Origin of the sequence: Pseudoalteromonas tunicata (assembly GCF_002310815.1) — a bacterium.
Classification (GTDB): domain Bacteria; phylum Pseudomonadota; class Gammaproteobacteria; order Enterobacterales; family Alteromonadaceae; genus Pseudoalteromonas; species Pseudoalteromonas tunicata.
This window is the reverse complement of the sequence record NZ_CP011032.1, coordinates 3,807,672-3,923,014: the sequence shown is the minus strand read 5'-3', so window position 1 is coordinate 3,923,014 and position 115,343 is coordinate 3,807,672. Positions and strand designations below refer to the sequence as shown.

The following is a 115,343-nucleotide window of genomic DNA, read 5'->3' as shown; positions in this document are numbered from 1 at the left end:
TTTCGATACTTACCTAAAAATAACCCAAATCTCAAGCTAGTTGATGAGACAAACCGCTTTATTCGCACTCAACTTTCCCGCCAAGGGCAGGCACTGATCGCAGCGACAAAAATTGAAGGGCATCAATACCTAAAATTCACTTTTTTAAATTGCACGACACAGATTAAGGATGTGCAGCAGGTCTTGATGCTTATTAAACAATATGGCGAACAATTTTTGAACCAAGCGTTGAGTTCTCAGTTGCAAGGAAGTGCCATTGCTGCACTGGAGATAGAGCATGCGTGATTGTATTTATGACTTTATTGGCATTGGCATTGGGCCATTTAACTTAAGTTTGGCGTGTATGTCTGCGCCTTTGAAAGATGTAACTAGTTTGTTTTTAGATAAGCAAACTGGTTTTGATTGGCACCCTGGCATGATGCTTCCTGATGCTACTTTACAGACACCTTTTATGTCTGATTTAGTAACGATGGCCGACCCAACGAGTCCTTATAGTTTTTTGAATTATATAAAGCAACAGGGTCGGCTGTATTCATTTTATATTCGCGAAAGTTTCTTTTTATTACGACAAGAATATAACCAGTATTGCCAATGGGCAACGGAGCAATTAGCCAATGTAAGATTTAATTGTAATGTTCAACATGTTGAGTTTGATGTTGCAGCCGATCACTTTATTGTACAAACATCGCAAGGAAATTATTTTGCTAAACATTTGGTGATTGGTACAGGGCCTACTCCCCAAGTCCCTAAATGTGCAGAGGGTTTAACTGGCAGTGTGATTCATTCAAGTCAGTACCTTGAACATAAAGTTGCGTTACAAAAAAACAACTCCATCAGTATTATTGGTAGCGGTCAAAGTGCCGCAGAAATTTTTTATGATTTGCTTCAGGATATCGATTTGCATCGTTATCAACTCAATTGGGTAACCCGATCACCCAGATTCTACCCGCTTGAATATTCCAAATTAACCTTAGAAATGACTTCGCCAGAATATGTTGATTATTTCTATCAATTACCAAGTGACAAGCGCCAAAAGCTTAATCGCCGCCAACATAATTTGTATAAAGGAATTAATAGTGAATTGATTAACAATATTTTTGATTGCCTTTATCGTAAAAAATTAAGTTACGAGCTTGATGTTAATTTACATACAAATAGCAGATTAAACGCAATTAAATATCATCATGTTGGTCAGCAGTTTGAGATGGAATTTCAACACACTGAGCAAAACCATGACTTTTTAATGCGCAGTGAAGGGATCGTCTTTGCAACAGGGTATAAGTCAGTGCAACCGGGCTTTCTCAGTGGCATTGAAAGTCTTATCGATCGTGATGAGCAAGGGCAATTCCAAGTGGCACGCAATTACAGTATAGATAAAGCGCATAAGCGGATTTTTATTCAAAATGCTGAGCACCATACTCACGGTTTTGCGACCCCAGATTTAGGTATGGCTTGTTATCGTAATGCATGTTTATTACGAGCAATAACAGGCCATGAACATTATTTGGTTGAGCGTCAAATAGCTTTTCAGCAATTTGCTGCGCCGGGCTGTGAACTGGCCACAGAAATAGAGTTGTTCCGCGCATGAGTCATTCATTTAAATATTCGTTAGTGGTGCTTACTTTGTTTGCAGTGATTTGCGATTCAATGTTAATGCCCTTTTATCCTCAATTTTTTTCATCTGAGTTTGCTGTTTCAGATCCTAAATACGTTGGTTTATATGTTGCCTCAATTGGCATAGTTGTGATGTTTTTCTTTCCATTTTGGGCGCAAGTAGCAAAAAAAATAGCTGTTTTACCCTTATTGGTTGGGACGCAATTTGCAGCAGCAAGCTTGAGTATTGCCTGTTATTGGAATGAGGAATTGCTTAGCTTCTGGGTTTTTTCATTAACTATGATCGCTTTTAAAGCCAGTTATTTGCTGGTTTATCCTTACTTAATGAGCTTCGAAGATAAAAGCAAATACACCCATACCATTGGGTTATTAACAGTAGTTGCGCATTTTGGTGTGATTATAGGGGCAGTTGTTGGTGGTAGCATTTTAGAGTTTACAGAGGCTAAAAATGTATTTTTGCTAATGGCGCTCGGTGATTTTATACAGATGCTAGTGTGTTTATGTTTAATTAATATCGCCCCTAAAACTGCTGTGGATAAAAAAGAGTCTGAAAGCTCTAAAGCCAAACGTAATAAGAGTAAGGTGATATTTTTAGCACTATTGATGATGAGCTTTTATTTTAGTGTCTATTTGATTAGGCCTTTTTTTGCTGCCTATTGGCATACGCTGGTGGACTTTGGTGGTGATGTAATCGCTGGCGTTATTTACGCGTTACCAGCCTTAATGGCACTGATTATGTTATGGAAAAACTATCGCACAACACAGCAAGATTATCGGCTGTTTGCGGCGTTGTTGTTAGCGCTGAGCGGTATGTTATTGCAGGCATCATCAATTGCTTTGCTTTTTATTACTGGTCGCTGCTTATTTGGTTTAGCCATATTTATCATCATGGTACGGTTAGATTTAATCCTTTATCAAATTAGTAGTCCAGATTCTTATGCCAGTGATTACAGCAAGGTACATTTTTTTCAAAACTTAGGAGTGCTTATTTCTTCTTTTACGGCTGGTTTGTTAGTGAGTTGGCACGGGTTGGTGATGCCATTTTGGATGGCGAGCTTAGGTTTAGGGATTACCCTTTTTTTAGTTTTTTGGTTCGAAAAAAAGCCCAATTTGCAGAGCACAATTGAGCAGCCAATTAATGAACTTTAAGTAACAGCTACGTAATTACTGACAATAAAAGGATCTCTAATGATCAATCAATCAACACAATTTACGCTGTTTCAGCATGATACACATTTGGGTGCTTTTAGTATCCGAGCTATTGAATTAGAAAAAGATTTAGAGTTGTTACATCAATGGGTCACTCAGTCGCATACTCAATACTGGGCAATGCAAGGGCTTAGCCAAACCCAAGTTTATGAAGAATATCTAAAAACTTGTCAGAAAACAGCAGTATTCGTCGGCACATTTGCTGAACATCCCTGTTTTCTGATAGAGGTTTACGACCCTAAAAATGATGCAATTGCTGAGCATTATGAGGTGCAAGCTGGGGATGTTGGCATGCACCTCTTAATCGCGCAACCAATGCATAAAATTGCGGGTTTTACATGGGAAGTATTTAAAACGGTGATGCACTTCTTGTTTGAAAATCCATGCAATAAAAGAGTGGTGGTTGAGCCTGATGTGCGCAACAAAAAAATCCATGTATTAAATAAGAAAGCTGGTTTTTGTTACCAGAAAGTCATCAATTTAGGTCATAAATTTGCGGATTTGGCATGGTGCGATCGTGCTCAGTTTATGCGAGCGGTTCAACAGGGAAATCACATTATGCTATCTCAAGACTTAAGCCCAGAAAAGGCCGTAGAGCATTTACAATTAGAGACTTGGCAGCGGGTGAATCGAGCCCTGATCTGTAAAGCATTAAGTGAGTTTGCTCATGAGCGGTTAATTAAACCAACATTAACCAATGAAGAACATGAATGGCTTTTTTTTGAACTAAAAACTGATTATGTTGATGTGCTTTATCGCTTTAAAGCCAAATTACTTGAGCTTAATCATTGGCAAATTGATGAGGCATCAATAGTTAAGCAACGCAATGATTTACCAGCAGAATTAGATGCAATGCATTTTATTAGCGAGTTGCGGGAGAGTCTTGGCATCAGCCCTGCAATGTTACCCACCTACCTTGAAGAAGTTGCCAGCACATTGTCGAGTAGCGCTTATAAGTTAAGCCAACCTTCATTAACTTCTGCGCAGCTGACCCAGGCTAATTTTCAACAGGTTGAGCGGGCAATGACCGAAGGGCATCCATGTTTTATCGCTAACAATGGCCGTATCGGTTTTAGTGCTCTTGACTATCACAATTTCGCCCCCGAAGTGGGTGCGCCAATTCGTTTAGTTTGGTTGGCTGCACATGAAGATAAAATCGTTTTTTCGACCACGTCTGATTTAGATTATGCAACGTTGATGGAGCAAGAGCTTGGGCATGATCTAATACAACTATTTGAAAATAAGCTTAAAGATAGAGGACTTAATCCGGCTCAATATCGTTTTTTTCCAGTTCATCCTTGGCAATGGTTTAATAAATTAGCCGCATTGTTTGCACCTGATATGGCCCTGCATGATTTGGTGTGCTTAGGGTATGGAGCAGATCAATACCAAGCACAACAATCGATTAGGACGTTGTTTAATAAAAGCGAGCCAAATAAGCATTATGTCAAACTGGCTTTATCGATTTTAAATATGGGATTTATGCGAGGTTTGTCTCCTTATTATATGAAGGCAACACCCGCTATCAATGACTGGATTGCTCGATTAGTGAAACAAGACCTTTATTTTGCTGAGTCTGGTTTTAGTATCCTGCGTGAGGTTGCTGCGATTGGCTATCATAATGATCGCCTAGAAGCTGCTACTGAGTTGCAAAGCCCTTATCGCAAAATGTTATCTGCATTGTGGCGAGATAATCCGTTAATTGAGTTAAAAGCAAACCAACGACTAATGACAATGGCATCCTTTCTTCATGTTGATAAACAAGGAAATGCACTTTTACCAGAGCTTATTAAGGCGGCAGATATTAGTATTGAACAGTGGATGGCTTGTTATTTAAAATGTTATCTAGACCCATTGTTGCACTGTTTCTATGCACATAATGTGGTGTTTATGCCACATGGTGAAAATGTCATTATGGTGCTTGAAAACAATGTTCCAGTGCGTGCGATCATGAAAGATATTGCCGAAGAAGTCGCATTACTTGATAAAGATGCGGTATTAGCTCAATCAATAGATCGCATCAGAGTTGATATGAAAGATGATTTGAAAATATTGTATATCTTAACCGATGTCTTTGATTGTTTTTTTCGTTTTATGGCTAATATCCTTGATCAGCAAGCGGGTTATTCGCAGCAACAGTTTTGGCGACAAGTCGCACAATCAATTTTGCTTTATCAGCATACTCACCCTGAATTACAAGCAAAGTTTGAGCAGTATAATTTATTTGCTGATGAGTTTGCCTTATCTTGCTTAAATCGATTGCAGCTCAGTAATAATAAGCAAATGATTGATTTGGCTGATCCTGCCAAAAACTTAAAGCTTGAAGGGATGCTGAAAAATCCGATAGCGAGTTTTAAAACGATGGAAATACATCCGTTAGTTTATCCATCAGCGTGATGCTAACAGAACTAATCAGCACGCCAAATTAGGGCGTGCTGATTTTAGGATTGGCTTTTGCCATATTACCTTGCTCAAGCAAAGAGTCGTAAGTTGCTCTGTAATGGTTTCAAAATGGGGGATCTTTAATCTGGCTTGGTAAAGTATATTTAAGCAAACTGTAATTTAAATTGCTCTTTATAGCGCCTTGAGAGGTTGAGTTTTTTACCGCTATGCAATGTGATTTCACTGTCGCCGCTCGGCAGTGGGGTTATGGATTCTATGGCATCGAGTTTGACTGCATGGCTGCGATGAATGCGACAAAACCCTTGTGCTTCAAGTTGCTTACTCAGTTGGGTGAGGGTCGCGCGCAGTGGGTAAATGCGCTCACCACTGTGCAAATTAACATAGTTGCCTGATGATTCAAGCCAATCAATGTCGCTTACTTTAACAATAAATTCTTTGCCGAGTTTTTTAACTAAAAAGCGGTCGAATTGGGTTGGAATAGGGTCGTCTTCATTGTTGGCTAAGGTGGAGGCTTCGCCAATAATTTGGGCAAATAGGTAGCTGAAAGCCTTGATCATCACGATAAAAAACAAAAATGCCCAAAGATCTTTTCGGTATTCATACACCAGTTCAAACCAACTTAAGCCAAAGTCATAACCGCGCCCTTGTAGCCCATAAATTAGCTTACGCAGCCCGACCATAATGGCAACGTGCAACAAGCAGTAAAGTACTGAGGCGGCAAAATAGGTCGCCAAGGAGCGCCCAACAGCTTGCCAGTTAAAAGGCTGGTGTTTTAATAAATACAGTAAGGCAGGAAAGAGCAGCAAGGTGCCCATAGCGCTCGAATATTCCCACACAAAGGGCTCCCACAACATAAAGGGCAAGGCGCCATCACGCTGCGCTTCCATAACCAGTGATGTCGCGTTAATGCTATTGTTGATCAAAATATAAAAAGCTAATAAAGCCGTGACATACCAAGCTTGATAGTGCTGAAAATGGTGTAACTGATTGCTGTTTAATGTGCGCATAACTTACAACGTCGTCACTCAAAGAGAGGCAATAAATAGCAGCATAACAACCTCAGCCATTTTGGCCAAGTTATCTGTCCCTGCTAGCCACCGTTTATCCCTACTGATTGTTTTATCGGCCTTTTATGCTAGGTATTAAAATTGTTTACGCCAGTATCAAGCGTCTAATTTTTACAGAGAACGGATGTTGGTCATGTTCAAAAATTTGAAAAGTGGGTTTCAATTTCTATTATCGACTTGGCAGCAGGTGTTTAGTCAAACAGCCACACCCCCAACAAGACGCTATGATCTTGATTGGTTACGAGTGCTCGCTTTTGGTTTGTTGATTTTTTATCACAGCGGCATGTTGTATAGCCAAAATTGGGGTTTTCATTTTAAAAGCCAATACTTAAGCCAATGTGTTGAAAATGCTATGTTATTGCTATCGCCGTGGCGAATGGCGCTGATTTGGTTTATCTCGGGTGCGGCGCTGCGTTTTATTGTGGCGCGTTTGAGTTTTAGCCACTTTATAATCAGTCGTAGCATACAGATATTATTACCGTTGTTGGTAGGAGTTTGGTTGGTCGTGCCGGTGCAGCTGTATGCCGAAATGTCGCAAAAAAGTGGCTTAAACCTCGGTTTTTGGCGGTTTTATCAGGCTTTTTTTGATTTATCGCATCCTATTTTTGCAAACAACCAAGCCGGTATTTGGCCGCATGTTGATGTGAATCATCTTTGGTATTTGCGCTCACTGTGGCAATTTACCTTATTGTTGGTGTTGATTTTACCATTACTACATTTTTCTAAAGTACAGGCTTTAATAGCTCGCTTGTGTGAGCTGTCGCCACTTATTATTTTCATAGTATTACTGTTGCCGCTGTGTGTGCTGAAACTGAACTGGCCAAGCGAGACCTTTCGCTATCCAATGGGCGCCTTGTTTTTACTTTATGGCTACTTATTGGCTTGGCAGTCTGGGTTTTATAGCCAATTACAGCGCCATTGGCGTGCGTTACTGGTGATGTTTGTTTTGGGTTACGTGTTGGTCGTATTGGGATATCATTTTATTTGGCAAGATCCCAAAGCGAGTCAATGGCAAACTACCAGCATGGATATGCTCTACACCGTACAGCGTTTACTTGGTGTCATGTTGATGTTGGCTTTGGCACAACGTTTTTTGAATCGCGATCACCCAATGTTGAGTAAACTCAATGGCGCGGTTTTTCCATTTTATATCTTACACCAAAGCATGATTATCGGCTTGGCATTTTGGCTCACGCCTTTACAACTCGGCCCACTATGGGAGCCTGTCGTTATTATCAGCGTGACCTTCATGAGTTGTTGGCTGTTTTACGAAATAATGCGCCGCCGCGACATTCTTTGCCCATTGTTTGGCATCAAACCACGCCAAGAATACAGCGCAAAGCAACGGCGAGTAGTAAGTTGGATAGGATTGCTACTAATTAGCCCGCTGGTAGTGGAGTTGCTGACTTAGTTTTTTACTTGTTAGTTGAGATTACAGGTTTTTAGCCTAAGCCTTGGCAGCTTTATATCGCGAAGGCTTAGTAGGCCAGCAAGTGTTAAATTTTGATTCTTTTAGCTGCTGTTGAGAGGCCTTCTTGAAATAAGTATTGTTTGATTTCTTTTAAGGATGCTTGCCCTTCAGGGTAATGTTGCAATAGTAATGGGATGATTTTTTCTATCTCTGTTTGATTATTTTCAATTGCAAAGTGAGCAATCTTTTAATGAAGGGCTCAATACAAATTTATTTTGTACCTATAATTGATTTTTTTTTGTAAGGTAGTATCAATTTGATTTTCTTTAAAGGATTAAATATGAAAAGTTTTATTTTAACCGTTTTATCACTTTATATTTTTTTTGGATTCAACGCTGAGTCAAGTGAAAATATTAAGGTGTACTCATGTGATGAATGTTCATTACAAAGTATGGATGTATTGGCTCGTTCAAAAGCAAAACCGTTGCAGTGTTATTTTAATAATGATCCAGGAAGTATTCCTGGGGTTGATGAACAGGAGTGCTTTACTACATCGGTGACTCTTATTGTTGCTAATCCTATTTCTAAGAATGCAAAAAAGTACCAAGTAAAAAGCATTCCAAATGGCCATCTTGAAAAGATCATAAGAGTAGAGATAATCGCTTTAAGTTCAGCTGAGCATACTTTGTTATCTCGCTTTTATGACGTTGATCAAGAATTCCGCGAAAATATATCAAATACAACACTTAGTGGTAGCTATTCATTAAATCAGAGCCCGAAAGAAAGTTATGATTTTGAAAGGTTTATGAGTAATCTGGGATTACAAAGTCAAGTCGATAGTAATTGCCAAAATCACCCTGCAGCGTCACTAAAATCAGCTAGGGCTCAAGATGTACTATATAAAAAGATGTCTAGAGAGCTTTTAAGTAATATGAATGGTCAATCTTGGAAGGAATATACAACGTCTACTAATTTAACTGGTGGCGGGATCCAGTTTGGTGCAGGTGCTTTAGGGTTGAGTATCTCAATGGAGCACAATACACAGAAGATATATATAAGAAATAAGTGGGATGACTATAATAAATTTATTTTTGAAGTGAGCTACCGCGGTATTCATAACGAAAATGGAGAGAAAGAGCTGGAGCTTGTATTTTTTATTGATAAAGATGCTAGTTTGATTGATGGGCGCTCACTTACATCTTGGTTTTTACCGCGCAATGACTTTCGAAATGAGCCAATTAGTGAATGCATGGTGCAGTACATTGAGAGTATCACAGAATCTTCAACTCCTTTAGGGGCTATAGGTGGTAGTAATCCTGGCTCTGGTTCAGGGAATACTGGAGGATGTATTGAGGCTGCACTTGTCACTACGCATGGCTGTACCCCATGGTCATGTAATAAACAAACATTTTATGTTGTTAGAGCATGCTGATCTCGTTTCAATGAATAAAGCGGCCTAGGTTGGTCGCTTTATTCAATTTTTTAGTCTCATGATATAAGAAATATAATATTATCCCTATCACCCAAATACACACCGGAAGCAGGCGCCTTGGGCTTTGGCTAAATACACTAAGTCACCGCCGTGGTTGAGCATTATTTGTCTACTTAGGCTTAGGCCAATGCCGGAGCCTTGTTGTTTGGTAGTAAAAAACGGCACAAAAATCATGTCGACCACATGCTCGGCAATGCCGGGGCCTGTGTCGGCGACGTCGATATACACTTGCTGCGCGCTGTTTTGGCCGAGAGTGAGGGTGATGCTGGCGGGTTTTGCTGGCTCGGCTGCACAGTGGGTGTTGTGGTTTTTGTATTGTTGTGCCAGTACTTCTAGGGCGTTTTTCACTAAATTAATTAAGACTTGCTCAATTTGGCTGCTGTCGAGTAACACCAGCTGTGGGCTTTGGATTTCTAGGGCTAAGGTGGTGTGTTGTGCCTGAGCTTGCTGTTGAAAAAGGGTAATAATGCGTTCAAGCAAATCGCCTAGTTGTACCGGGGTTAAATTAGCTTTTGGTAGGCTGCTAATTTGGCGAAAGCGGGTGATAAATTCGCCTAAATGCTGAGTACGTGAAGCTAACGTGTTGAGTGCCAGTTGCAGGTCTTGTTTGTCTTCGACGTCGCTAAAGCACAGCTCGTTTGGTAATAGCGCGGTGCAGGTATTGGCCAGTGACGACAGCGGGGTAATGGAGTTGGCAATTTCGTGGGTCAGTACTTTGGTAAGTCGTTTATAGGCTTGTTGTTCTTTGTGTTGCAGTTGGTCGTGAATCGACTGCAAGCTGACCACGCGGCGGGTTTTACCTTGAATGGTTGCAATGCTCAGTTGCACCGAAAGGGTGTCTTGTTGTTCACCATGTTGCCATGAGCAAGTGGTGCGCAGGTTACGCTCTGTCGTTAAAATCAGCTCGCCAATGGCCCCTAAATCGGTTAGCTGCTTCACAGATTTGCCGAGTAATTTACTCACCGCAGGGTTGGATTCAATCACCGCACCTTCGTTATCACATACTAACACCGCTAAATCGACATGAATGAGCAAGGCTTGTAAAAATTGCGCTTGTTGCTCGGCATTAAAGCGTGCACTTTGCATGTGGCTTTTAACTTCATCAAATTGTTGGCGCATCGGGTGATGTTGGCCAAGGCCTAGGGTGCTGTCGCCATTGGCGAGGGCTCTTATCACCATTTCGGCTTGTTTTTGTTGGCGTTTAAACAAGCTAAACAAGTGAGCGACCAACAGCAAGATAATGAGAATTAGCAGCAGTAAAGTGGCCGAAAATCCTTGTTGCAAGGCAAGGGTGGTGCTTGCGCCTGATAAAATAAGCAGGGCTGCAATCACGCCGCCAAGGGGTAGGTAAGCGCGCATATTAAAGCCCATACTTTTCAAGGCGGCGATACAGTGCACCACGGGTTAGGCCAAGCGCTTTGGCGGCATGGCTGACATTTCCTTGGTAGTGTTTGAGTGCAGCGCGCACGGCGCGTTGTTCGAGCACTTCTAAATCAAACGTATCGTAACTTAATGGCTCAAGGGTTGAAGGTGTTTCGGCTGCTGCCAAAGGAATTTGGCTGCCCACCACAGTGCGAATATCGAGCAGCTCACCTTCGGTTAAAATCACTGCGCGCTCAATAGCATGGGCGAGTTCGCGCACATTACCCGGCCAAGAATAAGCGCATAACGCGTGCATATCATTTGGGTTAATACTGAGGCTGCGTTTGTACTTTTGCGCAAAATGGGTGAGATAGTATTCGGCCAGGAGCGGAATATCTTCGCTGCGCTCTCGCAGTGGTGGCAGGCGAATTTCAACGGTATTAATGCGATACAGTAAATCTTGCCGAAAGCGCCCTTCGCTAACGGCTTGTTGTAAATTGTCGTTGGTGGCGCAAATTAAACGAATATCGACGTTAATGGCTTTACTGCCGCCAACGGGAGTCACTTGGCGATTTTGCAATGCTGCCAATAGTTTAGCTTGTTGCTCTAGGGGTAAATTACCCAGCTCATCTAAAAATAAACTGCCATTTTGCGCCAATTCAAATTTACCCATGCGGTCGGTTTTGGCGTCGGTAAAGGCGCCTTTTTTATGGCCGAATAGCTCGCTTTCAAACAAGCTGTGCGCTACTGCGCCCATGTCGAGACTAATAAAGGTTTTATCGCGGCGCTGGCTGGCTTGGTGAATGGCGTGAGCAGTCAGTTCTTTACCGGTGCCACTTTCGCCCGTAATTAAAATGTTAGCGTCTGTTTGTGCTGCTTTTTCAATAGTTTGAAAAACCTCTTTCATCGCGGCGCTTTGCCCTAAAAATGAAAATTGCTGACTACCCACTGATTGATTTAGTGCTTGGCTGAGTCCTTGGGTTTGCCTAGTCAGTTGGCCGACTTGTTGTTTATCTTTTGCGTGTGAAAAAGCGGCGGCCACTGCGGCTAATAATTGGTCGTTTTGCCACGGTTTGGCAATAAAATCCGACGCGCCCGCTTTGATGGCATCAACGGCGAGCTGAATATCGCTGTAGGCGGTCATCAGCAGTACCACAATGCTTGGATCTTGGGCGATGATTTTTTTCAGCCAATAAAAGCCTTCTTGGCCACTAATGGCATCTTGGCTGAAATTCATGTCGAGTAAAATCACATCGATAGGCTGATCACTGGTTTTATGTTCGTTGATCAATCCTTCAATATCAAAGGGGTTATCGGTGGTTTTAACGCTTTGATAGTGTTGCTTAAGCAGTAAACGCGCCGCGATCAGAATATCGGGATTGTCATCAACAATTAAAATGGAACCAGCCTGTTTCATGAATGTGTATGTACCTTTGTTATGGTGTTTTTAGCCTACCTCAAAATCATATCAAGTGTCCATAAATGGACGATTAGAAAATTTAAAGTGTTCATTAATGGACATTTTAATAAATTGGTAAATTCAAAATAAAGCTTAACCTATTGTTATTTATTAAAAATAAAAACTGGCACGGCAATTGTACTATCTATGGGTAATTGTATGAGTAATTAGCAACACACAGTATCAAGCAGGTGGCATCATGGATAAGAAAATTGAACGTAGCACAACACAAAAATACGTTAAAAAATTTGCAGTGGCAGCATTGGCACTCACCGTTGCCGCCGCCGCGTATGGCTTTGTGAATAACGATAATTCAGGCCGTAGTCAAAATATTGCCTTAACCAGTTTAACCATTAGCACCGTTAAACAAGGGGCGTTTAAAGACGCACTGAGTTTGCGCGGCCAAGTGGTTCCAAAAACCAGTATTTACCTCGACAGCATTGCGGGTGGCCAAGTTGAAGAGCGCTTGGTTGAGCAAGGCGAATACGTTGAACAAGGTCAACCGTTAGTACGATTAAGTAATACTTCATTACAGTTAGATGTGATGAGCCGCGAAGCGCAAGTTACTGAGCAACTTAACTTTTTACGCAATACGCAAATGAATATGGAAACTAACCGTTTAAACTTGCGCCGTGACTTGTTGGAAATTGACTTACAAATTAGCCATTTATCGCGCAAGTTAAAACAAACTGAGCCTTTGGTCAGCAAAGGGGTAGTGGCGCAAGATACGCTTGATGCGCTCAAGCAAGATTTAAGTTATTACCAAGCCCGTAAAGAGCTGACGCTTGAGCGGCAAAAACAAGAAAATTCGATTCGAGAAGTTCAAGTGGCGCAGCTTGCCGACAGCGCCAAAATGCTAGAAAAAAACCTGCAATTTGCTCGTGATAACCTCGACAACTTATTGGTTAAAGCGCCCGTGGCGGGCTATTTAAGTGAGCTGGATGTTGAAATTGGCGAATCAAAAAACCGTGGTGCGCGCCTTGGCCAAATTGATATTCCGAATGAATACAAACTTGTGGTGCGTTTAGATGAGTTTTACCTCAACCAAGTGCAACGAGATATGGCCGTAATGGTGGAACTTGAAGGCAGCATTGTTGAGGCTAAAGTGAGCAAAATTGATAGCCGGGTGCAGCAGTCACAATTTCAAATAGAGGTTGATTTACCGACCAATACAAAAGGCGTAAAACGCGGGCAAAGCATTGATGTTGAATTGATGCTAGGTGATAACAAAAACAACGCCTTACTGCTTAGCCGTGGTGCATTTTTTACCAATTCTGGCGGTAACTGGGCGTATGTGCTGGAGCAAGGCAGCGATAAAGCGGTGCGCCGTGATATTCGCTTGGGCAAAAAGAATCAAGATTATTTTGAAGTATTAGCAGGATTACAAGTGGGCGATAAAGTGGTCACCTCCAGCTACAGCAACTTTGATAAAGCTGACCAACTCAAGATTAATTAATTGAATATGCAGTACTAAATAAAAGTTAAATCAAGAATAAAATCAAGAATTAAGCCAAGCATTAAAGAGAATTTAAAACAGAATTAAGGAAGACTAACCATGATAAAGCTCACTAACCTAAGTCGTGTATTTCGTACTCAAGACATTGAAACAACCGCGCTGAATAATATTAATTTAACCGTTAACCAAGGTGAGTTTCTCGCCATTATGGGCCCCTCAGGCTGTGGTAAATCTACGCTATTATCTATTTTAGGCATGCTCGATTCACCTTCAGCGGGTAGCTTTGAGTTTGCGGGCACCGACATTGCCGGTTATAACGAAAAACAACTGGCTGAACTACGTAAAGCCTCCATTGGTTTTGTTTTTCAAAGCTTTAACTTAATTGATGAACTGACTGTTTATCAAAACGTTGAGCTGCCACTGCAATATCAAAAAATTTCAAAAAGTGAGCGTAAACAACGTGTGGAAGCGATTTTAAAGCGTGTGGGCATCGACCACCGTGCCGAGCATTTACCCCAGCAGCTTTCAGGCGGTCAACAACAGCGTGTTGCGGTGGCTCGTGCCTTGGTGATCAACCCGAAATTAATTTTAGCCGATGAGCCAACCGGTAATTTAGATTCAAAAAATGGTGATGAAGTGATGGCGATGCTGCGCGAGCTCAATCGAGAAGGCACTACGGTCATTATGGTCACGCACTCGGAAAAAGAAGGTGCCTATGCCGACCGTTTAGTGCGCTTATTAGATGGCCAAGTGATGGTGGATAAAGCCAATACGCAACAAGACCAACAGTTAAACACTCAGGCTGAGGTGGCTTAACATGATAGCTAATTATTTAATTACCGCACTGCGGGCATTTAAGCAGCAAAAACAACACTTTTTACTCAATGTAATGAGTTTAAGCGTAGGGTTGGCGGCGGCCATTTTAGTGGCGATGTTTGCTTTTAACGAAGCATCGTATGATGAGCAGCAACCTAATGCAGATCGGGTTTATCGGGTTTATCAAAACTTTCCATCTTTAGGTATGGGCGCCCCTGTAGTCAATAAAGATGTGATGTACTCTTTTAAAGACATGGCCGCTATTGAGGATGTTTTGTCGTTAGACCTCGTTCCGCCTGGTTCTGAGTTTGTGCGTGATGGCGTGGGTTATAAGCTCGAAAATGTGCTTGCAGCACGTAGTAATGTCACTGAATTTATGAATATTGAAATTGTTGCAGGAGATTTAGCTAAGGTGCTTGCAACACCTAACATGATTGCGCTGAGTGAGCAGTATGCAATTCGTATTTTTGGTCGTACTGATATTGTTGGTGAAACCTTAGTACAAGGAAAAAAACGCTGGCAAGTGGGGGCTGTATTTGCTGATTTGCCTGAAAATACCCATTTTTTCTTTCAAGCTTTAATTCAAGAGCCTAAAGCGAACAAGAATTATCAAAATAATAATGGTTATACCTATATTCGCGTAGTGCCCAGTACAGACGTTGCGGCACTTGCAACAACAATTGAACAACGTTACATCGAAATGGTGTATGCGGGGTCAGGTTTTGACTCGATCCAATTGTCACTGCATCCATTAACTGCACTGCATTTAACCGCCAGCTCTAACTTTGAAATGAAAATGAATGGTTCATTGTCAACACTGCGTATTTGTATTGGTTTAAGTATTTTATTAGTGGTGTTAGCTGCTTTTAACTTCATCAATATGAGTATTGCCCAGTCAGCAAAACGGGCAAAAGAAGTGGGGGTGCGCAAAGCACTAGGCGCAAGTAAAGCACAAATTATCGGTCAGTTTTTAGTGGAGTCATTACTGATAACGGTGATAGCCGCACTGATCGCATGTATGTTGGTTGAGTTATTAACCCCTGCGTTTAATCAGTTGGTTGATCGCCAATTAAGCTTAAATTATAGCTCTGCTTTGGGTGGTGCTATTGCGATGGTTACTTTGTTAGTAGGCTTACTGGCAGGAATTTACCCCGCCATGTTTATGTCTTCGTTTAGTGCCAAACGAGTACTAAGTGGTGATTTGCAGCGAGGCCGCACAGCAATTGTAGTACGCAAAAGTTTATTGGTATTGCAGTCTGCGTTATCTGTGGCGTTGATCATTGCTGCCCTATTGCTACAACAGCAGCTAGCCTATTTACAGTCACTTCCTGTAGGTTATGCCAAAGAGGGTAAACTTATGGTGAGTGATATTGATGCAAGCGATATTTTTTACAATCAAAACAATGCTCTATTAGATCGCATTAATGCTATTGACGGTGTTAAACAAGCGAGTGTTATCGATATTTCATTAACTGGCGCTTATAACTCATCACGTACATTCACTGCCAATAACGGCAAGTTTACCAAGCAAACTCTGCCATTTATTGGTGTAGGTAATGATGCAGTCAGCACATTAGATTTATCACTGATAGCCGGGCGTGATTTTAGTGCAAAAATGGGCTCAGATTGGTTTACTAAAGTGAGTGATACCCAAGCAACGGCTGCTGCAATTTTAACTGAATCTTTAGCTAAACAAGCGGGTTATGCAACAGCGGACGATGCAATTGGCAGCGTATGGCGCACAGATACAGGTTATGGCCAAGAGTTAACAATCACTATTGTGGGTGTGGTCAAAGATGTCAAAGTGGGCAGTGTCAGAGAGTCGCAACCTTCTACTATCTTCATTTGTGGTTACACCAGCAGTTGGACTGGCAGAATCATCGTAAATATGGATTTAGCAAAAATGCTGAATGTGAAGTCGCAGCTTACCACTATTTTGGCCGAAGCCCTTGATATCTATGATCCAAAAATTGAAATGATGGCTGATAACTACCGTGCGCTTTATCGTAATGACGAACGTGCAACTCAATTTGTGACGTTATTTTCAGGTTTAGCTGTGTTTTTAGCCTGCGTAGGTACTTTTGGTTTAGCGTCTTTCTCTACGCTTCGTCGCCAAAAAGAAGTGGGTATTCGCAAAGTGTTGGGCGCATCACGTTTTAGCATAGTTAACCTGCTCGCCAAAGAGTTCTTGTTGTTGGTTGCGGTGAGTATCGCGATTGCTTACCCGTTAACGTATTGGCTGGTGGGCGATTGGCTGGCGAATTTTAATGAGCGTGTTGAGCAAGCTTTTTGGGTGTATGCCTTAGCTGCCGTTGCCGTTGCCGTCATCACATGGCTGACAGTCGCAAGCCTTGCTTTTAAAGCCGCCAGTACTCGCCCGTCTTTAATTTTGCGATATGAGTAATAACATTGTGATACTCAAAGTCACCTTATAAAGCGACTCAATATCGCTTGTAAGGTGGTTACTCACTTAATATTAGGGTTATGTGATGTTTAGTCTTAGTTTTATTACAACTATTCGCTCATTTGCTCAGCACAAATTGCATTTTTCTTTAAGCGTTATGGGTTTGAGCTTAGGAATGGCGATTGTCATTCTGATGGGGTTGTTTATTCGCAATGAGCTTTCGTTTGAGCGCAATCAGCCCAATGTAAATAACCATTATCGGTTAGTGATGCATGCTCAAGAAAATAACAATGAATACATTTTAACAACGCCGAGAGCGTATCAACAGCTAGCTAATATTGCAGGTGTTGACGATGTGTTTTATGTGTTTAAAACGCAGATGGCTAGCGACGATAAAGTATTAGTTGGGCAAAATGCGTTTCAGCTGCTCGCAAATGTCGCGGTCACCCCTAATATTACGCAGTTGGTCAATATCAATGTTCTGGCGGGTAACTTACAGGATGCGTTAAACGCTCCTGAAAAAATTGCGCTATCTCGCAGCGAGGTGTTGCGCTTATTTGGTTCAGATATTGATACTGAAAAGAGAGTTTATACTACTGATTTTAAAAATATTATAGGTAAAACCATTCGATTACAGCATAACAATCGATTGATTACCGTGGCGGCCGTATTTGAAGATTTACCCATCAATAGTCATTTTTATTTTGAATCTTTAATGAGTTTTGCGCCCTATCAACATATTGGTGGCAATGTTGCACACACCTATGTTGCTTTGTCTGCAGGGGCTGACAAGGGCAAAATCGCGGCCCAGGTTACTGAAGTATTTAACCAAATTTGGCAATGGAAAAACATTTACTACCGTTTGCAAGCTATTGAGGATATTCATTTAGGGCCAAATTTTGCGCAAGACATGAAAGTAGGTGGCGCAATGAGTTCGGTGATGATTTGTGCGCTGATGAGTGGGTTACTGCTGCTTATTTCATGTGTGAACTATGTGAATTTTACCGTTGCGCAAGCCGCTAATAGAGCCAAAGAAGTCGGGGTGAAAAAAGCGTTAGGTGCAAGTAAAAGGCAGCTAATCACTCAATTTATGGGTGAGTCGGTTTTGTTAGCTTGGCTTGCACTTGTTGTTGCTTGTGTTTTTGTTGAGCTGGCGTTTCCTTTTTTTAATCAATTAATAGGCCGGCCCATTGCCTTTAACGGTTGGCATGATGTGATTTGGCCTGTCATGGGGTTGGCCACTGTGGTTGGCGTAGTGTCGGGTATTTATCCGAGTTTTTACATGGCAAATTTTAATGCCAAAGCCATTTTAAGTGGTGCATTTAAACAAGGTCGGCAAGGTGTATGGATTAGAAAAGCATTGTTGTTGGTACAAATTACCTTATCAATCAGCCTGTTGATTGGCGCGATAACCTTGGCGAAGCAGTTAGCATTTTTGCAGTCGTTGCCGGTTAATTATGGCAAATCGCAGCAACTAGTGATTGATGATATGCCCGCAAGTACCTTATACGGTGAGCAGCAATTTGCCTTTTTTGACGCATTGCAACAGATACCAGAGGTGATAGCCAGTACCGCAATAGACTTTGATATTACTCAATCAACCAATGCCGGCATTTTTATTGAAGACAAACTAGACCCGAGTAATCCGTTATCTATGTCTTTGGCGGGTGTGAGCGGTAATGTGGTTGCGGCACTGGATTTACAACTTGTTGCAGGTCGAGATTTTTCGATTGAGCATGCATCAGATTGGTACAGTAAAGAAACCAATCAGGTCAGTATTATTTTGCCTGAATCTGCATTGTCTGTGCTTGGTTTTAAGGATGCACAAAGCGCTGTTTCACAACAGGTTACGTTTGCAGCAGGCCCCGTTTCTCGTGCTACAGGCGTTATTGTTGGTGTGGTTAAAGACATAAAAGTTGGCCCAGTTAATTATCAAGGCGCACCTGTGGTATTTGTTTGTGGTTTAGGTATTGGCGGCAGGTATTCACTGGTTGTGAAAGTTGCAGAACCAAGTGCGCACTCAACCCAAAAAGCGTTGGCCGAATTTATTCGTGCGCGTTTAAATATAGCGCCGGTGGCGATTTCCTCTTTAGAAGATAACTATCAAGCGCTATATCAAGAGCAGCAGCGTTTGGCAGAAGTAGTGCAGATTGGTAGCCTGATATCGATGACTCTAATTTTAATAGGTGTGTTTGGTTTAACGGGTTTTATTGTAAAACAAAGGCAAAAAGAAGTAGCTGTTCGAAAAGTGCTCGGTGCAAGCCGCATCAGTATTGTTAATGCTTTAGCAAAAGAATTTTTAGTGCTGACGTTTTTTGGCTGTTTGATTGCGTGGCCTGTGTCTTATTTCACTCTGGCAGATTGGTTATCAGGTTTTCATGAACACATAATACAAAGTATTTGGGTGTATGGCATGGCTGCCTTGGTTGTTGCCGCCATCACATGGCTGACCGTCGCAAGCCTTGCTTTCAAAGTCGCCAGTACACGACCATCACTTACTTTACGTTATGAATAATAAAAAGTGATGCTTTAGATGAAAATGTTAACGCTGCCAAAGTACCTAGTTAAATTTTAGCAGCAATTAGCAAACTGAAAAGGATGATCATTTTGGAACAATTAATTATCTCAATAACAACAAAAGCGACTCGATTATTTTGGCTCCACTTTGTTAGTTATAGTGCTGGGTTAGCAGCAGTAATATTGCTGGCTTTATTTGTGCAGTATGAACTTTCTTATGATAGTAAGCAGCCGGATAAACAGCAGGTTTATAGGGCACACGTAGACTTTACAAGTTTTGGTTTCGATACATTAATGCCGATGCGGGATTTAGCGGTGGCGCAAGCACTGCTAAACGATACTGATGTTGAAGATGTGTTTGGTTTAATACCTGCTGAATTTATGGGGTATGTAGGTCACCACTTTAATACAGAAGTAAGCCATGTAGGCACAAGCAATGGCGACACTAAAGTGAAGCTAAAAAACGTATATTTTGCATCAAATAACTTATCTCACTTTATTAGCTTAGATGTTCTGCGTGGTGATATAGATGTGGTGTTGAATACGCCTAATCAACTCGCGATCAGTGAATCTGAAGCTATCAGGCTGTTTGCTGGTACTAATGTGATAGGTAAGCGGCTAAGTGCAAATGAACAAAACTACACAATAGGCGCTGTATTTAAAGACTTACCTGCGCAAACTCACTTTGCGTTTGACGTATTGACCGCTTTTCCAACCATACTTGAGAAACAACCCCATGGTTACGTTTATATAAAAACAGCAGTCGACACAGATATTGCTGCGCTTGAAAACAAGTTGTTTGAGCAATATTTAACAACAAAGTCAGCAGAGCATAAAACAGTGCAATATAAATTAATAAATATCACTGATATTTATTTAAAAGGTCGCTCCACTTATGAAATGAAAGCGCCTGGATCAATCACTGCGGTTGCCATTGCTTGCGGACTTATTTTTATTATCTTTTTGCAAATAACCTGTAATTTTATCAACTTTAATTTAGTCAGTGTTGGCAAGGCTGCCAAGCAAATAGCGATTAAGAAGGCGATAGGTGCCAGTCGAGGTCAATTGTTTCTCCTATTTATAGTTGAGTCAATTGTGCTTACTGGCTTTGCTGTAGTGTTATCTTTGGCATTTGTGGAGTTGAGTCATGATTATTTTAATCAGCTCGTTGAGTCGCATATCTCGTTTGTGCTTAACAAATCAATGGTGTTGATGGCCATTTTGATAACCCTTGTGATAGGTTTATTTAATGGCGTATATGCAGGCTTAGTGGTTGCAAATGTTGATGTAAAACTATTGGTAAGAACACATTATCAGTATCATTTGGGGTTACTGGTCAAAGGCATACTGAGCTTTCAAGCAGGTTTAGCCACTTTCATATTTATTGTATTTGTTATTGCTCAGTTGCAGCTTGAGTTTGTTGCTAACATGGATGTGGGCTATCAAACCAAAAATAGACTCATAGTTAAAAACATTCCAACTACACAACTTTTTGATAAAGATAATACACGCATAATATCAGCAATTGCCGATTTACCTGGCGTTGCTTCGCTCAGTGCAACTGACATAAACCTTACTGAGCAAGTGCGAGGCGGTGTGCAATTAACTTGGCCAAATGGTCAAGTAGTTGATGGAGTTGCCCCCTCAGTGGTAACAAGCTTTGATGTGGTTGAAACATTGGGGCTTAAGTTGTTAGCGGGTAGAGACTTTAATCGTGATTTTCAAAGTGATTGGTTTGAAAAGCAGGCGGATGGCTCTGAACACGCTGCGTTAATTGTCACTGAGTCTATGGTGCATTTAGCGGGGTATGAGTCAATGCAACAAGTGATAGGTATGACGCTTAGTAGTGCAGAAGCTAACTTAAGCGCCACGGTTGTTGGTGTTGTTGCTGACGTAAAAGTTGGCTCGGCTAAACATAAAATGACACCGCTTTCTTTCAACCTAGGCCGAAATTATTTGCCTAATAGTAATGGCAATATTGTTATAAAGCTAAGTGATAACGCTTCATTTACGGATTTAAAAACACAGATCCCCAGTTTATTAAAGTCGCGCTTTGCAATTCTTGATGTCGAAGTAAATAGGCTTAGCGATGATTATGCAAAAAATTATAAAAATGAGCACAGGATAAGAACGTTATCACAATGGTTATTAATTTTGAGCGCATCGCTAACCGTTATTAGCCTTGCCGTATTGGTATCTCAAACCGTGCTTTCACAGCAAAAAGAGTTGGCGATTAAAAAAGTTTTGGGGGCAACAGTCGCTCAGTTAGTAACAGCCGTGAGCGTGTCTTATTTAAAACTCGTGTCATTGAGTTTGCTCGTAAGTATACCGCTAGCTTATTGGTTAACAGATAACTGGTTAAGCAGTTTTAACGACCGTATAGGACAGCCTATCTGGGTTTATGTTTTGGCTGCATTGGTTGTTGCTGTAATAACTTGGCTTACGGCAGCAACTATTGCTTTTAAAGCCGCGAGCACAAGGCCGTCGCTAATCTTACGTGATGAGTAGATAAGTCGTTTTGTAAAGTTAGTTACAATCTTTTAACAAAGGCCTTTCGTTTACCTAGAGGCCTTTTGTATTCTTGTCACCATAAATGACGACCTACAATATAGCTGTTTAAATATCTCTAATTTTTACCGCTGGATTACCGGCAACTAAGGTATTTGCCGTGACATTTTTTGTGACGACAGACCCTGCGCCAATCACACTATTATCACCAATGGTCACGCCAGCTAACACAATCACACCAGCGCCAATCCACACGTTATTGCCAATAACTATCGGTGCGGCAAAGTTTTCTTTTTTGAGTCGTTCTGCAGGATTCACAGCATGAGAAACCGCTAAAAGCTGAACATTTGGGCCAATTAAACAATCTGCGCCTATAGTGACAGCTCCTTGTGCGATGGGAGCATCTAGTACGGTGCAGTTGATATTAATGAAGGTACGATCACCAATGCTTATGTGGCTGCCGTAGTCGCAATGAAACTGCGGCTCGATCATCACATGTTCGCCGCATTGGGCAAAAAGCGATTTAATACGTTTTAAATTACCTTTACTCGGGCTTTTAGCAAAAGTTCGGCACACTTCGTGGCTGCTTTTTCTCGCTGAAATGAGTTCAGGGCTGAGACTGTTAAACGCAATCAGGGTTGGCATGGTTTTAATTAAAAAGCGAATGGTTGACCGATGATAATGCAAAACAACGTAGCAACCAATAATAAGCCTTTAATGGCATCACTCGATAGTTAAAATCTAGCGAGTTGGTTAATTAGTAAGTTGTTCTTCTACTAGTTCAAGGGACATCTTTGCATCTGGTGAAAGAAGCGATAAATACTGCTCGTTATTAAACTTGATAAATATTTTTTGCCATTCTTGTTTTGAAAATGAGCCTATAACCATAGAAACTTTACCAAAAATAGTTTTATCATCGACGGTGATTTTTACTTGGTCGCCAATTGAACCCATGTTAGCGGGTTTATTTTTTATTAAAAAAGAGAATTCGTTAGCATCTGAGTTTTTTAATAAATAGCCAATAGGCTGGTATGCTTTTACTACATTATTGTTAGTTTTAGCATGAAAAAAATAACCCGCCTCAGGTGAATTAAAGTTAATAACAGCGCTTTTAGTTTGTTCATAAAGCACTTCTAACGAGAGTAAAGGCTGATTTTTTACAACTTTTCCACCAGGTGGTAAAAGTTGTTTTGTGACTCTGGCGGGCTGTGAAATAACCAATGGTTGATAATTGTCTGCCGACATCTTGATTTGATTATTTTGTTCAGTGATGTAAGTTTTTATAGTCAAAAATACTAAAGCAAACAGTAATATCATAGGTACCGCAAATAAAACTCTTCTTACTTTCATCATTTGGTCCATGTTTTGGTCCATCTGTTCAGACGAATATTGCGAACTATGTGCAGATCTTTGCGGCATATTGGTGACAGACATAATATTAACCTTCCTATTTATTGATACTTAACTCGTCCGTTTAAGGGCTCAATAAGTTGTTATCGAATGCTCAAGTAAAATAAAAAAGGCGTAATCTAAAAAAGATAAATGTACGCCAAACTTAGGGAAATCTATGAAATTAAGGAGTTGTCATGCCTCAATAGCCTTATATCGTACTTTTAATGCCGCTTAACCTAATATGATTGTTTTTGTTGTCTTTTAAACTCAAAACTTTCACTTTACGTTTGTCAGCCATAAAAGTTATCTTAAGGTAACTCAGTATTGAATTTGAACAATAATGACTGTGTAATTTGTCTGTAATTAAAGTGTAACTTCTATATTTTTCATTGATTTAGATGTTGTTTGGCCATGTAGGATGTTGTTAGTAAATGAAAGGCGGTTGAGTTACTATATAAAGCTGTTCTTAATTGCTCGACAAAATAATAAAAAGGGTAGTCAGTGATTCAAATTGGTCGCTATCAATTAGATGAAGAAGAGATGGTGCTCAGCTGTGACGACCAGCGTGTTCTACTTGAACCTAAAGTATTTGATGTGCTTACATACTTTTGCCAGCATCATAACCGTTATATCTCAATGACTGAGTTACACGAAAATATTTGGCAAGGTCGGTGTGTCTCTGATGCAGCGGTCCGTCGTATCATTAGTAAAATTCGCATCTTAATGAACGACGATCATAAAAACCCAACGTATATTCAATCTTTACCTAAGCGAGGCTATAAGCTGATCTGCCCGGTTGAATATGATATTGAAGATGCTGCTGAATCATCCTCTGTAGAGAGTACAGCAGTAGCTATAACGGATTTGTCTGATCATAATGAAGCCAATAATTATAATGAACCTACAGAGCCTGAAGAACATCAAGATTTAGCTGAAGAGTTGGCTGGTAATTTTGTTCACGTTGTTAAAAAGCCAAAAAAATTCAAGTATACCTTTTTGTCCCTTTTAATGTTATGTATATGTGTATTTGGTTACCTAGCTAAATCGTGGTTTTTCCCTGCTATAGTTCAAACTCAAGTGGTCAATACTTTACCCGGCGATAAAATAGCTGTAACTCAATCAGCGGACGGTAGTTACCTCGCGTTTTCAGGTCAAGTGCATGATGAGTCGGGCTTTCAAATTTATGTGAAACACCAATCTGATTTTGATTTTAGGCCGATAACGCACCATGCACATCTACCAAGCTCAATAGCTTTTTCATTCGATAATAAGAGTTTATATTTTTCTGATACTTCAAAAATTAATTCATCATTAAATCAAATTAAGTTAGACGGAGAGAATCGGGAGATTGAAATATTAGTCGATAACTATTTTTTGATATCCGATGTATTTACTGCCAGAACATCGAACAATGTCTTTTTTGCTGCGAAAAAGTCCACCGAGGGACCTTTTTTGATTTATGAGTATGATGTTGTTAATAAAGCTGTAACTGCAATTACTGCATCCTCTCAAGCTGAAAGTTTAGACATTAAAGGTGATGTATCGTTTGATGGCTCAAAATTAGCGGTATTAAGGACGAATCGCTTAAGTCATAGTGATGAGATTCGCGTTATTGATTTAAAAACTAAAGAGGTAGTGATACGCAGGCAACATCCGGCTAGAGTTTATGATGTTGCCTGGGGTGATAATAATAATTTGCTGATCTTGAGTCGAGGCCAGCTACTGAAAATAAATATTGCAACAAGTGAAGAAACTCTCCAATTCGCCAATGGGGTTAAACTTGCCAGCCTTGATTCAATTAAAAACAGAATAGTTTCTATTAATTTAGGATTGAAAGAAAAGCTATTTATAGAAAAAAAACTGCCTTTCGGTGAGTTAGAAACGAAGCGAGTCCTCAAAAAAGATATTTATCAAATGAACTATTTTGGAGATAAAATTTTAGCTTTGTTAAAAAATCATGACGTAACACAATTAGGTTTCTTGGATTTGGAAGCTGATCGTTTTGATTCTGTGATTGCAACTGAGTACAATTTGGCTGTCTTAGATGTTGCTCCATTGCAAGGAAAAATTTTAGTTAGAATAAACAGAAGAATTGCATTATTAGATCCCAGTAACATAGATCTTCAATATATCTCCTCCGGTGATGATTTAATTGGTGACGCAACTTTTTCAGCTGATAATCTAAGTATTTTATTTTCTACTCAGAATTATGAGCAATGGGATGTAAATATTTTTAATATTGCTAAGAAAACTACTGAGCCGTTCTTGAGGGATATACGTTATATTCGACCGTACGGTGAGAGCTTTATAATTGGAGATTCTAAAGGTGAGTTATCTTTTTTTAGTCCATCAATAAATAAGAAGATAGCGTTGAATCACGCATTATCAAAAGAGCCAAATACACAATGGTTAGTTCGAGGGGATTATATTTATTGGAGCTCACATGATTTAGTAAATACAACTTTTCATCAATTAAATATAAGTAATCTAAATCAGCCTGAGTTGGAAGTGCAGCAATTTATTTACAATGAGGTTAAGCCAGAATTTGCAATTGATCTTAATAATTTAAATTTTCTTATGTCGAAATCTGAGAGTGTAACTTCAGAAATAGTAGAAATTCCATTCAGGTGAATCAGTGTTTTTGCCTTCAAATTGATAAAATAATCGATAAGTTTGATGTTAGTTACGCGTTAGTTATTGTTAAAAGCTTTGTTTGCCAATAAATTGTTCATAGGAATTAATTTTTACATTACTTTTTACATTACTTTTTACAACACTTTAAAAGAAGGCAAATCAATATGCTACATCAACTTGTTTTTACATTACTTCTTCCTATTTTATCAACTTTATCAACAGTAACTGGTGACCCTGTAGTTGTGACAGATCCTCAGCCGCAAGAATTATGTTACTTACTACCAGCTCGTTGTGATAAAGATCTTGAAGCTAACTCAGCAAATAGTAACTAATTATTCAGTATCGGCTGCATAGCAATATGTTGCCTTGTCAAAGCTGGGGTCATTTAATTAGTCGCACGCATTACATGTTTTGCTAATTAAGTTACAACGGCTTTGGCTAAAACGACTAACGTGATTTTTTAACTTATTGGTTATAACAATGTCAGCTAGCTTTTTGTCAATGCCCATAGCAAAAAGCACTATTAGTTTGAATGCTTGTAATCGATATGTCGTACTTAAATTTCAGTATTAGTCATTATATACATCCATCCTACAATGATGTTTCAAACATAAAGCGCATTTATTGCGCTTTTTTTTGTAAGCTTGCTTGCCATTTCATTAGTTTCATTTAAACTGTCACATCTTTCGAATCGAAACTTAATCTTTCACTGTCAGTCACTAATCCTGTTTGCAGCTGATGGATGTTATTATTGTTTTATTTCTCTTACTTTTATCGCTCTAATTATGATGATTTTTATATTTTTATGACAAAACGAAATACCCAACAGCGTCGCCATACTATTTTAAGTCGTGTAAATGAACACGGTGAGGTGAGTGTTGACGATTTGGCTCTAGAGTTCGAAACATCTGAAGTTACGATCCGAAAGGATTTAACTGCGCTTGAAAAAAGTGGGCTGTTATTGCGTCGTTACGGTGGTGCAATGGCATTACCGCAAGAAATTGTGGCAAAAAGCAACGACAAACGCGACTCTCTTCGCAAAATGGCAATTGCCAAAGCGGCAGCAGCACTGATTAAAGACCATAACCGCATTATTATTGATAGCGGCCGTACAACGGCTGCACTTATTCCTGAGCTGGCAAACAAGCGTGGTTTAGTGGTAATGACCAATGCAATTAACGTTGCTAACCGTTTGTTATCACTCGAAAACGAACCAACATTATTGATGACCGGTGGTACATGGGATCCCCATTCAGAATCTTTCCAAGGGCAAGTGGCCGAAAACGTATTACGTTCTTATGATTTCGATCAGCTCTTTATTGGTGCCGATGGCATTGATGTTGAAAGAGGCACTACAACCTTTAATGAATTAATTGGTCTAAGCCAGGTGATGGCGCAAGCGGCGCGTGAAGTGATTGTATTGGTCGAGTCAGACAAAATAGGCCGTAAAATTCCAAATTTAGAATTACCGTGGGACAAAGTCACCACTCTTATCACCGATAGCCATTTAGCGCCCGAAATGCGCGAAGTGATTAGTGATTGTGGGGTGCAATTAATTTGTGCTGAAGTAAGCGAATAACTATTAACTGATGAAATACAGTTGAATTGATTTTTAACTTAATTGTTTTTTAGCCAGACGCAGCCGACAACACTGCGGCTAAAAACAAAACACATACCGTGCAGGAGAACAAACTATGTGTGGAATCGTTGGTGCCGTTGCAGAACGTCCAGTAAACAAAATTTTAGTTGAAGGCTTAAAACGCCTTGAATACCGTGGATACGACTCAGCCGGTGTTGCGTTATGCAATGCAGGCGAACTCACTAGCGTAAAAGCCGTGGGTAAAGTAGTGAATCTTGAGCACGCTTTAGCAGCCTCTGGTGTTAAAGGGACAACTGGCATTGCACATACACGTTGGGCAACTCATGGCGGTGTAACCGAAGCAAACGCTCACCCTCATTTATCTAACAACCAATTAGCTTTAGTGCATAATGGTATTATTGAAAACCACGAAAAATTACGCACCCAATTAAAAGCGGCAGGGTATGAGTTTTTATCTGATACCGATACTGAAGTGATGGTGCACACCATTCATCAATTGCGCCAAAGCACAGATTCGCTGTTAGCTGCGGTGCAACAAGCGGTTAAATTATTCGAAGGTGCGTACGGCACGGTTATTTTTGATAAAGCAAATCAAGACGAAATCATTGTCGCGCGTTCAGGCAGCCCTCTTGTTATAGGTTTAGGCTTGGGCGAAAACTTTATTGCGTCTGATCAACTGGCATTATTAGCGGTAACACGTTCGTTTATTTTCTTAGAAGAAGGTGACGTTGCCCGCATTACCCGTGAAACAGTCGAAATTTTTGATGCAAGCGGCAATGCTGTTGAGCGCGCCGTACATGAATCAAGCATCACTCAAGATAACTCAGGCAAAGGCGACTACCGCCATTACATGCTCAAAGAAATTTACGAGCAGCCTGTTGCAGTGCGCAATACTCTTGAAGGCCGTTTAACTGATACCGGCGTTGCACTTGATGCTTTTGGTTCGTTTGCTGATGGCTCAAATAATCAAAAAAATGCCAACGATATTTTTAAAGATGTAAAACACGTGCAAATTATTGCCTGTGGTACGTCATACCATTCAGGTATGGTGGCGCGCTACTGGTTAGAACAGTATGCCGGTGTGAGCTGTAATGTTGAGATTGCCTCTGAGTTTCGTTATCGCTCATCGTACGTACATCCAAACAGCCTATTAGTAACGATTTCACAGTCGGGCGAAACGGCCGATACCTTAGCGGCTTTGCGTTTAGCTAAAGAGCAAGGTTACATGGCGTCAATGACCATTTGTAACGTAGCTGGTTCGTCATTAGTACGTGAATCTGACTTGGCATTTATGACCAAAGCCGGTACCGAAATTGGCGTTGCTTCAACCAAAGCCTTTACCACGCAACTTGTTGGCTTATTGATGCTAACAGCAGCGATTGCACAAGAAAAAGGGTTAGAACAAGCGCATATTGTGCAAGCAATCAAAACATTACCAAACAAATTAGAAGAGGCGCTTGGTCTTGCGCAATCTATCGAAGTATTAGCCGAAGAATTTGCCGACAAACACCATGCCTTATTTTTAGGCCGTGGTTCGCAATACCCAATTGCGATGGAAGGGGCGTTAAAGCTTAAAGAAATTTCGTACATTCACGCCGAAGCCTACGCGGCAGGTGAGCTTAAACACGGCCCACTTGCACTTATCGATGCTGACATGCCAATCATCGTGGTTGCGCCAAATAACGAATTACTCGAAAAGCTTAAATCAAACGTTGAAGAGGTGCGAGCACGTGGCGGCATCATTTATGTATTTGCTGACAGCGACTCAGAGTTTAAATCAGATGCAACTTTGCGTGCCGTTAATGTAAACCATGTTGAAGACATCATAGCCCCAGTTGTCTATACAATCCCATTACAGCTACTTTCATACTACGTAGCGGTCATTAAAGGCACTGATGTAGACCAGCCACGTAACTTAGCGAAATCTGTAACAGTTGAGTAAAATCAATGTTTTGTAATGTTTATATTAAAGTAAAAAAGCGCTAAATGCGCTTTTTTTGTGCCTAAAACTCTGTTAGTTTGAATGGCGTCTTATTATCTAAAGGATTAGTCATGCGCTTGCTTACCTCTTTTTGCCTTGTTAGCTTTTTTATTGTTTGTTCCCACAATACCTTTGCACAATCTGATGTTAAACAGCAAAGTACCGATTCTTTACAGCACACACATACTTTCAAGTCGGTCGTTTTAAATGAAGAACGTACGGTCGTAGTGCGGTTGCCTAAAAGCTACCAAGCTGAGCCGAAGAAAGTTTACCCTGTAATATATCGCTTAGATGGAGCGGGCAATATACCGCTAGCCAGCGCAGTCATTGAGCGCTTACAAAATGATAATCGTGCACCAGAGGTTATTATTGTTGCTATTGAAAACACCAATCGCTTAAGGGATTTTTATCCTACGGTGAATAAGGAGCCGCAAGGTCCGGTGGGTGAAGGCGGTGGTGGTGCGCAATTTTTAGCGTTTTTTGAGCAAGAATTAATACCACTGATTGATAAAAACTATCGTACTCATGATTTTAAAGTGATTGCGGGTGCGTCGGCAGGAGGTGTGTTTGCGCTTTATGCTATGCAGGCAAAACCTGACCTATTCCAAGCGCACATTGCCTATAGCCCTGCCGTTTGGTGGAACTATGGTGCATCAGTAAAGAGCAGCAAAGAATTTATTGAAAAAACGAAAAACCTAAATGCTTATGTTTATATGAATATCGGCGAAGAAGCCGGCATCATGCGCGAAAGGTACGATGAATTGCAACAATCAATGCAACAAGCTAACAAGCGCGCAAACATACGCTTTTTCAGTGATGCATTTGCAGGTGTGTCGCATAACTTGACCTCTGCTGCAGGGGTATTTAATGCCTATTACAACCTATTTTTACCTAAACAAATGCCAACAACTGCCTTAGGTGACGATGTCGCATCAATTGATGCTTATTATGAATCATTATCTAAGCAGTGGGGAGAGCAAATAACCCCACCTGATCGTGCAGTCAGGTTACTTGGTTATCACTTAACCGACAGCAAGCAATTTATGCGCGCAATTGAGGTGTTTAAATATAATATAAAAAACTACCCAAAATCAGTCGATGCGCTTTCAGCTTTATCGTATGGTTTTGAAATGCAAGGCGATACTCACCAAGCACTCATTCAGATAGAAGCCGCCTTAGACATCGCCGATGATTCATACCCTTATGTTGATTATTTAAATGAGACAAAAACTCGACTGCAAACAATACTAAAAGAGCAGGTATGATAGGGAACTCTATTGAAATGGAGTAAAAATCCGAAACTATAAAAGCGGTGTATGATCTTTTAACCCGATGGGTTATTAAAGGCGGCGCATGAAAAAATGTCTTTTGGCCTTATGCTTGATAGCGATATCAATACAAGCTAAGCCTTTAAGTGTGGTGTTTGAACATAATCCACCTTTTCAGATGATCAACGACAGTGGCTTTGGCTATGGCCCGGTATATGACTTTGCTCTTGTCTTGGTTGAAAAAGCTGGGTTAAGGGCAAGCTTTAAGGCTACACCATGGGCGCGAATTATCGAAAAAGACGCGCAGCAGCCTAATACCTTAATTTTATCTATTTCAAAAACACCGCAGCGTAGCGCACAATTTATTTGGTTAACTTCTGTTTATACGGGGCAGCAATATATTTGGAAGTTGCGTGATGAAGTTGATCCTGAGGGTAAGCCGGTACAGGTCGCCATTGAGCGTGATTCCCATAAAATGAAGAGCATTTATGCTTATTTTCAAGCAGAAAATGTATTGGAAGTGCTCAATTCAACTCAAGCTTTAAATGCATTGATTAAAGGGCGTGTACAACGATTTGTCGGTACGACCTTTGCGGTATCTGGCAAGCTTGCTTCACTCGGTTACAGTCTCGATACTTTAGAGCAGCTTGAAGCCTTTGAGGAAGGGGGTTTTGCCAGTCAGGGTCTATACTTGGCGCTCACTCTGGGTACAAATACCGACTCTGTGTATGCATTAAAACAAGCGTTAACCCACCCAGATATTATTAAAGCTCGAATGGCGTTAGTTGACAGTTTTAGGCAGGCCGAGCAGACTTTGTTGCATGATAAAAGCAACTAACACTTGGCATAAAGTAACTCAATTTTATTTAACTCAGTTCTCAATAATATGTTTTCCAACGTATTTAGTTAAAGGTATATTTTTTATCTCTAGCTAGGGATTTCAAAGCTAATAAGGTGGATTGGCGCGTCAATAGCTGGTCTATTGCAAGTAAATTCAACGCAGTTAGCGTTGAAAGTTTCTGGCTGCAGACTTGAAAAAACATTTACCAATTCAATATCAATACGTTAGTCAATCTCTTAACCAAAGCTCAGGTTAGTTAATCCAAGCCGTTGGCGTTGAAAATGGCTTGCTGAGATAGATTTATTACCCAGTATTGGGATTATTTAGAAACTAAGTTATTACAATTAGCAACCATGTTGGCTGCCTATCAAAGCGGTGTTTTATTTAATAGTACTAACCAAACTGGTGTGAAATACGCTAAAATTAGCGGCTATTTTTCAGCATCGAGCACTTTTGATCCATGACCTCAGCCACACAGCCTAGCAACTTTACCGAACTTGGTCTTATACCTCCTTTATTAGCGCGACTTACTGAGCTGGAATACCAACAGCCAACACCTATTCAAGCGCAGGCTATTCCAAGTGTATTGGCGGGGCGTGATTTAATCGCAGGGGCAAATACTGGCTCGGGTAAAACGGCAACTTTTGCACTGCCAATGTTGCAGCAGCTTTATTTACAACAGCAGGGCAAAACATCGGTTGCGACTAATAAAGGTAATTATGTGGCGGGGCTGGTGTTAGTGCCAACACGCGAACTGGCGACCCAAGTAGCTAACAGTATTAAATCCTATGCGGCGCATTTTAATGGTGCCATTAAAACGGTGGCGGTGTTTGGTGGTGTATCGGTTAATGCACAAATGCAGGCGTTACGTGGCGGTAGCGATATTGTGGTGGCGACACCTGGCCGATTACTCGACCTTATTTCAAGCAATGCCATTAAGCTCGATAAGGTGAGCACTTTGGTGCTTGATGAAGCCGACCGTATGTTAGGCCTTGGTTTTACGGAAGAGCTCAGCCAATTATTGGCGTTAATGCCAGCAAAAAAACAAACTTTGTTGTTTTCGGCGACTTTTCCTCTGCAAGTGCAAAGTTTAACGCAAAGCTTGCTAACCAATCCGGTTGAAATTCAAGTGCAAAGCAGCGATGCCAGCACTGTTGTGCAACGTGTATTTACCGTTAACAAGGGCGCAAAAACCGAATTATTAGCGCATTTAATTACCGAGCACAAATGGCGACAAGCCCTAATTTTTGTAAATGCTAAAAACCATTGTGAGCACTTAGCTCAAAAACTCGAAAAACGCGGCATTAGCGCCAAGGTATTTCATGGTGATAAAGGCCAATCGGCTCGTACACGAGTGCTTGAAGAGTTCAAAGCCGGCGAAATTGATATTTTAATTGCCACCGATATTGCTGCCCGTGGCTTAGATATCGAAAAGCTACCTGTGGTAATTAATTATAATTTACCGCGCAGTCCAGCTGATTATATGCACCGCATTGGCCGAAGCGGCCGTGCGGGTGAAGTTGGTTTGGCGTTATCACTGATCGATCAAGATGATTATCATCATTTCAGCATCATCGAAAAGAAAAACAAAATTCGCCTTGAACGTGAGTTAGTACCTGGCTTTTTAGTAGTTGAACCAAGCGCAGAAAACATGGTTGAAAAACCAATGGCCAAACCTGAAGGTACGGGAAAAAAGAAAAACAAAAATAAAATAAACCCTGAAGATGATATTTGGGCGGGCTGGCGAAATAACTAATTTGCCTGAGTAAAACATTAATAAAGGAGCGAAAGCTCCTTTTTTGTCACTTTTAACGTATTTCTCGCGGTAAAGTAACTTGGTCGCAAAAGTGAGAGTTTGGGTCGAAAAGTTTGTACATTGTGGCAATTGTTCGTAATCAGCACCACAGTAACGGAAATAAAAACCATGCAAAATATTAAGGCTAAATGCGTTAACGCATTATTTGCCGCTTTGGCACTCACCCAATTAACCGCGTGTTTTGGGCCAAATGAAGCTACCAGCAGTGCCACATCAGAAAGTATTGCACCATCAATTAACGCGTTAAGTTTTGCCACATGGAATATGGAGCATTTAGCTTATCCTGCTGATACGGGTTGTAAACCACGCAGCAAATCAGAAATAGCGGCAATGCAAGCCTATGCCGCAAGCCTTGATGCCGATATTATTGCATTGCAAGAAGTGGCATCAGTTAAGGCGATTGCGCAAGTTTTTCCTGAAGATCAATGGCAAATTATTATTTCTAAGCGCGCCGACAGTGAAGTGTATAGCTGCCGTGAAAGCGGCAATACCTCAACGCAGCAAAAAGTAGCGTTTGCAGTTCGTAAATCAATTCCAGTCCTTAATACCCATCATTACGATGAATTGGCGCTTGGCTTAAATGGTTTACGTTATGGTTTGTCGGTGACGGTTGATACCGCTGATGGCGCAACCGAGGTGCTAAATGTGCACCTTAAAAGTGGCTGTTTTGTTGATGACTACGAAAAAAGTGACCGTAAAGCATGCCCAACGTTTGCCAAGCAAGCTGTTTGGCTCGATAAGTGGTTTGAACGCAAAGAAGCCAGCAAACAACCGTATATCGTAATGGGTGATTTTAATCATCGTTTAGCGACCGACAACAACCGTTTGATGCAAGAGTTAGCCAATAATAGCAATGGTGCAGCATCAACGCTTAAGCACATCACGCAAAATGTGGTGAGCTGCCACCCGCGTTATCCAGCACCGATCGATCACCAGTTTGCTGGTGGTTTTAGCCAAGCAATACCGACCAATGTGCAAATGCGTTATTTTGCCGATAAAAGTGAAACTGCCATGCTGAGCGATCATTGTGCGGTTACGTTTACTCTTAAGGCCGAATAAGCGTTTTTTGTCGCCGTAAACGACGACCTCCAATGGGTTCTCATAAGCAAAAACGCTTGATGGAATTTGTGCTGTAGGTCGTGATTTATCGCGACAATTTGCTTTTAACGCCGTTCGTTTGAGTATTTAATCTGCTAGCCTTTTGTAGCATGCTGTTGTACAAAGGTTTCAATTTGCTGATTTAGCCATGTTGGTGCATCGGCCATAATAAAGTGCTTGGACTCATGAGCAAAAGCAAAGCTGTGATATTGCGCAGGAGCGTTGGCTAATTGGCTTTTATAGCTCGCTTCTACTTGTTCAGGTGTTGAATAAGGTGCGCCATTTTGCAGTGCGCCCAAGGTTAAAACTGGCACACGCATTGTTGCAAGTGCGGGTCGCAAATCAGCTTGCATTAGCTCACCCATCACACGACCACTAGTCATGCCATCGGCGCGGCGCATGTCATTGGCAATACGTTGTTGCCATTGTGGCTCACTGGCCATGCCTTTTGCCATTTCCATTGGGTCAAAGTTGCGTGGTGATGCTGCTTTTTGTCCGTCTGCATTGGCAGGTACGTGTTCTGCAAACAAGGCTCCTAACGCCGGTAGGCCATCGACATTAATTGCTCCACCGATTAAATCGGGCGCAAAAACAGCTAAATTAAGTGCTAGATACCCTCCTAACGAATGGCCAATAATAATTGGTTTATCTAACTTTTGCACATCAATATAGTTGATGATGGCTTGCTGTTGTTTAGCTAAGTAGCCCTCGCCCCAACTGTGGGCTGGCAGCGCTTTTACCCCGCCAAAACCAGCCAACGTTAATACGTGCAGTTGATAATCGCCCTTGAGTGCGTCAACAGTGTGTTGCCATACCTCACCGGTTGACGTGAGTCCGGGTATCAAAATAAGTGCTGGACCTTGGCCAAATACTTCAACGTTAAAACAAGCACATTGTGTTGTTGCTTGAGCTGATAATTCTAGTGGTAAATGGGTGTTTGCCCATGCTGGCAGTGCAAAAGCGGCGCTTGTGATACTGATGGCAAAAAGTGCGGTTTTAATTGAAGATGTTAAATGATTCATAATAAGTGCTCCGAAATAATTAAAGGTGTTTTGAAACGGTATGCAGCCATATTAGTTACAAACAAGCGCGGGCACAGGTCACAGATGTCAGCATTGCGCGGTGACATAAGTCAGGTCTCGATATGACGTTTGTCACTGTGCTTTTTTTGTAAAGCGCAGTAGACTGCGGGTATGTTGGTTAATTAGAAACACCATGAAAAATAACGATAAACTACAACAAAAAATGAGCTGGATTTACTTAGGTAACCTGATCTTTTTCTTTGCGCCTTTGTTTTTTGTCACCTTCACGCCGTGGCAATGGTTGGTAATGGGGGGCGGTTTAAGTGCTTTTTTATATTGTTATTTTTGGGCATATCGCTGCACGCGAGAGCAAATGGCGCTGCCTATTATTGGTATTGTAGTGGTAGCAAGTGCACTTACTCCGATTAATCCGGGCACTATTTCAATGTTTGCCTATGCCGGATTTTTTATCGGTTTTGCTTATTCGCTAAGGCGTTACTTAACCTTAATGGTTGCTTTAGTTGCATTAATTTTTGCGCTCAATCATTTGTTTACTGTTGCGTGGACTGAGTTTTTAACCTTTGGTATTCCGATTATCTTGGGAGTCAGTGCGCTTGGTTGGGTTGAGCAAGCAAGGCTAAAACAACGCTTAGCGCAGCAGCAAAGTGAAGACGAAATTAAACAGCTTGCCGCCATGGTCGAGCGCGAGCGCATTGCTCGTGACTTGCACGACATTTTAGGTCATACCTTGTCGAGCATTGTATTAAAGGCGGATTTAGCAAATAAATTGCTTGGGCATAATCAGGTAGAAGGTGCGCAGCAGCAACTGCAGGAATTAAGTGATATTGCCCGTGCTGCGCTTAGCCAAGTGCGGCACAGTGTGTCTGGCTATAAGCATTTAGGTTTAACCGCTGAGGTCGCAAAACTATTTAACTTATTGCGTGATGCGGGTTTTTCGAGTGAATTAGTTGGTGAAGTTCCAAGTCTGCAACCGCGCCAAGAAACCACCCTAATTTTGGTACTAACGGAGTTAGTCACCAATGTGATTCGCCACAGTAAAGGTGATGTGTGTCAGCTGCACTTTAGCTGCAGCAATAAAGAGTTTCAAATACGTTTTAATGATAATGGCCAGATTAGCAGCATCAACGAAGGAAATGGTGTGACCGGTATGCGCGAGCGATTAGCCGCAATTGGCGGCCAACTGGTGCTCACCCAACAAAACGGCTTTTGCGCCACAATAACTCTCACATTACAGGAATAACCCATGAATATTTTACTGGCTGAAGATCAAGCTATGGTGCGCACCGCACTGGCGTGTTTATTGCGGTTAGAAGGAGACTTTACTGTAACAGAAGCGGCAGATGGACAAGCCGCGCTTAAATTATTAAAACAAACACCTTTTGACTTATTGCTGAGCGACATTGAAATGCCAGGGCAAACAGGTATTGAGCTCGCGCAGTATATTCAACAACAAAAATTAGCCACCAAGGTGGTGATGATCACCACGTTTGGCCGTGCTGGTTACGTAAAGCGTGCAATAGATGCCGGTGTTGGCGGATTTTTACTAAAAGATGCGCCAGTTGAAGAGCTCATTCATGCTATTAACCAAGTGATGGCTGGCAAGCGGGTGATTGACAGCGAATTATTGCTCAATTCATTGGGCGACCAAGATCCGCTCAGCGATAAAGAGCGCCAAGCATTACGGCTAGCCGCAGAGGGTAAAAGTACTCATGATATTGCAGCTGCACTTTATATTGCCGAAGGCACCGCGCGAAATTACCTATCCGAAGCCATTAGTAAACTCAATGCCATGAACCGAATTGATGCTGCCCGTATAGCAAGGCAAAAGGGCTGGTTGTAATCGCTTTTTGGGGATTTATTGTGAGTAACAAATAGCGACAAAGTGAAGCGTTATTTGCGACAAACGCGGTGGTTTGTCGCAAATGGTGATATCACACAGGCTGTGAAATCGTTTAATGAGTGCAAAAAGCGCTCAGTATTAACGATAAAACGCTTCAACTGTGCCTTTTGCCGTCATTAGAAGTGGCTGGCCACGGCGATCTAACGCTTTTGGCGCTGCAACTTTAACCCAACCTTCGCTGATACAATATTCTTCAACATCGTTACGCTCTTTGCCATTTAGGCGAATGCCGATGTCGTGTTCGATCACTTCTGCCACATAATATGGGCTGCGTGGGTTGATTGAAAGGCGATCTGGTAATGCTGGTTTTGCTGTTGTGTCGGTCATTGTCTTGGTCTTTAGTGAATAAAACGTGCGCTATTGTAGGCAATACAAGCTTTTTGCTCAAGAGTACCCGAGATAAATGTAACTGTATTCCTGCCAACATAGAGATTTAAACATCAAGGATCATTTACCTAAAAGCCACATTTAGCATGCCTTGTAGAGTTTGTTGGCATTTATTGTGATTAACCCCCGGTGTTGAAATAAATAGTTATGACTTATCTATAACATTGCGTTGTCAGGTGCGAGTTAAGCAAATTTTTTACTCTTTTCCAGCACTAAAACACGCCTCGGCTGCCTTACTCACGGAGTCAATTTTATAAGTGCGTTAACGCACGGTGAAAGAGCTTGTGCAGTCGTATTCTTGAGATGGACATTTTTCAGACAGATCGGTTGGTACCTTAGCCTGTTATTTTTAAGCAGTCGGGTGAGGATGTTGCTGTGGGCGAATGAATTAAAAGTATGAGGTGAGGGTTATGCTGCGAAGTTTAAATGAAATTGCTAGTTTTCAATTACTAGGGATTGATGAGGAGATTGGGCGTTGTAAGGATTTTTTGTTTGATGACCAAAGTTGGGTCATCAGATATATGTTGGTTGATACTAATAAATGGTTGCCTGGTGGGAAAAAAGTATTAATTAGCCCGATATCATTAGGTGAGCCTGATTGGGAACAGCATGAGTTTCCTATTAATCTAACCCTTGAGCGAGTCAAAAATAGCCCATCACTTGAGGAGCATCAGCCGATATCTCACCAATATGAAGTGCAGTTATTTAAATATTATGGCTATGGCAATTATTGGATGGGCAATGATTTATGGGGGACTTATCCGTTTCCATCGCCTTTAGTTGATGCACAAGTGCTCGAAAATGCCGCTCAGGTTAATACGGACGACCGGCATTTACGCTCGACTGAAGAGTTAACAGGTTATGGTATTCAGGCCCAAGATAAAAAAATTGGTCACATTGACGACTTTATTTTGAATGATGAAAGCTGGAGCATCCCTTATATCGTGGTTGATACTAATAATTGGCTACCGGGTGGACGAAAAGTTTTGATCAGTAATGTGTGTATCGAGTCAATCAATTGGGATAAGCATTCAATCACTGTCAAACTCAGCGCTGAGTAAATCTGCAATAGCCCATCATTCGAACCAGCCATGTTTAACAATCCAGAATATGAAAGCACAGTCGCTAAATATTATCGGGTGTTACTCGATTGATCTGTGATGAGAGTTTTATTATGTGCTCGGTAGTGATAGAGGGTGGAGTATGCCAGAAACAAATCAAACGGTGTTTACCCGATTAAATGTGAGAAGAAAAGTGATAAGGGATTATGATGCAAATAGAAACTTTAAGAGATGTACTTCATAGAACAAAGGCGTTTCATCAGCAACTTGGAATGTGTTTATCTCAGTGCGCTGAAGAAAACACAGATGATCGGGCTCAAATGTTATTAAATTATTTAGCTAATCACGAAGGAAATCTAGCGGATGTAATTAATGGTTTTGCTGTTTCAAGTGATGAGAATGCTTTAAATACTTGGTGCTATGAGTGGGTTAACAAGTTGGCTATTGTTCATGATGAATACAATGATGTGCCTTTTGCCAAACTTAATGCTGCACAAATTATGTCGGTGATTGTTGCTCAGCATCAGCAGGTCCTTTCGCTTTATCGCTATTTGGTATCGCAGGTATCGCAAGCGGTTATTCCCTCGGCCGAGGAAATGCTAGCATCTGTGTACTCTTTAGAGCAACGCGAAATAATGAGCATGGTGCAATCGGTAAATCGGTTTAGGGATATGTAGCTAGATATCACATTAGGGTCGGTTAGTTTAATTGAATCAAACGCTTAACACTTAATTGGGTACGTAAACATTATTTTCATTGTTGCAGCTCAATAGGTGCAACATTCATCGTTTATTGGAGGTATTATGTGAGTTTATTGGCATAATACCGACCTTAAATAGCAAGCTTGCTTGCACTTACCAATTTAAAACAGATTTAAACCGCATTTTTAACGCTTTTAGCGTTTTTTGTATATTTAGTGAGTCGATACATGGTTTGTTTATCTGCCTGTTTACGACTAAGTTTATAGCGTAACTGTTTTACACAGGAGTGACTCGATGGAAGATACTTTAACAATACTCAATAACTTAGGTTGTAGCCAATGTATTGAGGCAGATAAGCTTGATTTTGACTTTACCATGGCGTTTCAGCCAATTGTAAATTGCCAAACACACACTGTTTATGGCTACGAAGCTTTGGTGCGCGGCTTAAATAACGAGTCCGCTTTTTCAGTGATCTCACAAGTTAACGATGAAAACCGCTATAGTTTTGATCAGCAATGTCGCATTAAAGCGATTGCTCTGGCTGCACAACTAAAGCTTGATTCGATGCTCAGTATTAATTTTTTACCCAATGCGATTTATCAACCCGAGCGCTGCATTAAAACCACATTGATGGCCGCAAAAAAATATAATTTTCCAACCGATAAAATTATGTTTGAATTCACCGAAGTTGAAAAAATAGTCGATAGTAAGCATGTTAAGCGTATTGTTGAATATTACCGTGCACTTGGTTTTATCACCGCAATTGATGATTTTGGTTCTGGATATTCGGGGCTGGATTTACTTGCTAATTTTCAAACCAATATCGTTAAACTAGATATGGAGCTGATCCGAAATATAGATAGTGACTTTATTCGTCAATCGATAGTACGTAACTGCTTAAATATTTTCCGCGATTTAAACATTACCCCTTTGGCCGAAGGCATTGAAACCCAAGCCGAAATGTTATGGCTTAAAGAGGCTGGCATTGAATTAATGCAAGGCTATTATTTTGCGAAACCGGGTTTTGAATTTTTACCCAGCGTAGCCTGGTCCTAATCGTTTCAAATCAATTGTATTTTATTGTTTTTACACTTATTTTATTGAACTAATCTATTGTTAAATAAAATTAAAAACGAAGGCAGTAAGATGAAAAACATGGCTGGTTATCTTTTTATATCAAGTGGTGCGGCTTTTTTTGTCGCGGCCTATGTTGGTCAGCAACTCGCTTTGTTAGGCGTTGGTGTAATGATGGTCGTGCTGGGGTTGGTTAATTTACGAAAACAGCCTTAAGTTAATTCTTCTGATAACAATGAACGGGTGTCAGCTCGCTTAACCTTTCTTTTTAGATATTTCTATTGGCTAAATACTATGAAATTTTTAATATCAACCTGCCTATTACTTGTGGCCGTTTGCGCACACAGTACACCCAATAAATACATTGCATTGACCTTAGACGACTCCCCTCGTGCAGCATCGGGTTACTTCGATGGCCCAACACGGGCAAATAAGTTGATTGCAGCACTTAAAGCCCATGATGTTGCGCAAGTGGCTTTTTTTAGTGTCAGTGCGCATTTAAACCAAGAAGGGATTACGCGTTTAAACGCTTATAGCGATGCGGGTCATTTAATTGCTAATCATACCCATGATCACCCCGATTTTAATACTTTAACCCTTGCGCAATATATTGCTAATTTTGAGCAAGCCGACCGCGAACTTTCGCAATTTAAAACCATGACTAAGCTATTTCGTTTTCCTTATTTACGCGAAGGCGATACCGTAGAAAAACGCGATGGTATGCGCGCGGCTCTTGCTGCCAAAGGTTATCGAAATGGTTATGTCACGGTCAATACTTACGATTGGTTTATCGAAAATCAGTTTCAAAAAGCGATAAAAGATGGCGTTAAAGTCGATTTGACCCGTATGAGTCACTATTACGTCGACATGATGGTGCAAAGTATTGAAGCGTATGATGAGCTGGCGATTAAAGAGTTGGGTCGATCACCAAAACATGTTTTATTGCTGCATGAAATGGATATCACAGCATTGTTTCTCGGTGATTTAATCGCTGAACTTAAGCGTAAAGGCTGGATAATTATCTCACCACTTACAGCTTATGAAGATGAAATAGCCACTTTTCAAACAACCGAAGTCTTGCCGTATAACCCTGGGCGAATTGGCGAAATTGCGCGCACCAATGGCCAAACTAAGGGTCTGTGGCCACGGGCATTACAAGAGAGTTATTTAGATCAGCAATTTGAACAACAAGTTATGCAAGTCGTTGCTCCAAAGTAGTGCGTGTATTAAGTCTTTTATAGATTATTGGTTGTTAAGGGTAATCTCATCCTTTGTGTTTATCTAAAAAGAGATCAATGCAGTTGATTGCCAATAATGCATGATTGAACGCTGACAAAATAAAGCGCTATTTTGTCTTTATAGGCACAAATTTTTCGTTACTATTTTTATAACTCGCGCTATAACAAGACAAAACAATTAAGAAAATCAAATATGTTTAGTAATTGCCCCATTTCTATTGCTCAATTACCCGATATTGAGCAGGTTGAGTTCGCGCCATTAGATCATCATGCTACAACTGAAGCAAGGCTCAGTACTTTTCTGTTTTTGTTGCCTTTTTCATTGCTGGTTGGCATTGGCTTGTTCTTTTTACAAAAAGTCAGTGTTGAGGTTGCCATCGGGCTTAGTAGTTTACTGATAATGATTAATTTATATGTTTTCTGGTTTGTTGGGCTTGCTGTAAAGCGCACCGGCATTGCCTTGCGAGAGCATGATTTTTTATTAAAAAAGGGGGTGTTTTGGCAAAAGGTTATTATAGTCCCCTTTAACCGAGTGCAACATATCGAAACCCACCGTAACCCTATTGAGCGCAAACTGGCGCTATCGAGCTTAAAATTGTTTACCGCAGGTGGCATGGGGGCAGATCTTGAAATTAATGGGCTCAATATTGAGCGCGCCAGTCAAATTCGCCAATTTATTTTAAAACAAGAGCATGCCGATGAATAACAGCGTGTCTTCGCATGCATGGCAAAAATTATCGCCGGTAGCCATGGTGTATTTTGTGCTGCATTTTATAGTGCGATTTGTTAAAGATGGCATCATGAACATCGCTCCTGTGTTTGTCGTATTTATTACTCAAGTAGAACGTAAACTCTTTTGGGGAACGATAGGGATTACTGTTTTAGGTGCTTTGTTGGTGATTTATTCGGTGCTTTATTATTTAAACTTTCGTTTTAAAGTGAGTGATCATGAAGTCATTTTAAAAAAAGGTGTGTTTAAAAAAGAACGTATTACGCTTAATTTTGCCAAAATCCAGAATATTAATATTGCAGTGCCTTTTTATTTTCAGCCTTTTAAATTGGTTAATTGTACCTTTGATGCCGCAGGGTCGGCAAAACAAGAGGTTGGCTTACCGGGTATTGCCGAAACCGCTGCGATATTAATGCGCGAAACCGTATTTAATTATAAACAGCAGCAAGCCCCTTTGGTTTCGGCTGCTGAGACTGTGACGCTCGAAGTGGATGAGCTGCCCATCTTTAGTCTAAAAAATAAAGAGGTGGCAAAGTTTGGCTTAATGTCATCGATGATGGCTGTGGTATTAGTGGTTGCAGCGCCATTCAGTGAGCATATTGTGCGCTTTACTAAGCAAGAATTTGTTAAACCCTTAGTGGTAATTTATCAACAATTTGTGCCCAATGCTGCTGCGGGCGCGCTTGCAATTGCAACGGTAGTATTTGCGCTGGTGGCATTCTTTTTAAGTGTATCTATTTTAGGCTCTCTACTGCGTTTTTATAATTACCAATTGTATTTTAGTGACGGCAAACTTAAACGTGTTGCAGGGCTACTTGAGCGTCATCAAATGTCGCTAAATACCAATAAAATTCAAGCCATTGAAGTAAAACAGAATTGGGTGGGATTGTTTTTAAAGCGTTTTACGCTTAGTTGTAAACAAGTCGAAAATAGCCAATACGGTCAGGCTAAAAAAGGCCAATCCTTTATTATGCCGGTGCTTAATAGTCAGCAGCTGCAGCAAGCGTTTGATTTATGTTGGCAGCCATGTGATTTAAAAGCGATCCCTTTTGTGCCGATCCACAGCCAATATTTACGTAAAAACTTTACACTTTTTTGGCTACTGCCAGGTGTATTGGTCACTGCGTTGCTCTATTTTTTCGGGGCTGGATTGCATTGGATCTTGCTGCTCGAATTTTTAGCTGTTGGTTTGCTTTTATGTTGGCTGCGTTATAAGCGCTATGGCATTTATAGTGATGGTGAGCACGCGTTTGTTCGTACCGGATTAATTGGTTCGCAAATAACGGCATTTTCGTTATATAAAATTCAACAGGTGCAAAGAACACAAACCCCAATGATGAAGCGGTTAGGCCTTGCGAGTTTGCAGATACAATTGGCCTGCGGTAAGTTAAAGGTGCCTTATTTACCTGCCTGTTTAGTAAATCAGTTTATTAATATTGCCTTGTATCAAGCCGAATCTAGCGATAAAAACTGGTTATAAAGCCTGCGATGAATCTTTTTGCTTCATCTTTGCGTATCCTTATAGATTAAATAAAAGGAGCGCAACATGCTTGATTGTCGCTGGTGGTTAGTTGTTGGTATGGTTTTATTAATGGGGTGCGGTGGTTCAGGCTCTAGCGACCCTACGTCTGCACCCAATGCGACAGATAATAACGAACAAATACTACTTAAGTATCAGCAAAGTGAGCTGACCTCTCATTTAGCTTTAATCTATAGCCAACAAGAAAACTACCAAGGTGGGCAATATAGTTCGGCGCTAAATATTGAGGCTGAACGTGGTCGTGATACGCTAAATTTAACCTTAGATTTGTATTTGCCTCCTAACTCAGAGCCTCGGCCGTTAATTATCTTTATTCATGGTGGTAATTTTTATTCAGGTAGTAAAGAAACACTGCAAGCAACCGCACAGCAATACGCCCAACTAGGTTTTGCTACTGCGACGATTAATTACCGCTTAACCAGCCAAGCATTACAAGACCTCGCTTTTGAGTACCAAAGGCTAGCTATCGATCACGCGACTGAAGATTTAATCAATGCGATACGGTTTTTAAAATACCACAGTGGAAAATATGCCATCGATACTAATCGAGTGATGTTGATGGGCAAATCGGCGGGTGGGGTAATGGCGCTAATTGCAGCGCTTGAAGCCGATACGTGGCCTGAAAATCCAGAGTTTTTTGGTGTATCAGCAAGTGTTGCTGCGGTTATTTCGACAGGAGCTGCGTTAGAAGAGTGGCAAAGACAAAATTTAACCTCAGATAGCGCCGACGCTCCGGTATTAATGTTTTTTAATAAATTACAAGATCCGCTCACAGGATTAAGTTGGCAGCAGCATGCACTGCCAACACAGCGCTTTATTTTATCATCGGGCAATATCTGTGAGCTCATTGGCAACGATGAAACTGTGCATACGATAGATTTTACTTATGGAAGTAATTATTTTATTGATATTTATCAGTTTTTACTGCGTGATTAGGGCATGCTCAGAGCTTTTGATTTTAAATCAAAATCACACATTAAAGGTCACTAGTAAGTCGTTTGAGGGCTTAAAAGCCCTCTTGATTAAGGTTACTTATGATTGCGGGGATTTTTTAAGTAATTCTCGATTTCGCTCCTGAGTGAGCTCAGATTCTGTCAGGCAGCTCGTGGTGAAGGTATCGCTTTTAAAGTGATAATTCATTTGGCATTGGTAGCGTTTTTTTGCCAGTGCATTTGGAGGCGATATTTCTTCTTGTGATAAATCACATTGATCATCAATTTTTTCAATCAAAATGATGTTATTTTCAATGTTTTTGCTAGCTACTCTGCTGCTTACATTTTTTGCTATCATGGAATTTTTAACATAAGCAATGTGATAGGTTGTATTAGGTTCAATGGTTATTTTGGCTGTTTGAGCTCTAAACTCAGCCGCTTTGCCTGTCCCTTTGATCGTGAGCGCGACATCACCCAGCGGCAATCGATAAATACCATATTCGTTATTAGCAATGGCGGCTTGATTGTTAATTGCCATAAGTTCAGAGGTTTCTTGGTTTATCATAATGCGGCCACAATTATTATTGTTTACTTGTGGTGAGTTGATTTCAGCCATTGAGAGTAATGTGAGTGGTGATGTATTGATAGAAAGTTGCCAGCCAGGGGTATAACGAGGTTGCAGCTGACCTTGTAAAGTAATTGGTTTATTTTGGCGAATTACTTCAAGGCTCACGTCAGTGCTTTTGTCTTGTGATTGCAATGCTGTGATCCAAGCGTTATCACTAGATTGAACGTTATTACCATTGACTTTGGTAATCCTATCTCCAGCTTTTATACCAAGCTTTTCAGCGCTACTTTGCGGCGTGACAGATAAGACTAAACCTGTTTTTTGCGTATCTAACAATGCGCCAAAGCGGCCAGTATTAAATTGCGGTTCTTGGTTTATTGTCAGCGCTAGCTGATCAATCGTTACCCCAGCTTTAAGTTCATATTGCGCTATTTTGTTCATGTATGGGGCAACATGCTGCTTGAGTTGTTCTGCCAGTAATTTAGCTTCAGCAGAGACTAACTCATTTGCACTTAGGGTTGGGCTGCACAGTAGTGCTAATAAAAGTAGTCTGTTCATGTCTTAATCCTTTAAACGCTAAGGGTCGTGGTTGGTTGTTGGTACAGAGTAATCATTTGCTCTAAGAGCTGCGAGCGAGTTTTCCAGCGCTCTACCGCGGCAAAACTATCTGGCTTTAGGGTTGCTAATTCACTATCAATTAATGCTAAATGTATTTGCCAGCTGACAATAATTTGTTGCTCATTCATCTGTAGCACAGTGGGCGTTAACTGGGCTAAATCTCGCTCTAACTGTTGTGACTTGGCTATCCAAGGTGCCACGGTGTTTGCTTGAGGTGTAAAGTTAGCTACATGGAATAGTGTTAGACCAAAAATCAAAGCGCTTGCCGCGATGCTTATAAAGCGCAACCGTTTGTTTTTTTTATGCTTTGACCATATTTTATTGATGTTATCAGGTGCTTGGTAAATAGGTATTTCATGCTCATGCGCTGCAATATGGTTAATAATTTGCTGTTCTATGGTGTTCATTTTAACCCCTTAGCGAGTAGCCATTGACGAATTTGTTTCACCGCACGGTGGTAAATTTGGCGACTATGGTCGGCTTCAATCCCCATTTTTAATGCAATTTCTGAATGTTTTTCTCCTAGCACGACGTGTTGATAAATCACATTTTTTGCATGTATGGGCAGCTGATTTAAACACCCAGTCGCTAGTGTTGTGGTGATTGGTAATTCTGAGGTGTTGCTTAGTTCTTCACTTAATTCACTTATCGTATAAAGCTGCGGATGTTTTCTAAACCAAGAGGCTGTTTCGTTAATCACACATTGTTTTAGCCAGCCGCCAAGGGTTTCTCTTTGCTTGATTGTGCTGCTATTTTGTAACAGTTTCTCGAAGGTTTTTTGCATGATATCTTCAGCTAAGCCATGATCTTTGGTTAAATACCAAGCAAGAGAAAATACGCAGTGGCCATACATTTTATACGCTGCAGTAAAACCCAAATGCTTACCTTTTATTAATGCATTAAATTCACATTCACTTAAGTGTTTCGCAAATCCTTTGAGTGTGTTTTGTTGTTTTGTCATACACCACTTATTTTAATTTTTGCATTGTGATTGGCTGGATATAGTTAAAGACGTGATAGGAACAAAAAATGTGACAGTTATTTTTAATAAAATAACGTATTTATGTGGTGCTATCACTAAAATTGACCCTCAATCACCGAAATTCACCGCTGCTCACTTAAGTTAAAAACGATTTCAAAAGCTGCACTATTCTTACCTCAACCACGAAGCACAACGCTTCAACAGATTGAAATATTGATGTTTTTTGAATGAGGGAATGAAAATGAAAAAATTAACCGTAGCAGTATTAACTATCGCAGCACTAGGTGCTTTTAATGTAAACGCAGCGCAATTTTCTGGTTCGGACAATAGTGTTGAAACTCAAATTTGCCTTGCAGTGGCATCCGATAGTAAAGGTAAGCTTCATCGTGCAGTACGCCAAAGCCAGCAAAGCATGAGTTATATTGCGCAAAGTGTTAAATGTAATGGCATGAGTTTGTCGCAGTTTGCCGCTGAGCACGGAGCAAGTGATATTGGCAAGCAACTTGTTAGAGTCAATCGCCCAATAAATGTAAAAACAGTGACTGCCAAGTTATAAGCTAATGAAGTAAAGAAATTTCTGAAGTATCAAACCCGCCTCCCAGCGGGTTTTTTATTTAACCCCCGTTCTAGATAAGAGATTTACTATTCAGACTTGAGGTTATTTATTATGTACAGTATTGAGACAAACTGCTCATATTAGCTTGAGATTAATCATGTTATCGTTTTGAAAATAAAATTAAAAAGGCATGGAAAATGACAATTAAACAGATTATTTGGGCGGGATTACTGCTTAGCAGTGCAGCAACTGAGGCACATTCAGTATTAGATATAAATGATTGGAGTTATGCAACAGATCCGCACGGCAGTGTGGCGCATTTCCACGGTTTAAAAAATGATGCAATTGCCATTGAGTTTGAGCGAGTGCCACGGGTTGATAAACAAAATAACTCTTGGGTTGAGCTGATTTATACCTTACCTAATGGCAGTTTAGGCGTAACTGAAACCATTGAAATTCATTATCAAAGTGATCAACCGCTTATTGTGAAGCTCTCGCAATCTGATTATGGTAAAGAAGGTGATAAGAGTTATGCCCATTACCAAGCCGTATTACCTAAAGCTGAACAATGGCAAAAGCAAACACTTACATTAAATCAGTTTAAGCGCCCTTTATGGACACCAGCAAGTTCAGTAGATAAAGGTATTAAGCTTGCCAATATATCAGCCATTTATTTAGTCCCCGACTTAACTGATGAGCAAGGTGGTAAAGCGAAACTTGCGGTTAAAAGTATCATGTTATAATTTTTTCTGCTTAACGAGGATCTGATTTTAAGTATCAACAATGTGCATTTTCTGTGGAGTTTTCCTTAAATTACAGCATCCTATTTGTGTTGTTTAAGGCGATTGTTATACTCGATTAATGCAAATATCGAAAAAACTCACCATTGCCTTTGTTGGCCTAACCTCCTTGGTTCTGATTGCTACATTAAGTTTGGCAAGGTGGAGTTTTGAGCAGGGCTTTTTGGATTACATCAATGCGTTAGAGCAAGAACGCTTACAGCGTGTTGGCCATGATTTAGTTGAGCATTATCAAGCCAATGGAGAAAGTTGGCGTAGCCTGAGACCGCCACAATTTCGTAATATGTTGCAGCAACATAGTGCCAATGCGGGCATGTTACCGGAAGACATATTAAACAAAGCTCCTCACAATCAACCTCAGCAATCACAGAGAAAGCGTCCTCTGCCTGCGCGTAATCCTTTTGGACCACCCACAGCCTTATTTGATATTAATGGACAATGGTTGGTGGGGGCAGATTTAGATCGCCATCAGGGTGAATTAATAGTCGCGCCGCTTTATTTTAATAATCAGCAGATTGCGGAACTTAGAAGTTTACCGAAACGTAAATTTGATACTCCACAAGCAAGCGAATTTGCGCAGCAGCAATTGTTGACCAGTATAGTGATTGGTTTTGTTTGCCTCATTTTAGCGGCTTCCTTGGCGATTTGGTTAACTCGATTATTGCTTAATCCAATAAATCAAGTAGTTGCGGCTATTGCTGCTTTGCGCAAAGGCGATTTTAACCCACGGTTGCAATACCAAGAGCCACAAACAGATGATGAACTTAATCGTCTAATGCGTGATGTCGATCAGCTTGCGATGACGTTAGAGCAAAATCGTAGTGCTAAAAATCGTTGGCAGGCAGATATTTCTCATGAATTACGTACTCCGCTAACCATTTTAAGTGGTGAAATTGAAGCACTTAAAGCGGGGATTAGGCCTTTTGATCTTGAGCAGTTACTGTCATTAGAGCAAGAAACATTACGTTTAAATCGACTGGTGGAAGATTTATATCAACTTTCACTGTCGGATATCGGAGGCTTAAAATATCAATTTTCCAGCGTAGATATATCGAGTCGGTTAGCACAAATACTAATTAGTTTGAGTGCTCAATTTGAAGCAAAGCAACTTAATTTACAGCTCGATAGCCAAACTGATTTAATCCTGCAAGGAGATACCCTTCGTCTTGATCAATTGCTGATGAATTTACTCTCTAATTCAATTGCTTACACAGATAATGGTGGGGTTATTTTAGTTAGTTTGAGTCAAATCAAAGATACAATTTATTTGCAGATTGAAGACAGCAATCCGGGCGTATCCGCAGCAGAGTGTGAATTACTTTTTGAGCCTTTGTATCGACAAGATGTATCACGTACCCGCCGTGCCAGCGGTGCAGGGCTTGGTTTGACCATCGCGCGGAATATTGTTCAGGCACATAGCGGTAGAATTTATGCTTCGCCCTCAAAATTAGGCGGGCTGCATATCACGGTAGAGTTGATGTCGAGGGTTAAGTAATGGCAACCAAGGTGCTAGTTGTAGAAGATGAAGTTAAGATTGCGCAAATATTGGTCGACTTTTTAACACTAGATGGGTTTGAAGTAACCACAATACATGATGGTGCCGACGCTGTTTTACAGATAAAAAATCAACAGCCTGATTTTGTAATTTTAGATTTAATGCTGCCTAATAAAGACGGCCTCACAATTTGTAAAGAAGTCAGACAGTTTTCGAATGTGCCTATTTTAATGCTCACTGCTCGGGTCGATGAAATTGACCGCTTAATGGGCTTAGAGTTTGGTGCAGATGATTATGTCTGCAAGCCTTTTTTACCACGTGAGGTGGTAGCGCGAGTAAAAACAATTTTACGCAGAACCGCTGTCATACCCGCCACAGCAAATGATGAAGAAGTGACTAAATACAAAGTTATATTACTCAATTTATCGCGATTTCAGTGTCAGATAGCAGGAGTTGAAGTGGAATTGACTCCGGTTGAATTTCGTTTACTTAATACCTTAATCACTCGCCCTGGAATAGTTCACTCTCGCGATAGCTTAATGCAGGTATGTTATTTAGATGATCGGATTGTCAGCGCTCGTACGATTGATAGTCACATTAAAAACCTACGCAACAAATTATCTCAGCAGGGGCAAGAGGCTTTATTGCATTCAATTTATGGTATTGGCTATAAAATAGAATAAGGCGAGAGCGCATTTATCCGCTGCTTTGACCTGATGTCACCGCGATTGACCTTTTATCACTTTGCTAAATTATCTTCCTCAAGACCTAGTTAATCTTTATTCCAACGAAATGAAAAGCACGACTTAAAATTAAAAACCGCTTAGCAACAAGAGGGAATGAAAATGAAAAAATTAACTATCGCAGTAATCACCTCAATCGCAACCATGGCTACACTAAGTGTAAATGCGGCTAGCTTTGAAGCAACGAATAACAGTCTAGAAACAAACCTTTGCATGGTTGCAGCTACGGGCGATACGAGTCAGTTTTATCGTACTTTACGCCAGCAGCAACGTGAAATTCGAGATGTAGCAAAAAGCGTGCATTGCAATGGCGTTAGTATTGCTAAATTTGCTAAAGAACATGGTGCAACTCAAATAGCCAAAAAGTTAGCGCGTTTCCAATAAAACCGCAACGCCCAACCAAATCCTACGAAGTATCCAACCAAAAAACCTGCCATTGGCAGGTTTTTTTTGTTTTGGAAAATTGAGCCTAAACGGCTAAGCCGTACTGACCTATTACTAAAAGCGCCAATTCTTTAGCTTCTTTCGCAGCCTGTTTATTATCATTGACATGCGCTTCAACAATCGCGCCCTCAATAATCAGCATAAGTTGTTTGGCTAAGCGCTCTGCATACTGAAATTTGGCTGCTTGTGCCAGCGAGAGTATATAGTTTGCGATGGCTTTTTTATGTAGGGAACACACTTGATGACAGGGATCGTTAAACAAGGGGTATTCGGCAGACGCATTAATAAACATGCAACCAGAAAACGATGCCTGATTAAACCACAAATCTAATACATCAAATACTGCTGTTAATTTTTCAATTGGCACTGTGGCGCGTTGCTCAATTTCAGTGATTAAAAACGCTTGAAAATCACGGTCGCGCTTTTCTAAGGTCGCAATTATGAGCTCTTCCTTAGACTTGAAGTGATTATAGAGCGTTTTTTTCGAGACTTGTGCGGTGGCGATAATAAGATCAATACCAGTGGCGTGAAATCCATGTTGATAAAATAAATTAAGGGCATGCTCAACGAGTTGATCGCGTTTTGATAAGGCCGGCATTTTATTATCCTACAACTTTAAACTATACCGATATGTTTACCATCAAAAGCGGGTTTTAGCCAGCTCAAATAAAGATTTGAATTTAAAATTTTTTAATTCTTATTTTTCATATTGCTATCTGAAGATTAATTTTTTTTCAAAAATAGGCTTTGACAATTAATACAGATCTGTCTACCTTGAATGTAGACAGATTGGTTGACCTTTGAGGCGTGATAGATGAAACAAGCATTAATACCACCATTTGATTTGACCAGTGCGGCAGCCAAAGTGCAGCGTGCTGAGGATTTATGGAATGAACAAAATCCGAGCAAAGTCGCTTTGGCCTACAGCGAAGATTCGCAGTGGCGCAATCGTGATCATTTTGTAACGGGTCGTCTCGAAATTGAGTTGTTCTTAACGAAAAAATGGCAAAAAGAACGCCACTATCGATTGCAGAAAAAGCTTTTTTGTTTTGCAGACAATCGTATTGCGGTTGATTTTCAATATGAGTATCAAGCTGAAGATGGGCAGTGGCATCGTGCTTATGGGTTGGAGCATTGGCAGTTTGATAGCGCCGGTTTGATGACGCATCGGGAGGCGAGCATCAACGAAATTCAGATCGCGGTAACAGATCGCACCCTTTTTTAATTTAAAATTTTATACAGGAATAAAATTATGCAACATAACTCATTTTCTTTATCGTTATCACCAAGTGTAAAACGTTTATTTAAGGCGTCAGGGGCTACAACATTAGCGCTGACTTTAAGCCAAGCGGCTTCGGCACAAACAGTGACTGAATTTAAAACGATTGAAGTCGCCAAGCAGACTATTTTTTATCGTGAAGCGGGTGATGTAAAAGCACCAACTATTGTGCTGCTACATGGTTTTCCAACGTCATCACACATGTATCGTAATCTAATTCCTAAACTTGCTGAGCAATATCATGTCATAGCGCCAGATTATCCAGGATTTGGTAATAGTTCTATGCCTGCTATTAACGAGTTTGAATACAGCTTTGATAATTTGGCAAAAATTACTAATGAGTTTTTGACTAAAGTAGGTGCGGATAAATACACCTTATATGTTATGGATTATGGCGCTCCAATTGGATTTCGAATTGCTGCTGCACATCCTGAACGCATTGAAGGGTTAATTATTCAAAATGGTAATGCTTACGATGAAGGGTTAGGTGATTTTTGGCAGCCGATAAAAGCCTATTGGCAAGATAAATCAGCAGGGAATAAAAAGGTGTTGAACGATGCACTTCTTACTATTGATGCAACAAAATGGCAATACACGCATGGCACGCGTAATGAGGCTGCGATTAGCCCTGATACGTGGCAAATTGATCAGCTTAAGCTTGACCGCCCGGGCAATAAAGAAATTCAATTAGAGCTTTTTTACTCCTATGGCAGTAACCCTGCTTTATATTCGGCATGGCAGGCATATTTTAGAAAATACCAACCTAAAACATTATTAGTGTGGGGGAAAAACGATTATATTTTCCCAGAAAGTGGTGCTCACCCTTATAAGCGTGATTTGAAAAATCTAGAGTTTCATTTACTCAATACAGGTCATTTTGCACTTGAAGAAGAGGGTGATGTGATTGCTGATCTGATTTTAAATTTTATGGAGTAAATAACCGGAACACCAGATGATAAAACTTTTATCTGCTATTGAGATTGAATATTAAGCCATAGGCTTGGGCTAGATTTTTCGATTTTAATAAAGTAGAAAAACTGATTTTTACTTTTTCCAATCAATTTAGGGCCATGTGTAAGGTAATCTTATGCATTGCCTTACTCGTTTTTTACCTTGAATCACTGATTATAACCTTTGAACACTAAGCATGGGATTTAATGCAGATAGATGTTAGTTTCTATCTATCTGCATTATTAGGTTGTCTTTTTTATTCTTGATTTTAAATGAGATTGTGGGATTGGTTATGTCAAAAGAACTCAATATTGATAGTTTATGTGCTATGTTATTTTTGGTCATTGCAATGAATTTTTTATTTCATGGTTTAGTATTAGTCGCTGTCAGTTTATTATTTTTAGCTGTTTTTTTCATTCTGCTGGGCTATTTTGAACACAGCCGGCTCAGCCGCTTTTGCCACCAAAAAATTATTAATTTAGCAAATAGACTCTAACCTTCAGAGTGGCTGATTTTATTTGTGAGAAAACAACATGAAAACATTTTTTAAATTCTTGGCTTTTATTTTTGCAACCATTACTTTGCTTGCGGGATTTCAATCAGGAAATTGGATCCCGAGCTTTTTTGTTTTATCTATCATTGGGTTGGTTTATTTTTTTATGTCTAAAACCAGTGGTAGCGGATCTTCAAGTGCACATACAGATTCAGACAGCACCATATGGAGTTCTTCATCAAGCGATAACAGTTGTGATTCAGGCGGTGACTCTGGTGGTGGGTGTGACTAAATATAAAGTGACCTAATTTACTCCTTAATGAGGTAAATAACGGTGCTTAATATTTTTCCGATTGGTTATTTTATTTCTACTACACTTATAAAATTGTTCGTTTTCTGGCTGTTAGCGCTTGAAATTCGTTTGCTTATTCTTACTACTTTTTAGTTTTGGTGCGTCGGCTAATTTGCCTGTTTTTGAACAGGTCCATCAGACTATGTCTAATTACACGCATACAGAAGGTTTAAGCCAAGTATCGGTTACTGCAATTGCACAAGATCAAACAGGCTTTATTTGGTTAGGCACGCAGGCTGGTTTAAATCGGTTTGATGGCTATGAGTTTAAGCAATTTTTTGCGGTGCCTGAGCGTAAAGATTTCCTCGCTGGTAACTTTATAAATGCGTTATGTGTGGTTCCTAATCAAGGTTTGTGGGTCGGTACGAGTACAGGGTTAAGCTTTTATAATTTTAAAACTGGGTTGTTTAAATCTTTCCTCAAACGTTATCAGCAGGATATACCATCCGATCAAGTGACTACTTTGGCTTGCAGTGCCGATGTCGTTTTTGTCGGCACCCAAAGTGATGGTGGGTATTATTTAAATGCGAGCACACTTGATATTCAACTTATTGATATTCAAAAAAATAACAAGGTCAATCATCTAGCCCTCAGTGGTGATAATTTATTTTTTGCGACTTACCAAGGGGTTTATGTTTATCGCGTAAGCGATAAGCATATTATGCAATTGACCACCGACGCTGCAGTAAGCTTGTTAGTGGCAGAGCAAAAGCTGGTAATTGGCCGCCAAGATGGGATTTTACAGGTCTATCAAGATGGTGCTGAGTTTGAATTATTATGGCAACGAGCTATTTCAAATAAAGAAAGTAATATTATTCATAGTTTAGCGTTTAATGATCAGATCATTTGGACTGGGTCGAATGATGGAGTGAAAAGTTTTACCTTAGAGGGAAAACAGGCGTCACATTATTATCATAACGACAGGTTAAGCGACAGTTTGGCTGATGATATGGTTTTATCGTTAGCATTCGATAATAGAGATAACCTCTGGATTGGTTCCGAATCAGGTGGAGTTAACTTCTTAAAATCACATATCAAGCAGTTGGGCTATGTTAGCCAGTTTAATTATCCTGATGCACCACTTAGTAACCCAGATGTACGCGGCTTTATGGCCGATCCGCAAGAAAGAATTTGGATAGCAACCACACGTGGCATTTATATTTTTGCAGGTAAAGGCTTCGCTAAAGTTGAAGATATTTACCCAGAATTTAGTGCTATTAACAGCTCATTTGTATCGTCTATTTTGCGTGATGGTGATGATGTTTGGGTAGCCACGCGCGGTGATGGTGTCGCTAAATTCAATATAAAAAACCAAGAAATTAAGATTTACTCTGTGCATCACCAAAATGCACCCACTTTAGTTTTTAATCGTTTGCAAAAGTATAATGGCCAGATATTAGTCAGTACTCGCAGTAATAGTATTTTAAAATACGATCCGCAATTAGAAGCTCTGATTCCTTTTTTCGACCAGCAATTAACTCCTCCAGACGAAGTAACTGATATGTTGGTACATAACGGTGACTTATGGTTTGGTTCTCTAGGGCAGGGCTTATTTAAATTTCACCAGGGACAATTATATAACTTAGATTCTGAGCAAGGGCTGCTGTCTAATTTAGTGTTTATGCTGAGTGTTGATACTAAAAATAGGATTTGGGCTTCAAGTGAAGTAGGTCTAAATGTGGTGAGCGAGCAAGTTAAAATTATTAAAACCTTTGATCGTACAAATGGTTTAAAAAACGATGCTATTTGGTCTTTAGTATATGACCAGCAAGGTAGTGTTTGGTTGGGTACAAGTGGAGGTTTAATTCGAATTAACACCTCAGATTTTAGCTACGAAACGTATGTTAAAGCTGATGGTACCCAAGGGCTTGAATATAATTTTGGTGCAGTTTGGTTAGCTCCTGATGGGCGAGTTTTTATTGGGGGTTCTCAGGGTTTTAATCAGTTTTACCCCAATACTATTGCCGCGCACTTACAGCCTGCCAATATTGTACTGACGGAGATTTCGATTTTAGGCAAAACTATCAGTCCGACTCACAATAACGCCTTAATTTCTGAGCCGGTTGAGCGAGTTTCCAATATAAGTCTTGATTACTATCAGGATATTATGTCGTTTCGTTTTGCCTCGTTAACTTATTCTTCAGCTCAGCAGTTACAGTATTACTATCGCATTTTAGGGTTATCAGATACTTGGCTTGCACTGGAACAAGGTAATCGGCAAATCAACTTATTAAAGTTACCACCTGGCGATTATCAAATAGAAACCTATGCAACAGATCAATTTGGTAATCAGTCTGATATTCATTCCTTAACATTGTTTTTGAAATCCCCTTGGTGGTGGAACAAAACCAGCCAATTCTTTTATTTTGCTAGCATACTAATGTTGTTAAGTTTTTTTGTGATACGAAAACAGCGAATGTATCGCAAAGTTGTGGCTGATAATTTAGCTATGGCGCAATTGCAGCAACGTCTTGAACTTTCGTTGTGGGCAAGTGGTGATGAGTTATGGGATTGGGATGTGCCTAATCGTAAAGTGCATCGTTATTGTGTGGCAGCTCGAATTGATTTTGGTAAATCAAACAATGAGCTGGAGGAGGGGTTAAGTGGGGAGTTTGTTCACCCAGATGATCGAGGGCTTTTGCAACAAAAGATTACGCAATGTAATGAAAATCAGATTGATAGCTATGAAGTTGCAATTAGAGTTAAAGATTTTTTTGATAATTGGGTTTGGGTGCTTGATAAAGGACGAGTGATTGAGCGAGATGAAAATGGCCAACCAATTCGTATTGTTGGAGCTCTAAAAGATATCAATCAGTTAAAACGGCACGAAGCAACATTGCAAAAACTCAACGATGAACTGGAAGCAAAAGTGGCAATGCGTACCCAAGAAATTTCGAGCAAGAATTTAAAGCTTGAGCATGCAATGATCCAATTAAAAGAGACGCAGCAGGAGCTGATCGAAAGCGAAAAAATGGCATCACTAGGAAGCTTAGTTGCTGGGGTTGCTCATGAAATAAATACGCCATTGGGCATTGCTATCACAGCAATTTCGTATAACCAAGATTGTTTAACCAGCCTAAAAAATAAGTTGGAGCAAAAAACCTTAAAACAGTCGGAATTAGAGGAATCAATTCAAATGCAAGGTAATGGATATACCTTGATTATGAAAAATTTAGATCGGGCAAATCAGTTAATTTCGAGTTTTAAACAAATAGCGGTCGATCAAAGTTCAGAAGCTCGTCGAGAAATCAATTTAACCGAATACTTACATGATGTGGTGTATTCGCTCAAACCACTTTGGAAAAATAAAGACATTAAAATTCAAATTAATGGCCCTGAACAATTGCTATTTAATACTTATCCTGGGGCGTTGCATCAAATATTTACTAACTTAATTAATAACTCAGTGATTCATGGTTTTGAAGGTCTAGATCATGGTCAAATTCGTATTGAAATCAGTGCGTACGAAGGATTAATTCATTTATATTATTTTGATAATGGCTTGGGTATGGCGCCAGCAATGGTTAATCAGGTATTTTCACCTTTTGTGACTTCTAAACGCAGCCAAGGAGGAAGCGGACTGGGTATGCACATTGTATTTAATCTGGTTACTCAGCTATTTCAAGGTGAAATAAAATGTTATTCCACTCAAGGGCATGGTATTGAAGTTAAAATGCGGTTGCCATTAGTTATCGTAGAGAAAAAATCAAAATAATTACGTCGTTTACATAGTTTTTTGTTATTGAAACTTGCTATTGTGGCTGTCGATTTAAGAAGTGAGTTAGGAAATTTACCCCGTTATGCCGCAGTTTAATGATATTTTGCAACAGATTAGTCAACAAGCGCGTTGCTGTTTTGGTCAAGGTAAGGTGGCCAACTATATTCCCGCATTGGCAGATGTGCCTGCCGAGCAATTTTCTATCGCAATTCATACGGTTGATGGTCAAACCTTTTCTGCAGGGGATGCGCACGCTACATTTTCCATTCAATCGGTTTCTAAGGCGCTTACGCTCACTTTAGCAATGCAGCATCATGGTGATGAGATCTGGCGTCGTGTTGGTAAAGAACCCTCAGGTACGGCATTTAATTCTTTGGCGCAACTTGAGTTTGAAACCGGTATTCCTCGTAATCCTTTTATCAATGCTGGTGCATTAGTGGTTTGTGATGCGCTGGTTAGTCGGGTTTCTGCGCCTGTTTTTAATATGCTTGAAACCGCGCGTTTATTAAGTGCTAACGATAAAGTGGTGATCAACAAAAAAGTCGCTGATTCTGAATACCAACACCGTCATCGTAATGCTGCCATGGCGCATTTAATGAAGTCGTTTAATAATTTTGATAATGATGTTGATACTGTGCTACGGGCTTACTTTAGTTATTGCGCTATTGAAATGAGCAGTATAGAGCTGGCAAAAACGTTTAGTTATTTAGCGAATCAAGGTGTCTGTGTGCAAAGTGGGCGGCAAATGTTGAGCGCAAAACAAACTCAGCAAGTAAATTCATTATTGTTTACCAGCGGTTTGTACGATGCCGCGGGTGATTTTGCTTTTCGAGTGGGGATCCCTGCAAAATCAGGCGTTGGAGGTGGTATTATTGGCATAGTACCGGGTAAATTTACCGTATGTGTCTGGTCGCCAGAATTAAACGAGTTTGGTAATTCGGTCGCAGGCTTATATGCGCTTGAGTTGCTGGCCGAAAAGTTACATATTTCGATGTTGTAAATTATAAAAGCTATTTTAAATGTCGCTCAACATGAATAAAAATCACAGTGTTAACTAATGCTTGTTGTCTGCTAATGTTAGCGGCACAATCGGACCTAATGTTTGTTTTGCACTGACCCATTTTAAAAGGATGCCTTATGAAACTTTCTCCTTGTGTAACAATTATGCAAACCGATACGGATTTAGAATATCTCGCCATTGAAAGTGAGCACTGTAGTGCCACCATTTTTTTACAAGGTGCGCAACTTGCGTCATTTATACCAAAAAATAAGCCGCCATTAATTTGGATGTCGCAAGATGAAGATTACCAACAGGGTAAAGGGTTGCGTGGTGGTATTCCTATTTGTTGGCCTTGGTTTGGCGTGTGTAAAAACCAAGATTGGCCTATTCATGGTGTGGCGCGCACCAATCTTTGGCGAGCTGAAGAAGTAAACGAACATGCCGAGTACACCGAAGTTATTTTATCGTTACCAATGGCGCAAATAGATAAAACTTATTGGCCGTATAAAAGCGCATTAAAAGTGGTATTTCACTTATCAGATGTTTTAAAAGTAACGCTGATAAATACCAACTTAGATTCTCAACCAATTGAATTAACGCAAGCTTTGCACACTTATTTCCCAACGTCAGATATTACTGCCACTAAGGTAGATGGACTGCAAGGTTCACAATTTATTGAGTTTGGTGAAGGTCCATTTGCGCAAAACGATGTTGTTGGTTTTGCTCGTGAAACTGATATGGTTTATACCCAAGTTGGCAGCATGCAGCATATTAATACGCCTGAGGGCACAATTGCGGTAGGGCGTGAAAATTCTACTTCATGTGTGCTTTGGAATCCTTGGATTGATAAAGCCAAGCGGCTGTCTAACTTTGCTGATGACGAATATAAAACCATGTTATGTCTTGAAGCGGGCAATGTGATGGACGATAAAGTTGTGCTGGCACCCGGTGAAAGCCACAGTTTAAGTACCATCGTTTATTGGGTTTAGTTTTCCTAAATTTTGTACTAAAAAAGCCTTTAATTTAAAGGCTTTTTTATTTTGATTTTAAAATTTCACCTTTTAAAATTAAGGTTTTATCGATGTCGCAACGAGGCGCTTAATATCACCTTCGAGTGCTTCCATTTTAGCAATTGTTAGCTCTTCATAGGGGCTAATATCAAAGTGCCAAATTAAATTACCTTGTTTAACGATGTTAGCATCTTGCCCCGCTTCAAGTGGTAAACGCCAAATATAGTCTTGTTTTGACCAAGATGACTGCCAATACAGGGTATTATTTTTCAGCCGAATGTTATGCAACAGGTTTGTTTGTTGTGTGGTTAATTTGGCGAGTTCTGTGCCTGTGCTATTTAAATCATCTTGGCTATATAAAATGCGGTTTTTAAGTCGTAACCACCGCTTTGCCTGCGCATCAAAATAAACAAATTGCGCATCAAGGTGGATGGCATTGATGAGGTGGCCTTGCAAGCTATAAAAATGCAGTTGCTGACCATCAAATGCGTACACCGTATTGTTGTTATACCAGCCAATATTACGAATTTTTTCATTAAGTTCGGTGGTAAATTGCAACACTTGGCCTTGTCTGTCATACAAGGCTAAATCTAAATCCCGATTGGATAACAGCATCGATAAGTCGGGGCGCCATTCTAAAAATTGAACGTATTCATATCCCTTGTGATGAGATAAACGCACCACTTGGTTGTCGGCATGCAAATACACTTCGCATACGCCGCTGCGCCGTGACATAAATGCGGTTTCGCCTAAGCGATTACTGACTGGAAGGTAATCAATGCTCGAGGTTGAAAAAATAGGGAGTTGATCTTTATCACGAATATTAACTTGCCAGCTTTCAATCGCAGTATAAATGTCTCCTTGTTGATCAATAGATACATTGGTAAACAGGCCTTGAGCCGTTTGATAAACCTCATATTGGCGGCCATCTAAATGAGTTGCCACTAAGGCGTGGCGCTGGCTGCTGTCATTAGTGATAATTGCCTGAGTTTTGGGGTTATAAGCGGCAAGCCAAACCGGAAAATCCCAGTTCATGACGGTTTCACCATTGAGTTTGATTAAGCTACTTTGGTGGTTGGCGTGATTGAGGAGGTAAAAAACGTCACCATTCCACACTTTGACCGCCCCTTTATAAATGGATTGTCTGGGCATTGAAAGGGGGAGTTTGACTAAATCTTGCTGACTAATGCGATATAAATAGGGAGTCAGTTGGCCTTTTTGTAACACACTTAACACTAATTCATCGCTGCTTTTCCATACGGGGCGAATGGCTGACTCACATGCAATCGATGGCGCTTGGTGATTTTGCGCACCTTGCGGGGTCATAATAAACAATTCGCACTGATCTTCTTTATAGCGCCAATACGCCAGCAAACTGCCAGTGCTTTGCCATGTTGGAAAGGCCACTCGATATGGGGAGTTGAGTTGATGTAGTACTTGCCCTTGTTTATTGGATATATGCAGGGTGTAAATATCTTTGACATAGGCCATTAAGTTTTCGCTGATATGCACATCCACATCAGACTCAAGCCCTAGCTCATAGCTCACATCTTGCAATTGATACTGAGGCGTTTCGGGAGCGACATCATACTGGCTAAAAAAGGCATATGCGCTAAAGCAAATGATTAGGGCTGGTACTAACCAAAGCCAAAGATAATTGGGCTCAGAAACGTTAGTATTGTTGATTACGCTGTCATTGATGGGTTTGGCTTGCGGGTTATAGCGGGTAACCGGTGCAATGAAGCAGTAACCTTTTTTAGGCAGCGTTTTAATGTATTGAGGCGAGCGGCTTGAGTCATTTAATAAACGGCGAATTTTAGTCAGTAGTTGATACAAACTATTTTGTTCGACTATGGTATTGGGCCACAGCGTGTCTTGTAAATATTCTTTACTTAATACTTCCGCGGGGTGGGTTACAAAAAGGTGTAGTAATTGCGAAACTTGCGGTTCTAATTTTGTGATGGCGCGTGAATGATGATGGATGAGCTCATCTTGGCCGAGATCAAAAATAAAATCGCCAAATTGAACATGTAAAAGTTCATCTTTTACCTGTGACGAAGTGTGCTCTTGTTGTTTTTCTGCTGTCATATCACACCTGTTTACCATTCCTCGCCAAAAATACCGCGATCCATCATAAAGTCAATATTTATAAGTCTTTACTCAGTCTTATTCAGGAAAATATCAGCTTTTTTTCGCGTTAAATTTGCTTTGATAAATAAAAATTTTTAACAGGAATAATGTGATGCGAACTCGCTTATTGATATTGGCTTTAGTAAGTGGACAAACCGTTTTGGCTAATGAAATTCAGGTTGATGGCAAGCTTGATGAAGCCGCTTGGCAAGGTGCTGCAATTTATCGTGACTTTTACCAAGTGGTACCTGCTACTTTAATGCAAACTCAAAACAAGGTGGAGGGCCGCGCTTTTGCGACTGCAGATGGTATTTATATCGGTTTTAAAAATTGGCAAAAACAAGGGGAGCGTAAAAAACAATACAATCTGCAAGATGCCTTTATGCAAGCTGATTTTAATCGGTTTGTGATTGATTTTTCGGGTGATGGCAGCGGGGCTTATCAGTTTGCAGTAACACTCGGTGGTGGCGTGCAAGATGCGGTGTTAACGCCGCAGCTCACCACAGATGCTGATTGGGATGGAATTTGGCAGTCAGCATTTTATGAATATAAAGATTACTGGAGTTCTGAGGTTTTTATTCCTTGGCATTCGGTTTCGTTTAAGCCAAATCGCACTAATGATGGCATGGCTAATGTGGGGGTATCATTGCAGCTTTATGAACTTGCCACGAATCACATTTATGCGTCGCAGCCACAAACGACTAGCAACAGTGATTTTTATCTCAAAATGCCAAAGATCCAAGCGTCAATTCCAGAGCAACAACAGTGGGCATTTATTCCGTATGCGACGCATCAACAGGATTTTGTTGGTGAGGCCTCCAATACCGACATGGGTTTTGATTTGGTGTTTAAACCCGATCATCATCAAAAATTGAGCTTGGCGGTTAACCCTGATTTTGGCCAAGTGGATAGTGACGAGCTTGATTTGAATTACTCAACCGTTGAGACCTTAGTGACAGATAAACGGCCGTTTTTTACCCAAGATATTGGCGTGATGAATGTTAATGCAGAGCAAAATACTAAGCTTATCCATACGCGGCGCATTGGCGCAGGCAGTGATGATGGCCAAAAAGTGATTACTCCAATTGACGGTGCAGTGCGTTTTATTCATCAAGGTGATAATTGGCAGTTTGCTGGTTTTGCCGCATTGGAAGAAGAGTTAGATTCGGGCGCTGGTAAAGATTTTTATGTTGGCCGAGCTCGTTACCGTGAGGACACTTGGCAAAGTGGGGTTTTAGTTACTCATACTGAGCGCCCTTGGCGTGATCGCAATGCCCAAACTGCAGCTTGGGATAGCCAATACCAAAGTGATACGTGGTCGTGGCAAAGCGCTTTATTAGCCTCTGCAGTGACAGAACGTGGCGAGGACAGCCAAGGTTATGGTGTCAGTACAAATATAAAATATCAATTTGATCCGAATACTCACCTAACTGGGCGTTACTTACGCCTTGATGACGAATTTGATAACAACGACTTAGGTTATCGAAAGCGCAATAACTGGCGTTTTAATGAACTTTATTTTAGCCATGCGGTTAACTACAGCAGTGGTTTTATTAATCGCATTCAATATAATGTTCAGCTCAATTATGAAAGCAACGACAGTGGTTTAAAACTGCCAGCAACTCAATCTTATTGGGCGTCGTTTATTTTGGCCGATGGCTCATCGTTTGATGCCTCTTTTGATTATCAAACTGCAGGTTGGGATGATTTAATAGGTGCAGGATTAGGCCAATATGAAAATCGCGATTTGTTAAAGAGCTGGTTTTTTTATGGCAGCCCTTACACCGGCTCTTTTAGCTGGGCGGCCAGTTTTCGTTTAGATCAAGAAGGCATTGATGGTTTGGCGCAGCAATACGCGGTTGATATGACGTGGATGCCGCACGAAAACTGGAGCCTAAAATTTAATAACTTTTATCGCCAAGGTGATGGTATGGTCATCGCGTCAGGCCCTGGGCAAGTGGCAGAGTACGACCGTCGCTTATTCGCCAATTATATTAATGTCTCGGGGTTGCTCAGTGACAAGCTTGAGCTCAGTATGATTTTTCAGTGGGCGATTCTTGATGCGGATACTAAAGCCGTGTATGACATTCGTGGTCATCATTTAAGCCCTGTGAGTGCGGTTGACAATAGCTTTACCGATCAGCGATTTACCAGCCAAATAAAGCTGCGATATCGTTTAGGGGCATACTCAGATATTTATGTCGTTTATAACCGCGGTGCAGGGCAATTTGATCAAGATGTCGGCTCAAAAGAATGGCTCAGCGAGCTTAATTCGATGTGGCAACAGCGCGAGCAAGACCAACTGACTTTCAAGGTGCGCTACTTATTTTAACTTTTTATCCCTATCGTCTTTCTAGATGCTCGGGTGCTGTCCGCGTGCCTTTACCTCAATCACATAGTGTCTCTATGCTCATGAGGATTTAGTCACTTGTCGCCTATGAGCATCTTGAAATCCATAGGGTATATTCGTTGATTGATAGCACACTTGATTCCCCTAAAGCCGCATTGCGGCTTTTTTACCGTTTATCAGGTAATTACGCCATTTATCATTTAGTAAGGCGAAGAAGTAGTGCTTAATTTAGAATTCGGCCCGTGTTTCGACTTTAAACAACAGGGATAATAATGAAAAAAACACTGCTCGCCTTAAGTGTTGCCTTTAGCTTAACTGCTCACGCTAATTCACAGTGGCAAACCATTGAAACCGATAATTTTAAGGTGCATTTCAGCAAAGAATACCAAGATTGGGCGCGTTCAGCCGCCAATGAGCTTGAGATTGTTCGCACCAAAGTACTTGAACAACAAAACCGCGCCTTAGATAAAAAAGTAGATGTACTGGTTTTTGACCCTTTTAATCAACCTAATGGCTTTGCAATTCCAGCCAGTAAAGCGCCGCTAATGGCCTTTTTTGCCACGCCACCCCAATCAGATACTGTGATATCGAATAGCTCAGGCTGGCAGCAACTTTTAGCGCTGCACGAATACATTCATTTAGTTCACCTTGCGCAACCAAGTCGTAGTGAATGGAAACAAACTTTACGTAATGTGTATGGTTTGTACGATGTATCGCAAGGCATGCAAGTGCCGCGCTGGGCCGCTGAAGGGTACGCCACCTTGCTTGAATCACAAATGACAGGGCGTGGCCGTTTGCACGATAATTACGTGGAATCGTTAATCAGCCAATTTGCCAAAGAAGGCATGTTGCCGACTTATGATCAGTTGAGCGCCACTGAAGGTGGCTATATGACAGGCTCAATGGCGTATTTAGTAGGCGTACGTTATTTACAATGGTTAGAAGATACCTTTGATAAAGCAACCTTAGATGCAGTATGGACCCGTTTACAGGCCGTCGAAAGTCGTGATTTTGAAGAGGCGTTTAAAGGCGCATTTGGGCAACCTGCACAAACGCTTTATCGCCGTTTTGTTGCCGAATACACCTACAAAACATTAGCGAAAGAACAACAGCAAGCCGAATTAAAAACAGACTTATGGTTTGATTTAACCCATATTCAGCAAAGCCCTAGCTTATCGCCTGAGCAAGATAAAATTGCCATGGTGAGCGTTGATAAAAAAGGGAATACCCAGTTAAATATTTTCGCCACGGCAGATAACAAAAAAGCAGCTGAAGAGTTCAGTAAAAAACAGCAAGAAATTTTAGCTGACGACCCTAAAGATATTACCGATAAAGCCCCAACGGTATTTGCTCGTGAAGAAAAAAACGTGCTGCAGCAAATTGATCAAAAAGGCATTATGAACCCACAATGGCTTGATAATGATACCCTTATTTTTGGTGCATTCAGTGTAGCCAATAATGAACTTAATACCCGCCATCAAGATTTATTTCGTTACGATACAAACTCAGGAAAAGTAGAGCAACTGACAGAACTGGCCAATCTGCGTCGTTTTTCTATCAGTGGCGATAAAACTATCGCTTATGCAGAACGCGCACAATTTGGTTATTCAGAGTTGGTGAAGGTTGATTTAAGTAGCGGGCTTGTGACTGAAATAACCAGCAAGGATTTAGCAACCGTTTACGACTTTCCAATCGTTCATCAAAATAAGTTAGCGTATTTAAAAACCGCCTTAAATGAAAATTGGGCGCTGTGGGTAAAAAACCTTGATGATCAAACAATAAGCTCAGTGCCAATGCCAGCCGGTTACCAATTCTTATCGTATCCTGCTTGGTCGGCTGATGGGCAAAGCATTTATTATGTGGCTGGTGTCGCGGGTGAAACTAATATCTACCGCTATGACTTTACCGGCGATCGCTTAGTACAGCTCACTCAGGGGCAACAAGTCACCGCGTATCCAATGCCAATGCAAGATGGTGGCATTTTGTATCAAGCCATTAATTCACAAGGGCCTGATTTGTATAAGTTGGCCGCAGATGCTGCTTTTACAGAGGTGACTGAGCGCGCTGCAGTGCGTATTGCAGATACTAGCCAAGCACAATCGCATAAGTTGCCTGCCGCTAAGATTTATCAGCAAGCTGTGGGTGAAAGTCAAAATTATAACCCAACTGAGCAAAATATTACCTTTAACATCGGTGAGCAATATGCCAGTGCCTCAACAACTTTGCTTCAGCTTGGAATTAAAGGGGGGGACTTTTTAAATCAACTTACTTGGCAAATAGGTGGCGCATTTGATAATAAAAGTGCGCTGTCGGGTGCATATGCCGAGGTAAACTACCAAGCACTTCCTGTTGAACTGAGCGCCCATGTATTTAGTTATGACCTTAAGAGCGCGAATCAATTGCAGCGCCATGAGAGTGCAGATACTCGCATCAAAGCATCGGGTATTTATACGCAAATGAGTTATCCGTATCGAAATGATCAATTTTTACTCACCAGTCATCTAGCTTATAACTACAGCGATTATGACGTAAACGATACACAATGGTTGCGAGTGGGTATTGACCAGCAATGGCAACGTGATTGGCAAAAATTTGCAATTGGTCAATCAGTCAAAGCCCGTGCTTATGAAGGTGATAACGACGGCCAAGATTGGCATGGTTATGACTTAACTGCGACGTTATTTGGTAAGGCGTGGCATTTACCTCTGTATGGTGAATACCAAAAACGCTCGCGTACCGACAGCGTGGTGAGTTTAGGTGGTTTTGAATCGACCTTAATTAAAGCCGATGCCCATGCCGAATATGTGATTGCCCCTGAGTTACCCTTTTTGTCAATTTCAGGTGAAGAGTTTGAGTCAGTATCGGGTGGTATGAGCTTTAAAGCGGGGATGCCGTGGTTTTATTATCAACAATATAAAATGGATGGCCAAGAATTTGCCGACAGCTACGGCGTAAAATGGCAACAAAAAGTGAGCTTTGGTTTAGGGCCTGCAGCGATTAATGACCTTAATATTAATTTTGGTGTAGTGAAAGTGGCAGGAGATACCATTGAAGATGAAATTAGGGGTTGGTTTGGAGTTTGGTATAGTTTGTAAGAGACAAATCAAAACAGCAGCCTAGGCTGCTGTTTTGATTTAAATATTAAGTTAGCTTTAATGCTGTTATCTAAGCTTAAGCGCTAAAATTTTCGAGCGGCGCTGATAGTTATACAGCGACTTTTTCTTTTCAGGTAAATCTTCAACATTGGCAAACTCAAAGCCATGCTCTAAAAACCAATGAATACTGCGGGTGGTTAGGGCAAATAAGGTTTTGTAATGTAATGATTTTGCCTGTTGAATAACAGTGCGAAGTAATACAGAACCGCGATCTGCGTCACGATATTGTGGGTGCACAACCAAGCAGGCAAATTCACCAGCTTGCTCTTCTTCAAACGGATTAAGTGCCGCGCAGCCAATAATTAAACCATCACGAACAATAATGGTAAATTGCTCAATTTCAATTTCAAGTTGTTCGCGTGAGCGACGCACTAAATAGCCTTGTTCTTCAAGCGGACGAATTAAATCTAAAATACCGCCAATGTCAGAGATGGTCGCACGACGTAATATTTCAGCGCTTTGCGTTACAATTTGTGTGCCGATACCATCGCGTGAAAATAGCTCTTGCAGCAAAGCACCATCTTGGTGATAGCTGACTAAATGGCAGCGCGGGATCCCATTGCGACAAGCATCTATACTGGCCGCTAAAAAAGCCGTAGTGCTGGCACAAGCATCGTGATCTTGTTGGTATTTTACTAATTCGGTTTCAGCATCGTTAGGCATTAGTTCAGGAATTACATCACCTAAATCATTTAGAATGCCGTTCTCAGAGCAAAAACCAATCATTTTGTCAGCTTTTAGTTTGATAGCAACCTGAGTGGCGACTTCCTCTGCAGTAAGGTTAAAACTTTCACCTGTTACAGAAGCTGCAATTGGCCCTAATAAAACTAAACCACTGTTATTAAGCTGGCGACGAATACCTTCAACATCAATACGGCGTACACGGCCTGAATGGCAATAATCAACACCATCGGCAACACCTAGCGGTTGAGCAATCACAAAGTTGCCGCTCACAACGTTAATTTGTGCCCCTGACATTGGGGTATTACTTAAGCTGGTTGATAAACGAGCGGTTAAATCAAGCTGTAGAGCACCTGCAACTTGTTTGATCAGGGTGAATGATTCGTCATCAGTAATACGAACACCTTGATGAAATTCACTTTGAATATGTGCTTGTTGAAGGGCTTTATCGATTTGTGGCCGAGCGCCATACACCAATACTGTTTTAATGCCTAAACTATTGAGTAATGCAATATCATTAATGATGCTACGATAACCTGCATGGTTAACTGCTTCGCCACCTAACATTAATACAAACGTTTTACCGCGATGGGCATTAACATAAGGCGCTGATTGACGAAATCCTTCAACAAGTTCAGTGGTTCTCGCAGTATTTATGACCATAGTAGTCGGGGTCCAGTTTTATCTAATGTGTGAAAGAACATGCAATAATAGTGAATTTGTATTCAGTGTAAAGTAATAATCCTGATTATTGTTCAGTTTGCGCTAATTTGATGTCATCTATGCTACAAATACTTATACTCAATAAAATTTTTAGGGACAAATTGCATGAAAAAAATATCATTACTGTGCTTAGCACTTTTAAGCTTAAATACCTTCGCCAATACTGCTTTACCAAACAATCGCCATATTTCAGTTAATGGTTATGCTCAAGTAACAGCAAAGCCTGATTTAGCTATTATTAACTTAGAAGTAAAAAGTCAGCAAAAAACAAGTTTAGCTGCCAAGCAAGAGATTGACCAAAAAGTGAATCAATTTTTAGCAGGCCTTGATAAGTTTAGCCTCAAAACTGAAGATGTTTCTGCCTCGCAATTGGCTACATCACCACTTATTCAATATTTAGATAATGGTGAGCAGCGTACCGTAGGGTATCGCGCAAACCGTAATTTAAAAGTATCTTTAAAGGATATTAATCAGGTTAGTGAATTAATAAACTTTGCATTAGGCATTGAGATTGACCAAGTAAATAATATTGAGTTTAAATCATCACAAGCAAAACAATATCAACAACAAGCCAGTGCGTTAGCTGTGCAAGATGCAACTGAACAAGGGCAAGCATTAGCAAAAGCATTTAGTGCGTCACTAGGTAAAATTTATAGTATTAATAGCCAAGTACAAGTACCACAATTTCAATATGGTCAACATCGTGGCATGATGGAAGATGGCTTATATAAAACGGCGAGCGCACGTGTTGAGGGGCAATATTTGCCAGAAACACTCACCTTTAGTGCGACTGTATATGCCGTATTTGATTTAAACGTACCCCTGTAGTTAAGTCGGTTTTAAGCCGAAATAGGGCAAGGAATTAAAAAGACGAACTAAGATGATGAAATTAAGTAAGCGTATTTTATCGGGTCAAGTTGTGGAGCTTATCCCGCTAGACCCAAGTCATATCGGGCAATTAATTGAAGCAGTAAATGATGGGGAACATTGGCGTTTATGGTACGCCAATGTTCCAAGGCCTGAACAGATGGCGCAATATGTTAAAAACGCTATGGAAGATATGGCGCTTGGTAACATAGCTTATGCAGTGTATTGCAAAAAAAACAATCAGATTGTGGGCACAACACGGTTTTATAATGTAGACAGTGCAAACCGACGAGCCATGCTTGGATATACTTGGTATAGCGCCAGCGCATGTCGCAGCGCAATAAATAGTGAAACCAAGCTTTTGATGCTGCAATTTTTATTTGAGGAGCATAAAGCGATAGCCGTTGAGTTTCGCACCCATTTTTTTAATCGGGCCTCTCGTGCAGCTATAGAGCGTTTAGGTGCTAAGCAAGATGGTATTTTGCGTAACCACCAAATACTGGCTGATGGCTCAATTCGCGATACGGTAATTTATTCTATTATTGCCAGTGAATGGCCTGCGGTAAAAAACAATCTGAAAGTACGCATTGCTTCTAAACAATCTGATTCTTGATAAAATAGTTAGCAACTTATTGAATTTAAATCTAGTTTATTTTTTACCTTTAGTTGGATAGGTTTATTCTCCAGTCTTAAGGTTAATTAACTTTCCTAGTTTACTAAGTATCATAATGGTATCGATAGGGTAAAAATCACTCCTTGAGGGTGATTTTTTTGAAAATGGATACTTCCTTTAAGTTGTTGAGTCACTTGATTATAAAAAATGTGTAGCCCTAAACCTATATTGCCTAGGTTACGTTTGGTGGTAAAAAAAGGCTCGAAAATTTTATCTGCGACATTATCTTCTATACCGATCCCATCATCTTGATAGGTCAGTAGTAAATGTGATTCATTTTTGGCTAACGTCACTAGAATATTAATTAGCCGTTCCGTACCACAGCCATGTTGCAAGCTATTTGAAAGTAGGATATCTAAAATCATGTCAAAGCTCATCGCAAAGCTATTTATTGTGGTTTCAGATTGACACTCAAAACGTACGTGTACTTGCGATACATGCTGATTTTGAAATAGTTGAAGTTTTTTGCTTAACAGGTTCGAGAGGCTGAAAATTGATGTGGTAGGGTTGGTGTTCGCAATTTGCTTAAATTGTAGAATTAAATTGGCACTTTTATGGATGTTTTTAGTAATGAGTGTTTCGCTATTTTTTAACTGTCCAAGTGCATTTTGCAGTCTTTCTTTTGAAAGTTGATTGGTATTGACCCGAGTTTCAATATCTTCGATGATTTCTTGCAAAACTGAACTTGCAGTTACACAGGTGCCAATAGGGGTATTCATTTCATGGGCAATGCCTGTGATGAGGCTGCCTAAAGAGGCCATTTTTTCGACTTCAACTAATTTAGTTTGTGTTTCAGTTAATGCGGTGAGGGTGACCGAAAGCTCAGAGTTAGTTTGTTGTAGATCTTTTGTTCGCTCTTCTACGCGTTGCTCAAGTTCGCTATTGAGTTCAATTAAGGCAAGCTCTTGCTGTTTTAACGTCGTAATATCGCGCAGAGTGCCTGATATGCGCGTTGCTTGGCCTGTATTATCTCGCTCAACTACTTTACCCCTATCTAATACCCACAACCATTCGCCAAAAGTATTTTTAATGCGGTAGCTGGCTTCAAAAAAGTCTGTTTTTTCATTATTTACATGCTGCTCAAAAAGGCTTTTTACTCGCTCAAAATCATCTGGATGAATTACATTTTGCATTGCGTTCATTGAGTTACCAATATGGTCACGGGGGAGAGTGGTATTATTAAAAGTGTTTTCACGCGAGATTGTGCCAGTAATAAGATCCCAATCCCAAAGTTCGTCACCACTGCCCCACAGTGCCAATTTAAGTCGTTTTTTACCTTCTTTAATGGCGGCTAAGACGGTTTTTTGTGCTTGGTGCTTTTTATGTTTTAGATATAAAAAAGCGCTAAATAAAATGGCTAATGAAATTAGTAAGCTAATTAAGAGCGCGGTGTTTTTTTCTGAAGCTTGGTGGGTAAGTTCTAGGTGGGTGATAGTATTTTTCTGTTTTAACGCCTCAATTTCTCGTTGTTTTTGATCAACTTCAAATTCGACCCTTAAAGCTCCAGTACTAAGCTGTGCTTTTTTGCTGAATATTTCTTCACTTTTAGCTGTATATTTTTTGAAGTAATTGAGCGCTTGCGGGTAATTTTGCATCGCTTCGTTAAACTCTGATAATGCTTGATAGGCGCCGAGTAACACTACATTTTTTTCTGATTTGTCAGCAAAAAGAATACTTTGTTCTACGTGTTTTACGGCTTTATCATAATTCCCTTGGCCAAATCGTAATCGACCCAGCTCTAAATGCGTCTCTGCAAGGCGAGATAATTCTTGCGTGGTAGTAAAAATAGTTAATGCTTCATCTAAGTATTGCTCGGAGGTGGCTAAATCGTTTTGGTCGAGAAACAGGCGGCCTAAATATAAGTTAGAAGATCCTTGTAATTCTTCATTGCCAAGTTGATCAGCAAGTTGTTTGGCTTTATTGAGGTACATTAGCGCATCTTCAGTTTTACCTGCCAAACGTGAGGTTTCACCAAGATTATTATTTGAAAAGACCATGCCCCGTAGATAATTAAGCTGCGTTTTTAGTTCTAAAGATTTGAGGTGTAACTTTATTGCATTGTCATAATCACCAATATCTTTATAAACAATGGCGGTATTGTTGTATTGCAGAGAAAGTGCGCGTACATCACCTAAATCTTGTTTAAGCATAAGCGCTTCGAGCTGATATTTAAGGGCTTTTTCAAAATCGCCAGAGGTTCTGTAAATCGAACCAATTGCGCCAACGGCTTCTGCTATTTTGGCTTTATTTTCTTTAAATCGATAAATTTCAAGGGCCGTCAAATATTCTCGTAAGGCGAGATCGAGTTTCGCCATTTTACGATAGATATTACCTTTATCATTGAGTAAATCAGCGAGCAGTTTGGTATCGTTTATTTGTTCCGCTAAATCCATGGCTAAAGACAAGTTATCAAGTGCATTGTCATAAAGACGAAGTGCTAGTTGAGTCTCACCTTTAACTTTGTAAGATAATATTTGCAGGTTGGTATTATTTATTTTGTTTGCAAGTGTCAGGGCGTGCTCTGCGAGTGAGAGCGACTCAGCCTGATTGTCAATAAAATTGTAAGAGCGAGCTAGATAGGCATAAACTTTAACTTCTAATTCAGGTTGTGGATGGTCCCTTAAGTATCTAAGCGCTTGCTCGCCATAACTGATCGATTTTTTTGCCGAATATCTCGCGTAGTCCTCCAAAAAATGAACAATCAGTTCGGTTTTTTGCAGGCCTTGTGCAAGCTCGATTTGTTGCTCATAAACTTCGATGGTTTTCGCGGTTAGGCTCGAAGTAAACGTAATGATTAGGACGCATAAAATTTGAAAAAACTTCATATAGTTCCCTAACAGCAATAAATTATTATTAACTTATTGCTGTAGTATAGTGAAGAAAAAAAATCATATTTAGTGATGGTTAAATTTGGTTGATTTATTTAACGCAGCGGTTATTGTGCTGCAAAATTTATCAATAATAAGGTTGGGTATGCGTGAAAAAATAGAAGCCGGATTTGAAGGGATAATCTTTTCAGGCCGTTGGTTATTAGCGCCATTTTTCTTTGGTCTGTTTGTTGCGGTACTGTTGTTATTAGTTAAGTTCTGCAAGTTGTTATTTAACATGGTGGTCAATACTTTTACCGCTACGAATGACCAAATGCTGATTAATATTTTAACTTTAGTTGATACCGCTTTATTGGCCGGGCTTCTATTAATTATTATTTTTAGTGGTTATGAAAACTTTGTTTCTAAACTCAATATTGATAAGCACGAAGATAAGCCAAGCTGGATGGGCAAGGTCGGTTTTTCGGGATTAAAAATCAAGCTTATTAGCGCGATAGTTGCCATCTCGGCGGTTGAATTATTAAAGGTGTTTGTCAATTCAGTTCAGCACACTGAAGAAGAGCTTTTTTGGAAGGTATTGATCCACATGACATTTGTAGTGTCGGGCGTGCTATTTTCTGTCACTGATTACATTAACAGTAAAACTGTGAATCATTAGCTGATTAATGATCGCTAAACAGTAAGTGCGCGCCATCACCTTGTGCGGCTAGTTTGTCATTTTCATTATAAATTGGACAATGAACTAGCGATAAGCAGCCGCAGCCAATACACCCCGTTATATTATTTTTTAGTTGAGTCATCGCGTTAATTTTTTCATCGAGCATTTTTTGCCATTGCGCCGCAAGCTGTGACCAATCATCTTTTGTGGGGTTGCGTTTATCAGGTAGGGCATCAAACGCGAGTTTAATCTCATCAAGGCTGACGCCAAATTTTTGTGCCGCTTTAATAATAGCAATACGACGTAACACCTCTCGTTTAAAACGGCGCTGATTCCCCTGATTGCGTAAACTGGTTATCAATCCTTTTTGCTCGTAAAAATGCAGTGTTGATACAGCAATGCCTGTGCGTTTGGCAACCATTCCGACACTTAAATTTGCCTCTTCTTGCATCTTTTTTTCCTCAAAAATTCAAATTTAGCGAAAAAAACACTTTACCTCAAGTTATCTTGAGGTTTTAAGCTTTATTGCACTTAAGACTTAAGACTTAATACATTAATAGAATAGTTTAGGAAGGCGTATGAAAAACATCTATAGAGTTATCAAATCACTTTATTGTCAATCACAAGTGCAAGCTGTATTTAATGATACGATGGCGCAAAAATAAGCAGGAGGCGATAAAATGCAATCATATATAAAAAACTATTTAGCGCTGCTTAATGTACAAAAAACAACGTCAGACTATCACTATATCAGTGAGTTACAGCAAGCCCACCTTACACATTTTAGTTTTAGCAGCAGTAATGTTTTGCTTAAAAAACCATTAAGCCTAGAGCCTGCGGCTTTATTTGAGCGATTGATTAATCAGCGCCTGGGAGGATACTGTTTTGAGCATAATAAAATTTTTTATTTAGCTTTACAGGCACTAGGTTACACCGTGCGGCCATTACTGGGTCGAGTGATGCTAAACGGTGATTCCAGCAATGGCCGCTCCCATCGATTAACTTTACTGACGTTAAACGAAAAGCAGTATGTGATTGATGTTGGCTTTGGCGTGGCTTGTCCGCGTTTACTGATTGATTTACAAAATAAAGAAATAGTTAATGACCAGGCTTTTGAATATCAATTGAGTCAAGAATACGACTATTCAACCAGCTATCGTTTAACGCAACTTAGCCCCGAGCCCGCAAAAGTCTTGTATCGGTTTGATTTACGAGAAGTAACGGAAGCCGATTGTGAGATTGCGCATTTTTACAGTCATCAACATCCACAGGCTGCGTTTGTAAATAATTTAGTGGTTGCGCGTGTCACAGCAAAACAAAGAAAGCTGATCAGAAATCTAACTTACTTAATAATTGATAATGCCAGCAGTCAAGAGGTGGCAATAGACATTAAAACCAGCAAGCAGCTTTATCAACTCTGTAATGAGCAGTTTGCAGTGGGGTTGAGTGTGAGTGAAGCAAGTGAGTTATTTGGTTTTTTGCAAGATAAACAAAAATAAAGGGAGGTAAAGAACACTCAAGTGGATGTGAAAAAGCACAACTTGAGCGTTCACGCCTTTGGGGGTTGTCTTGTTATAACGTTAAGTGTTTATTTAATAATGCCACTACAGTTTCAAAGTATTTTTGACGGGGCACAGACAAATAAAACCATCACCTTGACTTAAATATTTGGAGTCAAAATTCAGTTTTTTAATCTAGCAGCGCCGACAAAATGGATATTTTGAGCGTGATTTTTCGCGAGCTAATTTTTACTCTTTTGTTAAACAACCTAAGCAGCAAAATATTTTAATAACTGGGTAAAGTTGAAATAAAGCAGAAGCCGAGACTTATTATTTTTTCTTTATGCGCTATATAATTTAATCGTTTTGAACGACTTGAAATAAATTTCTAATTTATCATTATGATAGCGAGTTTTCCGTGCAAAACTAAATTGTTAGTTCCTTTTTTGTTTTATTTATTTGTGCTCGCGATTAGTGAGGTTTGTCGTATAATCGAGTCCACAAAAATAATAATTGCTCAGCTATGCTGCGCTTACATGGAGCGTTACATGCCCGATAAACCAATCAGTGCTGATAACCCTTTTGCCAATTTATCTCAGGCACAATATGTGCAAATTCAGCAGTGGTATCAACACCATATTTCGACTGAATTGAATACATTGCTTAAAGGTAGTCAGTCGGGTGAGGTCATTGAGCGTAAAATTAGTCAGGCAATAAAGCGGGCTCATGGTCAGCTTGAGCCTACAGCGCCTTTTTCGGCCAGCACCGATCAGACAATCAAGTTAAAGCATGCAAGCTTATTGGTTGAGCTAAAAGATACCCGCGATTTATTTCACAGTGCACAACTTAAAATAGCTAAGTTAGAACTGCTTTTAAGCCAAAGTGCGAGCGAAATTCAAACTTTAGAACAACAAAATGCCGAGCAAAAAGCTGAGCTGAGAAGCTATCGCGAACGTTTAAACCATGTTTTGAGCCGCCTTGAAAAAGAAGGTGTTTCGTGTCAAAAAAGCCATTATGTTGGGCGGATTTTTGTTCATGCACTTAAGTCTGCTTTTGCTGATTGGCAGCAAACTAGCGCAGGCGAGCCTTACCGACATCATGATTTTTATAAACTATTTCCGCGTGTGCTTTATGGCAGTTTACTTAAAGAGATAGAAATATTGCTCGGCGAGACAGACTATGGCCGCATAGACCGTACCTTATCAAATTTTGTATTTCAGCATAAAGGTGTGCCAGTGCAAGATTGGCCCGATGAAGACCCTATTTATCAAACTAAACTCATTAATCAAAAACAGCATGAGTTACTTTCAAGCATTAAAGAGCAACATATACGCCGTAAGAACTTTGCTCTTTATTTAGAGAAAAAGCTCGCCAAAACTGGTTTTACACCCATGCATGGCCGATTACTTGTTGAATTAGTGCAATTTGCCACAGAAGAAAAACCAAAAAATGATCAGACTGTTAGTATGTAAACTAACAGCCCAGATCTTAATGAATTATTGATTAATTCCCTTCGTCACACTCTAAAGCAAGGCTTTATAAGATTCATTATCGGCTCAATTTTGACTTTTCCCTTTTTAATTTTTACCGTGTAATTCATTTCTTAAAGATAAAATTAATTGTTATTTACTTTAGTCTTAGGTTATAAACGTAGGTCGCTTCCTGTTTATAGGGTGCTGAAATAAAAATAAGAAGAGGAAGTAAAGCATGGTTGAGATTCTTTCGCACACACCCGTTTGGGTGTTTGTTTTAGGGGCGGTGTTATTCTTTTTTGGTTTAAAACAAAGTAAAGAGCGCCAAGTGCCTGAGCGTATGGTGATTATTTTACCTGTTGCGATGTTGATTTTGTCCTTATTAGGTGTGATCAGCGGTTTTGGTACGGCATTGCTGGCGATTGTATTTTGGTTAGTCGGTGTCGTCACTGCGCTGTTGTTTAACTGGATGTTTACCTTAACTAAACGTGCTCAATACGATGTAGAGAGCCACATGTTTCACATTAAAGGTAGCTGGGTGCCTTTGTTATTAATGATGACCATCTTTTTTACTAAATATGCGGTGGCGGTGTTACAAGCGCAACAACATGAATTGAGTGCTGAGCCTGTGTTTATGTTAGTAGTGAGTGCACTGTACGGTATGTTAAGTGGTTCGTTTGTGGTGCGAGCAACAGCAGTTTGGCAATCAAAACGCTATGCATTAAAAGCTGCAAAAACAGCTGCCTAGAAATGAATGACTGAGATATTTAATTTTAATTTTAATTCAATGTATTGGTAAATCTCTTATCCAGAACCGAGGTTAATTCGCTTATTATTTTAGCAAAAGTAATAAAGGCCACTTTGATTAATCAAAGTGGCCTTTATTCATTGGCGAAGTTTTATAATAGTTCCAAAACGTTTAGTTGATTAACTGACCATCGCACATTGTTAATTGTTTTTGAGCTAAATTAGCTAATGCCTGATCATGTGTCACTATCACAATAGTTTTACCGCTTTTATTTAACTGTAATAAAATATCAATAACAATTTTGCTATTCTCGGAATCAAGGTTTCCTGTGGGTTCATCAGCCAAAATAATGTCAGGGTTGGTTATGATGGCTCTGGCAATGGCGGCTCGTTGTTGCTGTCCGCCAGATAATTGAGGGGGAAAGTGCTTCGCTCTTTCGCCAAGACCAACCTTTTGTAATGCTTGATATGCTAAATCAATATATTCTTGTTTTGCAACGCCCCTTAACTTTAATGGTAAAGCGACGTTGTCCAGAGTGCTCAGTTCTGCTATTAAATTAAATGACTGGAATATAAAGCCAATATGGTGGTTTCTTACTTCTGCTCTTTGTGAGGCGGTTAATTGTATGATGTCTTTAGAGCAGAGATGATATTCACCTTCATCGGCATATTCTAATAGCCCAAGAACACTTAACAATGTTGACTTGCCACAGCCGGATGGACCTGTAATGGCAGTAAATTCACCCTGCTTGATGTTGAAGCTTATATCGTTAATAGCGAAAGTTTCAATAAACTGTGTTTTGAATGATTTTTTAAGATTTTTTATTGAAATCAGATTCATACTATATTCCGTTATTTTTTTGTTTAAACAGGATCTGATCATTGAGAGTTAACCCTGAAACAACTTCTCGTTTACCATGGCTAAATTGACCTAGTTTAATTGTTTTATCAGTGATTTTTCCTGTTGTATCTATGACACTTACTTGAAGTTCACCTTCTGGAAATTGGTCACCTTGTTCAAGCCATAATTTTTGTTGTTTTTTTGTCGGGTATAATACCGCTTTGATTGTGGCGAAGGTTTTTGTTTCTTTGGGGAGTATTTTTGGTAGTACTACATTCACTTCAACAGCACCATTTTTTACTGAAGGAGAAATTGCATCTACTTTAGCCTTAACGATATGTTCTCCAATGAAGATGTCTACGGGCATATCGGGGAACACTTGTGCTATTATATTTTGTGCAACGCTAATTTTTGCATGTAATGGACTCATTTTTGCTATCACAGCAATTTCATCACCAAGCTGTATAGTTTGCCCTAGCGTTAAATCAATAGATTGTACAACCCCAGACATCTTAGCGGTAATCAGCAGGTTATTTACTTGCTCTGTTTTAGCTTGTAACTTTGATGAAACACCTTCTTTTTTTGCTTTTTGTGCTTGCATTTGCGCTTCTTTATTTCGTATGAAAGAGTGATATCGCTGAGCTTCATTTTCTACTTTAAATTGCAGTTGCTGTCGTTTTTCAGTGACCCGAGCTAGGTCGTATTGTGAAATAATCCCTTTGTGAGCTAAGCTCGTTTCAGCCTCTAATTTCATCGTATTGAGGCGTAGTTCAGACTTTAAATCAGATAATTGTTGCTGCATATTTAAGTCACTGTTTTCTAAATCGAGTTGTTTACCTAGAAATTCTGCGGCCAAAATATTGGCTTCAATTTGAAGTGTCGCGCGTTCACTCTCAAGTTGCGGATTAGCTAATTTTGCAACGGGATCTCCAATATTGACATTGTCGCCAGCATTAACAAACACCTGTTCAACTTGACCGACTGATTTGGCACTAAGCCAATGTTGATGTAAAGGGATTATGGTACCGGTCGCAACAATCTCATTGAGAGAGAACTGCTCTACGACACGCGCTATTTTTTGTTGGTTCGCCGTAAAAGAAAAATAGAGCGAGATACTGATAATGACCGCTGTAATGATTGCTGAAATGGACAATAATTTTTTAGATATTGACTTTGTAGGCGTTATTTTTAAATCCATTTATTTCTTCTTATTGTGAAAAAAGTGAAAAGCTATTTTTCTTCAGGTTTTTGTAAAAACTAATGAAGAACAGTATCGCGATGAAGATACTCAGTAAGATAAATGTATAGAGATATTGAAGGGGACCAAATGCCACTCCAGCTGTTAAAAAAGGTACTAATTTACTTGCGAACTTAAACAATATCAAACCTAATGTGATTGCCATTAGGCTGACGCTAATAAGAATACGATGGCTATAAATAAACGATTGAATTGGCTTGGCTCCCAAAGCAAAATAGATTGCAAGCGTTTGTTGAAAGCGCTGTTGGTTTAATGTTGCAATGGTATATATCGTCATAAAAGAGATAACTAGACCTAAAATCGCTGCAATAAGGCATAGCTTTACTCGTGCGATTATGGGTAGTTCCTTCAATTGCTTCTGCTTTGTTAAGCTAATTGGTACGGGGTAAATGGCGGCAAACTCAGTCTGATTTAGCGTTACTTTTTGCTGGCTTTTTGAAAGCAAAATAGCGCTGGTTGGTGTTGGGTCTTTAGCATAAACCATCATTTGCTGTTCAGAAGAGCCGATAATGTAAGCAATATTTTCGACTATACCCACTATTTGTAATGGATCCCCGAAATAGTTATATAGCTGACTACCAATAATATTACTTCTACCTTGGCTTTTTAGAAAACGCATTACCGCTTCATTAATAATAATTTGGTTGTCAGAAGTTAATACTAAAGTGCCTTCTATTAGGTCAGCATCTAACAGTTTAAGTCCATTTTGGGTCACTTTATTTATAGGGGTCTTTAGGTTTATTTGTTCAATACTTTCACCCGTTAGTATCTCCTCTTTTAGTTGACTAAAATACGGAGCATAAGTGACAAAGCCAAATTCTGACGCAAAAAACTGCTGCTGCAGAAGAAGCTCTCTTTCATTTAGAATTAAGGCTTGATCTTTTGTATGAGTAGTTGGCGTGTAAGCCGTTAAATTAGCGATTTTTTCTTTAGTTAAAAGGGATAACTTTGGTAAGTCACTCTGCAATACGTGGCTGGTAAATAAAATGCAGACAGTGGTGACTGTAATCGTTAAGGTGATTGAGATATAAAAAAGTGCAAAGGGTGAACTTTTTTTACCATAAAGTGAACGAGTATTATAATTCACCGCACTTAAGCGCTGCGCCAATTGAGTATAAATAAGTGTAGTGATCACCGAGGCGAGTATGGTTAAAAATAAGATTGGCAAATTCAGGTCAATATTAAACTCAGCACCCGCTTTTAATAACTGCGAAATCGCGCCTTCATTAAGTAAATATTGAAGGTACAACGTATTAAATGGGATTGCTAATAATGATGATAAAGCAATCGGTACGGCTAAAAATCCCAGCTGTAGATTAAAATAATGCCATTTTTTAATCCCATAGATTAAAAACAACTGATTGTTTGATGTAAGTTGTGCTTGTGTTAACGCAAGCCAGTTTGCAATATTTAGTATCGCAATAACTAGAATGATAAGTGCGATGCTGAAGTATACCGTTGCATTTTTCTTCGCAGTTATTAGTGCACCTTGATCATAGGACAACCCAGCTTGAAATTGAAAGGTGTCGACCGGTGGGGTTATGTCATAGTTAAGTAAATCAACGCGCTGGGATAATTGTGTGACAGCTTGTGAAAATTGGTTCGTTGAGGCGTCATTTTGTAATATGACTGCCCAGTAATTTAAGCTCTGTGTCAGGAGTGTTTTTTCTTTATAAGGGGGATAAAACTGACTGCTATCTTGCCAAGGTAGCCATATTTCAGTTTGATTGTCATTGAGCCCAGAAAAGCGCTCGGAAATTGCAGCGATAACATAATTTTTGTTTTGGATATTAATACTTTGATTCACACTTAGTTGGTATTGCTCAGCAAATTTCTTGCTAATAACGCACATGGCTTGCTCGCTTGAAAAGCGATTATTATTTAAAATTGACCCACCAAGCGATATTTTAAGTGCTGAAAAGTAATTATCCGAAACAATATCAACAACCGCAGTGATAGATTGTTGCTTAATCGTCAGGTTTTGATGGCGTAGATGACTGCCAGAAAAAGCAATAATATCCCCTTGTTTACCTAACTGATTTTGCAGCGACATTATTTGTGAAGGTGAAAGTAGAAAATTTAGATCAAGGGCACTCATATAAGCATAAAGGCTATATATATCACCTTGATGACCTACACCTACAGGCTTACCTGAAGAAAGTGTTTGTTTAATAGTCCAAGCTGAATTAATAAATGCAAAGCTCGCCCCAAGGCTTAAGATAACAATAAGCAAAGAAACTTTACGATACTTAAAACAATGTAAGATATAGGTTAGATACATACCGCTTCTTTAAATGTCATTTTAATGGAAAACCGACTTAATAATGTCGCCACTATTTAGGGTGTATTTGCGGGTCATACCAACGTACGACGCCTTCAAATAGCACTGGGGTTGCATGTGCGTTGTTTGGCGATTTCTTGTATTTATCGAATAAGAATCGCCCTTTGATAAACTTTTCTTCTTGCATTGCGGCTTCTGGTACCGTTGAGATAAGCTCAAATTGTTCAGGGTCCCCGTTTTCATTGACGATAAAACGTGCGGTAATATAAATCTGGTCATTGTGGCGTGATGTGATGTCGCCGGAAGAAATGGCTAGCGGCATGATTTTTGCCATTCTCTCTGGCGCAGGCGACCAATAATGGCGTAATTCATCGATAGTATCGACTTTAATAATTGTAGTGTGATTATCTGGTTTATTTTGGGCAAAGACTGGTTGAGTTGTACTGATGATTAAAAGCCAGAGTAGTCGTTTTATTTTCATTTTATTAATCCTAATTAAAAAAGCTTTTTAAAAAAAGCTTTTTAAGCATGTGTTGTGTTATGCACAGCCACCATGGACAATAACATAATTACCTTTACCATCTCGGTATTCTAGGTAGCTGCCAACACATCCCTTTGTCCAACCCTCTGGCACGGCTGCAATAGCAGAGAAAGATAAAACGGTTGCACTTAATGCTATAATTTTAAGCGTTGATTTAATAGATTTTTTCATTAAAAACGCCTTTTTGTATTAGGAGTGGGTACTGTACCTTTTTTTTGTACTCAGTCAAAGAATTTTTATCCAGAGTTGAATTATGTGGTGTTTATTGCCCTATGACTCATAAAATACCCCTGCTAATTTTATTCAATCAACAGAGGTATTTTCAGCATAACTAAAGCTGTTTTGTAACATAAAAAGTGAGCGGTTAGCTTTTAAGTGCTTTTTCAATCAATAAATCAACATAGGCTTTTTGTGCTTTGGCGTCTTGGTTTGCACCCCAAGGCGTGCTTAAGTCTATAATAGCGTGTAGCTGGGCAAGTGCACCTGCGCGGGCTAAATTATCGTAACTTGATGCTTTACCAAGGCCAGCGATGGCAATTAAGCGTTCTACATAATTAATTTGTAAATTATGGCTCATAGAGTTAGCCGTTTTTGCAGGCACAAAAATGCTGCTGGTTAAGTCATTCATAAACTCAGACAAGCTGTATTGGTTGCCGTATAACGCGGTATCTGAAATTCGGGTTAATACATTTTTGTGTAGCAACTGGTCTAATACCGATTTTTGCATATTTAACAGCATGCTATGAACTTGTGGGTCTTCATTTTTACCGTAATGATTAAAACCACGGCGTTGCTGTTGCATGTAGTTATACAGCGGCTTCATGTTCGCAAGTGTCTCTGGCGCAAACACTTTTTTCGCCAACGTATTCATGGCTGCTTTTTGAATCTCTGCAGGCACTGGCGTGAAAGGTTTAACTGAGTCATCGGTACCAACCACGTTACGTTCAACATACACGCCACCAATGAAACGCGAAATGACGCCTGCTTGTGTGCGGTATTGGCCAAATAAGTTATTGGCTGAAATCAGTAATTGTTGATGTGATTCACCTTGGATGCGGGCTTTGCTAATTAATTCGCCCAGCAGTGAGTCAACTAGCTCCATACGGTCGTTTGCATACGCTACCGCATTGGACGACATATCACCAATCATCACGCGCGGGTCAATATGACGACCTGGTGAGCGCATATCATCGGCATCGTTACCAAAGGCTAAACCATGTTGGTTTGAACGAGATAGAATTTGCTCTAAGCGTGCTTGCTCAGCGGCTACATCATTTAATGCGGCTGAATAGCCATATTCAATGGCCCAATCATCATAAGGCCCTGGTTTAGTTTGGAAAAAGTCACCTTGTTTCACGCCGCGCGGTGCAACGTTTACTGGGCTGTAGTCCATCACTGAACCCGTTAATACGCCTTGGGTTTTGGTTTTATTGTGAATGTCTTTTTCATTCCACATAATTGAGGCTTTCATGTTGTGGTTAAGGCCTAACGTATGGCCCACTTCATGAAGTACTAATTGGCGTAACCCTTCGGCCAAAATGGCTTTTTGCTCGATATCTGCGCCCGATGCCAAAGTATTTGCAAGCATGATATTTTGTTGTAATTGATGGCCTAAAGAGCAGTTTAGTTGGTTTGATTCGAGCGGTGCTTCGCTCAATGTGCTTGCGCCTTGTGAAAAGAGTGAGTCATAAATCCAGCGATTACGCATAAATACAAACTCAAGCATGATGTCTGAGCCTAAAATCTCACCAGTCAGAGGGTTAGCAAGTGCAGGGCCATAACCGCCAAAGGGTGGGCGTGGCGATGAGGTCCATCGTAATACGTTGTAGTTAATGTCGCCGGCGTCCCAAGTTGCATCATCGGGTTGAATTTTAACTTCAATGGCATTTTTAAAACCGGCTTTTTCAAACGAGGTATTCCAATCGAGCACTGCCGCTTTAATGGTGTCGCGCCATTCAACAGGGGTGGTATTTTCAATCCACCAAGTGATTGGTTTTACTGGTTCAGAAAGGGCTGCGCTTGGGTCTTTTTTCTGTAAGTCCCAACGTTTAATCACATCTTGATACGGCGCCCAATCACTTGAGGTCATGTTGTCAAACTGGTTGGTGAAATAACCAATACGGGCATCATCATAACGTGGTTGATAGCTGTTTTTTGGTAAGGCAACAAACGAATGCTGTACTTTGACTGATACAAAACGCGCATCTGACACTGCGTCTGAGCCACGTACACTTGGGTTGCTGTTACTAAATACGTAATCGACCACTACATCTAGGTTGTTGTCATAAATGCGATTTTTAATAATGCGTGATTTTTTATCATCCAGTTTGCCAACGTTAAAGCGCTTTTTAGCATTTTTATCGTCAGGGTTGGTCCAAGGTGAGACTTTGTGTAGTTCTTCGCTTAAAAATAACTTATCGACATTAAAGGCAATTTGGCCGTTTTCTTCGGTTTCAATATCGATAGAAGCTAATACGGCTTCAGAAATATTAGCCTCACTGGCGCGGGCAATTGCGCTGTTTTCATCAAATAAAAAGCGTGGTGTTTTGCTGATGATATCAATGCGATTAAAGTGGCGGCGAAACTCAATCAGTTTGGTTTCACGGTATGAGCCCCGAAAATGACCTGCGTCGGTCACGCCATCAACAGTATGGGCAAAATAAACAAAGGGCGTATCGAGTTGAGCTGCGTTGATCACCATTAGGTTTTTACCTGTTTTTTCATCTAAATAGAGATTAAACAGGCCGCTAAATGCGGTTTTATCTTTGATGAGTGATTCGATGGTTTGTGGTTTTTTTTCTTTGTCGTTTTTTTTATCTGCGGCCAGTGCCGGATTAACTGTGCCAAATGCAACAGTGAGTGCTAAAGCGATAGTTGAAATTTTCACGCTGATCCCTCGATTTTTATAGTCATTGTGTTGTTTTTTGAGTGTACCTGAATTTTTTTAGTGACTAAAACGCCCTGCGCTAGGACGTCAAAAAGCGGTGATGAATACCACAATAGGAAAAAAGTGTTGCAGAATGTAACTTAATTCGAAGGATGTTTTGGGGATTTAGCCATGGTTTGCTACTTTATTTTTTTGGCATTATGGCCACGATAAGGTTACTAACGCACCTGTACTGTGGTTACTGAGTACGATGTTGCCTTGATGCAAATTCATGATGTCGCGACATAAGGTCAGGCCTAGCCCTTGGCCATTTACTTTGGTGGTAAACAAGGGATTAAGCGCATTATTTAAATTAGCAAACCCTGGGCCCTGATCAGCAATTTCAAGAATATATTGCTGATCTTGATAATAACAATGGCAACTAAGCTGGGTATTGGGGTTGGCTTGCTGTGCATTTTTAAATAGGTTAATCAGTAATTGTTCAAATAACATGGGGTCGACCGTGGCAAAGTGCTCCCCTTGATAACTAAGAGGAATAGCCAAGTTAGCCGCTTGTTGCTCACACAATTTGGCTAGATTTATTCGAATGGGTTTGGCATCAGGTAAATGGCTTAACATCGCATAACTATGAATAAAATCGAGCAAAGATTCACTGCGCTTTTTGATGCGTTCAAGCACTTCTTGCTGCTGGGCGTAGGGTAAGTCAGGCGCTGTAAGTAATGTGTCAGACATCGAAGCAATGGGAGTGAGAGAGTTGCGAATTTCATGACTGAGGATTCGAATAACATCATTTTGACTTTGGCGACGTTGTTGCTCTAGTGGCATGGAAATATTGGTGGCGGTAAAAATCCAAAGTTGTTGTTCACCTTCGCCGTGCAATAAGGTAGAGCAATGCCACGGAGTTTGAAAGTCAGGGTGTGAAAGCTGGTTTTGCTGGTGATTAAAACCCAAAGCGTCTGCGTTTTGATTCAGTAAAATAGGGTGCTTGTAATGTTGTTTGAAGGCTAAATTACAAAATAGCAGGTCAAGTTGCTGATCAAAAATGACCAAAGGAGCAGACCATAAATTAAATACTTGCTGCCAAAGCGCGTGATTAAGGGTGTTGGGTTGCTGTTTTTGCTCACTTAAGCTTGTAATGGCATCGGCTAACTGCTGATTTAAACTGGTTTTATTGGCAAATTGCAGTGAAATATTTGATTCACCTTCAATTTTGGTTTGGCAAAAGGCAATTAGATCGAGCTTAGGTTGCTGCCAAAAATGATAAATGCGGTATCCCAGCCAGCTTAAACCATAACCGATCACGAGGCTTGCAGTAGCAAGTGCAAGGGCGCTAAATGCATGTAGTTTCATCACCCACACAATCAGTAAGCCAATAAGGAGCATTACCAAGGTAATGATCGCACTAACTTTGCGCTGTTGTGTTAATCGTTTTATTGGCCACATGGGTTAATTGCCCACGTTTAATTGGTATTTTTGCATGCGGCGATAAAGGGCGTGGCGTGAAATACCAAGGCGCACCGCAGCTTGGCTCACGTTGCCTTGGGTTTGTTGTAATGCAGCCTCTATTTGTTGACGTTCAACGGTATGCAGCGCCAACGAATCTAAAGCGGGTTGGTTAGGCTGAGCGTTATGATTAGGTAGCATTAAATCTGCACTTAACAGTTGGCTTGTGCTGTTGGCATGCAATAACACCGCACGTTCCATAACATGGCGTAACTCTCGCACATTCCCCGGCCAAAAGTAGCATTGCAAGGCTTGCTCTGCACAAGCTGCTAATTGCGGGGTAGGTTTGTGATACTGGGTTGCAAATTGGCGTAAATAAAAAGAGGCCAACGGTAAAATATCCGCGATCCGCGCCCGCAGTGGCGGCAATTCAATAATAAATGTATTTAAACGATAATAGAGATCTTGGCGAAACTCACCTGCGCTAATGGCTTGAAGTAAATCTTGATTGGTCGCGGCAATAATTCGAACATTCACTTTTACCGATTGCTCAGCACCTAACGGTGTGAATTGCTGGGTTTCAAGTACTTGTAGTAATTTAGCTTGTAGATGAAACGGCAAAGCGCCAATTTCGTCTAATAACAAAGTGCCTTGATTGGCGCTGGCAAAGCAGCCTAAGCGGTTTTGTTTTGCATCGGTAAACGCCCCTTTTTGATGACCGAATAATTCACTTTCAAATAAAGACTCAGGAATAGCAGCCATGTTAGTGGTGATAAATGGCTGATTTTTTCGCTGTGATAAGTGATGAATACGCGCGGCTAATTGAGATTTCCCCGTACCGTTTTCGCCAATAATTAACAGGTTAGCATCGGTTGGGGCAATGTTTGCGACTAAGCTTGTTATGCGCTGCATTGCATCGCTTTGGGCAATCCAATCGCTGGTTGAAGCCGCCATAGTAGGCTGAGCAAGTGAATTTTTTTCAGATGCGTTGTCGGGGCGTGAATTCGCCACATAAGTTGCAATTAAGGTTAGTAACTTCGTTTTTTGCCACGGTTTTTCAACAAAGTCTTTTGCACCGAGTTTAATACCTTGAACGGCTAATTCAATCGTGCCCCAGGCCGTCATTAAAATAGTTGGTAGTTTTGATAAATCAAGGCGTTGTAACAAACTCAGCCCTTCTTGTCCCGAGGTGGTATCACGGCTGAAATTCATATCCAATAATAATAAATCGGGCTGGTGGCGTTGAATTTGAATCTCACAGGATTTAATTGAATCAGCCTCAAGGGTGCGATACCCCGCTTGCGCCAATAATAACGACAAAGAAAAGCGAATGTCGTTATCGTCATCGGCAATTAAAATTAGCGGGGCATGGCGTGTCATGATGATCCTTCAAAAAATGCCCTGATTGTTTATCATCAGGGCAACGGGTTATAGATCGCGCAATGCTTGCATCGGTGCGCGGTTAATAATGCGTTTAGCTGGCCAAAGTGTGGCTATCAGCACAATGATAATTAGCAGCAGGTCAATTAAAATTATTGGCATTAAATCAAACGCAGGTAAGCTGGTAATTTTGGGTTGTAAGCTTGTATATACCAAAGTTGCGAAAATTATACCAGCGCACAAACCAGAGAATAATAACCAGCTCGCTTGGGCAAGTACTAAACGCAGCAGTTGGTTACGTGATGCTCCCGTCGCCATGCGTATGGCCAGCTCAAAGCGTTTTTGTTCGGTTAAGCTAGTTGCAAGCCCTGCCATCCCGATAGCAGCAAGTGCTAGGGTTAATAGAGTAAGTAAGTTAGTGAAATAAAAGAGCATGCGGGTGTCGGCCGTTGCAGCGTTCCAGTATTCGTTAAGTGTACGCATTTCTACTTGGTCAATGCTTGGATCAAAGGCTAAAGCAAGTTGCTGCAGGGTTTGCGTTGCAAACGCCTCACCAGCAGGTAATTGCATCAGTAACTTAATTTCTTGCTGAGTTTGGTAATTAAGGTGCTGATAGGAAATTGCTTGCAACTTATTACGGGTCATTAAATTAAAGGTATTGCCAACAATGCCAATAATTGTAGCTTTTTCAAACTCGGTATTGAGTAAAGATTCAATTGGTTGATCGGGGCTGAGCAGCTGTGCTAAATTTTCATTAATTAACATGATTTTGGCTTTATCTTTCCATTCTTGCTCGCTGATATTTCGCCCGGCAATTAATGGAATATCAAAAGCAGATAAAAAGTCGGGGGTCAGCTGGCTTGATTGATAACTGAGATCGGCTTGGGTGACCGGATGCTTTGAAAAGTGGAATATATTGGTTAGACCTAGTGGTTCTCCTCGGCCTTGTAAGATCTCTAATTGTGTTAGATTTTGCTGCAGGTGGTTGCTTAATTCTTGAGCGAGTTGCGAAGTGCGTGTCAATTCTTCACTGTTTAATTCATTGCTAGTTTGCTGCGCTCCATCCTGCTTTAATTTAACAGTCATCAATAGCGTGTTTTTGAGCTGGTAGCCCAAATGAGGGTAAAGCGTTTGGTAGCTTTGGTGCGAAATCATTGCCAAACTCACTAATAACGTACTGGCAATACACAGCTGGACAACAAACAACCCTTTTTGCAGGCGTGAACTCCCCGATTTTGCCACGCCTTTACCACTGCCTTGCAGCGCTTGATTGAGGTGCTTGAGCGGTAAGTGGAAAAAACAGAGTAACGAAAAAACAAGATTCATCAGCAGTAAGCTAATTATGGCAAACAGGTAAGTTGTTTGATTGACCGAAATACTGTGTAGCAGTGGCAATTCTTTATTAAAAATAATTGGCAGTAATTTGATGATCCAAGCGGCGCCCAGTAAACCCAGCACCCCCGCACTGATAAATAAGGGTGCGGATTCAATAAAAATTTGGTTGATTAATTTAAGTTTGTTAGCCCCTAAACTTTTTGAGATGGCAAATTCTTTATGGCGCCCTTGATAATGGGCAATAAAGACGTTGATAAGATTGCAGCAAGCCATCAATAGTAAGCCAACAAAGGCACTTAATAGCAGTAAAATCATCACTTTGTTTTTACCGACCAAGTTATCTCGATAAAGCTCAATTGTTGCGGTTGTTGGGACCGGAAATTTATTTATAAAGTCACCTTCAGCTATACCTTGGTTCACCACTTCAATTAATTGGTTTGTGTCTAGTGCGGGTAAGGTGCTTAGTAATAAAAAAAATGTCTCGTTGTTTCGAATGGCATCGGGCATATTTGTGGCTATTGGGGTGGAGAGGTCATCAAAGCGCCAAATTTGTTGGCGACCATGTTTATCGCCATAGCTATTTGAAGTGAAATCTTGCAACACACCCTGAATTAAATAAGGTTGTGCATCCAGATTTAACTGTTTTCCAACAATCTCAGGGTCGCTTGCAAACACTTGGTGCCAGAGTGTTTCAGAAATCCACACTCGCTCTTTGATACTGGCGGATGCCTTACTATTTTCACCAAGCACCAACCGCGTACCTAGAATCTGTTCTGTGCCTTGAAAAGCATCAAATTGTGTTACGGCATAATGTTGCTCAGCAACGGTGATTGATTGTGCCGACGGCTTAAAATACGCCCATTGCCCCTGCGAGGCATAATGGGCTTTTAAATGTAAAAATAGATTCGAACCTAAAATAGGGAATGTGAATTTATCATTGAGTTTTTTGCTGGTGCTCACCTTATAAAGCGTGTGCTCATCTTTAATATCAGGTAATGGTTGAAACAGCACGTTGCTACTGATGGCAACCGCCGTCATAACTGTGGCTAACGTTAAACTTAGCGTCACTAAAATTGGCAAGCTAAAGCGCGGTAAACTCACCAGCCGAATGATGCCGTAGCGCAGGGCGCGTAAGTAAAAACTCATACAGCCTCCGCCATAGCTTGATTGGTATTATTGGCACTGTGAGTCGTGCCGCTGTGCTGGGTGATCACTTGGCCATCTAATAAACGAATTTGACGACTTGCCATTTGGCTGTAGCGATTATCGTGCGTTACCATCACAATGGTGGTGCCAGCACGATTGAGATCGCATAAAAGCTGCATAACCGAATCACCATTTTGACTATCTAGGTTACCGGTTGGCTCATCAACTAACAGTAAATCAGGTTGACCGACCAATGCTCTTGCAATGGCGACACGCTGTTGTTGACCACCCGAAAGTTGATTAGGGTAATAAGCCGCGCGGGGTAATAAATTTAACTTGGTTAAAAGCGCGTTTACCGCTTGTTCAATCTCGGCTTTTTTACTACCTCGATGCTCAAGCGGTAATGCAATATTTTCAAATACCGTTAATGAATCAATTAAATTAAACGATTGAAAAACAAACCCAATATGACGGTTGCGGATTTTAGCGCTTTGGTCGATGTTTAGGGTGCTAACATCATGTTCGCTGAGGTGATACTGACCGCTGTCGGCTTGTTCAAGTAATCCTAAAATGCTGAGTAAGGTTGATTTTCCGCAGCCCGACGGCCCGACAATCGCCACGAATTCACCTTGCTCAATAGTTAAATTAATATTGTTGAGTGCTTGAGTCTGTAGCTGACCTTTATTAAATGCTTTACAAACGTTCTGTAACGAAACGATGGTTTTCATTGTTTTTCCTTGTTAATGAGTAACGACGGTCAGTTGGGCGAAATTGTGCCACTGACTGAGGTCTGAGGTAATAATTTGTTGATCTTTTTTTGCACCCGCGCCAATCAGCACATACTCGCCACTGCGCTCTGAAAAGGTAATTTCAAGTTGTTCGGCAACCGAATCGTCTGTCAGTTGATAAAGGGTTTTTTTGCTTAACGGCTGAACGCCTGGGGCTTGTTTGATAAATAACGCATCGGTTTTTTGCTCGATAAACACGTCTGCGGTTAAATTGAGTGCCGGTCGAATATAGTTTGGCAGAGGGTCGAGAATTTTAACTTCCGCAAGCACAAAGCCATCGCGGATCACCGAGCTCAGTTGGCTAATTTTACCGCTAAGAATGCTGTCTTTACTTTTAATATTGACCTTGGCATCGAGCTGAACTTTTTCAGCTAAACGTTGTGGAATGCGGATCTTAGCAATTAAATCGGTGCTAGAGCCCACTTTAGCTAAGGTTTGCCCTGCATTAACATACTGCCCCAGTTCAATGTCTAATTTTTCTAAAGTGCCTGCAATGCCTGCCTTAATGGTGAGAGCAGCCATTTTAGCGGCCAGATTAGCGACACTTTGTTGTTCAGCAACTAAGCGCATGTGCTGTTGCTGTTTTTCGAGTTGCTGCATTTTAATAAATGACGCTAAGCGAAAACGATTGCGTTCAAGCTGTTTATTCAGCTGAGCGAGCTTGAGCTCTGAGCGCTCTAAGTCAATTTTTGCCGCGATCCCAAGTTCAGCTAATTTTCGATTTGCTTCGACATCAAGCATCAACGATTCAATGTCGGCGATTAAATCTTCTTGTTTACCTTCTTCGGCCAGCAGTTCGTTTTGTTGGCGCAAAGTAAAGGCAGTGAATTGCGCTGTGGTACTGTTTAGTTGGGTTTTTTGTTGCTGATACTGCTGCGTTAAATCGGGGTTAGTCAAAATGGCAATTGGGGTGTTTTCTGTCACGGTTTCACCGCCGCGCAGTAATATCTCGGTTACTTTGCCGTTGTCAGGAGCGCTGATCAAGCGCTCGTAGCGCGATGCAAACTCACCAAAAACCGGTGCCATCAATGCGATATCGCCTTGTTGTACCGTAGCAATGGTGAGGTTTTCGCGCGCAATTTTGGGAGTATATTGTTTGGTTAAAAAGTATATACAAGCAGTAGCCATTGCAATTAATGCCAACGCGAATAGCCAATAGCTTCGTTTTTGATGTTTTGGGGTTAAATTAATCTGCACAGTAAGTTCGCGATTGCTTCAAGATAACTAAGCTAATGAAACTTACATGCCAAAAATATTGTTATAAAATTCAGGTTGTTACGTTTTTGTTCGCTGGGCGCTGTGCGAAATCGCACACCCTAAAGTGCGCGATTTTATAACAAGTCAGTTATTCGTTTTGTGGTAGGTATTTTTTAGCAACCACAAATAACGCTACCGCAAAAAAGACCACCACAGCAGGCATGATCAGTGCGGTTGTGCCATACACCGCAAGGCTATCCTGGAGTACAAAACTGTGAAATTGCTGTAGTAATACGCCAATCAGCGACACGCTTAATAATGGTAGGGCGAGCTTTTTGCCAAAAGCCAGCGCAAGCGACCCCGCTGTGCCTGCAAATACCGCCAGTGCAAAAACCACTACCGCCCAACTAGCTGCGTTATTAAACAGCGCTTGCTCAGCTTCGGGCAAGGCTGCTAACTGCTCTGGAGTGATCAATATGTGCATCACAAAGGCCATAACACCCATTAAATTCCAGATCACCATGACCCAAGCAAAGGGTTTAAGCCATTTAGGTGGTTGAGTAAAGCTTGATGTTTGTATATTTGATTCTGTGGTCATTGGTTTCTCTTTATTGTTATTTTGTTTGGTAGTTACTTTTTATAGTCGATTTTTGGATTTTCTTACAGTGCAAACCAAATCGGGAGTGATAATTGATGAAAAATTCTTTTTGATAGCTGCAAATTCGTCATTATTCCTTAATATTCAGCTTTGCATTTCATCATGACTAACCAAGAATAGCCGCTATGCAGCCGGTGCATGATTATCAACTTACTTTTAAGTATATTGTTTTGTAATGGTTTTCTGATGAGAAATACAAGGAATTAAAATGACACTAGGTGAAAAACTAAAAGAGCTACGTTTGGCGCTAAATTTAAGCCAACCGGAGCTGGCACAGGCAGCTGCGATTGAGCAATCATATTTATCAAAGCTAGAAAATGATAAATCGTTACCATCAAATGAGGTGTTGCGGCAATTATTAGCGGCTTTAAAAGTTGATTTAAGCGTGCTATTGAGTTGCCCTAAATTAAAAAATGAATTAACGCGTTTAAAACACATTCCCGATGTGGAGGCGTTTTTATCACAGCATCAGCAGCTTTCGGTGATGCTGCAACGGCGCTGGTGGTACATCAGCACCGCGTTAATCGTACTTGCTGTGACCTTGTTTTATATTGGTCAGAATGAACGCTTATTTAATCAAAAGTTATATCAATATGAATCAAAAGGGGTGGTACTGGCCGGTGAACAAGAAGATATTTTTAATAATTGGCGTAGTTTAGTGCCAAGGGATATGTCAGCCGACGAAATTCAAAATACACGGATAAAAATACTTCAACGCCGCGAAACCGACACCCTGTTATTGGTCGATTATCGCGGTGAAGCGTTTGTAAAGGATGTGCCAGAAGGTCGCCGATATTATAATTATCTGGGCGTAAGGCAAAACGAAAACAATATCAATGCGGGGTTTAGAATTGTTGGCGTGTTGTTATTCAGTATGGGTATTATGGGCTTTGTACTCGAGCGAAAAGTGTTTAAGCATGCTCATTAGTTGTTTCATTTAAAACAGATAAAAAGCAGCTAGTTGGCTGCATTTTATCTGTATTTAGTTTATCTCTCCCGCAACCGTTTTAAGTGCCTGATATTTTGCTCGGTAAATTGAGAGTTTGGTTTTGTCGTAGGTGCGCTCTATGGCGGTGGTTAAGTAATTGTTGGCTTTGTTCAATTGACCATTTTGATAAGAAATTTTTGCCAGTTCTACATAAGGTTCAGGAATGTAGTGCGCAGCTGCAATGGCTTTATGAAAATAAAATTTAGCATGCTGGGTATTGTTGTTTTTTAATGCTTGCTCGCCCAGCTCAATCCAGGCGTAGGGGTTTGGATCGTCGACTTCAGTGAGCTTTTTATTTAGAAAATCGATTAAAGGTTGGCTGTTGTTTTTTTGCGCTACGATTAAATAGTTTTGATACAAGTTAATATTGGCAAGGTTGTTTTCAACCGCATATTGGTAAAGCTTGATTGCAGTGGCTGTATCGCCTGCGCGGCGGTGCAATACTGCTTGTAAGTTTATCAGTTCGCTATTGTATGGGTCATGAAGCATGGCGGTGTAAAGATAGCTAAAGGTTAAATTAAAGTTGTTTTTAACTAAGGCTTCGGCGGCTAAATTTGCATAATATTTGGCGATTAATTGTGGCCGTTGTGCTCGTTGTGCCGTGACTTGGCCTCGAGTTGGAAAATAATCAATCACAATGCTTTTTGGGGTAAAGAAAATCATGTCTTTTGGCGCTTTATCGTCAGGGTTGTATAGACGAGTGCGCAGGTGGCTAGAACTTAAGATTAAGCTGCCTTTTTTAAAATAAATAGGTTCATTAATAACGACTTGGTAATCAACGGGTGTTTTGATGAGATCAGCCAAAGCTGTCGTGAAAACAGCCAGTGAAATACAGTTACCGCGTTTTTCAGCAAAGGCGGTACTAGCGTCCAAAGTATCACCATGAAAAGTAAAACCACTTAATTTGGCGTCTAAAAAATTAAAGATTATACGCTCGTCACTGCTTGGAAATTCCTTGTTTTTTTGAGCTTGGTAAAACTGCAAAAATTCACTTTGTTGTTTGGTGTCGAGTTGAAAAATCAGTTCGGTATTATATGTCTCTACCTTCGAGAACAAAGATGCATTTAACAAAGTCATTGGATTAGCTGGTAGGTTGTTAGGCTGAGTTTTGCTGTTTTGGCATGCAACTAAGCACAAACAGATAAATAATATGATTAATTTAACATGCACTGCTACTTTCCTTTTGGTTAGGGAGCTTAACGTTTACAGCTTTATAAGCAGAATATCAATCTACTTAAATATATTAAGTATCTCGACATTTTTTCTTAGGTAGTACATTGCACCTGTCTAATAAACAGCCTGCCCATAAGCATGATTGTTAATAGTTTATGAGTTTAATTTGTTCGAACTTGTTGTAATCTGGCTTTGTTCAAATGATTTTAATAATGATGTGTTATTGATCAAATGACAGGCTTAATCACGTATTGAGCTTCATATAGGTAGTGGCTAGGGTTAGGTGATGTGTAATGTATGCTCAATCAAAGGCTGCTTACAATTGTAACTCCTAGTTACAATTGTTAATATCTTTAACTATCATAGCTTTGTTATTATATGAGCAGTTAAATTTTAGGATATCGCAGATGAAGAGCAAATGGATAAAAGGCTCATTGCCGCTGGTGGTACTTGCAGTGTCAATCGCTGGTTTTATGGGAATTAACGCCACCGCCAATGAAAAAGATGAAAAAAAGGTGGTTGATAAACGTCCAACAGTACAAATAGAGGCTGTTTCTGCCAGTGATCACCAAGTGGTGATTACCAGTTATGGCGAAGTGAAGCCACTTGAGCGAACACAATTGTCGGCTCAAGTCGCAGGTGAAATCGTGAGTTGGCACCCTGAATTTGTTGCTGGAGGCCTAGTAAAACGGGGTGAAATATTGTTTAGTATTGAGCCTGATAACTATCAAGCACAAGTATATTCAGCACAAGCAGAACTTGCTCGTGCACAAGCTGCATTAATTGAAGAACAAGCCGCAGGTGAAGTCGCTTTTCAAGAAGCAAAACACTCTCCTAATCTCAAACACAGTGATTTATATCTACGTAAACCACAAATTTTAAGTGCTCAGGCTGCGGTTAAGTCGGCAGAGGCAAACTTAAAACGTGCTGAGCGAGATTTAGAAAACTGCCAAGTGCGCGCCCCATACGATGCTTTAGTGATCAGTCGTGAACTTGGTTTAGGTCAGTTTGTTAATACCGGAGCTCAAGTTGCTGTGCTCAATAACATTGAAACAGCTGAGGTATTAATTCCAATCGCGGGTTTTGATAGCGCTTTTTTACCGAGGCAGATCAAAGGGGTTAAAGCGACCGTTAGCCAAAAAGGGCTCGCTAACTTTACACGAGAAGCGTATATCGCCCGTGATTTAGGCGTAATTGATAGCGCGACACGTATGAGTAACTTGGTGGTGCGTATTGAAGACCCTTATGGCCTCAGCAGTGATTTACCCGTGCTTAAATTTGGCAGTTACGTTGAAGTGAATTTTGCGGGTCAAACGCTTAATCAAATTTACCGTTTACCGCAAGAGCTGGTGAATAACAGCACAGTGTGGATTGTAAATGATGAGCAAAAGCTTGAGCCAAAACAAGTGCAAGTGCTGCGTGAAGAAGGGGAATATTTCCTGATTAATGCAGGGCTTAAAAGCCAAGATAAATTGGTATTAACACTGCCAGAGTATCCACAAAAAGGTATGGAAGTGAAAATCGCGAATGCCACTACGATGATTACGCCTTCATCAGATAAACTGTAAAGGATGCGACTGTGACTACTCAACCGACTCCTGAAAAACAAACTGGGATCATCGCTTATTTCGCCAACAACTCGGTTGCGGCAAATTTAATGATGTTTTTCATTATAGTGATGGGCATAGTGAGTTATTTCACTATTCAGCGTCAGATGTTTCCAAATGTTGAAATTAACTACATTAATATCAATGCTTCGTATCCGGGTGCTTCGCCACAAGAAATTGAAGAAAGTATTATCATTAAAATTGAGGAATCAATTAAAGATATTACTGAAATCAAAAAGGGCGTATCACGGGCCTTTCGCAATTCGGGTCGTATTTCATTAGAAATTAATCCTGATGAAGATTTGCCAGAAGTGCTCGATAAAATAAAGTTGCGTGTTGATGGGATTGCAACTTTTCCTGCTGATATGGAACCTATAACTATTTCTCAGGCGGAGTTTCGCCAAGATGTGATTGAAATGGTTTTGGTCGGAGATTGGCCATTAACAGAACTTAAACCCATCGCAAAAAAAATTGAAGATGAATTATTGCAGCTTAGTAATGTGTCTTTGGTTGATTTAAAAGTACCACTTGATGAAATCGCCATTGAAATAAAACCTGAAACGCTACGTAAATATAATTTAACCCTTAATGATGTCTCGGCTGCTGTGCGCCGTTATTCGGCCAACTTTTCAGCCGGACAACTACGAACTGATTCAGGTATTATTTCGGTTCGAGTCGAAAACCAGTTTTACAGTGGCGAAGAGTTTCGTCAAATCCCAATCAAAATAGGTGCTAATGGCGCTAAGGTATTGCTGCAAGATATCGCCATTATTAAAGATCAGTTTACCGAAGGTGAGCGTTACTTTAAGTACAGTGGCCAAAATGCAATTAATCTAGCAGTCAAAGCCACTAAAGACCAAAACATGATCCCAGTGGCACAATCGGTTAAAGATTATATTGTTGAGCGTAATAAAACTTTACCGCCAGGGCTTGAACTGAAAACCTTGGTTGATATGACGTATTACCTTAATGCGCGCCTCGACATGATGCTGAAAAACCTGCTGCAAGGGGCTATTTTGGTGATGCTGATGTTAAGCCTATTTTTGCGTTTTAAATTAGCACTTTGGGTGATGTTAGGCTTACCAGTATGTTTTTTAGGTGCCATGATGATGATGCCTTTATTTGGGGTCACCATTAATATTGTGTCACTGTTTGCATTTATTATGGTGCTTGGAATTGTGGTTGATGATGCCATTGTTATAGGCGAAAGTGCCTACACCGAAATAGAAAAAAATGGCGGCGGGGTCGAAAATGTAGTGCGAGGTACCAAGCGTGTGGCCACTCCTGCAACCTTTGGTGTACTGACCACAATTGCTGTTTTTGCACCTTTTACGCTATCGAGCGGTCCAGAAAGCGCGTTCTTTTATGGTATCGCAGTGGTGGTAATGTTGTGTTTGGTCTTTAGTTTGATTGAATCAAAACTTATTTTACCTGCTCATTTAGCTCACAGTCGTTTTGATCCAATTTCAGAAACTAGTTGGCGTGCGCGTTTTAACCGTAGTTTCTTTAGTTTTGTTAACGGTTCTTATAAGCGTTTTGTTGAAAAATGTACTGAATGGCGTTGGTTGGTATTTAGTGGTTTTATTGGATTCTTTTTAATTAGTATTGCACTAATTAGTGCCAATTATGTTCGTACTGTGCCAACACCAAAAGTACCGCATGATTTTCCAAGTATTGCCATTGAGATGAATGAAAATGTTTCTGATCAGCAAACTATTGATGCACTCAAAACTATCGAAGCTGTGGTCCTCAAAATTGATCAGCAAACTAAAGCGGACAATGGCCAAGGGATGATCCGTGATATTTTAGCCTTTAATCAAGGCCGTACTGAGGCGCGAATTGTTGTGCCATTAGTTGATGAAGAATTACGCCCATTTAATACCTTTGAATTGTCGCGCCGCTGGCGTGAGGCGCTGCCAGAGATACCTGGTATGAAGTCATTTACTATTCAAGATGATGTAAATGGCAGCGGTGGAGATGGTGAGTTTGGTTATTTGTTGTATGGTTCTGACATTGACACTTTAAATGCTGCGGGTCGTCGTTTAATCGATATGCTGCAACAGCAAGAAGGGTTATACGATGTTAGCTCGACCATTGACCCTGCTAGCAAAGAAGTACAAATGACGTTGTTGCCAGTGGCTTATGATTTGGGCTTAACGCTTTCGTCTATTGCCAATCAGGTTGGCGCAAGCTTTTACGGTGGCGAAGCGCAGCGCGTATTGCGTGATGGCGAAGAAGTGCGTGTTATGGTGCGTTACCCTAAATTAACCCGTGAAGCGTTTTCATCACTGAAATACACAGTGATCACGACACCAAATGGTCAAGAGGTGATGTTGGGTGATGTGGTTGCTTTAGATGAAAAACCGGGTATTAGTTATATTCGCCGTGAGGGTGGTTATCGTACTGTGTATGTATTTGGTGCGATTGATGAAGAAGTGATTGAACCAAGTGCCGTGGTTAAAAAAGTGAAAAAAGAACTATTGCCACAACTAGCAACTGAGTTTCCGTCGGTGAAAAGTGAGCTAGGTGGCGCAATTGAAGAGCAGCAAGCGCAAGCAAATGAACAAATGCTGTTTTTCTTAGCAGGAATGATCATTGTTTATATTTTACTTGCAGTACCACTAAAAAGTTACTCCCAACCACTTATTATTATGTCAGTGATTCCGTTTGGTTTGACGGGCGCCATTTGGGGACATTTATTTTTTGATTTAGATATCAGCATGATGTCTAGCTTTGGTTTAATTGCAGCAGCAGGTGTGGTGATTAACGATAGCTTGGTAATGACCGATTATGTAAATCAAAAACGCGAAGAAGGTTACAACATTAAAAAAGCAGTTATTGAGGCTGGCTGTGCACGCTTTAGAGCAATCACATTAACCTCGATTACGACTTTTGTTGGCGTACTGCCGATTATGTTCGAAACTAGCTTACAGGCTAAATTTGTGATTCCGATGGCTGTGGCGCTGGGTTTTGCAGTGTTATTTGCCACTATCGTCACGCTAGTATTAGTGCCGTGTTTGTACTTAATTTTGTATGATTTACGCAAACCTTTTAGTTGGGTTAAAACTAAATTATCTAAAAATAAAACACTGCTTCAGCAAGAGCGTGAGGCTTAATTCACCTCATCATTAGTGTAATTATCAAAAGGGCTGCATAAATGCAGCCCTTTTTTATTGGCCGTAACTGTATTTTTAATAATAAAAAGCCATGCAATGCATGGCTTTGACGTTGGTTGGAGGGATTTATTAGGTGTTAAATATCTTACTTAAGCTTAATCCTAGATATTAAATCTATCTCAGGCTGCTATTTTCAACGCTAACTGAGCGTGATTACCCTGCAATAGGCTCGCGCCAATCTCTCATCTACAACTAAGGTGAATTAGAAGAAACCAAGTGGACTGTCGGCATAACTAACCAAGAGGTTTTTGGTATTTTGATAATGATCGAGCATCATCTTATGAGTTTCGCGGCCAACCCCTGATTTTTTGTAACCACCAAAAGCAGCGTGTGCCGGGTAATGATGATAGCAATTGGTCCACACACGGCCTGCTTCAATGGCGCGACCCATACGATAGGCAAGGTTCATGTCTTTGGTCCAAAGGCCAGCGCCTAGACCAAATTCGGTATCATTGGCGATTGCAATTGCTTCTGCTTCATCTTTAAACGTGGTGACACTGACCACAGGACCAAAAATCTCTTCGCGGAAAACCCGCATTGAATTGTTACCTTTAAATAAAGTTGGTTGCACATAAAAGCCTTTTGATAAATCATCGCTAATGGCCTCAATGCCGCCACCGATCAATACATGCGCGCCTTCTTGTTTGCCGATTTCAAGATAGCTTAAAATTTTATCAAACTGTTGTTGTGATGCTTGTGCACCCACCATGGTGTCACTGTCTAGTGGGTTACCGCGTTTGATTTGTGCTGTACGCTCAATCACTTTGGCGATAAAGGCGTCGTAAATATCTTCTTGGATCAACAAGCGCGATGGACAAGTACAAACCTCACCTTGGTTGAAAAAGGCCAGCACCGCGCCTTCAATACATTTGCTGATGTATTCTTCACTTTGGTTCATAACATCATTGAAATAAATGTTTGGGGATTTCCCACCAAGCTCAACAGTTGAAGGAATAATGTTTTCGGCAGCGCATTTTAGGATATGCGCTCCAACAGGTGTTGAGCCTGTAAAAGCAATTTTGGCGATACGCTTGCTAGTTGCCAGTGCTTCACCAGCTTCTTTGCCAAAACCGTTAACCACATTTAAAATGCCCGCAGGTAGTAAATCTTCAATCACTTCTATTAGTTTTAAAATCGATACTGGAGTTTGTTCTGCTGGTTTGAGGACCACACAATTGCCTGTAACCAGTGCAGGTGCTAATTTCCAAGCCGCCATGAGTAATGGGAAGTTCCAAGGAATTATTTGACCAACCACTCCAAGCGGTTCATGAAAATGATAGGCAACGGTTTGTTCGTCAATTTGGCCTATCGAACCTTCTTGGCTGCGAATGCAGCCGGCATAATAGCGAAAGTGATCAACACACAACGGTAAATCGGCAGCTAAGGTTTCGCGCACCGCTTTACCGTTATCCCAAGTTTCGGCTACTGCTAGCATTTCGAGGTTTTGCTCAATCCGATCGGCGATTTTAAGCAATAAATTACTGCGCTCTGTAACGGAGGTTTTACCCCATGCATCTTTTGCAGCGTGGGCGGCATCAAGGGCTAGGTTGATGTCTTTTTCGTTTGAGCGTGGAATTTTACAAATTACTTCACCTGTGACTGGGCTGATATTTTCAAAATAGTGGCCATCAACGGGTTCAACCCATTTACCGCCAATAAAATTACCATAATGTGATTTAAATGAAACGAGAGAGCCCGGTTGGCCAGGATTTTTATAGATCATTGTTATGTTTCCAATTGTGAGAGTTCCATACCCAGCCTAGCGCTTTGGACTAAGGTCTACTTGTCGCTAGGTGCAAAAAACTTGACTGACTGTCCATTTTTCAGCCATGCTGGATTTTGACTTTTTAGCATCAGGACAAGGTATGGCACAGTTGATCCGCAGCAAAAACATTCAGACGCTGATTGATAATCGCACTGTTTTTAATAGTGATGATGTGCAAATTTGTTTGTACGACACTTATCAAACTGCTCATCACGTGCCTTTTAAAACCGAGCAGCTGATGCTGTGTGCTATGTCATCAGGTGAAAAAGTAATGCATCATACTTCGTTTGATCAAGGGCAGCGTTTTGTGCCTGGTCAAAGCTTTATGATTGCTGCGGGTGAAGAGGTTGCAATTGATTTTCCTACCGCCAGTTGGCAAGCACCAACCTCGTGTCTAACCATTGAGATTGATAGTAAAAAAATTCAGCAAGTTGTTGAACGTTTAGCATTAGAGCAGCCGCCAAGTTTATCGGCGCAGGCAACCTTGCAACTTGATAATACACAGGCAACACAGGCGCTTTATCAGCGTCTAACTCAGGTGTGTTATGAAGAACCCGACGACAGGGGCTTGCTACTTGATTTAGGGATCAGCGAATTAATTGTGCGCTTATTTCGAGTTAAAGCGCGGGCGATGTTTTTACAACATGTGCAGCGCGACCCTGAGCTAACACCACTGCATGCTGCACTTGCTTATATGCAGCGTAATTTACATCAACAGATTGAAATTGAAGAAGTTTGTAAGGTTGCTTGTGTAGGTCGCAGTAGGTTATATGGTTTATTTAAAAAGCATTTAAATAGCACTCCACAAGCATTTTTATTGGAGCAGCGTTTAAGCTTTGCGGCAGATAAAATCAAGCATGGCGCTAATATAACCCGCGCCTGCTATGACAGTGGCTTTGTGGACCCAAGTCATTTTAGCCGCCGCTTTAAAAGTATGTTTGGTTTAAGTCCTAAGCAGTTTCAACAAGCGCAAACTTAGCTTGTTTAATAAGGTTGCTCTAATTTCTTTTTGGTCGCTAATTGTTCGGCAGTTAAGATTTGATTTATTTGCATATCAATATTTTGAAAAAAGTTAACCTCATTATTTTGTGGGTGCGCAGTACCAAATGAACCTATTTTAACCTCTAGGTTGGTGAGTTGTTGCTCATATGCTTGTTGATGTAAATCTAAAATAACTTGTTTTTGGCTGGCATCCAGTGAAGGTAACATCGCAAAATAACTTTGGCTGCTAAAAAACTGATTGTATTGAGCTTGTTGCGCTAATTTTTGTTGTTCAAATTGATGATAACGAGTGATTTGTTGATCACTTAAATGCTGACTGAGTTTTGAAGTGAAGCGTTGGTTAATTGCATCACGTTCTAAATTCAAATTATCAAGCTCGGCTTGTTCATTCTGAGGGTCAATAAATGGATTGGCGTCCATATCTTGCATTTTGCTTTGATAATAAGGATTCAGTAGTTCGATTTCAGCATCGTTTTTTTCATTTAATAATTTTGTAAGCGCCTGTGCTTGTTCGTCTGATAAGGCTAATGCAAGTGTGAGTTCAGGTAGTGCGTTAGCTAAATCAAGTTGTGAGGCTGCTTTCGTAAATTCAATACTTTGAAAGTGTGCATCCATGGCGGCATATTTTTCTTGTAGAGGGTGGTTTTCAGCCGCTTCGTTCTCAAGTTTTTCTTGCGCTACCTCTGTAGTTTCCTCAGTGTAAACTGGCTGTTTCGATTCTAAAGTGTCAGGGAAAAATAAATCTTTAGAGAGTGATCGCATTTCTTGTTCTTGCTGCGAAAGAGTGGGTGTCGCTGTTAACGGTTGATTGGCAGCTGTTAAGGGTTGTGTATCAGAGTGTGTAGTCAGGTACTGATTTAAACAAAATCCTAAAATGAAGCCACTGACCAATCCAATAACAAACTTAATATTCATAATACGCTCTCTGATTAATGCTTTTTCGCCAAATACAGCCCAATTATACGCTTGTTTCTAGTTTTAATACTGTAAGCATTTGTTATTAATCTCAGTTCACTATTTTGTATTAGGGTCAGTTGTGGTTATTTCATCAGCCAGCATTAAAATATGGGCGGCACTCCAGCTAAAATTAGTGGCGCCTTGCATTTTTCCTGTTGTTGGGTGGTAATTTTCACGAATAGGTTGATTGCCTTTTAAGCCTTCGGCGTCAGAGATGAGTTGCGTTAATAGCTGTTTGGCCTCGTTGTGATAGCCATAGTTTTGTAAGCCAATTAAGCCAAAATACACTTGGTCAAGCCATACTCGACCGCGCCAATAAATGTCAGGGTTGTAAGCGGGATTACTGAGCGCTGCGGTCGGGAGCGGTACTTTGGTATTAAACTCTGATGGGTTTAGCATGTTATTAGCCACTTTTTGTGCCTGCTCAGAGCTTGCTACTTTACTAAATAAAGGTGCCCAACCTTCAGGTCCTTTGCCTCTTTGGGTTAGTAACTGTCCTGCGCAGGCCTCTTTGTTCTGGTTATCGCTGATTTGGCGATCGTAATAAAAACCGCTTTGCTCATCAAAAAAGCAGTTATTAATTAGCTGTGTTAATTGTTTGGCAGCAAGGTTGAGTTGTTTAGCTTGCTGAGGGTTGTTTAACAAGGATGCCATTTTGGCTAACAATTGTTTTTCTTGTGCCAAATAGCTATTTAGCTCAACCGATTCTTGGTTAATAGAATACCCAACTAATTGGCCATTCTCTTGATTAGGTAAAAATTGCACTTGCCAATCTCGGCGCGACTTTTTTAAATTGCCTTGGTGATGAATTTGGCTATAACGAGCCAATTGTTCTGCGTTAATAAAGCCAAAACGTGCAGCATTATCCATACCCGACTCCCAACCGGCACCATGTTGCACCGGAATGTCGAGTGTTTGGTAATCACCATGCTGCAAAACTTGTTTATATAGCAGATTGCCGCTGCATTGATAGCTAAATTGACCATGGTTGTTATTTAATTGGCATCCGCTTAAATCAAGCTCTGTGGGCGGTGTTGCATACTCAACAGTAAAGTATAATTCACCGTGCGGCGTTGTTTGTGCAGGGTGTAAGGTTGCGCCGTACTCAACTAAACCATTGTGATTATGGTCGCGGTTGCGATACCACCACTGATGATATGCCAACAATTTAGGGTACATTTGAGCTAAAAATTGAATGTCGCCGTCTTGCTGATAAATGTGCCAAACCGCCCAGCTCGCCAAGGGCGGTTTACTGTTTCGTTCGTTCCAATTGCCCCCATCGCCCGCGCGTTGTTGATCTTTATTATAAAAAATGGCGTCAATCACCATGCCGTGGTCTTGCGGGCGCACTTTATCATTGGTTTGAATTTGATAGCTGAAAAGCGCTCGAATGTTATTTTTGGCAAGGACTGGGTCAAATTTTGCCATTGCATACGCATGCTTCCAGGAATCCCACGCCCATGCGCCATTAAACCACCGCGCAGTGACTGAGGGTGTTATTACATCAAATGAAATTGCCCCAGCAGGGCTGCGCCAATTGCTTAATAAAGTAGCAAGGGCCTTTTGTTGAATCGCTAATGGCACAAGCGAGTTGTGCTCCAAATGGGCTAAGTAACCCTGCCAGCGTTGTTTTGTTGCCGCTATTTGTTGTGTCGCATGTTGGGTGTTGGCAGATGATATGCGCTCTTTTGGGTGATGAAAGTAACTGTGTTCGGTATAAATATCGATAGTTTGAAAAGGGGGGAGTGTGATGTCGCTTTGGCTTTGGTAGCTTAGTTGCGGTTGATTGAGTGTGGTTTGGCTTGGCAATGAGCGGCTAATTTCATAATAAGCACCGTCACTTTGCATTAGCTGCCACGGTGAGCGAATACTCGAAAATGAAAACGTGATAGCGTTTGAACCTGTGGCAAGTTTGGGTTGCCATGTTGGGAATTTCTCCTGCATGGTGATATCAGGTTGCCATTGTTGTAAAAGTTGGCCTTGCCAATTGAGGGTTAGCACTATTGGTTGGCTGCTAAGGTTGTTAAGTGTGGTTTGCACTAGAGCAGTACGATTAGCAACAAATTGTAAGCTCAAATTTACGATAAGATCTGGCCATTGATAAACTTGTACTAGTTGCCCTGCAATTTGCTGTTGTGAGCTACAAGCCTTGCCAAAATCATATTGTTTACCGGTGGTTTTGTTGGTAATACTGAGTTGGTCTAATTTTTCTGCTAAAAACAGGCTGTATTCTTCAGTGATGATCATCGGGCCTGTAAATGAGCCAAAATCACTTGATTTTTCAGGTAATAAAAAGCCGTGCCAACTGCCTAAATCAAAAAATGGATTGAATGTTTGATTACCATACTGGTCAAGTTGCTGCAAAGAGCTTGGGGAGCCAGTGCGATTGATAGCATCACTTGGCGGCGTAAAAATTGGACATGCTTTGCCTAAAAAAGGTATCAGAATTAATAACAATAAAAAGTAAGGCATAACAAATACAGCTGATTATTTCGGTCTATTGTATGCAATTAAATTGGGTTAGCCAATCATTTAAATCTAGTGATTAAGTTTGGTTTTTAATCTTAATGTAATATTTTTGTTTGATTTTTTAGGTGGTTTGATTATCATTTGCACCTATTTGGCAAACTAACCGAAAGGTTAGGACGCAAAGCTTCCGGTCTACCATCATTTTATGATCATGATAGCGGGGTTGCCGCAACTTATTGAGTTGTGCCTGAGTGCCTCGTTTTATTACAAACGCGCCTTTAGCTTTTCTGCCAAATTCTTATTTTTATACATATTAAATGGTGCATGGCATGGTGTTTTCACCTTATTAGCCAAAGGGGGCTGCTTTCATGGTTAAGGTTTTAGCAGGGTTGCTACCAGGTGATTGGTCGGTGATCCATTCGATTGAAAATAATCAGCGATTACAAAAAGGCGATACAGTTAAACTGGAATTATTTGATGTTAAGGGTGAGCTATCTGAGCTTTCGGTCGCTTTTGATATTACGCAAGCTAATGAAGGTGAGGCCCATATTTGGCCAAAATTATTGTCTGAACATATCAATAAGCATTTTAAAGTACTACAAGCGGGCCGACATTACCCAGAGCTGGGTATTGTACCAAGCTATGGCGAAAACAATATTTTCGCCCTTGAAGGCAGTGGTATAGAGCGTGCGCAAATTCGGTTTTACATAAAAAAACAGCGTACAGCATCTTTAGAGCAATCTGCAGAACACTATGACTATGTTTTTCCACAGTTTCGCAACGATTACCGTGCTGGCGATCGGGTTTTTCATCCTAAAACTGGAAAAATTTATTGTTGTAAACCTTGGCCATATACCGAGTTTTGCCGATTAGGTGCGCACATGGATGAGCAATATGAGCCAGGATTAGGCAAAAACTGGACGCTTGCTTGGCATTTAGCGCAAGAAATTGTGTTATGTGAATGAGTTTTAACGCATTACTTTCCCTTAAGTAATAGGCAATTTATCTCGTAAGAGGCTGATTGTTATTATCCCCCGAAGCCCGTGGTAGATTATCACGGGCTTTTTTTGTTAGATTGGGTAAAATGCTGCCACTTTAATATTCTTGTTTTGGAAATAAGTTAGTGGCGAAATCGACCCTTAGTGCCCCTGTCGCAGTAAAACAACCCCATGTAATGACCCATCACCAACATAGTCGCTGTGATAATTATTATTGGATGCGAGATGATGAACGACAAGACCCTAAGATTATTGCCCACTTAGAGGCCGAAAATGCGTATTGTGATGCGCAAATGAGTCCTTATCAGGAGCTTGAGCAAGATTTATTTACCGAATTAAAAGGCCGTATTGTCAAAGACGACAGTACAGTGCCCGTCAAAGATGGCGCCTATTGGTACAGCTCAGAAATTAGCGGTGAAGAGGAATTTGCCCGTTATTACCGCGCCGATGATGGTCATGCAACCAATAAGCAATTGTTACTCGATAGTAATACGTTGGCGCAAGAGCATGAATATTACGATTTGGGCGAGTTTTCTATTAGCCCTAATGATCAATTACTATCGTACTCAGAAGATACTGATAGCCGTCGCATTTACACCATTCGTTTTAAAGATTTAACCACCAACACATTGCTTGATGACGTACTCGAAAATACCGAAGGCCAAGCGGTGTGGGCCAATGACAATAAAACGGTTTTTTATGTCAAAAAAGATTTAAAAACTTTACTTGGCTCACAAGTGTATCGCCATGTATTAGGCACCTCTCAAGCCGATGATGTTTTAGTTTTTGAAGAGCAAGACGACAGCTTTTTTATGGGTTTGGGTAAAAGCCGTGATGAAAGCTTGATAATGCTTGATTTAGAAGCGACAGAAACCAGCGATACGTGGGTGCTCGATGCCAATAATTGTCATGGTGAGTTTGTGCAATTGTGCCCGCGAGTCAAAGGCCACGAATACGATGCCGACAAATTAGGCGATACCTTTTACATAGTCACCAACTGGCAAGCTAAAAACTTTCGTTTAATGACGGCTAATAATACGACAATTCATCAGCAGGCGTTATGGCAAGAACTTATAGCGCATCGTGATGATGTCATGTTGGAATGTGTTGAGTTATTTAATGAGTTTAAAGTTGTCACTGAGCGCGAAAAAGGACAAATTCGGTTTGTGGTTTATCAAGCTGATGGCAGCTCGTATCCACTTGAATTTAACGATGCATGTTATTACGCTGGGCTAGGTGAAAACCCAGAGCCAGACAGTAATAAAGCCCGTTTATATTACTCCAGTTTAACAACACCGGGTTCATTGTTAGAGTTTGATTTAGCGACAGGGCAAAGTACTGTGCTAAAGCAGCAAAAAGTACTGGGAGATTTTGACAGTGCGCTGTACCAAGCTGAGCGTATTTTTATTAAAGCACGCGATGGCGTTGAAGTGCCGGTATCCTTGGTTTATCGCAAAGATATGTTTGGCAAAAATGGCCAAAACCCAATGCTATTAAATGGTTATGGGGCTTATGGCATTACCTTTGATGCCAGCTTTTCGGTCAATGCATTAAGTTTACTCGACCGTGGTTTTGTTTACGCCATTGCCCATATTCGTGGCTCCGAAATGTTGGGCCGAGATTGGTACGAGCAAGGTAAAAAAGCGCATAAACAAAATACCTTTAATGATTTTGTCGATGTTACACAAGCCTTAGTGCAGCAAGGTTATGCCCACGCAGATAAAGTATTTGCTTCTGGTGCCAGTGCCGGTGGTTTATTGATGGGGGCAGTAGCAAATCAAGCGCCTCATTTGTACAAAGGTATTTGTTGTCAGGTGCCTTTTTTAGATGTGCTCACCACCATGCTTGATGAGAGTATTCCACTCACAACCAACGAATATGACGAATGGGGTAATCCAAATGATGTTGATGCCTACAAGACGATTTTGGCCTATTCGCCATACGATAATATTCGCGCGCAAGATTACCCCAATATTTTAGTGACAACCGGTTTTCATGATTCGCAGGTGCAATACTGGGAGCCGATGAAGTGGGTGGCGAAATTACGTGAATTAAAAACCAATAATAATTTATTACTGTTTAAAACCGATATGGATGCAGGCCACGGAGGTGCATCCGGTCGTTTTAATCGCTTAAAAGAAGAGGCCTTAGAGCTGGCCTTTTTTATTGGTTTGTTACAAGACAAGAAATAAATCTTTCGCTGTTAAGGCGATAACTGGAAACATAAGCAGCATAACTATAGCTATTATCTTCATTGATATTGGGTATATGCTGCTTTTTTATCGTAAAAATTCTTTCAATAACAAATGCTAAAGCTGCATGGTGTTTAATTAAGGGATTATTCTTCGCTCTAAATATTTAGCTGTTATATTAATTTCAAAGTACATAAAACCATTCTTTTTGTAAAGCTTGCTTGACTTTGTTGTTTTGTTGCGCAATATTGAGTCAAATAAACTTTACTTTTAAAGGTGGCAAAAATGAATGCAAATAGTGAAATGAGTTGGCAGCAAAAAAATAAATACAATACCGTAAGTTTGGCAAAATGGACGTTAGCTTGGGTACTGAGCTTGGCTTTGGTCTCTTTTGGTCCTAAATTTTTGTGGCAAGAAACCGTGATTATCAGTGTGATTGCACTCTTGGTGAATATCGCCATTGGCATTGGTATGATCCTCGCCAATAAACGCCAGTTATTGGGTCTTGATGAAATGCAGCAAAAACTCCAACTTAATGCCATGGCCATTACGTTAGGCTCAGTATTGGTGATGGGAATTGCTTACGAAACTATGAGTAATAGCCATATTGTGGCTTTTGATGCCAAAATATCGCATTTAGTGATTTTTATGGGACTGACTTATTTAGTCTCAACATTTATTTTGCAGAAAAAATACGGCTGCGATGAGGGCGAGGAATGAAGAATCGCTTAAAGGTATTGCGTGCCGAGCGCGATTGGACGCAGGCAAAGTTAGCCGAGCTACTCGATGTATCGCGCCAAACCATTAATGCTATCGAAAAAGGTAAGTTCGACCCAAGCTTACCACTGGCATTTAAAGCGGCGCGCTTGTTTAATTTAACCATTGAAGATATTTTTCAAGAAGAGTAAATCGCCTCAAAAATCAGGTGTATAGCCTATAGCCTATAGCCTTCGTTTTCAATATGCAGGGGTGTTGGCCGCGCGCCTTCACCTCGATCACATCGTGTATCTATGCTCACAAGGATTGAGTCACTAGCCGCCTACCTGCATATTGAAAGCCATTGGGTATAAAATAGGATGTGAACCTGAGTTTTTTTACCCTGTATTACACCTGCGTCTCGATAATTAAAACACCGGCAAGACGGCAAACCAGCTTAAACGTGTTTATTTTCTATTCATCTCAAAATGATTGTTGTTTGTTCACCTTAGGTTAGTCTGAAAAGACAGAATAAAAAGAGCCCAACACTGATGTCTATTTCAAAAATGCCTATTTTAACAATACCAATTGCAACGTTTACTCCGTCAAAAAGAGCCATGACTTATTTACCGTTAGCTGTGGCGAGTTTATTCGTCAGCCATTTTGCACTAGCCAATCCTATAAGTTATCACGATCAAGCCAAGTTACATCACATTGCCAAAGCGGTGTCGGCTGAGCGTATTGAACATGACATTCAAGCTTTGGTGAATTTTGGTACTCGCCATACCTTATCCGAAACGAAGTCGGATACTCGTGGTATTGGCGCAGCAAGGCGTTGGATTAAAGCTGAGTTTGAAAAAATCTCAACCCAATGTGGTGGCTGTTTAGAGGTGATTGAAGTAAAAGAGACGATTTCGGGCGAAAAACGCATTCCGAATGCCACCGAAGTGGTCAATATCATTGCCATTCAGCGTGGGAGCATTGAACCAAATCGAATGGTGATGATGTCCGGTGATATTGATTCACGAGTCAGTGATGTGATGGATTTTATCAGCGATGCGCCTGGTGCAAACGATAATGCCTCGGGTATTGCCGGTACGTTAGAAGCTGCGCGGGTTTTATCTCAGTACAAATTTAATGGCTCGATTGTGTATGCGGCGCTCTCGGGTGAAGAGCAAGGCTTGTTTGGTGGTAAAATTTTAGCCCAGTATGCCAAGCAGCAAGGCTGGCGGGTGCATGGGGTATTAAACAACGATATGATTGGCAATGTGACTGGTATTAATGGTGTGACCGATAATACCACTGCACGACTGTTCTCTGAAGGCACACGAGTGATTGAAACACCAGAGCAAGCTCGGGTTCGGCGTTTTACTGGCGGTGAAGTCGATTCGGCCAGTCGTAATTTGGCCCGTTATATCGATACCATCGCTGATCGTTACATTCCTAATCTCGATACCTTATTAGTGTATCGCCTCGATCGTTTTGGTCGTGGCGGACATCATCGTCCTTTTAACGATGCTGGTTTTGCTGCGATTCGCATCATGGAAACCAATGAACATTATGACCGCCAACATCAAGACTTACGCACCGAAAATGGGGTGGTGTACGGCGATACTATTGATGGTGTTGACTTTGATTATGCCGCCAAACTCACGGCGCTGAATGCGGTGAGTATGGCCTCTATGGCATGGGCACCTGCGCCGCCGCAAACGGTAAAAATTAGTGGGGCAGTGAGTGCAAGTACGAGTTTTACTTGGCAGGCGTCCGATGACCCCAGCATCGTGGGTTATCGTATTTATTGGCGTTATACCAGCGAACCACAATGGCAATTTAGTCGTGATGTTGGCAAAGTTACAGCCGCTACACTTGAGAATATCGTGATTGATAATTACACCTTTGGTGTGGCCGCAGTGAGTAAAGACGGATTTGAATCACCTGTGGTATTTCCTGGCGATGTTGGCGCGTTTGAATATCCACATCCTTAACTTTACAACGAGCCAGTAAAAAGCGGTTCAATCGATCGTAATGACCGATTGAACCGTATTTCTTACACTTAAAGGTAATTTATAAGGACTGTTAGGTGTCTAAAGAGCGTGCAATACCCACTTCACGATTAGCGCGCCTTGCCAAGCTCGGTTCAATGGCTGGCAAAGTGGCAGGCAACATGTTGGTATCTGGTGCAAAAGGGGCGCTAAATGGACAGCAATGGGATAATAAAGCGCTATTACTACAACCGAAAAATATTACTCATTTAGCGAAACAGTTAGCCCATCTTCGTGGTGCAGCCATGAAGCTTGGCCAATTGCTCTCGATGGATGCCGGTGATTTACTCAGCCCTGAACTCGCTCAATTGCTGGCAATGTTGCGTGCCGATGCTGACCCCATGCCGCATCAACAATTAATTGCCGTACTCAAAGATCAGTGGGGCGATAACTGGCTCGATACGTTATCTCACATTGATTTAAAACCTTTTGCTGCAGCGTCAATTGGTCAAGTTCACCAAGCCTTCACAGAGCAGGGCAGTAAACTTGCCATTAAAATTCAATATCCCGGTATTGCAAAAAGTGTGGTCAGTGATGTTGATAACGTAATGACTTTATTAACGTTATCGCGCTTGTTACCAAAAGAAATTGATATTAAACCTTTAGTCGCTGAAGCTAAAAAGCAGCTGCTGAATGAAGCCGACTATGCATTAGAAGCCAGTTACTTAACTCGCTACGGACAGTATTTGGCAGGCAATCCACGCTTTAAAGTGCCAACACTCTACTCTGAATACAGTTCAGGGCAAATTTTAGCAATGGAATATGTTGAAGCACAGCCCATAGAGCAGCTAAGTCATTTGAGTCAAGCACAGCGAAATCGTATTGCTAGTGATTTTATTGCTTTGTTTTTTCTTGAGTTGTTTGATTTTAAACTCGTGCAAACCGACCCTAATTTTGCCAATTTTCAATATCAAGTCAGTACAGATCGCATTGTATTGCTCGATTTTGGCGCCACCCGCGAAGTGCCTGAGTTATTAAGCCAAGGTTATCGTAAGCTACTCTCTGCCGCGCAAGTGCAAGATCGCAACCGGGTATTGAGTGCCGCCATTGAGATTGGCTATTTTCAAGATACTATCTTGGATAGTTATAAAAATAATGTGATTGATTTGTTTATATTGGCGTGCGAGCCGCTGCGGTTCACAGGTGAGTATGATTTTGCCCACAGTGATTTAGCGCGCCGCATGAAAGAAGCAGGGCTTGCCATGAGCACTCAAGTTCAGCAATGGCACACGCCACCTATCGATGCGTTATTTATTCACCGAAAACTGGCTGGCTTGTATTTAATTGCGGCTAAATTGCAGGCAACAGTGAATGCAAACGCCTTGTTTGAGCCATTTAAACGCGTCGAATAGTCAGGAGTTACGGAGCTGCGAGAGATGAAGTGTACAAAGCTTAGCATTAAAAAAGCGTGATAGAATCACGCTTTTTTAATGCTTTATATTCAGCTCAGTATTATGGAATACTCAACCAAATCATGGCTAATGGGCAAAGTAGGCTAACTAACCACACCAACGAGCGCAGTTTATCGATATTCAGGTAATAAAAAATACAAAAGAAAACGCGCGCGATAATATAAATAACAGCCAGCGTTTGCACTGTGCTACCTATATTATTGGTTGCCAATACCACTGCAATGGCCAGCGCAAAGATAAGTAATGATTCAAAACTATTTTGGTGTGCCGCTAATGCTCGAGCACCAAAACCAGTCAAACGAGCTTGCTGTGCTCTTGGGTGGTTATTATCGTAACCGCCGTCTTTTTGCATGGCATAAGCAACCGGCGCTTTTGCCAAATAAGGCAATAAAGCGGCGATAAATGCGCAAATCAGAATCGTTGTCATGAGCAATCCTTGTTAATTATTTTTACTACTTAAAATTAAATAACCTCAATATGTCAGTCAATCTCTTATCCAGCACTGAGGTTAAATAAGCAATGTAATACTTCACTCATTTATTTCGCGGTTTTTGGGTCATCTTTAATGAACTGAATATCACTAAAACCAAACTTAATATATTGCTGGTCGCGAAAGTTTTTTACTGCAGCAGAGCCTTTTGAGGTCATGGCAATTTGTTTTTCCATCGCAATATAGTTGGTTAAGTCGATACCTTCGGCGGCTGCGATTGCATCAAACATATCGTGATATTTGTCGTTAGCAAAGTTAATTTCTTTTGCTACACCATGAAATTTATAACTTATTCTGCGGGCCACAGCCGTACACTCGTTTTGACAATAAAAATTGTTGCAATTATAGCGGCTTTTTCATCAGATAGCAGCCTGTAATCTTTTAATGACTTTTAGGCTATAATTGGTTTTTGTACTTATTATTGAGTAGTTTAAATGAAGTTAACTGCACTGTTGTTGTTTTTGAGTATCAGTAACAGTGAGATTTTTCATGATTTGACTCAGGCTGAGCAATCTGCGGCAGATAATCCAACTCAAACCTTGGTACTGTATCAGCAATATCAGTCTTATTTAGAGACTATGCCTGTTAATGTTCAATTGAAATGGCATAAAGCAGCGGCGCGCGCGGCGTTAAGGCAAAGTGATGTTGTTGGTGCTGAAAAAATATTTATTGCCATGCTGCCAAGTTATTTGCAAGCAGGTAAAAATCAGCAAGATTATTTTTATAATTTAGTTGGGATTTGGTTTCGCAAAGCTGCGTTTAATCAGCAAGCACTTAATGCATATCAATGTGCACTTAGCAACCAAACCACAGATTTAGATAAGCTAAAATATTTAAATAACGCAGCAATAGCAGCGCGTCACCTTAATCAATTT

Annotated in this window: 93 protein-coding genes and 1 riboswitch (2 of these 94 cut by a window edge); of the genes, 60 read left to right on the top strand and 33 right to left on the bottom strand. The window is 40.6% G+C overall.

Annotated elements, in window-relative coordinates; all coding sequences use genetic code 11:
- The 4 genes in view from PTUN_RS17725 to PTUN_RS17710 are tightly spaced (at most 39 nt apart) and all read left to right on the top strand, a layout consistent with a single transcriptional unit that may run on beyond the window.
- Window positions 1-285, top strand: partial view of a pyridoxal phosphate-dependent decarboxylase family protein gene (locus PTUN_RS17725; RefSeq protein ID WP_119081515.1) — the 3' end only. Its footprint begins 1,299 nt before the window's first position; 285 of the gene's 1,584 nt are visible here — the last part of the coding sequence; its start codon lies off the left edge, out of view; its stop codon occupies window positions 283-285.
- Complete coding sequence (locus PTUN_RS17720) at window positions 278-1,588, top strand: lysine N(6)-hydroxylase/L-ornithine N(5)-oxygenase family protein (RefSeq protein WP_009838953.1); 1,311 nt, start codon at window positions 278-280, stop codon at window positions 1,586-1,588. Before PTUN_RS17725 ends, PTUN_RS17720 begins: the two co-directional genes overlap by 8 nt.
- On the top strand, window positions 1,585-2,763 hold the full coding sequence (locus PTUN_RS17715; protein ID WP_009838954.1) for an MFS transporter: 1,179 nt from the start codon (window positions 1,585-1,587) through the stop codon (window positions 2,761-2,763). Before PTUN_RS17720 ends, PTUN_RS17715 begins: the two co-directional genes overlap by 4 nt.
- A 39-nt stretch (window positions 2,764-2,802) precedes the next feature.
- Window positions 2,803-5,220 (top strand): GNAT family N-acetyltransferase, encoded by a 2,418-nt coding sequence (locus tag PTUN_RS17710; RefSeq protein ID WP_009838955.1) that lies wholly within the window; start codon window positions 2,803-2,805, stop codon window positions 5,218-5,220.
- A gap of 149 nt (window positions 5,221-5,369) precedes the next feature.
- Here PTUN_RS17710 and PTUN_RS17705 read toward each other — a convergent pair whose 3' ends face one another.
- Window positions 5,370-6,233, bottom strand: coding sequence for a LytR/AlgR family response regulator transcription factor (locus PTUN_RS17705; protein WP_009838956.1), 864 nt, complete (start codon window positions 6,231-6,233; stop codon window positions 5,370-5,372).
- Between the two features lie 193 nt (window positions 6,234-6,426).
- Between PTUN_RS17705 and PTUN_RS17700 the strand changes: the two genes are divergently transcribed.
- Together PTUN_RS17700 and PTUN_RS17695 are read left to right on the top strand one after the other, a co-directional pair.
- Complete coding sequence (locus tag PTUN_RS17700) at window positions 6,427-7,704, top strand: acyltransferase family protein (protein WP_232285016.1); 1,278 nt, start codon at window positions 6,427-6,429, stop codon at window positions 7,702-7,704.
- A gap of 340 nt (window positions 7,705-8,044) precedes the next feature.
- A complete protein-coding gene (locus tag PTUN_RS17695; RefSeq protein WP_009838958.1) occupies window positions 8,045-9,136 on the top strand; it encodes a hypothetical protein in 1,092 nt (363 codons plus the stop codon).
- A gap of 87 nt (window positions 9,137-9,223) precedes the next feature.
- Here the strand turns inward: PTUN_RS17695 and PTUN_RS17690 are convergent, their stop codons facing one another.
- Together PTUN_RS17690 and PTUN_RS17685 are read right to left on the bottom strand one after the other, a co-directional pair.
- A complete protein-coding gene (locus PTUN_RS17690; protein ID WP_040643985.1) occupies window positions 9,224-10,555 on the bottom strand; it encodes a sensor histidine kinase in 1,332 nt (443 codons plus the stop codon).
- Between the two features lies 1 nt (window position 10,556).
- Window positions 10,557-11,975 carry a sigma-54-dependent transcriptional regulator gene (locus tag PTUN_RS17685; RefSeq protein ID WP_009838960.1) on the bottom strand — a complete coding sequence of 473 codons (1,419 nt, stop codon included), beginning with the start codon at window positions 11,973-11,975 and terminating at the stop codon, window positions 10,557-10,559.
- Between the two features lie 241 nt (window positions 11,976-12,216).
- Between PTUN_RS17685 and PTUN_RS17680 the strand changes: the two genes are divergently transcribed.
- The 5 genes from PTUN_RS17680 to PTUN_RS17660 all read left to right on the top strand — a co-directional run bounded on the left by PTUN_RS17680 (window position 12,217) and on the right by PTUN_RS17660 (window position 21,718).
- Window positions 12,217-13,473, top strand: a complete 1,257-nt coding sequence (locus PTUN_RS17680) for an efflux RND transporter periplasmic adaptor subunit (RefSeq protein WP_009838961.1) — start codon at window positions 12,217-12,219, stop codon at window positions 13,471-13,473.
- Window positions 13,474-13,572: 99 nt separating this feature from the next.
- A complete protein-coding gene (locus PTUN_RS17675; RefSeq protein ID WP_009838962.1) occupies window positions 13,573-14,289 on the top strand; it encodes an ABC transporter ATP-binding protein in 717 nt (238 codons plus the stop codon).
- A gap of 1 nt (window position 14,290) precedes the next feature.
- Window positions 14,291-16,693: an ABC transporter permease gene (locus PTUN_RS17670; protein WP_009838963.1), complete on the top strand. Its 2,403-nt coding sequence runs from the start codon at window positions 14,291-14,293 to the stop codon at window positions 16,691-16,693.
- A gap of 85 nt (window positions 16,694-16,778) precedes the next feature.
- Window positions 16,779-19,208 carry an FtsX-like permease family protein gene (locus tag PTUN_RS17665; RefSeq protein WP_009838964.1) on the top strand — a complete coding sequence of 810 codons (2,430 nt, stop codon included), beginning with the start codon at window positions 16,779-16,781 and terminating at the stop codon, window positions 19,206-19,208.
- A gap of 92 nt (window positions 19,209-19,300) precedes the next feature.
- Window positions 19,301-21,718 (top strand): ABC transporter permease, encoded by a 2,418-nt coding sequence (locus PTUN_RS17660; RefSeq protein WP_162892530.1) that lies wholly within the window; start codon window positions 19,301-19,303, stop codon window positions 21,716-21,718.
- A 108-nt stretch (window positions 21,719-21,826) separates the two neighbouring features.
- Here PTUN_RS17660 and PTUN_RS17655 read toward each other — a convergent pair whose 3' ends face one another.
- Together PTUN_RS17655 and PTUN_RS17650 are read right to left on the bottom strand one after the other, a co-directional pair.
- Window positions 21,827-22,363, bottom strand: a complete 537-nt coding sequence (locus PTUN_RS17655; RefSeq protein ID WP_009838966.1) for a sugar O-acetyltransferase — start codon at window positions 22,361-22,363, stop codon at window positions 21,827-21,829.
- A 108-nt stretch (window positions 22,364-22,471) separates the two neighbouring features.
- The gene (locus PTUN_RS17650) at window positions 22,472-23,152 is read right to left on the bottom strand and encodes a hypothetical protein (RefSeq protein ID WP_040643987.1); all 681 of its coding nucleotides are present in this window, start codon (window positions 23,150-23,152) and stop codon (window positions 22,472-22,474) included.
- A gap of 459 nt (window positions 23,153-23,611) precedes the next feature.
- On the opposite strand from PTUN_RS17650, the gene PTUN_RS17645 reads away from it, so the two are divergent.
- The 8 genes from PTUN_RS17645 to PTUN_RS17615 all read left to right on the top strand — a co-directional run bounded on the left by PTUN_RS17645 (window position 23,612) and on the right by PTUN_RS17615 (window position 34,309).
- On the top strand, window positions 23,612-25,741 hold the full coding sequence (locus tag PTUN_RS17645; RefSeq protein ID WP_009838968.1) for a winged helix-turn-helix domain-containing protein: 2,130 nt from the start codon (window positions 23,612-23,614) through the stop codon (window positions 25,739-25,741).
- Between the two features lie 167 nt (window positions 25,742-25,908).
- Window positions 25,909-26,076: a hypothetical protein gene (locus PTUN_RS21830; RefSeq protein ID WP_009838969.1), complete on the top strand. Its 168-nt coding sequence runs from the start codon at window positions 25,909-25,911 to the stop codon at window positions 26,074-26,076.
- Window positions 26,077-26,549: 473 nt separating this feature from the next.
- The gene (locus PTUN_RS17640) at window positions 26,550-27,323 is read left to right on the top strand and encodes a DeoR/GlpR family DNA-binding transcription regulator (protein WP_040644013.1); all 774 of its coding nucleotides are present in this window, start codon (window positions 26,550-26,552) and stop codon (window positions 27,321-27,323) included.
- A gap of 115 nt (window positions 27,324-27,438) precedes the next feature.
- Window positions 27,439-29,286: a glutamine--fructose-6-phosphate transaminase (isomerizing) gene (glmS, locus tag PTUN_RS17635; protein ID WP_009838971.1), complete on the top strand. Its 1,848-nt coding sequence runs from the start codon at window positions 27,439-27,441 to the stop codon at window positions 29,284-29,286.
- Window positions 29,287-29,396: 110 nt separating this feature from the next.
- Window positions 29,397-30,590, top strand: coding sequence for an alpha/beta hydrolase (locus PTUN_RS17630; protein ID WP_009838972.1), 1,194 nt, complete (start codon window positions 29,397-29,399; stop codon window positions 30,588-30,590).
- A gap of 88 nt (window positions 30,591-30,678) precedes the next feature.
- Window positions 30,679-31,431 carry a substrate-binding periplasmic protein gene (locus tag PTUN_RS17625; protein WP_009838973.1) on the top strand — a complete coding sequence of 251 codons (753 nt, stop codon included), beginning with the start codon at window positions 30,679-30,681 and terminating at the stop codon, window positions 31,429-31,431.
- Between the two features lie 463 nt (window positions 31,432-31,894).
- Window positions 31,895-33,190 (top strand): DEAD/DEAH box helicase, encoded by a 1,296-nt coding sequence (locus PTUN_RS17620; protein WP_009838975.1) that lies wholly within the window; start codon window positions 31,895-31,897, stop codon window positions 33,188-33,190.
- A gap of 168 nt (window positions 33,191-33,358) precedes the next feature.
- Entirely contained in the window at window positions 33,359-34,309 is a 951-nt protein-coding gene (locus tag PTUN_RS17615; RefSeq protein ID WP_009838976.1) for an endonuclease/exonuclease/phosphatase family protein, read from the top strand.
- A 134-nt stretch (window positions 34,310-34,443) separates the two neighbouring features.
- On the opposite strand, the gene PTUN_RS17610 is transcribed toward PTUN_RS17615, so the two are convergent.
- Complete coding sequence (locus tag PTUN_RS17610; protein WP_009838977.1) at window positions 34,444-35,370, bottom strand: alpha/beta fold hydrolase; 927 nt, start codon at window positions 35,368-35,370, stop codon at window positions 34,444-34,446.
- A gap of 193 nt (window positions 35,371-35,563) precedes the next feature.
- On the opposite strand from PTUN_RS17610, the gene PTUN_RS17605 reads away from it, so the two are divergent.
- Together PTUN_RS17605 and PTUN_RS17600 are read left to right on the top strand one after the other, a co-directional pair.
- Window positions 35,564-36,631 carry a sensor histidine kinase gene (locus tag PTUN_RS17605; protein WP_009838978.1) on the top strand — a complete coding sequence of 356 codons (1,068 nt, stop codon included), beginning with the start codon at window positions 35,564-35,566 and terminating at the stop codon, window positions 36,629-36,631.
- Window positions 36,632-36,634: 3 nt separating this feature from the next.
- On the top strand, window positions 36,635-37,231 hold the full coding sequence (locus PTUN_RS17600) for a response regulator transcription factor (RefSeq protein ID WP_009838979.1): 597 nt from the start codon (window positions 36,635-36,637) through the stop codon (window positions 37,229-37,231).
- A 138-nt stretch (window positions 37,232-37,369) separates the two neighbouring features.
- On the opposite strand, the gene PTUN_RS17595 is transcribed toward PTUN_RS17600, so the two are convergent.
- The gene (locus PTUN_RS17595) at window positions 37,370-37,618 is read right to left on the bottom strand and encodes a DUF3297 family protein (RefSeq protein ID WP_009838980.1); all 249 of its coding nucleotides are present in this window, start codon (window positions 37,616-37,618) and stop codon (window positions 37,370-37,372) included.
- Between the two features lie 470 nt (window positions 37,619-38,088).
- On the opposite strand from PTUN_RS17595, the gene PTUN_RS17590 reads away from it, so the two are divergent.
- The 8 genes from PTUN_RS17590 (at window position 38,089) to PTUN_RS17560 (ending at window position 44,958) form a co-directional block, all read left to right on the top strand.
- Window positions 38,089-38,739 carry a PRC-barrel domain-containing protein gene (locus PTUN_RS17590; RefSeq protein WP_009838981.1) on the top strand — a complete coding sequence of 217 codons (651 nt, stop codon included), beginning with the start codon at window positions 38,089-38,091 and terminating at the stop codon, window positions 38,737-38,739.
- 206 nt (window positions 38,740-38,945) lie between these two features.
- Window positions 38,946-39,416, top strand: a complete 471-nt coding sequence (locus PTUN_RS17585; RefSeq protein ID WP_009838982.1) for a hypothetical protein — start codon at window positions 38,946-38,948, stop codon at window positions 39,414-39,416.
- Between the two features lie 318 nt (window positions 39,417-39,734).
- On the top strand, window positions 39,735-40,496 hold the full coding sequence (locus tag PTUN_RS17580; RefSeq protein WP_009838983.1) for an EAL domain-containing protein: 762 nt from the start codon (window positions 39,735-39,737) through the stop codon (window positions 40,494-40,496).
- A gap of 90 nt (window positions 40,497-40,586) precedes the next feature.
- Window positions 40,587-40,730: a hypothetical protein gene (locus PTUN_RS21825; RefSeq protein WP_157579381.1), complete on the top strand. Its 144-nt coding sequence runs from the start codon at window positions 40,587-40,589 to the stop codon at window positions 40,728-40,730.
- A gap of 78 nt (window positions 40,731-40,808) precedes the next feature.
- Complete coding sequence (locus PTUN_RS17575; protein WP_009838985.1) at window positions 40,809-41,732, top strand: polysaccharide deacetylase family protein; 924 nt, start codon at window positions 40,809-40,811, stop codon at window positions 41,730-41,732.
- A 213-nt stretch (window positions 41,733-41,945) separates the two neighbouring features.
- Window positions 41,946-42,458: a PH domain-containing protein gene (locus tag PTUN_RS17570; RefSeq protein ID WP_009838986.1), complete on the top strand. Its 513-nt coding sequence runs from the start codon at window positions 41,946-41,948 to the stop codon at window positions 42,456-42,458.
- Entirely contained in the window at window positions 42,451-43,962 is a 1,512-nt protein-coding gene (locus PTUN_RS17565; protein ID WP_009838987.1) for a PH domain-containing protein, read from the top strand. The genes PTUN_RS17570 and PTUN_RS17565 overlap by 8 nt, the downstream gene beginning before the upstream one ends.
- A 66-nt stretch (window positions 43,963-44,028) precedes the next feature.
- Window positions 44,029-44,958 (top strand): alpha/beta hydrolase, encoded by a 930-nt coding sequence (locus PTUN_RS17560; protein ID WP_009838988.1) that lies wholly within the window; start codon window positions 44,029-44,031, stop codon window positions 44,956-44,958.
- 96 nt (window positions 44,959-45,054) lie between these two features.
- Here the strand turns inward: PTUN_RS17560 and PTUN_RS17555 are convergent, their stop codons facing one another.
- From PTUN_RS17555 to PTUN_RS17545, 3 genes are read right to left on the bottom strand one after another with little or no spacing between them, the layout of a single operon-like run.
- Complete coding sequence (locus PTUN_RS17555; protein ID WP_009838989.1) at window positions 45,055-46,080, bottom strand: PDZ domain-containing protein; 1,026 nt, start codon at window positions 46,078-46,080, stop codon at window positions 45,055-45,057.
- Between the two features lie 11 nt (window positions 46,081-46,091).
- Complete coding sequence (locus PTUN_RS17550) at window positions 46,092-46,547, bottom strand: hypothetical protein (RefSeq protein WP_009838990.1); 456 nt, start codon at window positions 46,545-46,547, stop codon at window positions 46,092-46,094.
- On the bottom strand, window positions 46,544-47,101 hold the full coding sequence (locus PTUN_RS17545) for an RNA polymerase sigma factor (RefSeq protein WP_009838991.1): 558 nt from the start codon (window positions 47,099-47,101) through the stop codon (window positions 46,544-46,546). The genes PTUN_RS17550 and PTUN_RS17545 overlap by 4 nt, the downstream gene beginning before the upstream one ends.
- A gap of 262 nt (window positions 47,102-47,363) precedes the next feature.
- Here PTUN_RS17545 and PTUN_RS17540 point away from each other — a divergent pair, with 262 nt between their 5' ends.
- The 5 genes from PTUN_RS17540 to PTUN_RS17520 all read left to right on the top strand — a co-directional run bounded on the left by PTUN_RS17540 (window position 47,364) and on the right by PTUN_RS17520 (window position 51,100).
- A complete protein-coding gene (locus tag PTUN_RS17540) occupies window positions 47,364-47,678 on the top strand; it encodes a DUF3718 domain-containing protein (protein WP_040643989.1) in 315 nt (104 codons plus the stop codon).
- A 197-nt stretch (window positions 47,679-47,875) separates the two neighbouring features.
- Window positions 47,876-48,421, top strand: coding sequence for a hypothetical protein (locus tag PTUN_RS17535; RefSeq protein ID WP_009838993.1), 546 nt, complete (start codon window positions 47,876-47,878; stop codon window positions 48,419-48,421).
- A 118-nt stretch (window positions 48,422-48,539) separates the two neighbouring features.
- Window positions 48,540-49,973, top strand: a complete 1,434-nt coding sequence (locus PTUN_RS17530; protein WP_009838994.1) for an ATP-binding protein — start codon at window positions 48,540-48,542, stop codon at window positions 49,971-49,973.
- Window positions 49,973-50,656 carry a response regulator gene (locus PTUN_RS17525; RefSeq protein ID WP_009838995.1) on the top strand — a complete coding sequence of 228 codons (684 nt, stop codon included), beginning with the start codon at window positions 49,973-49,975 and terminating at the stop codon, window positions 50,654-50,656. The genes PTUN_RS17530 and PTUN_RS17525 overlap by 1 nt, the downstream gene beginning before the upstream one ends.
- Window positions 50,657-50,818: 162 nt before the next feature.
- Entirely contained in the window at window positions 50,819-51,100 is a 282-nt protein-coding gene (locus tag PTUN_RS17520) for a DUF3718 domain-containing protein (protein WP_040643990.1), read from the top strand.
- 85 nt (window positions 51,101-51,185) lie between these two features.
- On the opposite strand, the gene PTUN_RS17515 is transcribed toward PTUN_RS17520, so the two are convergent.
- The gene (locus PTUN_RS17515; RefSeq protein ID WP_009838997.1) at window positions 51,186-51,758 is read right to left on the bottom strand and encodes a TetR/AcrR family transcriptional regulator; all 573 of its coding nucleotides are present in this window, start codon (window positions 51,756-51,758) and stop codon (window positions 51,186-51,188) included.
- Window positions 51,759-51,974: 216 nt separating this feature from the next.
- On the opposite strand from PTUN_RS17515, the gene PTUN_RS17510 reads away from it, so the two are divergent.
- The 7 genes from PTUN_RS17510 (at window position 51,975) to PTUN_RS17480 (ending at window position 59,942) form a co-directional block, all read left to right on the top strand.
- Entirely contained in the window at window positions 51,975-52,385 is a 411-nt protein-coding gene (locus PTUN_RS17510; RefSeq protein ID WP_009838998.1) for a nuclear transport factor 2 family protein, read from the top strand.
- A 27-nt stretch (window positions 52,386-52,412) separates the two neighbouring features.
- The gene (locus PTUN_RS17505) at window positions 52,413-53,375 is read left to right on the top strand and encodes an alpha/beta fold hydrolase (RefSeq protein WP_009838999.1); all 963 of its coding nucleotides are present in this window, start codon (window positions 52,413-52,415) and stop codon (window positions 53,373-53,375) included.
- A 307-nt stretch (window positions 53,376-53,682) separates the two neighbouring features.
- Complete coding sequence (locus PTUN_RS17500) at window positions 53,683-53,886, top strand: hypothetical protein (RefSeq protein ID WP_009839000.1); 204 nt, start codon at window positions 53,683-53,685, stop codon at window positions 53,884-53,886.
- Between the two features lie 37 nt (window positions 53,887-53,923).
- Window positions 53,924-54,175 carry a hypothetical protein gene (locus PTUN_RS17495; protein ID WP_009839001.1) on the top strand — a complete coding sequence of 84 codons (252 nt, stop codon included), beginning with the start codon at window positions 53,924-53,926 and terminating at the stop codon, window positions 54,173-54,175.
- A 202-nt stretch (window positions 54,176-54,377) separates the two neighbouring features.
- The gene (locus tag PTUN_RS17490; protein ID WP_009839002.1) at window positions 54,378-57,950 is read left to right on the top strand and encodes a sensor histidine kinase; all 3,573 of its coding nucleotides are present in this window, start codon (window positions 54,378-54,380) and stop codon (window positions 57,948-57,950) included.
- Between the two features lie 85 nt (window positions 57,951-58,035).
- Window positions 58,036-58,953: a glutaminase B gene (gene glsB, locus PTUN_RS17485; protein ID WP_009839003.1), complete on the top strand. Its 918-nt coding sequence runs from the start codon at window positions 58,036-58,038 to the stop codon at window positions 58,951-58,953.
- A 137-nt stretch (window positions 58,954-59,090) separates the two neighbouring features.
- Window positions 59,091-59,942 (top strand): D-hexose-6-phosphate mutarotase, encoded by an 852-nt coding sequence (locus tag PTUN_RS17480; RefSeq protein ID WP_040643992.1) that lies wholly within the window; start codon window positions 59,091-59,093, stop codon window positions 59,940-59,942.
- A gap of 78 nt (window positions 59,943-60,020) precedes the next feature.
- On the opposite strand, the gene PTUN_RS17475 is transcribed toward PTUN_RS17480, so the two are convergent.
- Complete coding sequence (locus PTUN_RS17475) at window positions 60,021-62,051, bottom strand: winged helix-turn-helix domain-containing protein (RefSeq protein WP_009839005.1); 2,031 nt, start codon at window positions 62,049-62,051, stop codon at window positions 60,021-60,023.
- A gap of 154 nt (window positions 62,052-62,205) precedes the next feature.
- Here PTUN_RS17475 and PTUN_RS17470 point away from each other — a divergent pair, with 154 nt between their 5' ends.
- Both PTUN_RS17470 and PTUN_RS17465 read left to right on the top strand, forming a co-directional pair.
- Window positions 62,206-64,425, top strand: coding sequence for a DUF5916 domain-containing protein (locus PTUN_RS17470; protein ID WP_009839006.1), 2,220 nt, complete (start codon window positions 62,206-62,208; stop codon window positions 64,423-64,425).
- 290 nt (window positions 64,426-64,715) lie between these two features.
- The gene (locus tag PTUN_RS17465) at window positions 64,716-67,538 is read left to right on the top strand and encodes a TolB family protein (protein ID WP_009839007.1); all 2,823 of its coding nucleotides are present in this window, start codon (window positions 64,716-64,718) and stop codon (window positions 67,536-67,538) included.
- 66 nt (window positions 67,539-67,604) lie between these two features.
- On the opposite strand, the gene argA is transcribed toward PTUN_RS17465, so the two are convergent.
- Complete coding sequence (argA, locus tag PTUN_RS17460; RefSeq protein ID WP_009839008.1) at window positions 67,605-68,942, bottom strand: amino-acid N-acetyltransferase; 1,338 nt, start codon at window positions 68,940-68,942, stop codon at window positions 67,605-67,607.
- A gap of 165 nt (window positions 68,943-69,107) precedes the next feature.
- Here argA and PTUN_RS17455 point away from each other — a divergent pair, with 165 nt between their 5' ends.
- Window positions 69,108-69,830, top strand: coding sequence for an SIMPL domain-containing protein (locus PTUN_RS17455; protein WP_009839009.1), 723 nt, complete (start codon window positions 69,108-69,110; stop codon window positions 69,828-69,830).
- Window positions 69,831-69,885: 55 nt separating this feature from the next.
- Window positions 69,886-70,482: a GNAT family N-acetyltransferase gene (locus tag PTUN_RS17450; RefSeq protein ID WP_009839010.1), complete on the top strand. Its 597-nt coding sequence runs from the start codon at window positions 69,886-69,888 to the stop codon at window positions 70,480-70,482.
- A gap of 110 nt (window positions 70,483-70,592) precedes the next feature.
- Here the strand turns inward: PTUN_RS17450 and PTUN_RS17445 are convergent, their stop codons facing one another.
- On the bottom strand, window positions 70,593-73,367 hold the full coding sequence (locus PTUN_RS17445) for a tetratricopeptide repeat protein (RefSeq protein WP_009839011.1): 2,775 nt from the start codon (window positions 73,365-73,367) through the stop codon (window positions 70,593-70,595).
- A gap of 148 nt (window positions 73,368-73,515) precedes the next feature.
- On the opposite strand from PTUN_RS17445, the gene PTUN_RS17440 reads away from it, so the two are divergent.
- Window positions 73,516-74,028 carry a TIGR00645 family protein gene (locus PTUN_RS17440; RefSeq protein ID WP_050760036.1) on the top strand — a complete coding sequence of 171 codons (513 nt, stop codon included), beginning with the start codon at window positions 73,516-73,518 and terminating at the stop codon, window positions 74,026-74,028.
- Between the two features lie 4 nt (window positions 74,029-74,032).
- Here PTUN_RS17440 and soxR read toward each other — a convergent pair whose 3' ends face one another.
- Window positions 74,033-74,479 carry a redox-sensitive transcriptional activator SoxR gene (soxR, locus tag PTUN_RS17435; RefSeq protein ID WP_009839013.1) on the bottom strand — a complete coding sequence of 149 codons (447 nt, stop codon included), beginning with the start codon at window positions 74,477-74,479 and terminating at the stop codon, window positions 74,033-74,035.
- Between the two features lie 229 nt (window positions 74,480-74,708).
- On the opposite strand from soxR, the gene PTUN_RS17430 reads away from it, so the two are divergent.
- The 3 genes from PTUN_RS17430 to PTUN_RS17420 all read left to right on the top strand — a co-directional run bounded on the left by PTUN_RS17430 (window position 74,709) and on the right by PTUN_RS17420 (window position 77,747).
- Window positions 74,709-75,527, top strand: a complete 819-nt coding sequence (locus tag PTUN_RS17430) for an arylamine N-acetyltransferase family protein (RefSeq protein ID WP_009839014.1) — start codon at window positions 74,709-74,711, stop codon at window positions 75,525-75,527.
- Window positions 75,528-76,075: 548 nt separating this feature from the next.
- Window positions 76,076-76,999 (top strand): hypothetical protein, encoded by a 924-nt coding sequence (locus tag PTUN_RS17425; RefSeq protein WP_040644018.1) that lies wholly within the window; start codon window positions 76,076-76,078, stop codon window positions 76,997-76,999.
- A 235-nt stretch (window positions 77,000-77,234) separates the two neighbouring features.
- The gene (locus PTUN_RS17420; RefSeq protein WP_009839016.1) at window positions 77,235-77,747 is read left to right on the top strand and encodes a DUF6622 family protein; all 513 of its coding nucleotides are present in this window, start codon (window positions 77,235-77,237) and stop codon (window positions 77,745-77,747) included.
- A 171-nt stretch (window positions 77,748-77,918) separates the two neighbouring features.
- Here PTUN_RS17420 and PTUN_RS17415 read toward each other — a convergent pair whose 3' ends face one another.
- The 12 genes from PTUN_RS17415 to PTUN_RS17365 all read right to left on the bottom strand — a co-directional run bounded on the left by PTUN_RS17415 (window position 77,919) and on the right by PTUN_RS17365 (window position 93,441).
- Complete coding sequence (locus PTUN_RS17415) at window positions 77,919-78,587, bottom strand: ABC transporter ATP-binding protein (protein ID WP_009839017.1); 669 nt, start codon at window positions 78,585-78,587, stop codon at window positions 77,919-77,921.
- A 1-nt stretch (window position 78,588) separates the two neighbouring features.
- The gene (locus PTUN_RS17410) at window positions 78,589-79,785 is read right to left on the bottom strand and encodes an efflux RND transporter periplasmic adaptor subunit (RefSeq protein WP_009839018.1); all 1,197 of its coding nucleotides are present in this window, start codon (window positions 79,783-79,785) and stop codon (window positions 78,589-78,591) included.
- Between the two features lie 10 nt (window positions 79,786-79,795).
- Window positions 79,796-82,126 carry an ABC transporter permease gene (locus PTUN_RS17405; RefSeq protein ID WP_009839019.1) on the bottom strand — a complete coding sequence of 777 codons (2,331 nt, stop codon included), beginning with the start codon at window positions 82,124-82,126 and terminating at the stop codon, window positions 79,796-79,798.
- Between the two features lie 52 nt (window positions 82,127-82,178).
- Window positions 82,179-82,607 carry a hypothetical protein gene (locus PTUN_RS17400; RefSeq protein ID WP_009839020.1) on the bottom strand — a complete coding sequence of 143 codons (429 nt, stop codon included), beginning with the start codon at window positions 82,605-82,607 and terminating at the stop codon, window positions 82,179-82,181.
- Window positions 82,608-82,664: 57 nt separating this feature from the next.
- Window positions 82,665-82,838, bottom strand: a complete 174-nt coding sequence (locus tag PTUN_RS21820) for a hypothetical protein (RefSeq protein WP_009839021.1) — start codon at window positions 82,836-82,838, stop codon at window positions 82,665-82,667.
- Between the two features lie 193 nt (window positions 82,839-83,031).
- A complete protein-coding gene (locus tag PTUN_RS17395) occupies window positions 83,032-85,554 on the bottom strand; it encodes a zinc-dependent metalloprotease (RefSeq protein WP_009839022.1) in 2,523 nt (840 codons plus the stop codon).
- 198 nt (window positions 85,555-85,752) lie between these two features.
- Window positions 85,753-86,997: a sensor histidine kinase gene (locus PTUN_RS17390; RefSeq protein WP_009839023.1), complete on the bottom strand. Its 1,245-nt coding sequence runs from the start codon at window positions 86,995-86,997 to the stop codon at window positions 85,753-85,755.
- 3 nt (window positions 86,998-87,000) lie between these two features.
- Window positions 87,001-88,377, bottom strand: a complete 1,377-nt coding sequence (locus PTUN_RS17385; RefSeq protein ID WP_009839024.1) for a sigma-54-dependent transcriptional regulator — start codon at window positions 88,375-88,377, stop codon at window positions 87,001-87,003.
- A 48-nt stretch (window positions 88,378-88,425) separates the two neighbouring features.
- Complete coding sequence (locus PTUN_RS17380) at window positions 88,426-90,858, bottom strand: FtsX-like permease family protein (RefSeq protein ID WP_009839025.1); 2,433 nt, start codon at window positions 90,856-90,858, stop codon at window positions 88,426-88,428.
- Window positions 90,855-91,586: an ABC transporter ATP-binding protein gene (locus PTUN_RS17375; protein ID WP_009839026.1), complete on the bottom strand. Its 732-nt coding sequence runs from the start codon at window positions 91,584-91,586 to the stop codon at window positions 90,855-90,857. The genes PTUN_RS17380 and PTUN_RS17375 overlap by 4 nt, the downstream gene beginning before the upstream one ends.
- A gap of 12 nt (window positions 91,587-91,598) precedes the next feature.
- A complete protein-coding gene (locus PTUN_RS17370; RefSeq protein WP_009839027.1) occupies window positions 91,599-92,843 on the bottom strand; it encodes an HlyD family secretion protein in 1,245 nt (414 codons plus the stop codon).
- A gap of 148 nt (window positions 92,844-92,991) precedes the next feature.
- On the bottom strand, window positions 92,992-93,441 hold the full coding sequence (locus PTUN_RS17365) for a hypothetical protein (protein ID WP_009839028.1): 450 nt from the start codon (window positions 93,439-93,441) through the stop codon (window positions 92,992-92,994).
- A 268-nt stretch (window positions 93,442-93,709) separates the two neighbouring features.
- On the opposite strand from PTUN_RS17365, the gene PTUN_RS17360 reads away from it, so the two are divergent.
- Window positions 93,710-94,429, top strand: a complete 720-nt coding sequence (locus tag PTUN_RS17360) for a helix-turn-helix domain-containing protein (protein ID WP_009839029.1) — start codon at window positions 93,710-93,712, stop codon at window positions 94,427-94,429.
- 54 nt (window positions 94,430-94,483) lie between these two features.
- Here PTUN_RS17360 and PTUN_RS17355 read toward each other — a convergent pair whose 3' ends face one another.
- Window positions 94,484-95,659, bottom strand: a complete 1,176-nt coding sequence (locus PTUN_RS17355; protein WP_009839030.1) for a tetratricopeptide repeat protein — start codon at window positions 95,657-95,659, stop codon at window positions 94,484-94,486.
- A gap of 410 nt (window positions 95,660-96,069) precedes the next feature.
- On the opposite strand from PTUN_RS17355, the gene PTUN_RS17350 reads away from it, so the two are divergent.
- Window positions 96,070-97,230 (top strand): efflux RND transporter periplasmic adaptor subunit, encoded by a 1,161-nt coding sequence (locus tag PTUN_RS17350; protein ID WP_009839031.1) that lies wholly within the window; start codon window positions 96,070-96,072, stop codon window positions 97,228-97,230.
- A gap of 11 nt (window positions 97,231-97,241) precedes the next feature.
- The gene (locus PTUN_RS17345) at window positions 97,242-100,385 is read left to right on the top strand and encodes an efflux RND transporter permease subunit (protein WP_009839032.1); all 3,144 of its coding nucleotides are present in this window, start codon (window positions 97,242-97,244) and stop codon (window positions 100,383-100,385) included.
- Between the two features lie 262 nt (window positions 100,386-100,647).
- On the opposite strand, the gene exaC is transcribed toward PTUN_RS17345, so the two are convergent.
- Window positions 100,648-102,168, bottom strand: coding sequence for an acetaldehyde dehydrogenase ExaC (gene exaC / locus PTUN_RS17340; protein WP_009839033.1), 1,521 nt, complete (start codon window positions 102,166-102,168; stop codon window positions 100,648-100,650).
- A 142-nt stretch (window positions 102,169-102,310) separates the two neighbouring features.
- Here exaC and PTUN_RS17335 point away from each other — a divergent pair, with 142 nt between their 5' ends.
- Entirely contained in the window at window positions 102,311-103,189 is an 879-nt protein-coding gene (locus PTUN_RS17335; RefSeq protein ID WP_119081608.1) for an AraC family transcriptional regulator, read from the top strand.
- A 5-nt stretch (window positions 103,190-103,194) separates the two neighbouring features.
- On the opposite strand, the gene PTUN_RS17330 is transcribed toward PTUN_RS17335, so the two are convergent.
- On the bottom strand, window positions 103,195-104,127 hold the full coding sequence (locus PTUN_RS17330) for a hypothetical protein (protein WP_009839035.1): 933 nt from the start codon (window positions 104,125-104,127) through the stop codon (window positions 103,195-103,197).
- A gap of 99 nt (window positions 104,128-104,226) precedes the next feature.
- Entirely contained in the window at window positions 104,227-106,641 is a 2,415-nt protein-coding gene (ygjK, locus tag PTUN_RS17325) for an alpha-glucosidase (protein ID WP_009839036.1), read from the bottom strand.
- Window positions 106,642-106,781: 140 nt separating this feature from the next.
- Window positions 106,782-106,869: riboswitch (cyclic di-GMP riboswitch) on the top strand.
- 137 nt (window positions 106,870-107,006) lie between these two features.
- Here ygjK and PTUN_RS17320 point away from each other — a divergent pair.
- From PTUN_RS17320 to PTUN_RS17295, 6 genes are all read left to right on the top strand, one after another.
- On the top strand, window positions 107,007-107,603 hold the full coding sequence (locus tag PTUN_RS17320; protein ID WP_009839038.1) for a hypothetical protein: 597 nt from the start codon (window positions 107,007-107,009) through the stop codon (window positions 107,601-107,603).
- A gap of 158 nt (window positions 107,604-107,761) precedes the next feature.
- On the top strand, window positions 107,762-109,828 hold the full coding sequence (locus PTUN_RS17315; RefSeq protein WP_040643993.1) for a S9 family peptidase: 2,067 nt from the start codon (window positions 107,762-107,764) through the stop codon (window positions 109,826-109,828).
- Window positions 109,829-110,113: 285 nt separating this feature from the next.
- Entirely contained in the window at window positions 110,114-110,548 is a 435-nt protein-coding gene (locus PTUN_RS17310; RefSeq protein WP_009839040.1) for a hypothetical protein, read from the top strand.
- A complete protein-coding gene (locus PTUN_RS17305) occupies window positions 110,545-110,736 on the top strand; it encodes a helix-turn-helix transcriptional regulator (RefSeq protein WP_009839041.1) in 192 nt (63 codons plus the stop codon). Before PTUN_RS17310 ends, PTUN_RS17305 begins: the two co-directional genes overlap by 4 nt.
- A gap of 339 nt (window positions 110,737-111,075) precedes the next feature.
- Complete coding sequence (locus PTUN_RS17300) at window positions 111,076-112,509, top strand: M28 family metallopeptidase (RefSeq protein ID WP_009839042.1); 1,434 nt, start codon at window positions 111,076-111,078, stop codon at window positions 112,507-112,509.
- 95 nt (window positions 112,510-112,604) lie between these two features.
- Window positions 112,605-113,918 (top strand): ABC1 kinase family protein, encoded by a 1,314-nt coding sequence (locus PTUN_RS17295; protein WP_009839043.1) that lies wholly within the window; start codon window positions 112,605-112,607, stop codon window positions 113,916-113,918.
- A 100-nt stretch (window positions 113,919-114,018) separates the two neighbouring features.
- Here the strand turns inward: PTUN_RS17295 and PTUN_RS17290 are convergent, their stop codons facing one another.
- Entirely contained in the window at window positions 114,019-114,405 is a 387-nt protein-coding gene (locus PTUN_RS17290; RefSeq protein WP_009839044.1) for an MAPEG family protein, read from the bottom strand.
- Between the two features lie 110 nt (window positions 114,406-114,515).
- Complete coding sequence (locus tag PTUN_RS17285; RefSeq protein WP_009839045.1) at window positions 114,516-114,773, bottom strand: DUF2960 domain-containing protein; 258 nt, start codon at window positions 114,771-114,773, stop codon at window positions 114,516-114,518.
- Between the two features lie 129 nt (window positions 114,774-114,902).
- Between PTUN_RS17285 and PTUN_RS17280 the strand changes: the two genes are divergently transcribed.
- On the top strand, window positions 114,903-115,343 hold the beginning of the coding sequence (locus PTUN_RS17280) for a tetratricopeptide repeat protein (protein ID WP_009839046.1). Its footprint extends 561 nt past the window's final position; 441 of the gene's 1,002 nt are visible here — the first part of the coding sequence; its start codon is at window positions 114,903-114,905; its stop codon lies off the right edge, out of view.

Bases quoted from the DNA above. Each gene is read 5' to 3' on its own strand.
- PTUN_RS17495 (WP_009839001.1), top strand. From the start codon at position 53,924: ATGAAAACATTTTTTAAATTCTTGGCTTTTATTTTTGCAACCATTACT.
- glmS (WP_009838971.1), top strand. From the start codon at position 27,439: ATGTGTGGAATCGTTGGTGCCGTTGCAGAACGTCCAGTAAACAAAATT.
- PTUN_RS17380 (WP_009839025.1), bottom strand. From the start codon at position 90,858: ATGAGTTTTTACTTACGCGCCCTGCGCTACGGCATCATTCGGCTGGTG.
- PTUN_RS17640 (WP_040644013.1), top strand. From the start codon at position 26,550: ATGACAAAACGAAATACCCAACAGCGTCGCCATACTATTTTAAGTCGT.
- PTUN_RS17365 (WP_009839028.1), bottom strand. From the start codon at position 93,441: ATGACCACAGAATCAAATATACAAACATCAAGCTTTACTCAACCACCT.
- PTUN_RS17490 (WP_009839002.1), top strand. From the start codon at position 54,378: ATGTCTAATTACACGCATACAGAAGGTTTAAGCCAAGTATCGGTTACT.
- PTUN_RS17385 (WP_009839024.1), bottom strand. From the start codon at position 88,377: ATGACACGCCATGCCCCGCTAATTTTAATTGCCGATGACGATAACGAC.
- PTUN_RS17700 (WP_232285016.1), top strand. From the start codon at position 6,427: ATGTTCAAAAATTTGAAAAGTGGGTTTCAATTTCTATTATCGACTTGG.
- PTUN_RS17455 (WP_009839009.1), top strand. From the start codon at position 69,108: ATGAAAAAAATATCATTACTGTGCTTAGCACTTTTAAGCTTAAATACC.
- glsB (WP_009839003.1), top strand. From the start codon at position 58,036: ATGCCGCAGTTTAATGATATTTTGCAACAGATTAGTCAACAAGCGCGT.
- PTUN_RS17590 (WP_009838981.1), top strand. From the start codon at position 38,089: ATGCTGCGAAGTTTAAATGAAATTGCTAGTTTTCAATTACTAGGGATT.
- PTUN_RS21825 (WP_157579381.1), top strand. From the start codon at position 40,587: ATGAAAAACATGGCTGGTTATCTTTTTATATCAAGTGGTGCGGCTTTT.
- PTUN_RS17430 (WP_009839014.1), top strand. From the start codon at position 74,709: ATGCAATCATATATAAAAAACTATTTAGCGCTGCTTAATGTACAAAAA.
- PTUN_RS17585 (WP_009838982.1), top strand. From the start codon at position 38,946: ATGATGCAAATAGAAACTTTAAGAGATGTACTTCATAGAACAAAGGCG.
- PTUN_RS17620 (WP_009838975.1), top strand. From the start codon at position 31,895: ATGACCTCAGCCACACAGCCTAGCAACTTTACCGAACTTGGTCTTATA.
- PTUN_RS17555 (WP_009838989.1), bottom strand. From the start codon at position 46,080: ATGAACAGACTACTTTTATTAGCACTACTGTGCAGCCCAACCCTAAGT.
- PTUN_RS17400 (WP_009839020.1), bottom strand. From the start codon at position 82,607: ATGAAAATAAAACGACTACTCTGGCTTTTAATCATCAGTACAACTCAA.
- PTUN_RS17330 (WP_009839035.1), bottom strand. From the start codon at position 104,127: ATGAATATTAAGTTTGTTATTGGATTGGTCAGTGGCTTCATTTTAGGA.
- PTUN_RS17320 (WP_009839038.1), top strand. From the start codon at position 107,007: ATGGTTAAGGTTTTAGCAGGGTTGCTACCAGGTGATTGGTCGGTGATC.
- PTUN_RS17525 (WP_009838995.1), top strand. From the start codon at position 49,973: ATGGCAACCAAGGTGCTAGTTGTAGAAGATGAAGTTAAGATTGCGCAA.
- PTUN_RS17290 (WP_009839044.1), bottom strand. From the start codon at position 114,405: ATGACAACGATTCTGATTTGCGCATTTATCGCCGCTTTATTGCCTTAT.
- PTUN_RS17515 (WP_009838997.1), bottom strand. From the start codon at position 51,758: ATGCCGGCCTTATCAAAACGCGATCAACTCGTTGAGCATGCCCTTAAT.
- PTUN_RS17690 (WP_040643985.1), bottom strand. From the start codon at position 10,555: ATGCGCGCTTACCTACCCCTTGGCGGCGTGATTGCAGCCCTGCTTATT.
- PTUN_RS17445 (WP_009839011.1), bottom strand. From the start codon at position 73,367: ATGAAGTTTTTTCAAATTTTATGCGTCCTAATCATTACGTTTACTTCG.
- PTUN_RS17505 (WP_009838999.1), top strand. From the start codon at position 52,413: ATGCAACATAACTCATTTTCTTTATCGTTATCACCAAGTGTAAAACGT.
- PTUN_RS17575 (WP_009838985.1), top strand. From the start codon at position 40,809: ATGAAATTTTTAATATCAACCTGCCTATTACTTGTGGCCGTTTGCGCA.
- PTUN_RS17710 (WP_009838955.1), top strand. From the start codon at position 2,803: ATGATCAATCAATCAACACAATTTACGCTGTTTCAGCATGATACACAT.
- PTUN_RS17475 (WP_009839005.1), bottom strand. From the start codon at position 62,051: ATGACAGCAGAAAAACAACAAGAGCACACTTCGTCACAGGTAAAAGAT.
- PTUN_RS17625 (WP_009838973.1), top strand. From the start codon at position 30,679: ATGAAAAAATGTCTTTTGGCCTTATGCTTGATAGCGATATCAATACAA.
- PTUN_RS17670 (WP_009838963.1), top strand. From the start codon at position 14,291: ATGATAGCTAATTATTTAATTACCGCACTGCGGGCATTTAAGCAGCAA.
- PTUN_RS17680 (WP_009838961.1), top strand. From the start codon at position 12,217: ATGGATAAGAAAATTGAACGTAGCACAACACAAAAATACGTTAAAAAA.
- PTUN_RS17410 (WP_009839018.1), bottom strand. From the start codon at position 79,785: ATGGATTTAAAAATAACGCCTACAAAGTCAATATCTAAAAAATTATTG.
- PTUN_RS17570 (WP_009838986.1), top strand. From the start codon at position 41,946: ATGTTTAGTAATTGCCCCATTTCTATTGCTCAATTACCCGATATTGAG.
- PTUN_RS17605 (WP_009838978.1), top strand. From the start codon at position 35,564: ATGAAAAATAACGATAAACTACAACAAAAAATGAGCTGGATTTACTTA.
- argA (WP_009839008.1), bottom strand. From the start codon at position 68,942: ATGGTCATAAATACTGCGAGAACCACTGAACTTGTTGAAGGATTTCGT.
- PTUN_RS17550 (WP_009838990.1), bottom strand. From the start codon at position 46,547: ATGAACACCATAGAACAGCAAATTATTAACCATATTGCAGCGCATGAG.
- PTUN_RS17545 (WP_009838991.1), bottom strand. From the start codon at position 47,101: ATGACAAAACAACAAAACACACTCAAAGGATTTGCGAAACACTTAAGT.
- PTUN_RS17595 (WP_009838980.1), bottom strand. From the start codon at position 37,618: ATGACCGACACAACAGCAAAACCAGCATTACCAGATCGCCTTTCAATC.
- PTUN_RS21830 (WP_009838969.1), top strand. From the start codon at position 25,909: ATGCTACATCAACTTGTTTTTACATTACTTCTTCCTATTTTATCAACT.
- exaC (WP_009839033.1), bottom strand. From the start codon at position 102,168: ATGATCTATAAAAATCCTGGCCAACCGGGCTCTCTCGTTTCATTTAAA.
- PTUN_RS17715 (WP_009838954.1), top strand. From the start codon at position 1,585: ATGAGTCATTCATTTAAATATTCGTTAGTGGTGCTTACTTTGTTTGCA.
- ygjK (WP_009839036.1), bottom strand. From the start codon at position 106,641: ATGCCTTACTTTTTATTGTTATTAATTCTGATACCTTTTTTAGGCAAA.
- PTUN_RS17520 (WP_040643990.1), top strand. From the start codon at position 50,819: ATGAAAAAATTAACTATCGCAGTAATCACCTCAATCGCAACCATGGCT.
- PTUN_RS17510 (WP_009838998.1), top strand. From the start codon at position 51,975: ATGAAACAAGCATTAATACCACCATTTGATTTGACCAGTGCGGCAGCC.
- PTUN_RS17350 (WP_009839031.1), top strand. From the start codon at position 96,070: ATGAAGAGCAAATGGATAAAAGGCTCATTGCCGCTGGTGGTACTTGCA.
- PTUN_RS17560 (WP_009838988.1), top strand. From the start codon at position 44,029: ATGCTTGATTGTCGCTGGTGGTTAGTTGTTGGTATGGTTTTATTAATG.
- PTUN_RS17695 (WP_009838958.1), top strand. From the start codon at position 8,045: ATGAAAAGTTTTATTTTAACCGTTTTATCACTTTATATTTTTTTTGGA.
- PTUN_RS17630 (WP_009838972.1), top strand. From the start codon at position 29,397: ATGCGCTTGCTTACCTCTTTTTGCCTTGTTAGCTTTTTTATTGTTTGT.
- PTUN_RS17720 (WP_009838953.1), top strand. From the start codon at position 278: ATGCGTGATTGTATTTATGACTTTATTGGCATTGGCATTGGGCCATTT.
- PTUN_RS17565 (WP_009838987.1), top strand. From the start codon at position 42,451: ATGAATAACAGCGTGTCTTCGCATGCATGGCAAAAATTATCGCCGGTA.
- PTUN_RS17580 (WP_009838983.1), top strand. From the start codon at position 39,735: ATGGAAGATACTTTAACAATACTCAATAACTTAGGTTGTAGCCAATGT.
- PTUN_RS17310 (WP_009839040.1), top strand. From the start codon at position 110,114: ATGAATGCAAATAGTGAAATGAGTTGGCAGCAAAAAAATAAATACAAT.
- PTUN_RS17675 (WP_009838962.1), top strand. From the start codon at position 13,573: ATGATAAAGCTCACTAACCTAAGTCGTGTATTTCGTACTCAAGACATT.
- PTUN_RS17685 (WP_009838960.1), bottom strand. From the start codon at position 11,975: ATGAAACAGGCTGGTTCCATTTTAATTGTTGATGACAATCCCGATATT.
- PTUN_RS17610 (WP_009838977.1), bottom strand. From the start codon at position 35,370: ATGAATCATTTAACATCTTCAATTAAAACCGCACTTTTTGCCATCAGT.
- PTUN_RS17500 (WP_009839000.1), top strand. From the start codon at position 53,683: ATGTCAAAAGAACTCAATATTGATAGTTTATGTGCTATGTTATTTTTG.
- PTUN_RS17415 (WP_009839017.1), bottom strand. From the start codon at position 78,587: ATGAATCTGATTTCAATAAAAAATCTTAAAAAATCATTCAAAACACAG.
- PTUN_RS17465 (WP_009839007.1), top strand. From the start codon at position 64,716: ATGAAAAAAACACTGCTCGCCTTAAGTGTTGCCTTTAGCTTAACTGCT.
- PTUN_RS17300 (WP_009839042.1), top strand. From the start codon at position 111,076: ATGTCTATTTCAAAAATGCCTATTTTAACAATACCAATTGCAACGTTT.
- PTUN_RS17425 (WP_040644018.1), top strand. From the start codon at position 76,076: ATGCCCGATAAACCAATCAGTGCTGATAACCCTTTTGCCAATTTATCT.
- PTUN_RS17305 (WP_009839041.1), top strand. From the start codon at position 110,545: ATGAAGAATCGCTTAAAGGTATTGCGTGCCGAGCGCGATTGGACGCAG.
- soxR (WP_009839013.1), bottom strand. From the start codon at position 74,479: ATGCAAGAAGAGGCAAATTTAAGTGTCGGAATGGTTGCCAAACGCACA.
- PTUN_RS17375 (WP_009839026.1), bottom strand. From the start codon at position 91,586: ATGAAAACCATCGTTTCGTTACAGAACGTTTGTAAAGCATTTAATAAA.
- PTUN_RS17535 (WP_009838993.1), top strand. From the start codon at position 47,876: ATGACAATTAAACAGATTATTTGGGCGGGATTACTGCTTAGCAGTGCA.
- PTUN_RS17480 (WP_040643992.1), top strand. From the start codon at position 59,091: ATGAAACTTTCTCCTTGTGTAACAATTATGCAAACCGATACGGATTTA.
- PTUN_RS17600 (WP_009838979.1), top strand. From the start codon at position 36,635: ATGAATATTTTACTGGCTGAAGATCAAGCTATGGTGCGCACCGCACTG.
- PTUN_RS17650 (WP_040643987.1), bottom strand. From the start codon at position 23,152: ATGTCTGTCACCAATATGCCGCAAAGATCTGCACATAGTTCGCAATAT.
- PTUN_RS17360 (WP_009839029.1), top strand. From the start codon at position 93,710: ATGACACTAGGTGAAAAACTAAAAGAGCTACGTTTGGCGCTAAATTTA.
- PTUN_RS17615 (WP_009838976.1), top strand. From the start codon at position 33,359: ATGCAAAATATTAAGGCTAAATGCGTTAACGCATTATTTGCCGCTTTG.
- PTUN_RS17390 (WP_009839023.1), bottom strand. From the start codon at position 86,997: ATGTGGCCAATAAAACGATTAACACAACAGCGCAAAGTTAGTGCGATC.
- PTUN_RS17470 (WP_009839006.1), top strand. From the start codon at position 62,206: ATGCGAACTCGCTTATTGATATTGGCTTTAGTAAGTGGACAAACCGTT.
- PTUN_RS17405 (WP_009839019.1), bottom strand. From the start codon at position 82,126: ATGTATCTAACCTATATCTTACATTGTTTTAAGTATCGTAAAGTTTCT.
- PTUN_RS17705 (WP_009838956.1), bottom strand. From the start codon at position 6,233: ATGCGCACATTAAACAGCAATCAGTTACACCATTTTCAGCACTATCAA.
- PTUN_RS17530 (WP_009838994.1), top strand. From the start codon at position 48,540: ATGCAAATATCGAAAAAACTCACCATTGCCTTTGTTGGCCTAACCTCC.
- PTUN_RS17440 (WP_050760036.1), top strand. From the start codon at position 73,516: ATGCGTGAAAAAATAGAAGCCGGATTTGAAGGGATAATCTTTTCAGGC.
- PTUN_RS17655 (WP_009838966.1), bottom strand. From the start codon at position 22,363: ATGCCAACCCTGATTGCGTTTAACAGTCTCAGCCCTGAACTCATTTCA.
- PTUN_RS17665 (WP_009838964.1), top strand. From the start codon at position 16,779: ATGTTTAGTCTTAGTTTTATTACAACTATTCGCTCATTTGCTCAGCAC.
- PTUN_RS17450 (WP_009839010.1), top strand. From the start codon at position 69,886: ATGAAATTAAGTAAGCGTATTTTATCGGGTCAAGTTGTGGAGCTTATC.
- PTUN_RS17540 (WP_040643989.1), top strand. From the start codon at position 47,364: ATGAAAAAATTAACCGTAGCAGTATTAACTATCGCAGCACTAGGTGCT.
- PTUN_RS21820 (WP_009839021.1), bottom strand. From the start codon at position 82,838: ATGAAAAAATCTATTAAATCAACGCTTAAAATTATAGCATTAAGTGCA.
- PTUN_RS17335 (WP_119081608.1), top strand. From the start codon at position 102,311: ATGGCACAGTTGATCCGCAGCAAAAACATTCAGACGCTGATTGATAAT.
- PTUN_RS17420 (WP_009839016.1), top strand. From the start codon at position 77,235: ATGGTTGAGATTCTTTCGCACACACCCGTTTGGGTGTTTGTTTTAGGG.